We start from the raw sequence: 113291 nt of genomic DNA on the forward strand, positions 1-113291 counted from the left end.
GGCGACACTCAAGCAGCTTGGCCGCGAACATGCCGATCGCCGCATCGCCGTCCTTGGCGGCATGCGCGAACTGGGCGATCGCAGCGCCGAACTCCATTCGGAGCTAGCCGATCCGATGATGGCGGGGCAGGTCGATTTCGCCATTCTCGTCGGCGCGGAAATGGCGCCGCTGGCAGACGCGCTGGATGGCGCGATCCCCTACGCCCATGTCCCCGACACGGCGACGGCCATCCCCCTCATCCAAACCGAAATGCGTGCGGGCGACGCGATCCTGGTCAAGGGCTCGAACGGCGTCGGACTGTCGCGCCTTGTCGCTGCCCTGGCCGAGGCCGCCCGCGACGGAGACAAGAACTAATGTTGTACTGGCTGGCCGAAACCCTGGATTTCGCAGGTGTCTTCAACCTCATCCGCTACCTGTCCTTCCGCGCGGGTGCGGCGATCGCCACCGCGCTGATCATCGGCCTGGTCATCGGCCCGAAATTCATCGGCTGGCTGCGCATTCGTCAGGGCAAGGGGCAGCCGATCCGCACCGACGGCCCGCAAAGCCATCTGGCCAAGCGCGGCACGCCGACTATGGGCGGCCTGATGATCCTGACCTCTATGGTCATTTCGGTGCTGCTGTGGATGGACCTCAGCTCCATCTATGTCTGGGCTTGCCTGTTCGTGACGCTGGGCTTCGGCGCGATCGGCTTCCTGGACGATTATGACAAGGTGACGAAGGCCAGCCACAAGGGGCTGTCGGCCAAGATGCGTCTCGCTTTCGAATTTCTGATCGCGGGCGTCGCGGCATGGATGATCGTCCATCAGCATGGCAATACCGCGCTCTACGTCCCCTTCTACAATGGCCCGGCGATCGAGCTTGGCCCTTTCTATTTCCTTTTCGCTGCCTTCGTCATCGTCGCGTTCGGCAATGCGGTGAACCTCACCGATGGCCTCGACGGCCTCGCCACCATGCCGGTGATCATCGCGTGCATGGCCTTCATGGCGATCGTCTATCTCGTCGGCCGCGCCGACTTCGCCCAATATCTGGGCATCCCCCATGTGCCGGGTGCAGGCAACCTCACGATATTGTGCGGCGCGATCATCGGTGCGGGACTTGCCTTCCTGTGGTTCAACGCGCCGCCTGCCGCTGTCTTCATGGGCGACACCGGGTCGCTGGCGCTGGGCGGCACGATCGGCGTCATAGCCGTCACCGCGCATCACGAAATCGTGCTGGGGATCATCGGCGGCCTCTTCGTCGTGGAAGCGATGAGCGTCATCATCCAGGTCTTCTTCTACAAGCGGACCGGCAAGCGCGTGTTCAAGATGGCCCCGATCCACCATCATTTCGAGCAACTGGGCTGGGCCGAGCCGACCGTGGTGATCCGTTTCTGGATCATCGCCTTCGTACTGGCGCTCGCCGGCCTCGCCACCCTGAAGCTGAGGTAAGCGGATGATCGTTTCGGATGCTTTCAAGGGGAAGACCTACGCGGTCCTCGGGCTGGCGCGATCCGGCCTCGCCACGGTCGACACGCTGGTGACGAGTGGCGCCCGAGTCGTCGCGTGGGACAGCCGGGAAGAAGCGCGCGCCCTGGTCGAGGGCAAGGCGGAAATTGGCGACCCGATGGAAATCGACCTTACCGGCTTCGACGGCATCGTCGTGTCGCCGGGCGTGCCGCTCAACAAGCATCCGATCGCGATGCGCGCGAAGCTGGCCGGCGTGCCGATCATCGGCGACATCGAACTGTTCGCGCTCGCCCGCCCAACGCTGCCGCCGCACAAGGTGGTCGGCATCACCGGTACCAACGGCAAGTCGACGACCACGGCGCTGATCCACCACATCATCGAGCAGGCGGGCTATCCCACGGTCATGGGCGGCAATATCGGCCTCCCGATCCTCAGCCAGCCCCCGCTGGAGCCGAACCTGCACGGCGTGGGCGTCTATGTGCTGGAACTGTCCAGCTATCAGATCGACCTGACCCACAGCCTCGATTGCGATGTCGCCGTGCTGCTCAACATCACGCCGGACCATCTTGACCGCTATAACGGCTTCGAAGGCTATATCGCGTCCAAGGCGCGGTTGTTTGCGATGCAGTCGCCCGATCATGTCGCCGTGATCACTACCGAGGATGAGCCGAGCCGGGGCGTCGCTGCCTCTATCGCCGGAGCGCTGGAGGAAGTGAAGGCGGCGGATATCAATTCGGTCGAACAACTGACCTGGCCCTCGCTGCAAGGCCCGCACAACGCGCAGAATGCCGCCGTCGCCATTGCCGTTGCCAAGGCGCTGGAGATTGAAGAAACGACCATCGTCAACGCTCTCGCCAGCTACGCCTCGTTACCCCACCGTATGCAGCGCGTGCGCGAACATAATGGCGTTCTCTACGTCAACGACAGCAAGGCGACCAACGCCGCCTCGACCGCACCTGCGATCGCGGCATGGCCCGCCATCGACGGCAAGCCCCGCATCCACTGGATTTTGGGCGGCGTCGCCAAGTCCGACAATCTGGACGAGTGCGTGCCTCATTATGGCAATATCGCGCACGCCTACACCATCGGCGAAGCGGGCCATATGTTCGCCGACCTGCTGCGCCCGCATATGGCGGTGGATGACAGCGAAATGCTATCGGCGGCGGTCAGGCGCGCGGCGCGCATCGCCCAGCCCGGCGATATCGTGCTGCTGTCGCCGGCCTGCGCCAGTTTCGACCAGTTCCGCGATTTCGAGGCGCGCGGCGATGCCTTCGCCGCGGCCGTGAACGCGCTGGAATAGGGAAGGTATTGGGGCGGCGATGAGCAAGAAGGGGTCAGGTATGTCGAGGGCCGGCGAACTGGTGAAGGGTTTTCGCACCCGCACCGTTCCGCGTGAGCGGACGGCGCTCGCCATCTGGTTCTGGGAAATCGATCGCGTCCTGCTGTCGCTGATCGTGGCGCTGATGGCGATCGGGCTGGTCGCCGTCGCGGCCGCCTCGCCCGTCGCCGCGATTGATCGATCGACCGCGCAGGTGGCGGTCAACCCGCTCATCTACTTCTATCGCCAGCTGATGTGGGTCTTCATCGGCCTGCCGATCATGCTCGTCATCTCCATGCTGCCCCGGCCGCAGGCGCGGCGGCTGGCGATCTTCATGTGCGCCTTCTTCTTCCTGATGCTGCTGTTCGTGCCATTGCTCGGGTCGACCGTGAACGGGGCCAAGCGCTGGATCGACCTGCCGGGCTTCCGTTTCCAGCCGTCGGAGTTCCTGAAACCCGCCTATGTGGTGACGCTGGCCTGGCTGCTGTCGCTGCGCACCAAGGACCAGAATCTGCCCGTGATGCAGCTGACCGGGGCAATGACGCTGCTGATCGCGGCGATCCTGATGCGCCAGCCGGACTTTGGCCAGACGGTGATCTTCCTTGCCTGCTGGGGCTGCCTGTTGCTGCTGTCGGGTCTGGAAATGCGCTGGATCGCGATGCTGGGGGGCCTTGGCCTCGCGGGGCTGGTCGGCGTGTACATGTTCTACGAAAATGGTCGCCAGCGCATCAACGACTTCCTCGGCATCGGCGTACAGATGGACACCGGGCCGGACCAGACCGACCTCGCCTTCCGCACCATCACCCATGGCGGCTTTACCGGCGTCGGGCCGGGCGGGGGGCAGAACAAGTTCCGCCTGCCCGAAGCGCATACCGACTATATCTTCTCCGTCATCGGGGAGGAGTTCGGTCTGCTCGCCTGCATCGCCATCGCCTGCGTCTATCTCGCCATCGTGGTGCGCGTGTTGCTGCGCCTGCTGGATGAGGAGGATAATTTCACCATCCTCGCCGCCGCCGGCCTCACGACCCAGTTCGGCTTGCAGGCGATCATCAACATGGGCGTGAATGCGCAGATATTTCCGTCGAAGGGCATGACGCTGCCCTTTATCAGCTACGGTGGCTCCTCTATGCTGGCGCTTTGTATCGGCGTCGGCCTGCTGCTCGCATTCACGCGGCGCAACCCCTTCATGGGTCGGCACACGGTCGTCAAATGGAGTGGTCGATGAGCATTTCCCGTCACTTCGTCCTCGCCGCCGGCGGGACGGGGGGTCATATGATTCCAGCCCATGCCGTGGCCGAGGAGCTGATGGCGCGCGGCCATCATGTCGCGCTCGTCACCGATGAGCGCGGCGCGAAGATCCCCGGCATCTTCGACAAGGCGCCAGAAAATCGAGCACAGGTCCATGTCATGCCCGCTGGCCGCATGACCAAGAATCCGGCAAGCTGGCCGGGGGCTGCGAAGGCGATCCTCGCCGGCCGCGCCATGGCTCGCCGCCTCAATGATACGTTCCGCCCGACCGCCGTGGTCGGCTTTGGTGGCTATCCCGCCATGCCCGCGCTGCTGGGGGCGCTGGCGGATGGCATCCCGACCGCGATCCACGAGCAGAATGCCGTACTGGGCCGGGTAAACCGTCTGCTCAGCGGCCGCGTCGATGCGATTGCCACCGCCTATCCCGACGTCCAGCGGCTCAAGAGCGCCTATGCGTCGAAGGTCCACCTGATCGGCAATCCGGTGCGAGAGGAGGTGAAGCAGTTGCGCGAGGAAGAATTCCCCGCGCTGACCGACGAAAGCGTCTTCCGCGTGCTGGTGATCGGCGGCAGCCAGGGCGCAACGGTGCTGTCCAGCGTCGTCCCCGAAGGCCTTTCCATGCTTCCGATTGCGCTGCGCCGTCGCCTCCAGGTGACGCAGCAATGCCGCGCCGAGGATATCGAGCGTGTGCGCAAAACCTATGCGGAGATGGAAATCCCCGCCGACCTCGCCACCTATTTCAACGATGTGCCCGAAAAGCTGGGCTGGTCGCATCTGGTGATCGCGCGTGCGGGTGCCTCGACGCTGGCGGAACTCACCTGCGCGGGCCGCCCGGCGATCCTGATCCCGCTGCCCAGCGCCATGGACGACCACCAGACCGCCAACGCAAAGGAAATGACCGAGGCGGGCGGCGCGCGCACCATTCCGCAGACGCGCTTCACTGCGGTCGAACTGGCCAAGCAGATGCAGAAGATGGCGCTTGAACCCGGCGCGCTCCAGAATGCCGCCAAGCGCGCGCGCAACTGCGGCCGCCCCGACGCCGCACGCGACATGGCCGACCTGCTCGAAAGCATCGGCAAGGCGCCGATCATGAATGATCCCGTAAAGGTCGGCCCGACGCCGACCAGCCTCAATCTCCAGGGAGTTCCCGCATGAAGGGTGTCGGCACCGACATCGGCACGATCCATTTCATCGGCATCGGCGGCATCGGCATGTCCGGTATCGCCGAAGTGATGCATAATCTGGGTTACAGCGTGCAAGGGTCCGACGTGGCCGAAGGCTATGTCGTCGAAGGGCTGCGCAAGAAGGGCATCAAGGTGATGATCGGTCACAAGGCCGAAAATCTGGGCGACGCCGCCGTGGTCGTCACTTCCACCGCGATCAAGCGGAGCAATCCGGAAGTCGAACTGGCGCTGGAAAACCGCGTGCCCGTCATCCGCCGCGCCGAAATGCTGGCCGAACTGATGCGCCTCAAATCGACCGTCGCGGTCGCTGGCACCCATGGCAAGACCACGACCACCTCGATGGTCGCGGCGCTGCTGGACGCGGGCGGGGTCGACCCGACCGTCATCAACGGCGGCATCATCAACAGCTATGGCTCGAACGCGCGCCTCGGCAACAGCGACTGGATGGTCGTGGAAGCCGATGAGAGTGATGGCAGCTTCCTGCGCCTCGACGGCACGATCGCGGTCGTGACCAATATCGATCCTGAGCATCTGGATCATTATGGCAGCTTCGACCGGGTGAAGGACGCCTTTGTCGAGTTCGTCGGCAATGTACCCTTTTACGGCGCGGCGATGCTGTGCCTCGATCACCCGGAAGTGCAGGCGATCCTGCCGCGCGTGCAGGACCGCCGTATCGTCACCTATGGTTTCTCGGCGCAGGCCGATATTCGCGGCGAGAATGTCCAGCCTATTTCGGGCGGCAACCGTTTCGACGTGCAGATCCGCGAACGCGACGGATCGATTCGCCGCATCGAGGGGATCGAAATGCCGATGCCCGGTCGCCACAATGTGCTGAACGCCATGGCGGCGATCGGCGTGGCGCTCCAGATGGGTATCGAGGACGCGACCATTCAGACCGGCTTTTCCAAGTTCGGCGGAGTAAAGCGCCGCTTCACCAAGGTCGGCGAAATCGCGGTCGCGGGTGGTACCGCCACCGTCATCGACGATTATGGCCACCATCCGGTCGAAATCCGCGCCGTGCTTGCTGCCGCGCGCGAAGGCGCGAAAGGCCGCGTCATCGCCGTGGTCCAGCCGCACCGCTTTACTCGTCTGCACGACCTGATGGACGAATTCCAGCAGGCGTTCAACGACGCCGACATCGTCTATGCCGCCCCGGTCTACACCGCCGGCGAGCAGCCGATCGAGGGCGCCGATAGCGCGGCACTGGTCGCCGGTCTCAAGCGGCGCGGGCATCGCCACGCCTCGACCGTTGCCGACGCAGCCGACCTCGCCGCTCATGTCGTTGCCGATATCCAGCCCGACGACATGGTCATCTGCCTGGGCGCGGGCGACATCACCAAATGGGCGGCGGGCCTTGCCGCTGCCGTCACCGACAAGGTGAAGGAAACCGCCTGATGTTTGAGCTGTTCACCGTCAGCCTGGAAATGCAGAAGCGCGTGATCGATGCCCAGATGCAGGGCGTGGAGGTCGCGCGCGACATGGTGGAAGCGGCGCAGCGTCAGGTTGAAACCGGCCTTGCCGCCACGCAGGCCAATGAAGCGGGCATGAAGGCGATGAAGCGCTGGATGAACCTCTGGGGCATCCGCGCTTGACGGCGAGCATCGCTCTTCCGGCCGTTCGCGGCACGCTCAAGGCCGACGCCTCGCTGGCCCCGCTCGTCTGGTTCAAGGCGGGCGGCGCGGCGCAATGGCTGTTCGAGCCGAAGGATCCCGACGACCTGTCCGATTTCCTCCGGAATCTCGATCCGTCGGTGCCGCTCATGGCATTGGGCCTCGGCTCCAACCTCATTGTCCGCGATGGCGGTGTACCGGGTGTAGTCGTACGCCTCGGCAAGCCCTTCGCAACGGTCGAGCGCCTCGACGCCACCACGCTCGTTTGCGGCGGCGGTGCGTCGGGTATCCTAGTTTCCTCGACCGCGCGCGATGCGAGCATATCGGGCCTCGAATTTCTCCGCTCCATTCCCGGCACTGTCGGCGGTTTCGTGCGCATGAACGGCGGCGCCTATGGTCGCGAGACCTGCGATATCCTGATCGAATGTGATGTCGTGCTGCGATCCGGTGAGCGGGTGACGCTGTCCAACGCTGATCTCGGTTATACCTATCGCCATTCGACCCTGCCCGAAGGCGCGGTCGTGGTGTCGGCGACGTTCCGTGGTCATCCCGGCGAACCCGCCGCCATTCAGGCCGAAATGGACCGCATCGCTGCCGCGCGCGAGGAAAGCCAGCCGCTGCGCAGCAAGACCGGCGGCTCCACCTTCAAGAACCCGGACGGCCACAAAGCCTGGGCGCTGGTGGATGAAGCGGGCTGTCGCGGCTTGCAACTGGGCGGCGCGCAGGTGAGTGAGAAGCACACCAATTTTCTGCTGAACACCGGCGACGCGACCAGCGCCGACATCGAGGCGCTGGGCGAAGAAGTCCGCCGCCGCGTGAAGGCAAAGAGCGGCGTCGAGCTGGAATGGGAAATCCAGCGGGTTGGGGTGGCGAAATGAGCGATCGCTCTCTGACCGATTACGAAATGCGTATCATCGCAAACATTGGCAATCACGGATGCCATGTCGTGTCAGTTTTTGATCCTCAGGACGATGCACAATCCTTTGCCTATTCTGTTGGTTTTTGGGAAAGTGTCGGTCAACCGGAAGTAATCATTCTCGGTTTGCCTTCACAAATGGGCGCATTTGCGATCAATGAGGCTTATCGGCAGTGCGAAGCGGGGTTGCAACTCGTTGATGGACTGCGCATTGAGAGTTTGTTCGAGGGCTATGCCGTTACCTGCATGGCGCGTGCGGTCGATAGTCAATATATTATACCAGACTATCTGAACTCAGCTCTTTGGTATCACAATCTTCGTACCGGAAAGTCGCTCGACGTAGCCTATCAATTGGTTTGGACCTATGAAGGGCTATGGCCTTGGGATGAGGGGGCGCCTGTCGAACTTCTTGAAGATCAGCCTTTACTCTATTCGGGGATACTACATTGACCCTTAAACCGCTTCATGTTGCTGTCCTGATGGGCGGCTGGTCGGCGGAGCGGCCGGTGTCGCTGTCGAGCGGGGAGGGCGTCGCCAAGGCGCTGGAATCGCGCGGGCATCGGGTCACGCGGATTGACATGGATCGCAATGTCGCCGCGCGCCTTGCCGAAACGAAGGCGGACGTGATCTTCAACGCATTGCACGGCGTCCCCGGCGAAGACGGAACGGTGCAGGGCATGATGGACCTGATGGGCCTCACCTACACTCATAGCGGTCTCGCCACCTCGGTCATCGCGATCGACAAGCAGCTGACCAAGCAAGCGCTGGTGCCGCACGGTATCCTCATGCCCGGCGGCCATATCGTGGAGAGCGAAAGCCTCTTTATCGCCGACCCGTTGCCGCGCCCCTATGTGCTGAAACCCGTGAATGAGGGCAGTTCTGTAGGTGTCGCCATCGTCACGGCTGAGGGCAATTATGGCAATCCCATTGCCCGCGACAGCGTCGGCCCGTGGACGGATTTCCCTGAACTGCTTGCCGAGCCCTATATTCGCGGCCGCGAACTCACCACCGCCGTGCTGGGCGATGAGGCTTTGCTCGTCACCGAACTCCGTCCGAAGAGCGGTTTCTACGATTTCGACGCGAAATATACCGACGGCATGACCGAACATGTCTGCCCGGCTGACATCCCGGCCGAAATCAGCGAAGCGTGCAAGGCGATCGCCCTACGCGCCCACCAGCTGCTCGGTTGCAAAGGCGCATCGCGCGCCGACTTCCGCTGGGACGATGAACAGGGCGTCGAAGGCCTCTATCTGCTGGAGGTCAACACCCAGCCGGGCATGACCCCCTTGAGCCTCGTCCCCGAACAGGCGGCGAAACTGGGCATTGACTATGCGACGCTGGTTGAGACTATTGTCGAGGAGGCGCTGAACCGCGCCGGGGGTGATGGACATGGCTGAAGCACGGATCAGGCGCGGCGGCACCGCGCGGCTCAGCAGCGCCAGGGGGAGGGCGACGAAAGGCGGCCGTGGTCGCTCGCTCAAGCGCCGCAGCTGGGTCGATCAGGTCATCGAATATCTCCCCGTCAGCGAAGCGACGCTCCAGCGAATGGCCAGCTGGGTCATCGTCGCCATTGTCGGCGGCCTTGTGATCGCCATCGCCATCTTCATGGGCCTTCCCGGCATGGCGCGTCAGCAGGCGGCGGATCTTGCCGCGCGCGCGGGCTTCGAAGTCGAGAAGGTCGAGGTGCGCGGTGTCGAGCGGATGGACGAACTGCCCGTCTACAATATCGCGCTGGGTCAGGTGGATCGCTCCATGCTCTCTCTCGACCTGCCCAGGGTGCGCGAGGAAATGCTCAAGCTCGGCTGGGTCAAGGATGCGCGCGTTTCCCGCCGTCTGCCCGACACGCTTGTCGTCGATATCGTCGAGCGCGACCCGGTGGCGGTGTGGCAGCATGAAGGGCAGTTGCACCTGATCGACGTGCAGGGCGTCGTGCTCCAGTCGGTGTCGGCAGGGGCGATGCCCGACCTGCCGCTGGTCGTCGGTCCCAACGCCAATCTCCAGACCGCCGGCCTCAACAAGTTGATGGAAAACGCCCCCGCGCTCAAGCCCATGCTGGCCGGCGCGACATGGGTCGGGAACCGTCGCTGGGACTTGCGCTTTCAATCGGGCGAGACGCTCTCCCTGCCGGAGGGTGACAAGGATTCGGCCTCTGCGTTGGTGAATTTCGCGCGGATGGACGGGGTCAACCGGCTCCTGGGCCGGGGCATCGTCAAGTTCGACATGCGCGATCCCGATCGCTTCGTTCTGCGCCTGCCGCAGGGCCGGGTCGAGGAAAGGTCCGCTGGTGGCGCGGCGGAAACCGCCAAGGCGCCGGCTGCCAATCTGCCGGCCGAAGGCGAGGAAGGCTAAAGCCCATGGCACAGCCCAAGGTCGAAAAGCTCATCACCGCGATCGACATTGGCTCCTGGAAAGTGTCGGCGCTGATCGCAGGTCGTACCGACACCGGCGAACTCGCGATCCTGGGGACGGGCCAGCGCGAAAGCCGTGGCGTGCGCCGCGGCTTCATCGCTGACATGGAGCGGACCGAACTTGCCGTACGGGAGACGGTAGAGCAGGCCGAGCGCGTCGCGGGCACCAATATCGAGGATGTGTGGGTCAGTTTCTCGGGCGGCAGCCTGGTGAGCGACGTCGTCACGGTCGAGCGCGACATGGGCGGTTATCGCGTCGAGCAGCCCGATATCGACGACCTCCTGACCACTGGCCAGCAGGGCATCGACCCGGATGGCCGCATCGTTCTCCATGCGCAGCCGACCTGCTTCACCATCAATGGCAAGGTGCCGGTGAAGAAGCCGCTGGGCATGCACGCCGACCTGCTCGGCGTCGACATCCATGTCGTGCTGGCGGATGGCGCGCCGCTCGCCAATCTCGACCTGTGCGTGCGCGGCGCCTATCTCAACGTCAATTCGATCGTCGCCTCGCCGATTGCCACGGGCCTTGCCTGCCTGTCGGAGGAAGAGCGCGACCTTGGCGTTGCGCTCGTGGAAATGGGCGCGGGAGTCACCAATGTCTCGCTCTATGCCGGGGGGATGCTGGTCGGTCTCCATTCCATACCCATTGGCGCATCGGACATCACCGACGACATTGCCTCGTCCTTCGGCATCCGCCGGAGTCAGGCGGAACGGATCAAGTGCTTCTATGGCTCGGCGATGCAGAATCCCCGCGATTTCCGAGAGATGATCGAAATCGCGCCGCCCCATGGCGAAGTCGCGGTGCCAGGTCAGGCCGCCGGTCCCAATGCGGAAGGGGGCAAGATCACCCGCGCAGCGCTGGTCGGCGTCATCTGTGAACGGCTGAACCAGATCATGACGGAGGTTAATGCGGCGCTGGCCGGCATGGGCTTCAACAGCACGGGTCGCCAGGTCGTACTGACCGGCGGCGGTGCGGAAATGAAGGGCATTGCCGACTATGCGCAGGGCGCATTGGGGCGGGCCGTGCGGATCGGGCGACCAAGGGGCTTGTCCGCCATGCCCGAAGCGCATAGTGGGCCGGCTTTCGCGACATTGGCGGGACTCGCGCTTTACGGCGCTTCCAACCCGGTTGATCTCCGCACGATGGCGCCTGCTCCGCAGACCGTGCATCGTCTGAGCGCGCCCCAATGGTGGCAGCGCATGATGCGCGCCATGCGGACCAACTATTGAGATGAATTACAGCGAAGACGAAAATAGCTGGTGAAATCCCCTATTTTCTGGTGTTAACAAATGATGACGGTGTCGCTTCCTGACGAGGAAGCTGAGGGAGCAGTAATTATGAGCATTGAAATCAGCCCGCCTCATGTGGACGAACTGAAGCCGCGCATTGCGGTAATCGGCGTCGGCGGCGCGGGCGGCAATGCCATCGCGAACATGATCGCCGCCTCGGTCGAGGGCGTGGACTTCATCGTGGCCAATACGGATGCGCAGGCGCTGAACAGCTCGCCGGCCGAACGTCGTATCCAGCTCGGCCCGCAGATCACCGAGGGCCTCGGCGCCGGATCGCGTCCCGAAATCGGCAAGGCGGCCGCTGAGGAAACCATCGCTTCGGTCGAAGAGGCGCTGAACGGCGCACATATGTGCTTCATCACCGCCGGCATGGGCGGCGGCACCGGCACCGGCGCGGCGCCCGTCATCGCCAAGGCCGCGCGCGATCGTGGCATCCTGACTGTCGGCGTCGTGACCAAGCCCTTCACCTTCGAGGGCAATCGCCGCATGAAGTCGGCGGAAAGCGGGATCGAGGAGCTTCAGAAGCATGTCGATACGCTGATCGTCATCCCGAACCAGAATCTGTTCCTGATCGCCAACCCGAACACGACTTTCAAGGAAGCGTTCCAGATGGCGGACGAGGTGTTGCAGCAGGGCGTGCGGTCGATCACCGACCTCATGATCATGCCGGGCCTCATCAACCTCGACTTTGCCGACGTCCGGTCGGTGATGGGCGAAATGGGCAAGGCGATGATGGGCACAGGCGAAGCCGAAGGCGACGGCCGTGCGCTCCAGGCCGCTGAAAAGGCGATCGCCAATCCGCTGCTCGACGGCGTGTCGATGCGCGGCGCGAAGGGTGTCATCGTTTCCATCGTCGGCGGCGACGACATGCGCCTCATGGAAGTCGACGAAGCCGCCAACCATATCCGCGAACTGGTCGATCCGGACGCGAACATCATCTGGGGTTCGGCCTTCAACGACGGCCTCAACGGCAAGATCCGCGTGTCGGTGGTCGCCACCGGCATCGACAGCGAAATCGGCAATCATGCCGCGCCGCTGACCCAGCCGTTCAGCTTCGCCAGCCGCCCGGCCGTCGCCGTGCCGCAGACCCCCGTCACGCCGCGCTCGGTCGCCGCCGCGCCGCAGCCTGCGCCTCAGCCCGCTGCGGCTCCCGCGCCGGCTCCGGCCGCCGCGCCTGAACCGGAAACGCTGGAACTGGACGTGCCGGCCGCACCGGCTCCCGCGCCGGTCGAGAAGTCTGCGCCTGCCACCTTCGCCCCGTCGAAGCCGGCCGCCGTCTTCTCGGACGAAGGTCCGGATCAGGACGAACTGGTGCTGGGCGCCGACAGCGCCGAAGCGCCGGCTCCCGCGCCCGCCGCACCGGCCCAGCCCGCACCGCGCGTCGCCACCGGCGGCACGCTGTTCGAACGGATGGCCGGCCTGACCCGCGGTAGCGAGAAGGCACAGGCCTCTGACGAGGGTACGCCGGGCGTCGATATCCCGCGCTTCCTCAACCGCCAGAGCAACCAGTAAGCGACGGTCGCGCGGTTCACCGCGCGCCGCTTCATGAAAGCGCGCCATCGACCGCCCGGAGCGGTCCGGCGCGCTTTTTTGTTGCGTCAATTTGCCATTCACGCCGGATCGGTTAAGGCAATCATGTGATAAAATCTCTTTCCTGGATTCTCGCCTCCACCGTTTCTGTGGGAGGTCTTCTTTTCGCCGGTCCTGCCCAAGCCCAGATCGATCAGGCCCAGATGACCCGTCCGCCGGGTGCCGCCGATCTCAACGGCCACCTCTCCCGGCTCGCGGCCAATCCGAAGGATGTCGCCGCGCTGATCGGGGCAGGGGAGGCCGCGCTGGAACTGGACGATCCCCATGGCGCTGCCGGCTTCTTCGCGCGCGCCGATGCGATCGAAAGCGGTAACGGCCGGATCAAGGCGGGCCTGGCGCGGGTCATGCTGAAATTGCAGAACCCCGTCGAGGCGGTCCGCCTGTTCGACCAGGCTTCTCGCCTTGGCTTTCCTGACGCGACGATCCTTGCCGACCGGGGCTTGGCGCGCGATATGACCGGCGACCAGGCTGGGGCGCAGCGCGATTATCATGCTGCGCTTGTCCGGACGCCCGAAGACGCCGAACTGATCCGCCGCTATGCCGCATCGCTCGGCATATCCGGACAGGTGCAGGCGGCCGACAAGGTTTTGGAACCGCTGCTTTACAAGAGCGACCGCGCCGCATGGCGCTATCGCGCCTTCATCTATGCGATGAACAACCGGCAGGCCGATGCGAAGAAGGTCGCAGAGCAGACCATGCCGGTGCAACTCGCCGCCGCGATCACGCCTTATATGCAGAAAATGCCTTATCTGACCGCGCCGCAGAAAGCGGCGGCGGTGCATTTCGGGCAGTTCCCGCAGACGACCGGCACGACCATCGCCGCGATCACGCCGACACCCCCCGCGCCGGGTATCGCGGTCGCGCCCAAGGCGCCCACGGTGGTCGCCACTGCGCCCACCACCCCGCCGGTCCAGACCAAGCCGCTCAGTCGCGCCGAACAGCGCCGGCAGCAGCGCGATGCCGCGCGCATGGCGCGTGCCGAAGGGCGGTCGGCATCGCGCGCGGCGCCCACCGCGCAGCGTCCGCCGGTGCCCACGACCCGCTCGCCGCAGGTCGCGCAGGCCCAGACGGCTCAGCCGACGCCGCGTCCGGTGCAGCAGGCACCGGCACCTTCGCCTTTGTCGGCCACGCAGCCGCAGCAGACGACCGCCGCACCGCCCCCGCGCCAGCCGGCTGCGCCTGCCCCATCCGCGGCGTCTACATCCGTGCAGGGGCCGCCTGCGCCTGGTTTCGAATCGATCGATAGCGCGCCGCGCAGCGCCGCGCCTCCTGCCAGCACCGGATCGCAACTCAATGCGATCGCTTTGGCCCAGGCTGGAACGCCGCCGCAGGCTCCGGCGATGCCCCCCCAGCAGCCGACCCCGCAGCAGCCTGCCGCGGAACCTGAGCCGCAGCTCGTTCAGCCCATCGAACCGGTCCCGCCATCGCCCAATGCGGAGGCCACCCGCACGCTGGCCGACATCATTCGTGCGATCGATGTGCCGGATAGCGAGCGCCAGGCGACCGTTGCCGCCGTCGACCTGAACGAAGTCGCAGCGCTCCAGGCCCAGCGCCGTGCCGAACGGCAGGCTGCGGCCAAGGCGGCTGCCGACAAGGCGAAAAAGGAAGCCACTGCCAAGGCCAAGGCGGAAGCCGATGCGAAGGCGAAGGCCGAAGCGGAGGAAAAGAAACGCCTCGCCGCCAATCCGTCGCGCAACTGGCTTCAGGTCGGTGTTGGCCAGAGCAAGGGGGCGCTCGGCTTCACCATGAAGGGGCTGCGAAAGAAATATGCGCTCCTGTCCCATCAGGACGGCTGGAGCGCCAGTTGGGGTCGAACCAATCGCCTGCTCGTCGGTCCCTTCGCCAGCTTTACCCGTGCCAAGCAGCTGGAAACCGACCTGAAGAAGGACGGTGCTGACGTATTCGCCTGGAAAAGCGACGCGGGCGAAGAAGTGGAGAAATTGCCCGGCGAATGATCGATCGGCCGATCGTCTCCAATCCCAAGCGATCGGGGGGAGACGATCAAGCCGACCGATATTTGAGCGCCAGCGTACTCAGTCCTTTTTCAGGATATCCAGCGCCAGAACGGTCATCGCTTCGCTGGCGGTCGAAATGACCTTGTCGGCTTGCGGCGCCCAGAAGGGGCTGTGCAGCGAGGGAAGGCTGGTCTGGCCTGCCTGTGCCGCCGCCAGCTTTTCCGCAGGTACGCCGCCGACCCAGAAGATGAAGCTGTGGATGCTCTTGTCGGCGCGATAGAAGCGGCCGAAATCCTCGCCGCCCATCACCGCCGAAGTCTTGACAACACGACCCTCGGGGAAATGGGTCTTGAGGATGCCCGCCATCTGCTCGGCAAATTCGGGCGGATTATAGGTCGAGGGGGTGAACTCATCCTTCACCGTCACTACCGGCATCCTGTCCTCCGGCACGCCCGCCGCGATCGCCTCGCCACGGGAGATCCGCTTGATCCCCTCGATCAGCTTGGCGCGCGTCTCGTCCGAATAGCTTCGGATGGTGAGCAGCAGCTTGGCCTCGTCGGGAATGATATTATGCTTGGCGCCGCCCTGGAAGCTGCCGACGGTGACGACGGCCGGATCCTGCGGATCCTGCTCACGGCTTACCAGCGTTTGGAGCGAGGTCACGATCCGCGCACCCAGCACGATCGGGTCGCGGGTCGTCTGCGGATAGGCGCCATGGCCGCCCAGCCCCTTCACAAGGATATCGACGCTGTCGACATTGGCGAGCGCATAGCCTGGCGTATAGCCGACCACGCCCGCTTCCAGATTGGCGGCGTCATGGAAGGCGATGGCGTGGGTCGGGCGGGGGAAGCGGGTATAGAGGCCGTCCTCCAGCATGTCGCGGGCCCCCTTGCCCACTTCCTCTGCGGGCTGGAGGATCATGACGAGCGTGCCCTTCCACTGATCCTTGCGGGCCGCGAGCAGCTTCGCCGTCTCGACGAAGGCGGTCATATGCGTGTCATGGCCACAGGCGTGCATCACGCCTGTCTCGACCCCTTCGGGCGTCTTGGTGCGCACCTTGGACGCGAACTCCAGCCCGGTCTGCTCGACTACCGGCAGCCCGTCCATATCGGCACGGATCAGCAGCACCGGGCCGGCGCCATTCTTCATCACGGCGACCACGCCGGTACCGCCGACCTTCTCGGTCACGTCGAACTTCAGCGCCTTCAGCCGCTTGGCGAGCTTGGCGGCGGTGTTGACCTCCTGAAGCGACAATTCGGGATTGGCGTGCAGGTCGCGGTAGAGCGTCATCAGTCCGTCCATATCCTTGGCGACCGCTGCGCCGATCTCGCTCTGCGCCGGCGGGGCGGGCGGTGCCTCGGTCGGGGGTGTCGCGGTCGGGGGTGTTTCGGTCGGGGTCTGGGCGGCGGCGATGGACGTGAAACTGACGGCGGCCAACATGGCCGTGAGCGCGTGGCGCATAATGGTGTCTCCCTTGTTGCGGGCGAGCATAAGGCGATTTGACGGGCGTAAAAGGGGGATTGTCATGCGGACGGCTTGCCCCCCCCCAACCAGGCAAGCCATACATCACTTTCAGCGCGCCGAAATGAACGCCCTGATGTCCATGCTCAGCTTGCGCAGATCGTCGGGGCGGACATACATCATGTGGCCCGCATCATAATAATGATATTGGATGCGCGAGGCGTCGAAGCCCGTCCGGCTCATAGCATATTCCGCACCGAAGAAGGGGGTCGCGAAATCATACCAGCCCTGGCCGACGAACACCTTGAGTCCGCTATTCTCGCGCAGCGCCTTGCCCAGATAAGGGGCGACGCTGCCGTAGACATCGCTCGCGCGGCCGCTCTTGCCGTCCAGCTTCCAGTCCCATCCGCTGACCCCGCCGATCGTCACATAGGAGCGATCGGTCTTGTAGCCGAGATCGTCGCGCGCATAGCTATTCATCGCGGCGGTATAGGCGCCGTCGATCGCATAGAAGCTGGGATCATTGTCCGGCTCCTCGCCGGCCGCGTCATAATCCTTTCCGGTATAGCGGGTGTCGAGGCGGCCGATGCTCACCCCGCGGTCGCGGAGCAATTCCTTGTAGAAACGGCCCGGCGTGATGCGGAGGTCGGCGCGGTCCACGAACGCTTCCGACAGGCCGGTCAGCCGTGCCAATTCCGCGCGCACGCTGGCGCGTTCATCGGCGGGCAATTGGTTGCCCTTGAGTAGCGCGGCGGCATAGGGGCCGATGGCGAACGCGCGAGCCTGCTGCGCCGCTTCGGCCACGGTTGCAGGGGGCGTGCCCATTTTCTTGTGATACCAGGCGGTCGTCGCCATCGACGGCAGATTGATGATGTAAGGCATTTCATTGCCCTGCACCTCGGCGGTCGCGCCGAAGTCGAGAATGGTCGAGATCAGGATGATGCCGTTCACCGCGACGTCGTTATAGCTGCCTTCCAGTTCGTTGATCAGCGCCACCGAACGGGTCGTGCCATAGCTTTCGCCGCCGATATATTTGGGCGAGGACCAGCGGCCATTCTCGTTCAACCACAGGCGGATATATTCGGCGATCGACTTGGCGTCGGCCGACACCCCCCAATAATCCTTGGGGTCTTTCTTGCCGATGGCATGGGAAAAGCCCGTGCCGACCGGATCGATGAAGACGAGGTCGGTGACGTCGAGCAGTGATTCCGGATTGTCCACGACCGGATAGGGCGGCGCGCCGTCATCCTGCGCATCGGGCAGTACCACGCGCTTGGGACCGAAGGCGCCCATATGTAGCCAGAGCGACCCCGAGCCGGGGCCGCCATTGTAAAGGAAAGTAATCGGCCGCTTCTTGTCGCCGCCATCCTTGACATAGGAAGTGGCGTAGATCGCCGCGAGCGGCTTGCCGTCCTTGTCCTTGAGATAGGTTTCGCCGGTGGTGGCGGTGTAGCTGATCGCCTTGCCGCCGAAGACGCCCGTGTGCTTCGTCACCGAGATGTTGGGGGCGGGAACGGGACTTTCGCCAACCTCTTCCTTTCGGCTCTCGTCCTTCTTCCTACCCTCATCCTGGGCATGGACTGTGGTTGCCGCCAAAGTCAGCGCCATCGCGGCCAGCGAACTCGTCAAACGCATTAGGATGCTCCCCTTTTTTGTGGCGCTCTGGCTAGCGGAGAGGCGGCGGATCGGAAAGGGGGATTGGTGCGGGGCGGACGCGACAGCGACGCTGCACCACCGAAGTTCACGATGTCGTCGATGCTTTTTTGCCCGATTGCGCTGCGATTGCGCCAGGAACGCGACAGGAAGTCGACATGGGTGCGACATCATGGTCACACGGATGCGCCATCGATGCGGCGGTTGCACGGCAGCCATGCGCCAGCCGAGCGTCTGGAACGAGACAGTTGCACCGCCGAATATGGTAAAATGCAAGAGGCGCGGCGCGATTGTCATCCCGAAGAATAAATCAGGCCGAAGAATAAATCAGGAAAAATCCTGTATTGGAAGATGTTGGCGGGATAGTTCAGGGAGGGATTCCTGCATCAGCACCGCCCTCCCGATGACCGCTTTCGAACCGTCCGGATTACCCGCCCCCCGGCGAATTATGCCCGCCGGCCGGGACTGGCCCGCCGCTGGGGGCATGGCCATGGTCGGGATTGCTGTCCCAGTCGATATGATAGAGGTCGAAGCGCCGGTCGCGCAGGTTGCGCACCGTGCCTTCGGCGCGCGCCCAACTGAGGTCGGCCAGGTTAACGTCCGCCATGGTGAGCGTCTCGACATTCTCGGTGGATTCCGCCGCGATGCCGTCGCGCGCGAAGGGCAGGTCGCAGGGCGTCAGGATCGCGCTCTGGGCATATTGGATATCCATATTGTCGACATTCGGCAGATTGCCGACATTGCCCGACATGACGACATAGCATTGATTTTCGATCGCGCGGGCCTGCGCGCAGTAGCGCACGCGCATGTAACCGAGGCGGGAATCGGTGCAGAAGGGTACGAAGATGATGCGCGCGCCCTGATCCACCAGCCGCCGCGCCAGTTCGGGAAATTCGCTGTCATAACAGATGAGGACGCCGATTGGGCCGCAGTCGGTCTGGATCACGTCGAGCGCGTCGCCGCCCTTGATGTTCCACCAGAAGGCCTCATTGGGGGTGGGGTGGATCTTTTCCTGCGTATGGACCGAGCCGTCGCGCAAGGCGACATAGGCGATGTTCTGGATGTCGCCATCCTCGGCGCGGGTCGGGTGCGAGCCGCCGATGATGTTGATATTATATTCCAGCGCCATCCGCGTCAGTTCCTTGGTCAGGCGCGGTGTGTAGCCGGTCAGCCGGTCGATCGCCTCGATCGGCGTCAGCTTCTTCGTCTCGAAGGAGAGGAGGGGGAGGGTGAAAAGTTCGGGAAAGACGATGAAGTCGGATCGATAGTCGGCCGCGACGTCGACAAAATATTCGATGTTGCGGACGAACTCGTCGAAATCCTTCACCGCGCGCGCCTGAAGCTGGCAAGTGGCGAGGCGAACGCTTTCCACGCCGCGCGGCACGCGCATTTCGGGCGCTTCATCGGGGTCGACATAGGGATTGCGCCAAACGAGGTGTGCGGCGTGGCCGTCCGACTGCTTGTCTTCCGGCAGGTAATTTTCCAGCACGCCCAGCGGTTCGAACTGGTTCTTGAGCTGGAAGCTGATCACCTGGTCGCGCAGCTTGCCCTGGATCACCTTTTCCAGATAGTCGGCCGGGCTGCCGGCGCGACGCTTCGCGCGGGCATAGCCGGGCATGCGGCCGGCGATGACGATGCCGTGCAGATCCAGTTCCTCGGCCAGTTCCTTGCGCTCGTCATAGAGGCGCTGGCCGATGCGCAGGCCGCGCAGCTTGGGATCGACCGCCATTTCATAGCCATAGAGCCATTCGCCCGCCGCGCTGTGGCGCGTGCCGAAGCCGTTGGCGGTGATCTCCTCCCAGTCATGATAGGAGAAAGCCATGCTCTTGCTGACGCGCATGGTGGCGCAATAGCCCACGACCTTGCTGTCATAGAGGGCGACGAAGCAGCCATTGGGGAAATTGTTGATCTGGCCGCGGATGGTCGCCAGCGAATAGTTGGGCATGCCGGGATAGGCACGGGCGATCAGCCGCTGGATGCCGCGCACGTCGGACGGGACCGCGGCGCGGACCTCCAGGCGTTTCTTGGCGGTGGTGGTCAAACTCAGTCTCCCGGTCATTGCTGCCAAAGAAAAAGGCGGCGCCGGGATGCGGCGCCGCCTCGTTCCGTTACCGTACTGAAACCGCAAATGCGGTCATCAGTTCCAGACCTTTAGGCCCACTTGCCCATTTCGGTTTCCAGGTTGACGCGGATCGCCTCGAAGAACTGTTCCGTGGTCATCCATGCCTGGTCCGGGCCGATCAGCAGGGCCAGATCCTTGGTCATCGCGCCGCTTTCGACGGTCTGGATGCAGACCTTTTCCAGCGTTTCGGCGAACTTTACGACGTCGGGCGTCTCGTCGAACTTGCCGCGGAACTTGAGGCCGCCGGTCCAGGCGAAGATCGAGGCGATCGGGTTGGTCGAGGTCGCCTTGCCCTGCTGGTGCTGGCGATAGTGGCGGGTGACGGTGCCATGCGCAGCTTCGGCTTCCACCGTCTTGCCGTCGGGCGAGAGCAGGACAGAGGTCATCAGGCCGAGCGAACCGAAGCCCTGCGCCACCTGGTCCGACTGGACGTCGCCGTCATAATTCTTGCAGGCCCAGACGAATTCCCCGCTCCACTTCAGCGCCGAGGCGACCATGTCGTCGATCAGGCGGTGTTCGTAGACGATGCCGGTGTCCTTGAACTTCTGCGCGAAGCCTTCGGTTTCGAACACTTCCTGGAACAGATCCTTGAAGCGGCCGTCATAGGCCTTGAGGATGGTGTTCTTGGTCGACAGATACACCGGCCACTTGAGGTTGAGGCCATAGTTGAATGAAGCGCGGGCGAAATCGCGGATCGAATCGTCCAGGTTGTACATCGCCATGGCGACGCCCGAGCCGGGGAAGTTGAATACTTCGCGGTCGATCACTTCGCCATCTTCGCCTTCGAACACGAGGCGTAGCTTGCCGGCGCTAGGTACCTTGAAATCGGTGGCGCGATACTGGTCGCCGAAGGCGTGGCGGCCGACGACGATCGGCTTGGTCCAGCCGGGGATCAGGCGCGGCACGTTCGAGATGACGATCGGTTCGCGGAAGACGACGCCGCCCAGGATGTTGCGGATCGTGCCGTTGGGCGACTTCCACATCGACTTGAGGTTGAATTCCTCGACGCGCGCTTCGTCGGGGGTGATCGTGGCGCACTTCACGCCGACGCCATATTCCTTGATCGCGTTGGCAGAGTCGATCGTGATCTGGTCGTTGGTCTCGTCGCGCTTTTCGACGGAGAGATCGTAATATTTCAGATCGATGTCGAGATAGGGGAGAATGAGGCGCTCACGGATCCATTCCCAGATGATCCGGGTCATTTCGTCGCCGTCGATCTCCACGACGGGGTTTTTCACCTTGATCTTCGCCATAGCGCCTATTCGCCTTCTTTCTCTTGGGTGGAATTATGGGCACGCACTAGGGAAAGCGGCGGCAATGTTCAACCATGGAAGGGCAGGAATCTGCCGCGTGCGGAGCCATGCGCCGGATCGGTCGTTGTCAGGGCAACAGTCTCTCCCTAAAGACGGTGCCCATGGAGAATGACGAGATCACGATTGCCGCTGGCGGCAATGTCAAATGGCGCTTCCCTTCGGTCCATCCGGAGGGGATGAAGTTCGGCCTGATCGCTGCCGCGATCACTGGCGTCCTGTTCCTCGTGGGATGGGAGATATTGGGCTGGCTGATGGTCATGGTGACGATCTGGGTCTTCGCCTTCTTCCGCGATCCGGTGCGTGCCGTGCCGCAGGATGAAGGCGCGATCATCGCGCCGGCCGATGGTCTTGTGACGCTGATCCAGCGCGTGCCGCCGCCGCGCGAGATGGCTGGCGAGAATGGTCTGGGCGACCAGCCGCTGATCCGCGTGTCCATCTTCATGAGCGTGTTCGACGTGCATATCAACCGCACGCCGATCGGCGGTACGGTCAAGTCCGTGGTCTATATTTCGGGCAAGTTCCTCAATGCCGACCTGGACAAGGCAAGCGAGGATAATGAGCGCCAGCATATCCTGGTCGAGCGCCATGACGGGCTGCGCGTGGGCTTTACGCAGATTGCGGGTCTGGTGGCGCGGCGCATCGTGCCGTTCGTCAAGCCCGGCGACATGGTCGCGGCAGGGCAGCGCATCGGCCTGATCCGCTTTGGCAGCCGCGTGGACGTCTATCTGCCAGCCGGCACCGCGCCGCGCGTGATCCTGGGTCAGCGCACCATCGCGGGGGAGACGATCCTGGGCCAGATCGGCGACCGCCGCGTGGTGGCGGGCATCCAGCAGTGAGGCGGCTTATCTCCTCGCAGGTGGGGCGGTCGGCTTGAGCCGGCAGCGACGCACGGTGCCGCGCGGGCTGCGGCGGGGGATCACGCTGCGGATGCTGGCGCCCAACGCGGTAACGGCGATGGCGCTGTGCTTCGGCCTCACCGGCGTGCGCTATGGCATATCTGGCGATTGGGAGCGGGCCGTGCTTTCCATCCTGTTTGCGGGCGTACTCGATGGACTGGATGGCCGGATCGCGCGCATGCTGCGCGGGGAAAGCCGGTTCGGTGCGGAACTGGACTCGCTGTCGGATTCGATCGCGTTTGGCGTCGCACCGGCGCTGATCCTCTATCTCTGGTCACTGCACGCCATGCCGAAATTCGGTTGGATCTTCGCGCTGGCCCATGCGCTGTCCTGCGCGCTGCGTCTGGCCCGCTTCAATGCGAACATCGACGCCGATGAGCAGCCGCACAAATCGGCGGGCTTCCTGACCGGCGTTCCTGCGCCGGCCGGGGCGGGGCTGGCGTTCGTGCCGCTCTACCTCTGGCTGGTGACGGGTGAGGAATTGTTTCGCGCCTGGTATGTGGTGGCGCCCTGGACGGCCTTCACCGCTTTCCTGATGATCTCCAGCATCGCGACCTATAGCTGGTCGGCGCTGCGCCTGCGCAAGCGTATCCGGCTGGAAGCGATTGCGGTGGCGGGGCTGCTGGCGGCTCTGCTGGTCACGGACCCATGGCTGACGCTGCTGATCCTGTGCGCCGGCTATATCGTGCTCATCCCGTTCGGCGTTATTTCCTATGCTAAGGTCAAGCGTTCGCGTGAGGCTGCGGTTCAGGGCTGACCTTCTTCGGGAGGGGCTTTGTCCCTCCTGAAATCATATCAGGCTGCGACAGCGCCAGTGGGCTGGGGACGATTAGCCTTGCGCAGGCCGTGCGTCACGCGGGGGCGGCTGACACGGATGTGATAGACCTGCGGCGTTTGCGGGATCGGCTGGAACAGCAGGGCGGCGACCATCTTGTCATGATAGGCCGCGAACATCCACGCGATGGTGCCGATCGCCGACAGGAAGGCGGCGGAAAAGAGAGTCGCTGCAACAAGAGTGAACATGTCGACCACTTTCTATCTTGCCATATGAACGCTATGGCTCATTATGACGATGGGAACGGATTTAAGCCGTCTTTGTTCCGTCTGTTCCCTTTATGTTCTCATCTGGGAACGATGTCAACCCTTGCATTTGGTTTTTTTCGCGTCTAAAGGCGCGCCCATTCCACATGGGAATCGACATATCCGGTGCTTTGCCCGGCCTTTCAGGTCGCGGACAAGTTCCTGATTCCCAGAGGTAGCAACCGGAAGGAGAAAGACTATGGCGGCACCTGTCGTCACCATGCACCAATTGATCGAGGCTGGCGCCCATTTCGGCCACCAGACCCACCGCTGGAACCCGCGCATGAAGCCGTACATCTTCGGCGAGCGCAACGGCATCCACATCCTTGACCTGTCGCAGACCGTGCCGCTGTTCGGCCGCGCGCTGGACTTCGTGTCGGCGACCGTCGCCGCCGGTGGCAAGGTGCTGTTCGTCGGCACCAAGCGCCAGGCGCAGGATCCGATCGCCGAAGCCGCCCGCAAGTCGGGCCAGCATTTCGTCAACCACCGCTGGCTGGGCGGCATGCTCACCAACTGGAAGACCATTTCGGGTTCGATCAAGCGCCTGAAGACCCTCGAAGAGAAGCTGTCGGGCGATACCCACGGCTTCACCAAGAAGGAAGTCCTCCAGATGACCCGCGAGCGCGAGAAGCTGGAACTGTCGCTGGGCGGCATCCGCGACATGAACGGCATCCCCGATGTCATGTTCGTGATCGACGCCAACAAGGAAGAGCTGGCGATCAAGGAAGCCAACACGCTGGGTATCCCGGTCGTCGCGATCCTCGACTCGAACGTCTCGCCCGACGGCATCGCGTTCCCGGTTCCGGCGAACGATGACGCCAGCCGCGCCATCCGCCTCTACTGCGACGCGATCGCCGCCGCCGCCACCAAGGGCAACCGTGGTGCGCAGCAGGCTTCGGGCGTCGACCTGGGCGCGCTGGCCGAGCCGGAAGCCGAAGAGGTCGCCGTTCAGGCCTGATCGCGGTCTTCGAACTGCAATTATGACAGGCTAGGGCGCGCTCCACAGGAACGCGCCCTGCCTCATGTTTAAACCCCCTCAAATTTAGGAGCCGAAACATGGCCGAGATTACCGCTGCTGCCGTCAAGGAACTGCGCGACCGTTCGGGCGCGGGCATGATGGACTGCAAGAAGGCGCTCACCGAAGCCAATGGCGACATCGAAGCGGCGACCGACTGGCTGCGCGCCAAGGGTCTGGCCGCGGCCCAGAAGAAGTCGAGCCGCACCGCCGCTGAAGGCCTGGTCGGCGTCGCCGTCGCCGGCACCAAGGGTGTCGCCGTCGAGGTGAACAGCGAAACCGACTTCGTCGCCAAGAACGACCAGTTCCAGGACTTCGTCCGCACCGCATCGGCCGTTGCGCTCGAAACCGGCGCTACCGACGCTGAAGCCCTGACCGCGCAGGCGCACCCGACCGGCGGCACCATTGCCGAGAAGCTGGTGTCGAACGTCGCCACCATCGGCGAGAACCAGACTGTCCGTCGCGTCGCCCATGTCGAAGTGACCGAAGGCGTCGTTGTTCCCTACGTCCACAACGCCGCTGCGCCGGGCCTGGGCAAGATCGGCGTGCTGGTCGCGCTGGAAGGCAATGCGCCTGCCGAGGTTCTGGAGCCGCTCGGCAAGCAGCTGGCCATGCACATCGCCGCCGCTTTCCCGCTGGCGCTGTCGGCTGCCGATATCGATCCGGCGCTGCTGGAGCGTGAACGCGCCATCGCCGCTGAAAAGGCTGCCGAATCGGGTAAGCCCGCCGAGATCGTCGCCAAGATGGTCGACGGTGCGGTGGCCAAGTTCGCCAAGGAGCAGGCCCTGCTGTCGCAGCTGTTCGTGATGGACAACAAGACCCCGGTCGCCGACGTCGTCGCCAAGGCCGCCAAGGATGCCGGCGCGTCGATCACGCTGAAGAGCTATGTCCGCTTCCAGCTGGGCGAAGGCATCGAGAAGGAAGTCAGCGACTTCGCGGCGGAAGTCGCGGCTGCCGCCGGCGTCTGATCGCCAGCGCAAGCGATTTGAAAAGGGAAGGGGCGTCCTGCGGGGCGCCCTTTTTCGTTTCGCTTGCGGGCGGATGGGCGGTCGTTATCGTGTCGCGCCATGGGATCGAAGCAACGCACGACATCGCTGCCGCCGCCATATCTGAAGCGTGTCTGGCTGCGGGATGACGATTCCGATCGGGCGCCCGACTGGGGCCATTATCCCTTCAATCTTCCGCTGATCCGCAACGGCGGCCTGGACTTCCATTTCTCCAGCCCGGTGACGATCCTTGTCGGGGAGAATGGGACGGGTAAGTCCACCTTGTTGGAGGCCATAGCGCAATTGGCTGGGTTCAGCGATTCCGGCGGCGCGCCAGGAATGCGGGCGGTGGAGGATGCGCCGGCATCGGCCGGCGATGCTGGTTCGCTGGCGGGGCATCTGCGCGGCGCATGGCTGCCACAGGTCAAGCAAGGCTGGTTCTTCCGCGCGGAGACTTTCTTCTCGGTCGCGCGCTATCTGGATCAAGCGGCATTCGAGGTGGGGGCTGTCGGCCCCCAATATCTGCGCGCGTCTCATGGTGAGGGATTTTTCGATTTCTTTGGCGAGCGTATGGAGCGGCAGGGACTCTATATATTGGACGAGCCGGAATCCGCCCTGTCGCCCCAGCGGCAGTTCGAATTTCTGAAACTGCTGCGCCGTATACAGCGCGCCGAGAATGCGCAGGTCATCATGGCGACCCATTCGCCGATCCTGATGGCCTTGCCCGATGCGGACCTGTGGCAGATCGACAGTTACAGCGTCAGGCCCGTCGCGCTGGAGGACGTGCCGCACTTTCGGCTCTATCGCGAATTCATGCTTTACCCTCGGGAAACGGTTGAAGCGATGATCGAGTGAGGTTCATCGGTTCAACATCGCATAAACGCCCCTTGGCATCCCGGTTTCGCCCCTCTAATGTCCGCGCCGCTTCCCCTGCCAACCATAAGGATTCTTGCCCCGCATGACCCGGCCCGCCTACAAGCGCATCCTGTTGAAATTGTCCGGCGAAGTGCTGATGGGACAAGGGCAGTTCGGCATCGAGCCGGAAACCGTGGCCCGTGTCGCAGGCGAGATCGCGGCGGCGAAGGATGCCGGGTTTGAACTCTGCGTCGTCGTGGGTGGCGGCAACATCTTCCGTGGTCTGGCCGGTGCGGCCAAGGGTTTCGACCGGGCGAGCGCCGACTATATGGGCATGCTCGCCACCGTCATGAACGCGCTGGCGGTGCAGAATGCGCTCGAAAAGCTGGGCTACGACACCCGCGTCCAGTCGGCGATCCCGATGGCGTCGGTGTGCGAGCCCTATATTCGCCGCAAGGCCGAACGCCATATGGAGAAGGGCCGGATCGTGATCTTCGCGGCCGGCACCGGCAGCCCCTTCTTCACCACCGATACGACCGCAGCGTTGCGCGCGGCCGAAATGAATTGCGATGCACTGTTCAAGGGCACCAGCGTCGACGGCATCTACAATGCCGACCCCAAGAAGGTGAGCGACGCCGTCCGTTACGAAGAGATCAGCTTCGACCAGGTGCTGAACGACAATCTGAAGGTGATGGACGCCAGCGCCATTGCGCTGTGCCGCGAAAACAATATTCCCATCGTCGTCTTCAACATCCGGGAGACGGGCAACCTGGCCAAGGTGCTCGCCGGGGATGGCGTGGCGACGATCGTGCAAAATCAGGAGCGCTGAAATACCATGCCGCAATATAACAAGGCAGATCTGGAACGCCGCATGGCTGGCGCGATCGAGGCGCTCAAGGGCGACCTCACCGGTTTGCGTACCGGGCGCGCCAATATCCAGTTGCTCGATCCTGTGATGGTCACTGTCTATGGCGCGAACATGCCGCTCAATCAGGTCGCGACCGTGTCGGCGCCCGAGCCGCGGATGCTGTCTGTCCAGGTTTGGGACAAGAGCAATGTCGGTCCCTGCGACAAGGCGATCCGTTCGGCTGGTCTCGGCCTCAACCCGATCGTCGATGGCCAGACGCTGCGCCTGCCGATCCCGGACCTGACCGAGGAGCGTCGCAAGGAACTGGCCAAGCTCGCCAGCAAATATGCCGAAGGCGCGCGCGTGGCCGTGCGCAACGTGCGTCGCGACGGCATGGACAGCCTGAAGACCGACGAGAAGAAGGGCGAGATCAGCGAGGATGAGCGCAAGCGGCTGGAAACCGAAGTCCAGAAGCTGACCGATTCCACCATCGCGGATATCGATGCCGCTGCGACCGCGAAGGAAAAGGAAATCCTCGGCCAGTAAGCCGGGGCTTTCCTTTCGCGGCCAAAGCACGCATTCCTATCTGATGGCCACACAAGCCAAGCCCGATCTCACCCGCGCCGCGCCAGCCCATGGCGCGCGTCATGTCGCCATCATCATGGACGGCAATGGCCGCTGGGCGAAGAAGCGGCTGCTGCCTCGCATCGCCGGCCATCGCGCCGGGGTGGAGGCGGTGCGCCGGGTCGCGCGCGCGGCTCAGGATATGGGGCTGGAGTGCCTGACGCTCTACGCCTTCTCCTCGGAGAACTGGAAGCGGCCGGCGACCGAGGTGTCCGACCTGATGGGCCTGCTGCGCCATTTCATCCAGTCGGACATCGACGAGTTTCACGCCAATGGCGTGCGGCTGCGGATCATCGGCAATTATCGCGCGCTCGACGCGTCGCTGGTCGAACTGATCGAAGATGCCATGGCGCGCACGGCGGCCAATACGGGGCCGGTGATCGCCATCGCGCTCAACTATGGCGCGCAGGACGAGATGGTGCGCGCCGCGCAGCGTCTGGCCGAGCGGGTCGCCAAGGGCGAGCTGGATACGCAGGATATCGGCATCGCCGCGATCGATGCGGAGCTGGATACGGCCGACCTGCCGCCGCTCGACCTGCTGGTGCGCACCTCGGGCGAGCAGCGGCTCAGCAATTTCATGCTGTGGCAGGCGGCCTATGCCGAACTCTATTTCACGGACATGTTGTGGCCCGATTTCGACGGTCGCGCATTGGCGCAGGCGCTGGACGCCTTCCGCCTGAGGGACCGCCGGTTCGGCGGATTGTGATCCTATGACAAGCGAATTGCGCACCCGCACCATCGTCGGCGTCGCGCTGATCGCGGTGGCGCTCGGCGCCCTGCTGGCGGGCGGACTGCTGTTCTGGCTGCTGCTGGTGGTCGCGGGCGTGCTGATGCAGGGCGAATGGGGCGACCTGACCGGCGCCAATCCCGAACAGCGCAAGGCGGCGATGTTCGCCGTGTCGATCCCGCTGGCGCTGCTGTGCCCGCTGGCCGCCGGCATCGACTGGCCGGTGCTGATGGCGGGGGCGGCGGCCTTCTTCTTCGTCGCCTTCACCAGCCGCAACATGAAGCTGGCGCTGGGTATTCCCTATATCTGCGTGCCGATCACCGCGCTTCAGCTCCTGCGCGCGGAGCAGCCCTATGCCTACGGCCTGTTGCTTGCCTTCTGGGCGCTGTCGCTGGTGTGGGCGACCGACATCGGCGCCTATTTCGCCGGGCGTTCGATCGGCGGGCCGAAGCTGGCGCCGCGCATCAGCCCTTCCAAGACCTGGTCGGGGCTGGCCGGCGGCGTGCTGGCGGCGCTGGTGCTGGGCTTCCTGTTACATCGTTTCGCCGGATTGCCGATCCAGATGGCGGCGGCGAGCGGCCTGCTTGCCGTAGCGGCGCAGCTGGGTGATCTGCTGGAAAGTCATATGAAGCGCCGGGCAGGGGTCAAGGATAGCGGAACGCTGCTGCCGGGTCATGGCGGGGTGATGGATCGGCTGGACGGGGTGGTGTCCACCGCTCCGCTCGCGGCCTTGCTCTATCTGATTTTGGTGCAGGGCGGATGAAGACGGTTTCCATATTCGGCGCGACCGGGTCGGTCGGCCTGTCGACGCTGGACCTGGTCCGGCGCGATCCCGACACCTATCGCGTCGTCGCGCTCACCGCCAACAGCGATGTCGACAATCTCGCGACGCAGGCGCGCACGACCGGGGCGCAGGTCGCGGTCATCGGGCAGGAGCAACTCTACGGCGCGCTGAAGGACGCGCTGTCCGGTTCGGGCATCGAGGCGGCGGCGGGCGAGGATGCGCTGGTCGAGGCGGCAGCGCTGGGCGCGGACTGGACTATGGCGTCGATCGTCGGCTGCGCGGGTTTGAAGCCCACCATGGCGGCGCTGAAGGCGGGCGGCACGGTTGCGCTGGCGAACAAGGAATCGCTGGTGTCGGCGGGCGGGCTGATGATGGAGGCGGCGCAGGCGGCGGGCGCGACGCTGCTGCCGGTCGACAGCGAACATAATGCGATCTTCCAATGCCTGGCCGGCAGCGGCCTGGAGAGCGTCTCCAGAATCATTCTGACCGCCAGCGGGGGTCCGTTCCGCACGCGCAGCCGGGCAGAGATGGCGGACATCACGCCGGCGCAGGCGGTGGCACATCCCAACTGGTCGATGGGTGCGAAGATCAGCGTCGACAGCGCGACGATGATGAACAAGGGGCTGGAACTGATCGAGGCGGCCTATCTCTTCCCGGTCGGACTGGACCGGATCGAGATATTGGTCCATCCGCAGTCGGTGATCCATTCGATGGTCGAGTATCGCGACTGTTCGACGCTGGCACAGCTCGGTTCGCCCGATATGCGCATTCCCATCGCTCACGCGCTCGCCTGGCCCGACCGGATCGCTACGCCGTGCCAGCCGCTGGATCTGGCACGGATCGGCAGGCTCGACTTCGAAGCGCCTGATCCTGAACGCTTTCCTGCGCTTCGCCTGACCCGCGCGGCCGCGGCCGAGGGCGGGGCGACGCCCGCCATCCTGAATGCCGCCAACGAGGTCGCGGTCGCCGCTTTCCTCGCGGGTCGCATCGGCTTCCTTGATATTGCCATGATTGTGGAGGATGTGTTGGAGCGGTATAGCGCTCCAAGGCCCGACACGATCGACGACGTGCTGGCGGCGGATGCGCAGGCGCGCCGGCAGGCGGGCCAAGTGATGGAAAGATTGACGGCTTGATCCAGAATCCCGGTTTCCTGTTGACCGTGCTTGCCTTTGTGGCGGTCATCGGACCGCTCGTCTTCGTGCATGAGCTGGGCCATTATCTGGTCGGCCGCTGGTGCGGGGTGAAGGCGGAAGCCTTTTCGATCGGCTTCGGTCCGGAGCTGTTCGCCTGGGTCGATCGGCGCGGGACTCGCTGGCGCGTCGCGGCGCTGCCGTTGGGCGGCTATGTCCGCTTCAAAGGCGACATGAACGCGGCGAGCATGACCGATCCCGCCTGGCTGGAAATGCCGGCCAAGGATCGGGCGGAAAGCTTCCCCGGCAAGCCGCTGTGGCAGCGCGCGGCGATCGTAGCGGCCGGGCCGGCGATCAATTTCCTCTTCGCCATCCTGATCCTGGCGACTTTCGCCTTCGTCCATGGCGAAAGCCGGACCCCGGCCGTTGCCGGGCAGGTGCAGGCCGGCAGTGCGGCGGCAGCGGCGGGCATCAGGGCGGGCGACCGCATCCTGTCGCTGGGCGGTCGCGAGATGGCGACCTTCGACGATATCCGCCTCTATGCCCAGATCCGTCCCGGCGAGCCGGTGGAGATTGTGATCGACCGTGCCGGACAGCGCATCATCCAGCAAGGCAGGATCGGCAGCGTCAGCGAGGATGACGGCTTCGGCAACAAGTTCAATGTCGGTCGCCTTGGCCTGGCGCCGGGCAATCCGGTGATCGTGCCGGTCAGCCTGGTGCGCGCGCCGGTGGTGGCGATCGAGCGGACCGGGCAGATCGTGCGCACCATGGTGGAAACGCTGGGGCAGATCGTCGGCGGCGGCCGGTCGGTCAAGGAACTGGGCGGGCCGTTGAAGATCGCGCAGGTGTCGGGGCAAGCGGCGACGCTGGGGCTGGAGAGCTTCATCTTCTTTGCCGCGCTCATCTCGATTAACTTGGGGTTCATCAACCTCTTGCCAATTCCCATGCTGGATGGTGGCCATCTGCTGTTCTACGGGATCGAGGCGGTGCAGCGGCGGCCGGTCAGCCCGCAGGCGCAGGAATGGGCCTACAGGTCGGGTCTGGCACTGCTGATGGCGATGATGCTGCTGGTAACTTTCAACGATTTATCGTCTTTCGGCCTGTGGAAGAGTCTCTCCGGCTTGATCGGCTGACGCGCTTCGGGCAGGGATGCGCCATTTGGCGGCGTCTGTTGCAGCAGACACATGTTTTTTCGAGTTTTTGAGGTGGTGCGGGTGACAGCGAACAAGAGCAGCATGAGGCAGCGCCCGGTGGTGGCCGTCCTGTTGGCGACGACCATGATCGCGGGCCTGCCGGCGGTTCCCGCCATGGCGCAGACCGCGCCGGCGCCTGCTTCTACGGCGCCGGTCGCCGCGCCTGTGGCACAGGGCACGATCAGCGCCGTCACCGTGACCGGCACGCAGCGCCTGGAGCCGGACACGGTGCTGTCCTACACCAAGCTGCGTGTCGGCCAGCCCTACAGCCAGGAGAGCCTGGACCAGGCGCTGCGCGACCTGTACGAAACCGAACTGTTCGCCGACGTTCAGATCCGCAACGACAATGGCGCGTTGACGGTGGAGGTGAAGGAAAACCCCGTCATCAACCGTATCGTCCTTGAAGGTAATAAGCGCCTCAAGGAAGACAAGATTCGTCCTGAAATAAAACTGGCTCCGCGCCAAATCTACACCCGGTCCAAGGTCCGCGCCGATGTCGCCCGCATCGTCGAGCTGTATCGCCGCCAGGGCCGCTTCGCCGCGACCATCGAACCGAAGATGGTCCAGCTGGACCAGAACCGCGTCGACATCGTGTTCGAAATCTCGGAAGGGCCCAAGTCCAAGGTTCGCCAGATCAACATCATCGGCAACGAGAAGTTCAAGGACGGCGAGCTGCGCAGCCAGATGGTGACGAAGCAGTCGCGTTGGTTCCGCATCTTCTCGTCCGGCACCAGCTACGATCCCGATCGTCTGGCCTATGACCAGCAGAAGCTGCGCCAGTTCTACCTGACCGAAGGCTATGCCGACTTCCGCGTCATTTCGGCGGTAGCGGAACTGACGCCCGACAAGCAGGACTTCATCATCACCTATGTCGTCGAGGAAGGCGACCGCTACAAGTTCGGCGACGTGAAGGTCGAATCCGACATTCGCGACCTGTCGGGCGACAGCCTGACCCGCCGCCTGCCGATGAAGAAGGGCGACTGGTACAACGCCAAGCAGGTCGAGGATACGGTCGACACGCTGAGCGAGACGGCGGGCCTGTTCGGCTATGCCTTTGCCGACGTGTCGCCGGACTTCAACCGGTCCAAGGAAGACCTGACGATGGGGATCAACTTCCGCATCGCCAACGCGCCGCGCGTCTATGTCGAGCGGGTCGACATCAACGGCAACACGCTGACGCAGGACAAGGTCGTCCGCCGTGAATTCCGTCTGGCCGAAGGCGACGCCTTCAACAGCTTCCTCGTCAAGCGCTCGAAGGACCGCATTAACTCGCTCGGCTTCTTCCAGGAGAAGCTGGACGTCGAGCAGAAGCCGGGTTCCGCGCCCGACCGCATCGTGCTGGAAACCAACGTTCAGGAAAAGTCGACCGGCGAACTGTCGCTGTCGGCCGGTTTCTCGTCGCTGGAACGTTTCATCGTCGCGGCCTCGATCACGCAGCGCAACTTCCGCGGCAAGGGCCAGGAGCTGCGCACCTCGGTCAATTATTCGGCTTATTCGAAGTCGGTGGAAGTGGGCTTCACCGAGCCTTATTTCATGGACAAGAATATCGCGCTGGGCGGCGACATCTATCGCCGCGATCTCAACAGCTTCCGCTACCTGACCAGCAACACCCGCGACACGACCTATGAAAATACGTCGACCGGCTTCCAGCTGCGCGCGGGCGTGCCGATCACCGAATATATGTCTCTGGCGCTGCGCTATCAGCTGAACTTCGACGATACGACGCTGGACAAGAGCACCTATTATACCAACGGCGTCTGCGACCCGCTGCTGGCCGGCCGCTATCTCTGCGACGCGATCGGCAAGCGCACCACTTCGTCGGTGGGCTACTCGCTGATCTACGATACCCGCGATAACCGCATCCGCGCGACCCGCGGCAACAGCATCACGCTGAGCCAGGATTTCGCGGGCCTGGGCGGCAGCGTCAAATATGTGAAGACGCGTCTGGCCGCGTCCAAATATGTGCCGCTGGGTGGCGGCTTCATCTTCTCGCTGTCGGGCGAGGGCGGCTATATCCACAGCCTGGAAGGCGAACGTCGCGACGCCACCGGCGAGCTGGTTGAGAAAGTCCGCCTGGTTGATCGTTTCTTCCTGGGCGAACCGCAGTTCCGCGGCTTCGACATTCGCGGCGTCGGCCCGCGCGTAAAGCGCTATTATCTGGTCGATGACGGCGACGGCAATTATGTCCGCCAGAACAACAACAACAATGTTTCGGACGACGCGCTGGGCGGCAAGATCTACTATCTGGCGCGTGCCGAAGTGGAAATCCCGTTGGGTTCGGGCGCACGCGAAATGGGTCTGCGCCCGTCGATCTTCATGGATGCCGGCGCGGTTGCCGGTCTGAAGAATCCGGGCACGATCAATTTCGCCGGCTATTGCACCGTCACTACGGGAACGACGTCCACGAGCGTTCGGGCGCCGTCGGTCGGCAATTGCGACACGCCCGCAGTCGGTTCGACCGCCACCTATGCCGGCGGCGCGTTCGAAGAAGAATATCTCGGCGACACGCTCAAGCCGCGTCTGTCGGTGGGCTTTGGCGTCAACTGGAACTCGCCTTTCGGCCCGTTCCGGATCGACATCGCCAAGGCCCTGCTCAAGGAACCAGGGGACGACAACAAGCTCATCACCTTCAATGTGGGGACTCAGTTCTAATGAAGACCATTGTTAAAGCAGCAGCGCTCATCCTGGCGCCCGTGACCACCCTGGCTCTGACCGCCGTTCCGGCCTCTGCCCAGTCGAAGACCGGCATCGCCGTCGCCGACTTGCAGGGCGCCGTCGGCACCAGCGCCGCCTACACCACGGCGCGCACGCAGATGCAGACCACCTACAAGCCGCAGATCGACGCATTCAACGCGCGCAAGACGGCGATCGATACCGACCTCAAGACCAAGGGCGACGCGCTCCAGGCTGCCCTGAAGGCTGCCGGCGGCAAGCCGACCCCGGCGATCGAGACACAGTATCAGCAGTTCCAGCAGTCGCAGCAGGCCGCCCAGGCCGAATTGCAGAAGCTGGGCCAGCCGATCGCGCTCGCCAACGCCTATGTCGAGGAGCAGATCACCGCGAAGCTCTCCGACGCGCTCAAGGCCGCGATGACCAAGGCGAAGGTCGACCTGGTCCTGAACCCCGAGGCCACCGTCTCCTACCAGCCCACCGTCGACATCACCGCGTCGGTCGTGACCGAACTCAACGCGCTGGTGCCGAGCGTCGGCATCACCCCGCCGGCCGGCTGGCAGCCGGGCCGTCAGGGCCAGGCCGGTGCAGCCGCTGCTCCGGCGACCCCGGCGCAGGCGCCCAAGTCGCGCTGATCTGAATGACGGCCGACGTTGAAACGAACGCCCTTGGCCCGATGGATGTCCGTCGGGTCATGGCCGCGCTGCCGCACCGTTACCCGATGCTGCTGATCGACCGCGTGGTTTCGCTGGTGCCCAACCAGTCGATCCACGCGATCAAGGCGGTGTCGGTGAACGAACCTTTCTTCCAGGGGCATTTCCCCACCCGGCCGATCATGCCCGGCGTGCTGATCGTCGAGGCGATGGCACAGGCGGCGGGCGTGCTGGCGGTGGAATCGATGAACCTCGCCGATAGCGGCAAGCTCGTCTATTTCATGAGCATCGACGGCGCGAAGTTCCGTTCGCCGGTGGAGCCGGGCTGCCTGCTCGACCTTCATGTCGAAGTGACTCAGAATCGCGGTGCGATCTGCAAGTTCAGCGGCAAGGCGATGATCGACGGCAAGCTGGCATCGGAAGCCAATTTCGTCGCCATGATCACCGATCCGCCGAAGGATTGATATCGTCCGCCGCGTTGCCGATCGTGGCGCGGCGGCTTATCCTTGCAAAATTCTTGCAAAGGCGCGCCGAAACCGCTAACGGCGCGCCTTCGCATTTTACCGCATCCGGCCGGTCGGAAACCGGCCATCAAAGGAGCATATCGCCATGAAGGCCAATACCCACCCCGCCTACCACATGATCACCGTTCAGATGACCGACGGCACCACCTTCCAGACCCGCTCGACCTGGGGCAAGGAAGGCGACACGCTGGCGCTCGACATCGACCCCAAGTCGCACCCGGCCTGGACGGGCGGCAACCGCCAGCTGGACACCGGCGGCCAGGTGGCGCGCTTCAACAAGCGTTTCGGCGGCCTGACGCTGAAGAAGTAATCGGCCTTTCAAGGTACGAACGGAAAGGGCGCCCGAGGGCGCCCTTTTTGTTGGCCGGTATCGGCGAGGAGCGGCCATGAATTAAATCCACGCCAATCCGTCCTCCAGCTTATCCGCCTGCCTGATTCCTCGACTTGGCGGCGTGCGCTGCAAACGGGTCTTTCCCCCGCGGCTGCTCCCCGCTACAGCCTCGCCATGATCGGCCGCCTGACCCTGAGCGATTTCCGCAACCATGCGGATGCGCTGATCCTGCCCGATCACGCCTTCATCCTGCTGACCGGCGACAACGGCGCGGGCAAGACCAATATACTGGAAGCTGTGTCGATGCTGGCGCCGGGGCGTGGCCTGCGCGGCGTCCCGCTGAGCGCCATGGCGCGGCAGGATGGTGGTGGCGGTTTCGGCATCGCGGCGGAGGTGGACGGGGTGGTGCTGGGCACCGGCGTCGCGCCCGCCAGTCCCGACCGTCGGCAGGTGCGGGTCGGTGGCGTCGCCTCTTCGGCGAACGCGCTGGCCGAGCATCTCTCGATCGTCTGGCTGACCCCGGCGATGGACCGGCTGTTCCTCGACAGTCCGGGTGGGAGGCGTCGCTTCCTCGATCGGCTGACGCTGGCGCTGCATCCGGGCCATGCCGCGCACAGCGCGCGCTATGACGCGGCGATGCGCGCGCGCAACCGGCTGCTGGCCGACCTGCGTCGCGCCGATCCGGTCTGGCTGACCGCGCTGGAGGCGCAAATGGACGAGCATGGCGCAGCGCTGGCCGACGCGCGGACCGATCTGGTCGCGCGGCTCAACCATGTGTTGGCCGATCAGCCCGACGAGCCGTTCGCCCGGCCGCTGATCGCGATCGAGGGGGAGGAGGGGGGCGACGAGCCGCTCGCTCCACGACTGGCGCGCGGGCGGCGGCGCGATGCGGCGGCGGGACGGACCCTGTCGGGACCGCATTGCCACGACCTGGCCGTCACCCATGTCGCCAAGGGGCAGGCCGCTGCCCTCTGTTCGACCGGAGAGCAGAAGGCGCTGCTGCTGTCGATCCTGCTCGCCCATGCCGCGCTGGTCGCTGCCGATCGGGGCCAGCCGCCGGTCCTGCTGCTCGACGAAGTGGCGGCGCATCTCGACCCGTCGCGACGAGCCGCGCTGTTCGATCGTTTGGCCGCAACCGGCGGGCAGGTGTGGATGACGGGAACTGAATCCAGCCTTTTCAGTGACTTGTCGTCAGCAACCCGGCTGACAGTAACAGCCGGCCACGTTTTTCGTTCCGCAGTATAACGCATCGATCAAACGACTCGTCGCCCCGCACTTGTCGGTTCGTCCAGCGTCTGCCCTAAGAGCCTCAACGGGGTTAAGTTCTTAAAAAGTCGGGGTCGCAATCGGATGTTCGTCAAGTTTCGCGCGGTTTTCGCGGCATCTGTTCTTGCGCTTTCGACCCTGATCGCTCTTCCCGCCACGGCCGCCGTGTTGCAGTGCGCGCCCTTCGCCCGTCAGGTTTCCGGTATCGACATCCATGGCAATGCGAACACCTGGTGGGGCCAGGCCGAAGGTCGTTATGACCGTGGCCATGAACCGCGGGTCGGCGCCGTCCTGTCCTTCTCGTCCAGCCGTTCCATGCCCGTCGGTCATGTCGCCATGGTGAGCAAGGTCGTCAACGACCGCGAAGTGTTGCTGACCCACGCCAACTGGTCCTACCGCGGCGGTGTGGAGCGTGACGTCCGCGCCGTCGACGTGTCGGCGAACAATGACTGGACCGACGTCCGCGTATGGTACGGCCCGATCGGCGGCCTGGGGCTGCGTTCGAACCCGGCCAACGGCTTCATCTATGCCGATGCGCCCAAGACCCTGGATCAGCCGGTCCGCATCGCTTCGGCCGACAATGCCGGGGGCGCTGGCCTCCGCGCTGCTTTCTGAGCCGTTAACCTTTTCCCAATCATCCCGGCTCTAGGGTCGCTCCCGGTGGGGCGATTCTTGACATTTCGGGATCGCAGATGATTCGAAAGACGAGCTGGGCAGTGGCGCTACTGCTGTCCGGGCTGATGACTGCGCCTGCCTTCGGCGCGGCGATGCTGCAATGCGTACCCTATGCCCGCACCGTGTCGGGCGTGGCGATACGCGGCGATGCGCTGACCTGGTGGGACCAGGCCGAGGGGCAGTATAAGCGCGGACACACGCCCAAAAAGGGCGCGGTGCTGGCGTTCCGACCCTATGGGCCGATGACACTGGGCCATGTCGCGGTGGTCAGCCGGATATTGGACGACCGGCGCGTGCTGATTCGTCATGCCAACTGGTCGGTGCCCGGCGCGATCGAGGAAGATGTGCTGGCGATCGACGTATCCGACGATGGCGACTGGAGCGAGGTTCGCGTCTGGCACAGTCCGACCGGCCAGATGGGCGCGCGGATCAACCCGACCTTTGGCTTCATATATCCCGCCAAGGCGAAGTTGCACGACTTTACCCCCGATCCGTCGCTGGGTGCGAGCGTGCGCTTCGCCAGGGCGGATATGGAGGACGTGGACGAAAAGCCGGCGGTACGTCGCGCAGCGCTCTACATGCGCGAGCCGGCGGCAGAACGCGCTATGCCGGTAAAGGTCGCGCGCAAGGCGGCGCCGCGTCTGGAAACCGACATGAACGTAATCGAATTTGCCGACAGCGCGCCGGCGGACCGGACGCTGAGTGCGATCATCGCCGACGTGAAGCGCGAGACGATGCTGAACTGAAAGAGGAGAGGTCTGAACGCTTCACGACTTCGCTCGAAGCGAACGGGTCAATTTCAAGCCATTCGAAAAAAAAGGGCGCCCCAGTCGGCGCCCTTCCAATATCGCTCATTCGGCGTCAGCGGCCTTTTCGCCTTCGCCCTCGGCCGGGTTCTCGAACCAGGCTTCGACTTCACCGCTCAGCTTGATCGTCAGCGGATTGCCGTTGCGGTCGCGGGTCTTGCCGGCGGCGACGCGGATCCAGCCTTCGGAAATATTATATTCCTCGACATCCTTGCGCTCGCGCCCCTTGAAACGGATGCCGATGCCGCGCTGAAGCACATCCATGTCGAAATGGGGGCTTTTCGGGTTGGTGGACAGATGGTTGGGAGGCGTGTCGCTCATGATCAGGATCCTTGGAAATTTGGGCTGCGCCTAGCGCCTCCACGCCCATTCCGTCAACCGCCACGCCGTTCGTCGACATCGCAGAAAATCCGGCGGATGACGCCCTGATCCAGCCAGGCGGCGAAGCGATTCTCCGCATCTGCCAGGCTGACGAAGGGATAGGCGACGGGGTGATCGTCCACGGCGCCGCTGGCGACGGTGAGGCGGGCGACGGCGTCGGGTGCCGTGGTGAGGATACGACCGCGCCGATCGGTCGATGCGCTGTTGACGCCGACGACATGGCCGTCCTCCGCAAAGATCGGGCCACCGCTGATGCCCGACAGCGTGCCGTCGCCTTCGGGAATGCGGCTCTTTTCCGCCCAGGCGAGCACAGGCTGGGTGAGATCGCTGCGGCCTCGGCGTGCGCTGGCCGCCCCGATCAATTCGGACACGACCAGGGTTGGCTGACCGGCGGGGAAGCCCATATGATAGCCCGGCGTACCCGGTTGCGGCGCGCGTCTGGAGAGGGGCAGGGCATCGGGGCTGGGCAGGCCGTCGCGGACCAGTGCGGCGTCCGCCTCCCGGCTTTCCACCACCCGCGACACCGGGCGGGCGAAGCGGCCCTCCTCCAGACCCACGCGGGTGCAGCCATGGGTGACATGTTCGGCGGTCAGCCATGCACCGTCCCGATCGACGGCGAAGGCGGTGCCCATGGAATCGGCGGGGCCGCCGGGCCGGTCCTCGATCACGAACTGCTCGTCGCCCCCTTGGGGCAGCGGACGGCGGGGCGAGCGCGGGTCATATTGTTCGATCTCCAGCGGCGGCGCGATATCCTGCCCCAGCCAGGCGACCAGCAGGAGGCCGGCCAGCGCGAAGGGCAGGCAGCCGCATCCTCCCTTGCGCGTGCCGGGACGAGCCATCGGTTCAGCCCGCCACCGCGGCCGCGGTGAGGCAGGCGATCGCCGCTTTCATCATGGCGAGGAAGATGGCAGCCGACCGCTCGTTCGCCTCGATCCGAGCGGACAAGGTGCCAAGCAGGAAATCGACGAGGCGGAAGGCAATGAGTTGCAGGACCAGCGTGACACTGCCCCAGATGACGATGTCCCAGACATTGACCGACCCGGCTAGGCAGAAGCCCAAAGGCACGGCAAGGCCGATCGCCGCCCCGCCCAGAGAGATGGCGGCGGCCTCATTTCCCGCTCGGATCAGCGCGAACTCGTCATGCGGGGTTATCCACAGATAGAGGGCCAGCGCCACCAGCCAGACCAGGGTGGCGCTGCCAAGATGGAGCAGGAATATCGGGAGGCCCGACAGGAGGCTCTGAATCACGGGCATGGGGTCAGTCATGCGGGTGAAAATGCCGGAAGCGGCCAGTCGGTTCAATGATCCGTCGATCTTCCGTATCGAGCGAAGCCGAGTCAGGCCATGGCCGGCCTTTCGGCTGCGCTCGATACGAAGGCCATGGGCGCGTCAGCGGCAGATGCGCACCCGCACGCGACGGTCGCGATAATGGTCGTAGCGCCATTCGTTCCAGCAACGCTGGCGATAGCCATAGCGCCGGTCGTAGCCGCGATGGCCCCTCCAGTCGCGCCGGTCGCCGCGCCAGTGGCGGCGATCGTCCCAGCGCCTGTCTCTACGGCCATCCCATCGACCGTCGCGATCGCCGCGCCAGCCATGGCGGTTGTCCAGTGCCTGGGCAGGCACCGTCGCCGCGCCGAGTCCGGCAACGGCAAGGGTCAGCGCGGCTACGCTTTTCCATAAAAATTTCATGTCGTTTCTCCTCCTTAACCCCTTGGGGGGGTGTGAGGAGGAGAATGCGCGCGGCTGACTGAACCGGTCGGGAACGTGGCTGTCAGCGACGGTTAATGCGTTTCAACGCCCTCGCAGTGCGGCTTCCGCTTCCTGTATATAGTCGCGGGTGATGGGCAGAGCGCGGCGGTCGCGTACATATTGGACCTGATAATTCACCATGCCGCCATGTTCGAACACGGTCGCCGCGCCGGCGAGATAGAAGGTCCAGAGGCGGAAGAAGCGTTCGTCATACAGGGCAACGATATCCGCCTTGTGCGCCATGGTGCGCTTATACCATTCGCGGATGGTGAGGCCGTAATGGATGCGCAGCACCTCCACGTCCGTCACCATCAGGCGGGTGCCCTCGCTGCCCTGGATCATCTCCGACAGGGCGGGGATATAGCCGCCGGGGAAGATATATTTCTGGGTGAAGGCGTCGGTGATGCCCGGCCCGTCGATGCGGCCGATCGTGTGGATCAGCATCACGCCGTCAGGCGCCAGCAGGTCGCGGCACTTGTTGTAGAAGGTGCGGAAATGGGCGGTGCCGACATGTTCGAACATGCCGACCGACACGATCCGGTCGAACGGCCCCTGCATGTCGCGATAGTCGATCAATTCGAACCGGACATGGTCGGCGACGCCGGCCTCTTCGGCGCGCTGGCGCGCGACTTTCAGCTGCTCTTCCGACAGGGTGATGCCGGTCACGTCCACGCCGCAGGTGCGGTGCAGATAAAGCGCCATGCCGCCCCAGCCGCAACCGATGTCCAGCACCTTCATGCCGGGCTTCAGATGCAGCTTGGCGGCGATATGCGCCTTCTTGTCCTCCTGCGACTGTTCCAGGCTGATGCCAGCCTCATTTGCCGCGTCGGGGAAATAGGCGCAGCTATATTGGCGGTCGCGGTCGAGGAAGAGGGCGTAGAGTGCGCCCGACAGATCATAATGATGGGCGACGTTCGCCTTGGAACGGCTCTTGTGATTGAGGCGCCAGAATTTCTGGCGGGCGGACTTGAAGCTGCGGCTGACGAAGGATTTGGCATCGATGGAGCGGCCCTGTTCCCAGGGATTGTTGGCGCGGATCATGGACACGAATTCCATGATGCCGCCGCCTTCGATGGCGACGCGGCCGTCGATCCAGGCTTCGGCCATGCCAAGGCGCGGATCCTTGATGATGTCGAGCGGAACGCGCCCGTCCTTGAAGCGAAGCGCAAGATTGGGGAAGGCCGGATCGGGCTGCCCGACGGTGAAGCTGCCTCCGTTATGATAATGGACGGTGAGTTGGCCGCGCGAGACCAACCGCTTGAGAACACGTTCAAACAGTTTCATGCCGCTACCCTGTCATGTCGTTTCGCAGGCGTCAAATGCCCGCATACCAATCATAGCCGGCATGGTCTTCCCAATAGCCGCCCTTGCCCCTGCCGACGCTCGAAAGGCTCTCCACCGCCTCGATCCGCATCAGATATTTGGCCTGCTTGTAGCCCAGTTGCCGCTCGACCCGCAGCCTGAGCGGCGCACCGTTGGCGACCGACAGCGGCCGGTCGTTGAGCGCGAAGGCGAGGATGGTCTGGGGGTGGAAGGCGTCGGTGAGGTCGATGCTCTCATAATAGGGCTGGCCGCTGCCCATCGTGTCGGCACAGTGGAAGACGAGATAGCGCGCCCGGTCGCGCAGGCCCGCGCCGTCGAGAATGGTCTTCAACGGCACGCCGCGCCATTTGCCGATCGCGCTCCAGCCTTCGACGCAGTCATGGCGGGTGATCTGTTCGCGATGGGGCAGGCCGCGCAACTGCGACAGCGAAAGCGACAATCTCCGCGCCACCAGGCCATCGACGCGCAGCCGCCAGTCGGTAAAGCCGCTGCGCCAGATCGCCTTATATTCGGGCGTGTTGGGGTTCGCGGTGCCGTTGGCGCGGAAAAAGGGGGAAATCTGGTCGGGCCTGAATTCCTGCGCCAGCGCATCGCGGGCCATCAGGCTGCGTTGCGCCCACTTGTGGAAATTTTCGGCGGAAAAGAGCGCCTCTCGGAAATTCGCGTTGCGGGCGAGCCGGTCGCAACCTGAAAGCGAGGCGGTCGCGCCGAGGAGGAGGGTGCGGCGGGTGAGGATCATCGGGTCACCCCGGACTTGGCCTTGGGCAGGCGATAACGGCCTGTGATCATCGACCGCAACTCGTTCACCGGCCCGGCGAGCAGCACCATCAGGATATGGAGGAGGAAGAAGGCGACCAGCGCGAAGGCGGTGAGGAAATGGATCGATCGCGCCGACTGCCGCCCGCCGAACAGTTCGACCAGCCAGGGCCAGGCCGCGTTCATGCCCGGCGACATGGTGAGGCCGGTCAGGATGACAAGCGGCAACGCGACAAAGATCACGCCGATATAGCTGGCCTTCTGAAGGATATTGTAGCGCAGCGCATCCTTGCCGGTGGGGAAGCGCAGCCGTGCATGATTCCTGATATCCTGCCAGACATGGCGCGGCGCCAGATCGCCGCGGCGGAACGCAAGGTCGCGGGCAATATGCCGGTTGGCGAGGCTCCAGAGCATGTAGAGGAGCAGGGCGAAGGCGAAGATCGGCGCGGCAGCCAAATGCCAGTGGCGCGACAAGGCCAGGCTATAGTGACCGGGCAGGGTGATCCAGCCGGGAAAGCGGTCCAGCTCCAGCCAGGCATGGTCGAAATTGGCGCCATATTGCCCCCAATAGAGGCGCGGATGGGCGTTGAAGATGCCGAGGCCGCTGCTGAACAATATGTAGAGCAGCAGCGCGTTCAGCCAGTGCCATAGACGGGTGGACAGGCGGTGACGCCTGACGATCGCATTGATGCTGTCGATCGGGCTGTCCATGGTGTGATCCTATCCGATTTTCGACGCGGGTCCAGAGTCGCCTTTGTCAAGGGCATGTAAAGTGGGCTGTAACCGTTTTGCAACACAAGGGGCGAAATTGATTGAAATAAAGGCCTAACCCCTTTGCAACTCAATCGGGCGATCCTAGATGGCCCTTGCACGATCAAGATGCAGATCGCGCTCTTCTCTCTCTGATAATAGAGAGAAAAGAAGCAGGAGGAATCGTGAGAATAAGTTCATGATTGCTTTGCATCGAACCTGAACGCCGGATGAATACCTAAGTCACGGCGACAAGAATAATATCGAGGACTTTATGAAGACTGTGATTTTCGCAGCGATTGCTGCTGCCGCTGCTTTCTCCGCTCCTGCTTTCGCTCAGGACGCTGCGCCCTTCACCGGGCCGCGCGCGGGCGTGACGCTGGGCTACGACAAGTTCGACGGCCGTGACGGTTTCACCTACGGCGTGACCGCCGGCTATGACCTCGCCGTCACCAACGGCGTGACCTTCGGTCCCGAAGTGTCGTTCAGCGACAGCACCACCAGCGCTGGCGCCGGTGCGGAAGTCAGCCGTGACCTGGCCGCTTCGGTCCGCCTCGGCTACACCCTGACGCCGCAGGTTCTGGCGTTCGGCAAGGTCGGCTATGCCAACACCCGCATCGACGTCAGCGGCGCCGGCGCGTCGTTCGAAGGCGTCCGCTACGGCGGTGGTCTGGAATATGCCGTGACCCCGAACACCTACATCTCGGCTGAATATCAGCGCAGCGAATATGAAGCCAACATCGGCGGCCGTGACGCCGGCCTGGTTGGCGTCGGTTTCCGCTTCTGATCCCTCTCGGAAGATCAAAGCAGGAGAAGGGCGGTCCTCACGGGCCGCCCTTTTTCTATGTGGATAACTATGCGGGCAGCGGCTGCACATCCGGCGCTACCCAGTCGCGCCGCGCTTCCACCGACATCAGCCGTTCGCGCGACCAATAGGTGAAGGGCCAGTCCTTGTTGCCCAGCGGCGAAGCCATCAGCGCGGTAAGGGCGGCCGCGGGTGTCACGCCATCGGGGAGCCCAGCGATCAGGCGGCGCGCCATATGGAGCGAGGCCTGGGTGATCGTCTCATGATAGCCGCTGGTGTCGCTGTTCACGCCACCGACGCTTTCATTGTAGCGGCGGATCATGTCCGGCATGTCGCGCTCCGGCCGAATGTCGGGGCGTTTCAGGATGAGCGAGAGTGCGGTCGCGAAATGCGCCTCATGCGTCCAGCGTTCCTTGGGCAGAGCGCAGGCCAGAAAGTCCTCGGCCAGCATGTCGATGTCGTCGTCGGTCATCATCTTCCCCCAAAAAAGAAAACCCCGCCGTTTCGGGCGGGGTTTCGTGTCGCGCCCATGGGCGCAGCCTGTCAGCCCCGGATCATCCGAGCGCGGCTTGCTTTTCTTCGGCCAGGCGCTTGAGTTCAGCCTTGCTCTTCTTCTCGCTCGCGGACTTGAGCTGGCCGCACGCCGCCATGATGTCGCGGCCGCGCGGGGTGCGCACCGGCGCGCTGATGCCGCCTTCGAACACGATGTCGGAAAAGCGCCTGATCCGCTCCGGCGTCGAACATTCATAGTCGGTACCAGGCCAAGGATTGAACGGTATCAGGTTGACCTTGGCCGGCAGCTTGTAATGGCGCAGCAGGCGGACCAGCTCGCGCGCATCCTCGTCGCTGTCATTCTTGTCCCTGATCATGACATATTCGAAGGTGATGCGTCGGGCGTTGTTGGCGCTGGGATAGTCGGCACAGGCCTGAAGCAGTTCCTCGATGCCATATTTCTTGTTGATCGGTACCAGTTCGTCGCGCACATCCTTGGTCACGGCATGGAGCGAGACGGCGAGATTGACGCCGATTTCCTCGCCCGCGCGCGCCATCATCGGAATGACGCCGCTGGTCGACAGGGTAATGCGGCGCTTGGACAGGGCTAGGCCGTCGCCGTCCATCACCACCTTCAGCGCGTCGCGCACATGATCGAAATTATAGAGCGGCTCGCCCATGCCCATCATCACGATGTTGGTCAGCATCCGGCCGTCCGACGTATATTGCGACGTCTCGTCCGTCTCATCGTCATTGGCCGACGCCATGCTGCCTTTGGGCCATTCGCCCAGCGCGTCACGCGCCAGCATGACCTGCCCCACGATCTCGCCCGGCGTCAGGTTGCGCACCAGCCGCATGGTGCCGGTATGGCAGAAGCTGCAATTGAGCGTGCAGCCGACCTGACTGGACACGCACAGCGTGCCGCGGTCCGCATCGGGGATGAAGACCATTTCATAATCCTGCCCGTCGTCCGAGCGGAGCAGCCATTTGCGGGTGCCGTCGGACGACACCTGCGCCTCCACCACCTGCGGGCGACCGACGACGAAGCGTTCGGCCATCCAGCCGCGCATCGGCTTGGCAAGATCGGTCATCGCCTCGAAATCGGTGACGCCGCGATGATAGAGCCAATGGAACAGCTGTTTGGAGCGCAGCTTGGCGGCCTTCACGTCCAGCCCCGCTTCCTCCAGCACGCCCTTGATCTGCGGGCGCGACAGGCCCATCAGGTCGACGCGCCCGTCCTCACGGGGTGTCACCGCACGAGGCACGGGCACAGGATCGATATGGCCGGGAATCGGCATGAGGGGGCTGGCGGCTGTCTGCATGGCCGCGCACATAGTCGATTTTACCGGAATTTTAAAGGGCCGTTACATCAGCGCAGGCGGGCGCATCCCAGCGCCGCCGCGTCGATCGCCGTTGCCGCCCCGCGAAGCGCGTAGCTATCGGCAAAGGCGCGTCCGTCCGCGCCGACCGTCTGCACGCTCATGCTGCTGGCGGAACGCATCGCCGCGATGATCTGTGCGTCGTTGCGGGCGTCTGGTGCCCAGGCGTCGACCTGTCCCGCGACCAGGGTGAAGCGGCGCTCGCCGACGCTCAATGTCACCGGCGCCTGTGTTGAGCGGGTGCGGCTGAGGCGGATATGGAGTTGCCCGCGCACCCGCTGGCGCGGCCAGTTGCCGACCGAGGCGAAGCCCTTGCGCGCCTGCCCACGCCGCGCCACCGGCTCGGCAATGGCGAAGCAGCGTGGCGCACCGGGATCGCGAAAGGCGCCCCAATTCTCGAAAATGCCGAGCGAATCGCGCGCACCGGCGGGCGTCGCCATGAGCAGCGTCAGGGTCGATAGAGCAAGGGCGCAGCGCATTCCCCCGGCAAAGCCCAAGCGGTTCGCTTTTGCAAGCATGCTGATACGAAAGCGTGAAGGCGACGCTTGCCCAAGTCGCAACAGTGGTTATGAAGAAGCATCCATCATTGTCGCCGGGATTCGACCGAATCCCTGGCTAAAGGCTTAAAAGAACGGACAGAACAGGGACATGAAGGCCACCATCGAACGCGCAACGCTCCTCAAGAGCCTGAGCCACGTCCAGTCGGTGGTCGAGCGGCGCAATACGATTCCAATCCTGTCCAACGTGCTGATCGAAGCATCGGCCGATGGCGCGATCAAGCTGATGGCGACCGACCTCGACCTGCAAGTGGTGGAAAGTGTGTCGGCGCAGGTGGAACAGGCCGGGTCTACCACCATTTCCGCCCACACCCTGTTCGACATCGCCCGCAAGCTGCCCGAAGGCAGCCAGGTGTCGCTGCATGCGGCCGATGGCAAAATGCTGATCCAGGCCGGCCGCGCCCGCTTCAACTTGTCGACCCTGCCGCGCGACGACTTCCCGGTCATTGCCGAGGGCGACCTGCCGACCAGTTTCGAACTGCCGGCCGAAACGCTCAAGCAGATCATCGACAAGACGCGCTTCGCCATCTCGACCGAAGAGACGCGCTATTATCTGAACGGCATCTATTTCCACGTCTCCGACGAGGGACAGCCGGTGTTGAAGGCTGCGGCGACCGATGGCCACCGTCTCGCCCGCGTCACCGTGCCGCGTCCCGATGGCGCCGATGGGATGCCGGGCATCATCATACCCCGCAAATGCATTGGCGAACTGCGCAAGCTGCTTGACGAGGTCGAGGGGTCGGTCGCGATTTCGCTGTCGGCCAGCAAGATCCGCTTCGGCCTGGGTAGTGCGATCCTGACCAGCAAGCTGATCGACGGTACCTTCCCCGATTACAGCCGCGTCATTCCGACTGCGAACGACAAGCTGCTCAAGATCGATCCGCGCAGCTTCGAGGAAGGCGTGGACCGCGTCGCGACCATTGCCACCGAAAAGACCCGCGCGGTCAAGATGAGCCTCGACAAGGACAAGATCACGCTGTCCGTCACCAGCCCGGAAAACGGCACGGCGGCGGAGGAAGTACCCGGCGCGTTCCAGGGCGAGGGTTTCGATATCGGCTTCAACGCCCGCTATCTGCTGGATATCCTTGGCCAGATCGACGCCGACCTGGTCGAGCTGCATCTGGCCGATGCGGCTGCGCCGACCCTGATCCGCGAAAGCGACGCGAGCCCGGCGCTCTATGTATTGATGCCGATGCGGGTCTAGAACCCGCTGGACAGATGAAGCTTCGCCGCCGCCAATATTGACGGCGGCGAAGTAATTCTCTGTCAACGACTGCCTGCTAGTAACATGGGCATGTCTTCTACGCGTGCTTCCTCCTCCGACGGTCCTGCCAGTCCCATCACCCTGATGGTGGCGCTGGGTCTGGCGCGGAGCGGTACGGAGGTCGCGGCCTCCTGGATTTCCGGCGCGTTCGTCCATATCGCACGTCTCTGGCCGCTTATTCTGCTGGCCAAGGTCTGCGTCGTCGCCTTGCTCAATTTGCCCTTCTACCATTTCAGCGAATTGGCGCAGGCGGCTGTGCTGGCCGCGATGCTGCTGGTGGATTCGGTACTGATGCTGCTGCCGCGCCAGCAACGCTTCCGGCAACTCATGCCGCATGTTCAGAATTGGGTGATGTTGCCGTTGGTGTTCCTTTCGGGGCTTACCTACAGCCTGTGGCTGAATGGCGAACCGAAGGCGGCGTCGGACGCGATTTTCCTGGCGGCGGTGCCGGAACTGGCGGTGGCGTTGCTCGCGGTCTGCATCTTCGGCGATCGCCGGTTGCTTGGGATCAGCTATTTTCTGGGTGCCCTGCTGGTATCGGTGGTGGAGAAGGCAGGCATGACGCAGGTCGGCCTGATGGCGAGCTGCGTATTCGTGATGACGATCGCGACGATCCGGCAGGGGACGGCTGATCGCGAGCGGGCGATCGAGCGACACCGGCAGGATTTGCGCGCGCAGCGATCCGACCGCCTGTTGCAGGAACATGAGCGCACAGGGCGTGGCTGGTTCTGGGAAACCGACCGACAGGGATGCCTGACCTATATTTCGGACACGCTGGCGCAGACGCTGGACATGCCGAAGGGCGGCCTGATCGGTCAGCCGGTCACAGATATCATCCGCCAGGGGGACAAGCAGCAGGGCGATGGCGAGCGGACGCTGGGCTTCCACCTGTCCGCACGCACCGGCTTTTCCGATATCGCGGTCTGCGCAGCCATGTCGAAAGAGGAGCGCTGGTGGTCGATTTCCGGCCAGCCGGTGTTCAACGAATATGGCCAGTTCCATGGCTTCCGTGGATCGGGTACCGACCTCACCGAAATGCGCCGCAGCCAGGCGGAGGTGAATCGGCTGGCCCAGTTCGATTCGCTGACGGGCCTCGCCAATCGCATCCAGATGCTTCGATCGCTGGAGCAGGCCGTGGCCGAGCGGCAGGGGCGACGGGGCGAATGCACGCTGATGATGCTTGACCTCGACCGGTTCAAGACCGTCAACGACACGCTGGGCCATCCGGCCGGCGATGCATTGTTGCGTCAGGTCAGCCAGCGCTTGCAGCGCGTGGTGGGTGACAAGGGGCTTGTCGGTCGTCAGGGGGGCGATGAGTTCAAGATATTGCTGCCCGGCCATCAGGAGCAGGGGCAACTGGCTCTGCTGGCGCAACTCATCATCACCAGCATCTCGCAACCCTATTCGATCGAGGGCACGGCCGTGGTTATCGGCGTGTCGATCGGCATCTCCTCCTGCCCGCAGGATGGCGTCACCGCCGACGCGCTGATCCGCAATGCGGACCTTGCCCTTTATGCGGCCAAGGGCAATGGCCGGGGGGTGCATCGTTTCTATTCGTCGGACATGCATGCCGATGCGGAAGACCGGCGCAAGCTGGAAGAAGATCTGCGTCATGCGCTTGCCGCCGATGGGCTTCATCTGGTTTATCAGCCGGTGGTATCTTCCAAGACCGAGCAGATTACCGGCTATGAGGCGCTGCTGCGCTGGAACCACCCGACGCGGGGGGCGATTTCTCCGGCGATGTTCATCCCCATCGCAGAAGATACGGGCCTGATCGCGCCGATCGGCGAATGGGTGCTCCGCACTGCCTGTCGCGATGCGTTGCAATGGCCCGACGGCATTCGGGTCGCCGTCAACGTATCGCCGACCCAGTTCGCCAATCCGGGTTTCCCCTCTACGGTCATGAACGCCCTTGCCGGAGCGCAACTGGCGCCCGAGCGGCTGGAGCTGGAAATTACCGAAAGCGTCTTCCTGAATGACAATGACGGCACTGATTCGATGTTTGCGCGGCTGAAGGCGCTGGGCGTCCGGCTGGCGCTCGACGATTTCGGCACTGGCTATTCGTCGCTCGGCTATCTGAAGAAGGCGCCGTTCGACAAGATCAAGATCGACCAGAGCTTCGTGCGCGGCGCCGCGATCAAGGGCAATCGCAATAGCGCGATCATCAAGGCGATCGTCAGCCTGGCCGAGGCGCTGGGCATGGATACGACCGCAGAAGGTGCGGAGACGCAGGACGAGCTGGAACTGATCCGTCAGCTTGGATGCAGCCATATCCAGGGCTATATCTACGGCAAGCCGATGTTGGCCGACGCCGTGCTCGTCACCCATCGCGGCGGCAGCACGGCGGCCGCGCCCAACGGTTTTCAATCGAGCCGGCCCGAGCGCAAGACCATGTTGCGCACCGTCGCGATCCATCATGACGGTCATGTCTATACGGGGCGCGTGCGCAATATTTCCGCCACCGGTGCCCTGGTAGAGGGATTGTGGAACGTGCCGGCAGGCACCGTCTTCGCGATCGAACTGACCGAGCATATCCGGGTGAAGGCAACGGCGCGCTGGTCGAAGGACGACCGCATGGGCGTGGAATTCTCCGGCCCCATCGACCTGGCCGACCTGCGCCAGCCGCAACCGCAGCCGCGCTCGCTCGCGTCCTGACGGCGGCTGGCCGCAGTCGCTCTGTTGGAGTATAGACCGGACTTAGCCACGGGCTTTCAGGGAGAATGCCCATGTCCGTTTCACGGCTGCCGCAACTGGATCGCCCCTTCCTGACCGATGCCGGGCTTGAAACCGACATGCTCTTCAACCGGGGGCTGGACCTGCCCTGTTTCGCGTCGATCACCCTGCTTCAGAGCGAGGAGGGGCGGCAGGCGCTGGACGAGTATTTTCGCGGCTTCCTCGATCTCGCGAAGCGGTTGGGGACGGGGATCATCCTGGAAAGTGCGACATGGCGCGCGAGTCCCGATTGGGCCGAGCCGCTGGAGATGGATGATGAGGAACTGGCGCGGCTGAATGATCATGCCGTGTCGATGCTGGTGCGGTTGCGAGAGGATTATCGGGCGCACATCGCCGACATCATCGTCAGTGGCTGCATCGGGCCGCGGGGTGACGGCTATCAGGCGGGACGGATCATGTTGGCGGATGAGGCGCGCGCCTATCATCTTTGTCAGGCGCGGCAACTGCACGATGCGGGCGCCGACATGTTGAGCGCCATCACCATGACCAATATCCCCGAAGCCATCGGGCTGACGCGTGCGGCGCAGCAACTGGGCGCGAATATCGTCATCAGCTTCACTGTGGAAACCGATGGGCGCCTGCCAACGGGAGATAGCCTGTCAGGGGCCATCGATGCGGTCGATGCCGCGACTTGCGCCTATCCGGCCTATTATATGCTGAATTGCGCTCATCCGACCCATTTCGCGCCGGTGCTGGACGGGCAGGCCGAATGGACCGGGCGCATCCGGGGTGTGCGCGCGAATGCGTCGAAATGCAGCCATGCCGAACTGGATGCCATGACGCAGCTGGACAAGGGCGACGTTGCCGAGTTTGCCGCCCTGCACCGCGATCTGCGCACCCGCTTTCCGCACCTGACCATCTGGGGAGGCTGCTGCGGCACCGATCTCAGCCATGTCACCGCCCTCGCCGAGGCCTGTCTGTCGGAGAGTTAGGCCGCGATCGGCATAGGTTCCTCGACCACGGCCAAACCGCGCCCGACGGTGCGGATCAGGGTCAGGAAATGCTTCGCCTCGCGCACGATCATCGCCTTGTTGAAGCAGGCGGCTGCACCCCGGTCCATCGCTTCGGCGACGATCGGTGCGCCCTCGCGCATCAGGCTGGACAGCATTATGACGGGGCAGGGGTCCATGTCCATGATCTCGTCCAGCACCGCCAAGCCGTCCCTTCCGGGCATGGCGATGTCGAGCGTCACGACGTCGGGCTTTTCCAGCCGGACCATCTCGATCGCTTCTTCTCCATTGCTGGCGATGCCGACCACCTCGACGCGGCGGTCCTTCTCCAGCAGCGTCTCGATCATCGCGCGGATGGTCAGCGAATCGTCGACGACCACAAGCCTCACGGGTTTCATCCCCAATCTCCCCAACTCGTTACATGCGATCATAACGGCCGGGGAATGATGGGCTTTAGGCGTAGCTAACGATCATTTAACCACGCGGCCGGTTTCCGGCGCCGAAATTGGGGAAGAAGAGCTTGCGGAAGCTGATCGATATGGTCCTGCCCAGCGGGTCGAGATAATCCTGCTGATAGCGCAGCGGCGTCGCGCCGGTCGCGTCGCGTACTTCGCGCCGCTGATTGAAGATATTGTCGATGCCGATCGACACACGCGCGCCGCGCAGGAAGGGGGCGTTCTTCGTCAGTTGCGGCATCTGCCCCAGATTGGCGAAGATGCGCAGGTTCGCGGTCGCGAGGCTGCCGAAGTCGAGCCGCGAACTGCCACCGAGCGCGCCATCGACATGGGTGCCGCTTTCCCAGTCGACGCCCAGCCGTGCGCCAAGGCCGTTGTTGGAATAGCCGATCCGCGCCTTGATCTCGTGCCGGGGCTGGCCGCCCGACGATCCGGTGGCATCGCCGTTCAGCAGGTCGAGTTCCGGCACGCCCGGCGCGATCAGGATGCTCTCCTCCAGATGCCAGGTGTGGTAGAGGCTGAAGCTCAGACGTCCGCCGCCACCGCCGCCCGGACCGCGCCCGCCGCCAAATCCACCGCCCGGTCCGCGGGGGCCACGGGGGCCATCGCCGCCTGCGCGCGCGCCGTCTTCGCCACGGGGACGATCGCCGCTGCCGTCGCCCGGCGGCGGGCCGCCTTCCTGGCCGCCCTGATTGCGGGGGCGCTGATTGCCCATCAGCGCCTTCAATTCGGCCGGACGATCCTCGGGCCGGCCGCCCGATGCGCGCCACGCCTCCATCAGTTTCTGGATATGCGACTTGAGCGAGATGGACAGGTCGAAGCCCCAGCGCAGTTGCTCGCTCTGCGATCGGAGGAAATTGATCGGTCGGGCGTCGACCTGCAACAGATTGCCGTCGGCATCGCGCAGGAAGCGTTGCGGGAAGGCAGCCTCGATCGCGGGCGTCGGCGTCGGGAAGGCGGCGATCGGGTTGCTGGTGCGGCTGTTGAGATAGGTCGCCGTCAGCGTCAGGTTCGGCTTCTCGAACGGCTTCACCGTCGCGCTGAGGCGGAACTGGTCGCGCACGCTCTCACGAAGGGATGCGTTACCGCCCGACAACTGGGTCACGAACACGCTCTGCCCGGTCGCATAGTCGAAGACGGAAACGTTGGGCGTGGAAATCAGCGGATCGGTGATCTGCGATCCTGTCGGCGCGGCGCGATCCTGATTGGCCGACGCCAGTATCTGTACCGCCTTCACCGGTTGCCAGCGCAGGCCATAGCCCAGCGTCGACAGCGTGCCGAAGTCCGACAATTGCTGCGCCGCGACGTTCAGATTGACGCCGATATCGCCGACGCCACCCAGCACGCCCTTCGACCGGCTGGTGAGCGGCACGTCGATGCTGACCTGCCCGCTGCCGATTTCCCGGCTGTAGTCGGTGGTGCGGTCGATGCCTGAGCGGGTCGACCGGCTTTCGAAGCCGTTGGCGGAAGCGCCGACCCGGATGGAGGTCATGACATCGCCCGCCGGCATGCGGAACAGCGCGCCGCTGACCAGCAGGTCGGCGGTCACCGCCTGACTCTTGGCGCGAGCGGTGTCGGTCATGCGGGTGGCGAGCAGGCCCGGCGCGAAGTCGCCATAGGGATTGACCGCCGGGTCGCCCGCGTCGAGCGCCGCCTGGATCGCATCGGTCGACGCGCCACGGTCGGTGCGGGTGCGGGTGATCGACAGGTCGCCATTGCCGGTGAAGGACCATTGCCATTTGCGGCCGATCTGGCCGTTCAGCGTCAGGCCGAGATGGCCGGTGGTGCCGCGTATCTGCTGCCCCAGCGCGCCGGCCTGCGCCAGATAGCGATAGAGGGTGACGTCCTGGCCGAAGGGCGAGAAGGGGCTGCCCGCGTCGAGGCCGAGCGCGGCTGTGGATAAGCCTTGCAGCGAGTCGTTTTCCGACAGTTCGAGCCGGCCGTTGAGTGTCGCGGAAACGCCGCCGAGCGCGCGGGCCAGAGTCGCGTTGGCAGAGAAATTTTCCGTTGCTGGGCTGAGCGTGCGATAGCGGGTGATGTCGCTGACGTCGGTCATATTGGCGCCCGCCACGAAATCGCCGAGCGCGGGCGCGTCATTGGCAGCGCTGTCGGGTACAGTCGCGATCGTCACGCTCTGGCCGGCGAGAGCCGACAGCGCCGGGTCGATCTCCGCTCCCTGCGTCGCGGACGTGATATTGCCGACCAGCGAATAAGGGCGGTTGGAAGGGGTGGTGATGATGTCGCGCTGGCTTTCCAGCAGGCGGGCGGCGCGGCTATATTCCAGGTTCAGCGTGAAGCGGTTGTCGCCGCGGATGCGCAATATGCCCGTTTCCGCCTCGCCGCTCTCGCGCCCTCCTTCGGTGGTGGTGCCGAGCTTGAACTCGCCCGTTTCGGCGCGGAAGCGCTGGCGCAGGACGATGTTCACGACCTTCTGCGTCGGCGCATAGCCATAGCTGAGCGCCACCTGCTCCGGCAGAATGTCGACCCGCTGCACCGCCTCTGATGGCAGGTCGCGGATTTCGGCGAAGCTGGAAATACGCTTGCCGTTCAGCAGGATGATCGGGGTGCCGTTGGTCTGGGGCGACAATTCGGTGATGAGTTCGCTGATCGACGTGACGCCCAGTGCGCGCACGTCGGCGGGCGACAATTGCTGCTCCGGCTCGATCTCGCCGATCACCGCGCCGCGCTGCGGCTGGCCGGTGACGATGATCTCCTCGCCCTCGTCCATCTGCGCGGCGGCGGCCCCTTTGGGCTGATCCTCCTGCGCCATCAGCGCGCCGGGCGCGACGCCCAGCAGGAAAGGCAACAGAAAAACGGATGCGGATCGACGCACGAAACCCCCCAAGACAGACCTGAACCCCTATTCGTCTAGCTGCCACATGTCGCAAGATTCTGGCATTTGCCGGACAAATTTGTCGCAAATTGTAATGGGATGCCTGAACGGGTGCTGGCTGGTGCTCGAAAATGTGCATTGGCACATTCTGCGGTGCGGCCTCAAAAAAATGTGTTCAGGCGGCGTCGTGGAAGATGATCCCCAGCGTGTAGCGCGTGCCGGACAAAAGGCGGCTGACGCCATGGCGCATCTGCACGCGTTGGATGCCGCGCGTACCGATGACCGGTCGGTCGCGCACCGGAAAGATGACCGCGTCGCCCTGGACAAGCGGCACGACTTCTGGGCGGGACTGTATGCGCGGGCGCTGTTCGGTCAGGACGAAGCCGCCGCCGCTGAAATCCCGATCCGGTTGCGACAGCAGGATCGCCGCCTGCAACGGAAAGATATGCGGCCCATAGACGTCCTGATGCAGCGCATTCCAGTCGCCTTTCTCATAGCGCAACAGCAGCGGCGTCGCCTTGTCCTGCCCGCCAAGGGCGCAGCGGGCGAGGAAATCGGCGTGGCGCGCGGGATAGATGTCGCCTGTCTCCAGTATCTCGGCCCAGCGATTGGCTTGCATGGCCAGTGCCGGCCAGAGTGCTTCGCGCAGCGCGGCCACCGGCTGCGGCAAAGGATATGTGAAATAGCGATAACGCCCGCTGCCATAGCCATGCCGCGCCATCACCACTTCCTTGCGGAAAGCGGCGGGATCGTCCCACAGCGATATGATCGCGGCGCACTGGTCGGGGGAGAGCAGGGCAGGCAGGCGCGCCGCACCATGGCGGTCGAGGTCGTCGAGGTTCATGGGCGTAGGATGGCAGCGGCACTGGGCTGCGTCATCCTGCGCCTTGCGGTCAAATTGCCAGACGTTACCGTGATGGATTTGTGGAACATAACCCATCGCTGCCAGGGGCGACTACTCTGCGGCGTCAGGGGCGTTTTCTGCGGGCGGTTGCTGTTCGCTGGCTTCGTTTTTCTTCTTCTTCCCTTGATCGTAATGCCACTTGATAGCGAAGAACATGCATGTTCCGAACACGAGGAGCTTGAACGTAACGAAGACTACCGGAACCCAATCCATCGCTATTACCTGACATGATTTATCGTAAGGCACACCGCCTCAAAATGCTGCTTCAGGTTGAAACCGGCAAGACGCTGGACATCAACCCCAATGCCTATCGCTTAGATGTCCTTATCAGGATCATAACCCGCGAAGACACTGATCCGATCGACGATCCGCTGCCATATAGTTGTGGCGATGCGCCGCGCAAGCTTCGTTCGAATCAGGTTGCGGCATGAAGCGGTCGGGCCATTCAGCCCTTGGGCTTCCGGAACCGGAACAGGAAACGATCGGTCTTGCCGCGCACGGCCGGATCGAAGACCAGCTTGCCATGATCGTCCGCCGGATTGGCGAGCAGCGGGCTTTCCGCCTCCAGCACAAAGCCGGCGGCGGCAAAATCCCCCTTCACGACAGCCGGGTCGATCCGGTGCAACTTGTCCACGACTTCGCGCGTGTCGCCTGGCGTGCCGACATGATCGACGATGCCGACGATCCCGCCCGCCTTGGTCGCGGCGTAGAGCATCTTTACGAAGGCCGCCGGATCGGTGCGCGGAATGCCATATTTGTCCGACTGCCAGTAGAGATCATGATAGCTCATGTTGATGATGGTAAAGTCGAAACTGTTCGCGGGGGCGCTGAACGCCTCGAATGGATAGCGGACCCATTGCACTTCGGGCCGGCGGGCGACCAGCGCCTGCCATTTCTTCTGCTCTTCGGGCTGGGTGTAGAACTGGTTAGGCTCGAACGCCGTCACCTTGCCCTTCGGCCCGACCGCATCGGCCATGATCTCCGCCCAATAGCCCGTTCCGGTCATGATATCGGCTACCTTCATGCCGGGCGTCAGACCTAGAAAGGCGAGCGTCTCGGCAGGCTTGCGGCTGGCGTCCATCTCCTTGGCGCCCGCCGGGCGCTTGGGATCGGCTAGCGCGGCGGCATAATCGGGCGATGTGGCGGCGAGCGTCGGGGCCGCGATCCCCAGCGTGGCGGCAAGGCAGAGCATGGAAAATGCGCGCATGATGGTCCCTCCTGAAGGCGCGGATGATGAGCCGGACGGGCGTGCCACTCAATGCCGGTGGTCGATGCTTCAAGTCGCTGGTCGAAACCGCCCGGACTGCTACAAGAGCGGTCATGCGCACGCTCTATCCCCCGATCATCCCCCATGCTTCCGGCCATCTTGATGTCGGCGATGGCCATCATGTCTATTGGGAGCGGGCCGGCACGCCGGGGGCCAAGCCCGCGGTCTTCCTGCATGGCGGGCCGGGCGGGGGCATTTCGCCCGACCATCGGCGGCTGTTCGATCCTGCACGCTACGACGTGCTGCTGTTCGACCAGCGCGGCTGCGGCCGGTCGACTCCGCATGCCGATCTCGACGCCAACACGACCTGGCACCTCGTCGCGGACATAGAGCGGCTGCGCGAAATGATGGGCGTGGACCAATGGCTCGTGTTCGGCGGCAGCTGGGGATCGACGCTTGCGCTTGCTTATGCGCAAACCCATGTGGAACGTGTGACCGAACTGGTGTTGCGCGGCATCTTCACCATCCAGCAGAGCGAGATTGACTGGTATTATCAGCAGGGAGCCAGTCGCATCTATCCCGACAAGTGGGCACGGTTCGTTGCGCCGATTCCGGAAGCCGAACGCGGCAATATGGTCGCCGCCTATCGTGCGCTATTGACCGGCGAGGACCGCGCCGCCCGCATCGCCGCCGCCCGCGCCTGGAGCGTGTGGGAGGGCGAGACGATCCGCCTGCTGCCCGATCCCGCCCTGTCCGCGACCCATGACGAGGATGATTTCGCGCTCGCCTTCGCGCGGATCGAAAATCACTATTTCGTCCATGGCGGCTGGCTGGAGGACGGACAATTGATCCGCGACGCGGGCCGGCTGAAGGACATCCCCGGCGTTATCGTGCAGGGCCGCTACGACATGGCCTGCCCGGCCGAAACCGCGTGGGCGCTCCACCGCGCCTGGCCGCAGGCGCGGTTCGAGATGATCGAGGGCGCGGGCCATGCCTATAATGAGCCGGGGATATTGGACGCGCTGATCCGCGCGACTGACGGGTTTGCCGAGTAAGTTTGGCTACCCTTGGGGCACGATCAGATATTTTTCGCCTGTCCGCCGCGCATTATAGGCCAGCACCGCGTCGCGTGTCAGCGCATCCTGTAGCGAGATACGCGCCTTATAAGGGCTGACGAAGGTGGTGGTGAGGCTATCGCGCACGCGCTGGCGCATCCGCTCCACCGTCTCGGCCCCGGCGCGCTGGAGGAAGGGGAAGAGCAGCCAGCCACCCACATTCCAGCTGAAGCCGAAACTGCGCGTGATGACCGTAGGCGTCATATCGAGCGCGCCATAGATATAGGCCTGCTTCAGGACATCAGAGCCATAGCGGCTGTAGGACGCCCCCCGGTTCGCGGCCTGCTCCATGACATGCAATATCTGCCCCACCAATGTCCCGCCGCCGATCGCGTCGAAGGCGATGGTGGCGCCTGTCGCCTCGATCGCGGCCTGAAGCTGCGCGCGGAAATCCTCGCTGGAGCTATCCAGCACATGTTCCGCGCCCAGCGCCTTGAGCACGTCCACCTGCATCTGGTTGCGGACGATGTTAACCAGCGGGACATTGTCTTCCTGACAGATGCGCACCAGCATCTGGCCGAGATTGGAGGCGGCGGCGGTGTGGACGATCGCCTTGTGCCCATCGCGGCGCATCGTTTCGACGAAACCCAGCGCGGTCATCGGATTGACGAAGGCGGACGCACCCTGTTCGGCGGTCGCACCGTCGGGCAGCGCCATCACGGAACGGGCATCGACCAGCCGATATTGAGCGAACATGCCGCCTGGCACGCAGGTGACGAGCTTTCCCAGCAGCGCCTGCGCTTCCGGTGCTTCGCCCGCTGCGATCACCGTACCGGCGCCTTCATTGCCGACCGCCATCGCATCACCGACGCGAGATGCCATGGCCCGACGAGCGGGATCGGGCATTTGCGCGACGATACGGCCATCACCATAGTCGGCATTCTCGACATCGGCCGGGCCGAACAACAGGCCAAGGTCGGACGGATTGATCGGCGCGGCTTCGACCCGGACCAGTATCTCATGCCCTTTGGGTGGTGGCAGGCTTTCCTCGGCCAGTTCGACGGTCAGCCGGCCATCCTCGGCCAGGGTGGACAGGATCTTGAGGCCGCGCGTATCGCCCATGGGGATGCTCCTTCTATCTGGGATCAGCAAGTAGGTCGCCGGGCGCGGATGACAAGCTGGCGAAAGTATCGGTCGGATCAGGCCGACGGCTTTTCCCGGTAGAACGTCGGGAACATCGCCTTGAGCGCGGCGATCTTGGGCTTGTCCCAGCGGAGAATATAGGGATGCAGCGGATTTTTGCGCGCAAAGTCCTGATGATCGGGCGCCGCATTCTGGAAACCGGTAAACGGCTCCACCCGCGTCACGATCGGATCGCGCCACAGGCCCGCCTTGTCCAACTGGACCAGATAGGCGCGGGCCGCCTTGTCCTGCTCGGCGTTAAGCGGAAAGAGTGCGCTGCGATATTGGGTGCCGCTGTCGGGGCGCTGATAGTTGAGCGTGGTCGGATCGGCGACAACCGAGAAGAAGATGCGCATCAGCGTGCCGTAGCTGACTTGCGTCGGGTCATAGGTGACGCGAACCGACTCGGCAAAGCCGGTGTTACCGCCGCTCACCGTTTCATAATCGACGCGGCGTCCTTTCGGGCCGCCGGCAAAGCCGGAGACGGCGAGATGGACGCCCTTCACATGGGAAAAGACGCCCTCCACGCCCCAATAACAGCCGCCCGCGAAGATCGCGGTTTCCAGCTTGCGGGTCGGGGCGGCGTCTATCGTCGGAACCGGCGCCTGGACGGCGCGTTCGGCATGCAGCGGGGTAGCGGCAAACAGCGCCGCAACCAGAAGCGGGATCAGGGCTTTAGAGCGCCGTTCCATTGGTCGTCGTCGCCGCAATGGCGGTCGTGCTCAGCATCGGCGGTTCCGACGGCTGCAACAGGAACATGCCGACGGCGCCGATCGCGAACCCGCCCAGAAAGCGCAGGAACAGGTCGGATTTCAAAAATGCCATCATGGCAGTACCTTTCTTACAGTCCTTTTCGGCCAACTCGGCCGGCAGCTACGCTCCGGCGCCTTGCCCTTGGCTGAACCGGTCGCGTCGCGGGAGCGACTTTCGACCAATGTGGGTCAGGGAGCGACGAAGGAGCTTAACCCAAATTCGGTTTCTTTCCGCAACGGGCATATAAACCCTGCGGCGTCAATCGCAAGACGCCGCAGTGCGAAAAAGACCGTTTCCGTTTTTTGACAGAAACGAAAAACCGGCGCTTTCACGCCGGTTTCCCTTCGCGCCTATGCGGCGGCGCGGCGGCTTATTTCAGGGCAGCACAGGCTTCCTGAATCCGGGTGCAGGCCTTTTTCAGCACATCGTCCGAGGTCGCGTAGCTGATACGGAACGCCGGCGACAGGCCGAAAGCAGCGCCATGGACGGCCGCAACCTTGGCTTCATCGAGAAAATAGCCGATGAGCGCCTCGTCGCTGCTGATGACTTCGCCCTTGGGCGTGGTCTTGCCGATCAGGCCGCTGGCATCGGGGTAGACGTAGAAGGCGCCTTCGGGCGTCGGGCAGTCGAGGCCCGGCGCGTCGTTCAGCATGGCGACGACCATGTCGCGACGCTTCTTGAACACGGCGTTGCGTTCTTCCAGGAAATCCTGCGGGCCGGTCAGCGCAGCGACGGCCGCCGCCTGGCTGATCGAGCAGGGATTGCTGGTCGATTGCGACTGAAGCTTGCCCATCGCCTTGATGATCCATTCGGGACCACCGGCAAAGCCGATCCTCCAGCCGGTCATGGAAAAGGCCTTGGAGCAACCGTTCACCGTCAGCGTGCGGTCGTACAGTTCCGGGCAGACCTGCGCGATCGTGGCAAACGGCGTCGGCGCGTACCAGACATGCTCATACATGTCGTCGGTCATCACCAGCACATGGGGATGACGCAGCAGCACGTCGGCCAGCGCCTTCAGTTCGTCGGCCGAATAGGCGGCGCCCGACGGGTTGGACGGCGAGTTCAGCATGACCCACTTGGTGCGCGGGGTGATCGCGGCGTCCAGCTGGGCAGGCGTGATCTTGTAGCCCTGGCTCGCCGGGCCTTCGATGAAGACAGGGGTGCCGCCCGCGAAGTTTACGATATCGGGGTAGCTGACCCAGTAGGGCGCCGGGATGATGACTTCATCGCCCACATCGACGGTCGCGATCAGCGCGTTGAACAGCGTGTGCTTGCCGCCCGAATTCACGCTGATCTGGCTGCGCTTGTAGATCAGGCCATTGTCGCGCTTGAACTTGAAGGCGACGGCTTCCTTGACGTCGGCGGTGCCGTCGACATCGGTATAGCGGGTCAGATTTTTCCGAATGGCCTCTATACCCGCCTCTTTGACGAAATCGGGCGTGTCGAAATCCGGTTCCCCGGCCGAAAGACCAATGACGTCCACGCCTTCGGCTTTAAGGGCATTCACGCGCGCGCTCATCGCCAGGGTGGCGGAGGGCTGGATGCGACCGAGGGCAGCGGAAGTCTGGCTCATGGTAATAATCTTTCTCCACAGCGATTTCGAAGTGGGCGAAACAGCCCCCTGATTCGGAAATCGCGAACCAAAATAATGAATCCCCAAGGTCCGCGATAAAAGCGGACGCCGCGTCCCTTAGTGCGCAACGGACGAAGGGGCAACCGGCCAGATGGGCGTTAATGGCTTTACGGCAGGATAGCGCTGCTATCCTGCGCAAATCAGCGCGCCAGTGTTGCCGCCACCATGCCGCGGGCGGCGTTGCCGATGAAGAAGCCGCGCTCCAGATCGTGGATGCGCAGGTCGCCTTCCACCGCCTCACCCATGTCGATCAGGCTCTGCCGCAATATGCCAGGCAGCAACCCGCGAGACAGCGGCGGCGTCACCAGCTTGTCGCCGCGCTCGACGAACAGGGTGGAGAAGCTGCCCTCGGTCAGATAGCCGGCCGCGTCGGTCAACAGCACCTCATAGGTGCCGCCCCGCTTCAGCGCTTCGCGATAGAGCGACCGATCGGTGGTCTTGTGACTAAGGCGCAGATCGTCGGCAGGCGCGTCGCGCGGCACCACGGCGACCGGCACGATCGCCTGCGGCCAGCTGCGATGATCGCGTACCTCGATGGCCAGCGCACCGCCGCGCGATACCAGCAGCCGTACCCGGCTCGCCTCGCGCAGGCGGAAGGTCGCGGCCTGAAGCTCGTTGCGCACGGCATGGCGATCGAAGGTGAAGCCCATCGCGTCGGAGCTGGTCTTCAACCGCGCCAGATGCAGTTCAAGCAGCCTGATCCCCTCGTGCGGATCGAAAGCCATGGTTTCGAGCAGGTCGAACCGTCCGTCAGCCAAAGACATTGCGATTGTTTCTAGCCCCTGCACATCATGCCGTCACGCCGGCGAAAGAAAGCGCCCCTTGGCCAGGCATTCCGCCCATTCGGACCCTGCTTCCGAATCCGCGACAATGCCCGAGCCGAGGCCCAACCGACCGACTCCACTACCTTCTTCGACGCATAACGTACGAATGGCAACATTGAAGGCGGCGTCGCCCTCCGGATCGATCCAGCCCATCGCACCGGTATAGACGCCGCGCGGGTGCGGCTCGACCGCGTCGATGATCTCCATCGCCCGCACCTTGGGTGCACCGGTGATCGATCCGCAGGGAAACAGGATGCGCAGCACATCGACCGGCGACAGGCCCGGCAGCACCCGCGCGCGTACAGTCGACACCAGTTGATGCACGGTCGGATAGGTTTCGACCTTGAACAGGTCGGGTACGGTGACGCTGCCAGCCTGCGACACGCGCGACAGGTCGTTGCGCAACAGGTCGACGATCATCAGGTTTTCCGCACGCTGCTTGGCATCCGACTCCAGCCAGCGGGCGTTGGCGGTATCCGTCTGCGCGTCGGATGCACGCACGGCGGTACCCTTCATCGGCCGTGCCGTCAGCTGGCCGCGCACTTGGGTGAAGAAAAGTTCGGGCGAGAATGACAATATGGTCTGGCCGCCGTCGCGGATCACGCCGCCATAACCCGCCGCCGCGCGCGGCCGGACCGCGGCATACAGCGCCATCGGGTCGCCATCGACCGCGACCTCGCAGGGGAATGTGAGATTGACCTGATAGATGTCACCGGCGCGGATATAGTCCTGCACCTGCGTGAAGGCGGCACGGTAGCCCGCCTCATCCACCAGAGGCCGAAGCGGCCCGACGGTCGCCGCAGCAGGATCGGGCAACAGGGCCGGCAATGCACCGGGCGCGATCAGGCGGACGCCCTCGAACAGGCCGAACCAGAGCAGAGGCGCGCGCGCATGGTCCCGCCGCCGGGCGATCGGCGCGAGCCGCCCTTCGAGCGCCAGCCCGGCTTCGTAGCTGATATAGCCCGCAACATGCACGCCGGCTTCGCGCGCTTCGGCGACGCGATCGAGCGCTGGCTGCACCTCTGCCATGCTGTGCGCTGCGATGATGCCCACCGGATCGCGATAGAACCGTGCCGGCGCCGCGCCGTGCAGGCGCGCATCGTCGAACAGGGAGAAAGGCTCGTCGGGACCGGGGAGGCGCATGGCGCTTCTTAACAGGCTTTGCGGGCAGTGAAAGGGCGCAAGCCGGTGATGTTCTGTTGCATGGACTGGTCACAGCCCCTAGCCCTGACCGCATGACCGATCCTGCCCCGGAGACCCGACCCGACCGCCCGATCGGCCCGGCGATCGGGCATGGTCTGCGCGGGCGATGCCCAGCCTGCAGCGAGGGCCGGCTGTTCGCCCGCTTCCTCAAGGCCGCACCGACCTGCGCGCAATGCGGACTTCGTCTCGACGCCCATCAGGCGGATGACTTTCCCGCCTATATCGTCATCCTGCTGCTGGGGCATATTTTGGTGCCCTTGATGATCGAGGTGAATGCCGCCTTCGCCATTCCGCTCGGCTGGCAGGCGATGATCTGGCCAGGCCTGGCGATCCTGCTGGCAGTGGCGATGATCCAGCCGGTCAAGGGTGGCGTCATCGCCTTTCAGTGGAGCCGACGGATGGCGGGGTTCAGATAGGCCCGCTCATTCCGGCTAGAGCATGATCCGATCATGCTGAATCCGATCATGCTCCAAATTTCTTTTGTTTTCCGCATTTTCCGAGCCAGCAGATGTTACCATCTGCTTCGAAAATGCTCTAGTTTATTTTCGGCCACCTCACTCAGGCTTGCGCAGGAAATTCATTTCCATCGCTTCGCGCAGCGTATCGTCGATCAGGCGGCGCCCCTCCGCGCCATGGGTCACGACCGTGGTGTCGCAGGTCGCGACGCACACGCCCTTCTGGAAACCGGCCGAGCTGATCGTCCAGCTGGTGCGACCGATATGACCAATCGCGCAATGCACTTCGAACGGATAGGGGAAGTGCGATTCCTCAATGAAGTTGAGGTTCACATTGGCCACCAGCCAGCGCACGCCCTGTTCCTGTGGATGGCGACCCATGTGATGGTGGAAGCGGATGCGTGCTGTTTCGAAAATGCCAGAAATGGCCACGTTGTTGATGTGGCCCATCGTATCCAGATCCTGGAAGCGCGTGTCGATGCTGGTGACGAAGCGATAGGCTTCGGGGCTGAACCGCCAGGATTCGGGTTTGGCCATGTTCTGCTTTCCTGTGGAATTTTTCTGTCACATTTCCATAGCCGCCCGCATGAACGATGCAATCGCGCCGGTTAAAATGGCTGGACTGCGACCTTTTTGACACAATGGGAAAGCGGACGGTTCAGAACGGCTGATTGGCGTTTAATCATAACGTTAGTGTCACAAGACCGTCGTCATTCCGTCAAGATGTTCACATTGCGGTGCAACATCGCGCGCCTAAACGCCCCCGTCAGAACCAGACTTTCGAAAACCGGGTTCCAAGGGGGATTTCATCATGCGTCCGATCAACGCCTTATTGCTCGCATCCACCATTCTTGCCGCCACGCCGGCCTTCGCACAGGAGGCCGCGCCGGCGGCCGACGCCGCCGATGGCGCGGAAATCATCGTCTTCGGCCGTGGTGAAACCCGACAGGTGCAGGAAATCGCGGCCAAGGACATCGTCACCCTGACGCCCGGCACCAATGCGCTCAAGGCCATCGAGAAACTGCCCAGCGTCAACTTCCAGTCGTCCGATCCGTTCGGCAACTATGAATGGTCGCAGCGCGTCACCATCCGCAGTTTCAACCAGAATCAGCTCGGCTTCACCTTCGACGGCATTCCGCTGGGCGACATGAGCTATGGCAACCATAACGGCCTGCACATCACCCGCGCCGTCAGCAGCGAGAATATCGGTAGCGTGCGTGTGTCGCAGGGCGCCGGTTCGCTCGGCACGCAGGCGACCGGCAATCTGGGCGGCACGGTCGAAACCTTCTCCGCCGACCCGGCCGATTATCTGAGCGGCGGCTCGCTCGGCGCGCAGGGCAACCTGACCTATGGCAGCGACGAAACCTGGCGCGCCTTCGGCCGCGCGGCGCTCGGCACGCGCGATGGCATCCGCGGTTATGTCTCCTATGGCTATGGCTCGACCGACAAGTGGAAGGGCCAGGGCGTGCAGGACCAGCATATGGCGAACGCCAAGGTCGTGATCCCTGTGGGCGAAGCGACGCTCGACGGCTGGCTCAGCTATTCGGACCGTCGCGAGCAGGACTATCAGGACATGTCGAAGAGCATGATCGAGCGTCTGGGCTGGAACTGGGACAATAGTTATCCCGACTATGCCCGCGCGATCGACTATGCCAGCCGCCTGAACGACGTCGACCTGATCAGCAACAGTGGCGGCTCGCCCTTCCCCGATGGCCTTTACGACTATAGCGGTGCATCGGTCGCCACCGGCCAGACCTATCCCGGCAATGTCACCAGCGCCGACGACGCCTATTATGACGCGGCGGGCCTGCGCAAGGATTGGCTGGGCGCGATCGGCCTGACCACGCCGATCGGCGAGCAGGCGACCTTGAAGATCAAGGGATATTACCACAATAACAGCGGCATGGGCCTATGGGCCACGCCCTATACCCCCAGTCCGAACGGCGTGCCCATGTCGGTGCGCACCACCGAATATGACATGGATCGCATCGGCGTGTTCGGTAGCGTCGACTATACGCTCGGCATCCAGAACCTCAGTGTCGGCGCGTGGTACGAGAATAACAAATTCCATCAGGCTCGCCGCTTCTACGCCTTCGCCAGCCGCACCGATCCGGGCCTGAGCTTCCGCGACTATCCCAAGAACCCCTTCTTCACCCAGTGGGAGTTCGACTTCACCACCGACACGTTCCAGTATCACGTCCAGGACAAGATCGACCTGGGCATGGTGACGGTCAACCTGGGGTGGAAGGGCTTCAAGGTCACGAACAAGGCGGAAGCCATCGTCCAGTCGACCTTCCCCGAAGGCAAGGTCAAGGTCGAGGACTGGTTCCAGCCGCATGCCGGCTTTGCGGTCGAACTCAGCCCCGAGGCGGAAGTGTTCGGTGGCTTCACCCAGGTGACGCGGGCTTTCGCGTCCGCCACCACAACCGGCCCCTTCTCGACCAACCAGGCCGGTTTCGACGCGATCAGGGATGATCTGAAGCCCGAAACGTCCGACACGTTCGAACTGGGCCTGCGCTATCATAATCCGATCTTCAACGGCGTGCTTGGCGCCTATCTGGTCAACTTCAAGAACCGCCTCGACGCCGTGTCGATCGGTTCGGCGATCCAGGGCAATCCGTCGGCGCTCCAGAATGTCGGCAGCGTCCGCTCGATCGGCTTCGAGGCGGCCGGCGACCTGAAGCTCGGCCATGGCTTCGGCGTCTATGCCAGCTACAGCTACACCGACGCCACCTACCGCGACGATGTCGTCGACGGCGACGGCAATCTGATCGCCGCACTCGACGGCAAGACGGTGGTCGACAGCCCCAAACATATGGTGCGCGGCGAGCTGAACTATGATCAGGGGCCGGTCTTCGCCCGCATCGGCGCGAATTATATGTCGAAGCGCTATTATAATTACACCAACGACCAGTCGGTCGACGGCCGTGTGATCGTGGACGCTACGATCGGCTATCGCTTCACCGACAGGATCGAGATCCAGCTGAACGCGAGCAACCTGTTCGACAAGAAATATATCAGCACGATCGGTTCGGGCGGTTTCGCGAACAGCGGCGACCGCCAGACGCTGCTGATCGGCGCGCCGCAGCAGTTCTTCTTGACGCTGAAGGCCGGCTTCTGATTTCGACGACGGAGTAGAAAAACATGAAGACAGTCGCGCTTGCTGTTTCGATGCTCGCCATGGCCCTCCCGGTCATGGCCAGGGCCGAACCCGTCCTCCTCATCTCGGTCGACGGGCTGCGTCCCGGCGACGTGCTGGAGGCGGACAAGCGCGGCCTGTCCATTCCCAATCTGCGCCGCTTCCTGAAGCAGGGCGCCCATGCGACCGGCGTCACCGGCGTGCTGCCGACGCTCACCTATCCCAGCCATACGACGCTGATGACCGGTGCCGCGCCTGCCCGGCACGGCATCGTCGCAAATAACAGTTTCGATCCCATGGGCATCAACCAGAGCGGCTGGTACTGGTATGCGCAGGACGTCAAGGTGCCCATGCTGTGGGAGGCCGCGAGCAAGGCAGGACTGTCCACCGGCAATATCCACTGGCCGGTCAGCGTCGCGGCTAAGGGCGTGACCTGGAACCTGCCGCAAATCTGGCGCACCGGCCATGCCGACGATGCGAAGCTGCTCGATGCGCTGGCGACGCCCGGTCTCAAGGCGCAGCTGGAGGCGAAGGTCGGCCAGCCCTATGCCATGGGGATCGACGAGAGCCTGCCCGGCGACCAGTTGCGCGGCCGCTTCGCCACCGCGCTCATCGCCGCGCACAAGCCCGATTTCCTGACCGTCTACCTGACCGCGCTCGACCATGAGCAGCATGAGAAGGGACCGGACACGCCCGAGGCGAAGGCGGTGTTGGAGAAGATCGATGCCATCGTCGGCGATATCGTCGCTGCCGAGACGAAGGCGCATCCCGACGCAATGATCGCGCTGGTCAGCGACCATGGGTTCGAAGCGACGCACACGGCGCTGAACCTCTATCGCCCGTTCATCGACGCAGGGCTCATCACGCTGGGTCAGGACGGCAAGGTCGCTTCCTGGCTCGCCATGCCGTGGATCGCAGGCGGATCGGCCGCGATCATGCTGGCCCGCCCTGACGATCAGGCGCTTGCTGCGCGAGTGAGAAAGCTGCTCGACCAACTCGCCGCCAACCCGGCGAACGGCATCGACAGGGTTGCGGACAAGGCGGAACTCGCGGCCTTGGGTGGCAACCCGCAGGCGGCCTTTGCGGTCAATCTCAAGCCCGGTTTTGTCACCGATATCTATCGCGGTCCGACCGCTCCGATCGTCGTGCACAGTCCGGTCAAGGGCATGCACGGCTATTTTCCCGGCCCGACCAACCTCCAGTCTACACTGTTGCTGATGGGCAAGGGCGTGACGCCAGGCAAGGATCTGGGTCAGGTCGACATGCGCGCGATCGCGCCCACGCTCGCCAGGGTCATGGGCGCGTCATTGCCCGACGCGGAAAAGGCGGCGCTCGATCTCGGGCGCTGAGTTGGGCGGGTAAGTCCCGCTTTGATGGCCGCTTTTGGCCGTTCCCGGCCCAGCCTCCCCGCTTAAACGGGCCTATTGCGCCGTCCAACCGCCGTCGATCGACAGGTTCGCGCCCGTCACCTGCGCGGCGGCGTCGCTGCACAGATAGAGGGCGGTCGCGGCGACCTGTTCGGCGGTGACGAACTGCTTGGTCGGCTGACCGGCCAGCAGCACGTCGTTCATCACCTGCTCGCGGGTCATGTTGCGCGCCTTCATCGTGTCGGGGATCTGGTTTTCGACCAGTGGGGTCCAGACATAGCCGGGCGAGATGCAGTTGGCGGTGATGCCGAAGGTCGCGACCTCCAGCGCCACTGTCTTGGTAAAGCCGGCCAGGCCATGCTTGGCCGTCACATACGCGCTCTTATAGGGGGAGGCGACCAGCGAATGGGCCGATGCGGTCTGGATGATCCGGCCCCATTTCTTTTCCTTCATGTGGGGCAGGGCCAGCCGGGTCGTGTGGAAGGCGCTGTTGAGGTTGAGCGCGATGATGAGATCCCATTTGTCGAGCGGAAATTCCTCCACCGGCGCGACATGCTGCATCCCGGCATTATTGATTAGGATATCGACGCCGCCAAATGTGTCGGCCGCTTCCTTCATCATCGCCTCGATCTGGTCGACCTTGGTCAGGTCGTGGCCCGAATAGAGCGCCTTGGCACCGGACAATTCTTCCAGTCCCTTGCGTTCCTTTTCGATCGCGTCCGCATCGCCGAAGCCGTTGATGACGATGTTCGCGCCTTCGCCGGCCAGCGCCTTGGCATAGGCAAGCCCGATGCCGGAGGTGGAGCCTGTGATGAGAGCGGTCTTGCCGTTCAGCGACTTGCTCATGCCTTTTTCTCCTTGAGATGATCGGGTTCGTCGAGATCGAAGGTGGAACTCTTGCCGTCGAGGATGTTGCGGGCGATCAGGTCGCCCTTGTGCATCACTTCCTCCACCGCGTCGCGGCCCTGACTCCAGTGATCGAGCATGGTCGAGCGGGAAAATTCGAAGTCCTTGGCGCCGCTTTCCCAGTTGCGCGACCGGTAGATTAGGTGGACGATGTTGACCGACCCCTGGTCCAGGCACTGGCGCAGCGCCTGCGCTTCCGTGCTGTCGTGCAGTTCGGGCGGCAGCTTGTCGAGCAGCGCCTTGATCGCGCCATGCTCGCGGCGCAGGCGCAGATACTGGTCCGTCACCTGACGGGTGCGGCTGCTGTACTGAATGTCCTTCATCCGCGAATAGACGTCGGTCATCTGGCGCGGCATCGGCCCTTCGGCGGGGAAAAGATCGACCTGGAAGACCAGCATGTCCTCGGTCTGGTGGTTGAGCACATGGGAAAGAGGCGTGTTGGACACGATGCCGCCGTCCCAATACCAGCGCCCGTCAATCTCGATCGGAGGCAGGCCTGGCGGCAGCGCGCCCGACGCCATGATGTGGCGCGCGTCGATCCGCGTGTTGCCGCCGGGGCCGCGCGTGTCCCAATAGGAGAAGTTGCCGGTTTCCACATCCACCGCGCCCACAGACAGGCGGACCGGACCGTCGTTCAGCAGATCCCAGTCGACGCAGGCGTCGAGCATGTCCTTGAGCGGTCCGCTGTCATAGAAGCTGATCGCGCCGGGCGTCCCCTCCGGCATCAGAGTCGCTGGCCAGAGGCGCGGGCGGAACATGCCCGGTACGCCGAAGGTCGCGACCACGCCCGCAGCGCCCAGATGCGCGGCTTCGCGGATATGGTCGATTTCGGGCAGGATGACATTGGGCATGCCGCCCGACACGGTGTACCAGAATTTCTTGAGCCGGCTGATCCGGCGGTGGGGCGGATTGCCCGCGATGATCGCGGCGTTGACCGCGCCGATCGAGATGCCGGCGACCCAGGTGACGTCCACGCCCAACTCGTCGAGTCGTTCATAGACCCCCGGCTGGAAGGAGCCGAGCGCACCGCCGCCTTGCAGCAGAAGGGCGATTTCGCGGGGGAGGGAGAGCGGCGTCCTTGCGCGGCGCAGGGGCTTCGCTTCGTGATGCTGGGGTTCAATGTCAGCCATGTCGCAGTGCAATATAGGCTTTGCCGTCGCCATTCCAACTTAATGTCTCGTAACAATTCACGCCCCGTCGCAACCCTGGCTTGCGCGGATGGTTTCCCGCTCGTTCTGAATCGCGTAGGCAAGGTTCAAAAGGAAAGGGAGGGCGCGATGCGGCTCGACGACGAACAGGAAAGCAGCCATTACGAGGTGCAGGACGGACGCGGCGGCGGTTTCGGCGGCGGCGGGCTGGGCGGTGGCCTTGGCATGTTGCTGCCGCTTATCGGCAGCCGCTTCGGTTGCGGCGGTATCGTCGTCGTGCTGATCATCATGATGGTGCTGGGGATGAACCCTCTCAGTCTGGTCGGCGGCGGTGGGCAGCAGCAGGCGCCGGTGCAAAGCGAGCGACCCTCTACCAATGAACTGACGGACGTGCAGCGCGTGTCGCTCAAGGTGCTGGGATCGACCGAGCGCCGCTGGGCCGACATCTTCAAGGCCGAAGGACAGCAATATCCGCCGCCGACCTTGGTCTTCTACAGCCAGAACGGACAGTCGGGCTGCGGCGCGGCGCAATCGGCGATGGGGCCCTTTTATTGCCCGGCCGACCAGCGCATCTATCTCGACACCGATTTCTTCCGCGAAATGGAAACCCGCTTCGACGCGCCGGGCGATTTCCCGATCGGTTACATCATAGCGCATGAGGTCGGCCATCATATCCAGACCATCACCGGGGAGGCGGACCGTATCCGCAAGGCGCAGCGAAGCGCGTCGGAAGCTGACGGCAATGCACTTCAGGTGAAGATGGAATTGCAGGCGGACTGCTATGCCGGCGTCTGGGCGGCGCGCGATACCAATCTGATGGAGCCGGGCGATCTGGAAGAAGGGATGCGCGCGGCAGAGGCGATCGGCGACGATACGCTCCAGAAGGCGGCCGGTCGCCGGCCGGTGCCGGAAAGCTTTACCCATGGTACCAGCGCCGAGCGGATGACCTGGCTGCGCAAGGGGCTGGCCACCGGCGATCCGGCCCAGTGCGACACCTTCAAGGGCGCAATCTGATCGCGCCTGTCGTCATTCCGGAATGGCATCGACCACTGGAACCAGGAAAGCATCGGGTACCCTGGTCCCGGCATGGCCCGTCGGGCCAGTGGCGGGGCTGGCGTCGTTGAAACCGACGGCGCCTGACACGGATGGCACGGGTGAATAATTGGGAGTGACAACCGAACGCGGTTCGGAGGTTTCGACCAGGGTTGCCGTAGGCGTTTTCTCTGTCGCGCGGGGCGCCGGCTGGAACGACGAAATGGCCATTACGACGAGGGGCGCCCCGATCAGCGTGGCTATGGCAAAATTGCGGTATAGCACTACACGGTCCGTTTTTTGCGACACATTACCGGATGTCTCGCAGAAATCGGTAAACAAAGCCTTCCTGCCCTATCGGCGATCCAGCCTCGATAGCAGCGCCATCATGTCATCGGGGACCGATTCACGAGGCGGCTTGTAGGCAGAACGCAGCGCATTGCCGACGCCTTCATAGGGCGCTGGCAAGCCGACGGTGACGATGCGGGCACGATCGCCCTCCCGTCCCATTGCCGATCGGCGAAATGATTTAGACTGCATTTCCATATATTGCCAAACGACCATGTGGCTCAAAAGTTTCTGGCATTCGTCGCATCCCGGCGCGATAGGCCGCAGGACAAGGAGAGGCGATGGTGACGGACTGGCAGGCAACCGAGGCGCGCATCAGGGGGCATTCGCCCTTTCTGGCGCGGGCGCTGGATCGTTTCTCGACCGTGACTGATCGGCTGGCGGCCGGCGATTTCGATGGCGCATTGGCGGCGGCGCAGGCGGCCGGTGCGCCCGAAGATGGCGTTGCCAGATCGCTGCGGCGGCGGCGCGGGGCGATCGCGCTGGCGGTGGCGGCGGCCGACCTGTCGGGGGTATGGGACATGGACCGCGTCACCCGTACCCTGTCCGACTTCGCCGATCGGGCGCTGGAGGAAGCGCTCGCCGCCGCCATGCAGGAACGCTATCCCGGTGCCGAACATAAGGGCTTCGTCGTGCTGGCGCTGGGCAAGCATGGCAGTCGCGAGCTGAACTATTCGTCGGACATCGACCCGATCCTGCTCTATGATCCCCGGACCCTGCCGCATGGCGAGCGGGAGGATGTCGCCGACGCCGCCGTGCGCATCGGCCGCCGGGTCAGCGAATTGCTCACCGCCCGCGACGGCGACGGCTATGTCTTCCGCGTCGACCTGCGCCTGCGCCCCTCGCCGGAGGCCACGCCCATCGCCCTGCCGGTGGAGGCGGCGATCGGCTATTATGAATCGACCGCGCTCGGCTGGGAGCAGGCCGCCTTTATCCGCGCGCGCCCGGCGGCGGGGGACAAGGAACTGGGCGACTATTTCATGCGCCAGATCCGTCCCTTCGTCTGGCGCCGCAGCCTCGATTTCGGTGCGATCGACGCGATCGTCGACATATCGCGCCGCATCCGCGACCATTATGCGCAGGGGCAGGCATTCGGGCCAGGCTATGACCTGAAGCGCGGTCGCGGCGGCATCCGCGAGGTTGAGTTCTTCGCGCAGGTCCACCAGCTGATCCATGGCGGTCGCGATCCCTCGCTGCGGTCGGGCAATACGCGGGAGGCGCTGCGTGCGCTCGCCGCCGCCAATGTGATCGAGCCGGACGTCGCCGTCCGGTTGGACGAGGCCTATATCCTCTTCCGCACCATCGAACATCGGCTCCAGATGGTGGAGGACCGCCAGACCCACGAACTGCCCGCGTCGCCGGCCAGCCTCGACAATGTCGCGCGGCTCCATGGCCTGCCCGATGGCGCGGCGCTGCTCGACCTGCTGCGCCCCCATGTCGAATGGGTCGGTCGCAACTATGACAAGCTCAGTCCGGAGAAGGAGGATGCCTCCCTCTCGCACGACGAGGATCGGCTGAAGACGCAACTGATCGAGCTGGGCTTTGCCGATCCAGACACGCCGCTCGCCCGCATCACCCGCTGGCGCGGCGGCACGATCCGCGCGCTGCGCAGCGCGCCATCGCGCGAGGCGCTGGAGGAACTGCTGCCCGGCCTGATGCGCACGCTGGCGAAGGCGCCAGATCCCAGCCGCGCGCTCAACCGGCTCGACGACATGATCGCGCGCCTGCCGAGCGCGATCAACTTCTTCAAGCTGCTCGCCGCACGCCCCGCGCTGGTCGAACTGCTGGCGGAGATATTGAGCCATGCGCCCACGCTGGCGGATGCGCTCGGCCGCCGGGCGGAACTGCTCGACGGCCTGATCGACGCCTCCGTGTTCGACTCCCCGCCGCCGGTCGCGCAACTCGCGAACCAGCTTGGCGCCCTCGAACCGGGCGAGGATTATCAGGCGTTGCTCGATCGGGTGCGGCAGCGCGTGGGCGATCGCCGCTTTGCGCTGGGCGCGCAGATCATTCGCGGCGGCGATCCGCTGGAGGCGGGCAGGGGCTATGGCCGCGTCGCCGAAGCCGCGATCGAGGCGCTGGCCAGCGCCACCGTCGCCGAATTCGAAACCGCTCATGGCAAGGTGCCGGGGGGCGAGCTGCTGATCCTGGCGCTGGGCCGCATGGGCGGCGGCGTGCTGACCCATGCCTCCGACCTTGACCTCGTCTATCTTTTCACCGGCGATTTCGCGACCGAATCCGATGGTGCCAAACCGCTGGGCGCGACCCAATATTTCAACCGCCTTGCCCAACGCATCACCAATGCGCTGTCGGTTCACACCGCTTCCGGCCCGCTTTACGAGGTTGACACGCGGCTGCGTCCGTCCGGCGCGCAGGGGCTGCTCGCGGTCAGTCTCGACAGCTTCGCGCGCTATCAGCGCGAGGAGGCCTGGACCTGGGAGCATCTGGCGCTGACGCGCGCCCGTCCTGTCTTTGGTTCGGCGCAGGCGCGTGGCGCGATCGATGCCGTCCTTGCCGAAACGCTTCAGCGGCCGCGCGACTTCGACGAACTGGCGCGGCAGGCGGTGAAAATGCGCGGCGACATCGCCAGACATAAACCGCCGGCCAGCGATCTTGACGTCAAGCTGATCTCCGGCGGCCTCGTCGATCTGGAATTTCTGATCCACATCACCCAGTTCCGCCATGGCATGGCGTTCGATCCCGATCTGGGCAAGGCGCTGACCGAACTTGTCGCGGCCGGCCATCTGCCCGCAGACCTGATCGCGGCGCATGATCTCATCACCCGTTATCTGGTCGTCTCGCGCCTGGTCTCACCCAAATCGACCGAGCCGCCCGAAGCGACCCGCGGCCTCGTCGCACGCGCCTGCGGAGCGGCGGACTGGGACGGGCTGCTTGCAAGCTACGCCAAGGCGCGGCAATGCGTCAGTGACGCGTGGGCCGCGCTCGCCGCGCCCTATCAGGAGAATGAAGATGCTGGATCAGGGTGACACCATTCCCGCCGTGGCGCTCAAGGATGCCGACGGCACGGATTTCACGCTGGAAGCCTATCGGGGCAAGCCGCTGGTCGTCTATTTCTATCCCAAGGCGGACACGCCCGGCTGTACTAACGAGGCGAAGGATTTCACCGCGCTGGCCGACGAATATGCTGCCGCCGGCGTGCCGGTGGTCGGCATTTCCAAGGACAAGCCGGCCAAGCTGAAGAAGTTTGCCGAGAAATATGGCCTGACCGTCATCCTGGCATCCGACGAGCCGGGCGCGGCTTGCGAGGCGTTCGGCACCTGGGTCGAAAAGTCGCTTTATGGCCGCAAATATATGGGCATCGAGCGGGCGACCTTCCTGGTCGGCGCAGACGGCAAGATTCTGCGCGTTTGGCCCAAGGTCAAGGTGAAGGGCCATGCCGCCGAAGTGCTGGAGGCGGCGCAAGCGCTTTGACCCTGCCGGTTTCGATCACGACGGTGGGTGCGGCCTGTGCTCATGTTCTGCTGACGCCCGATCCTCATGACAAGCTGATGGCGGCCCGCGCGGTGGCGCGCGGCTGGCGCCTTGGACGGCTGGCGCATCGGTTCGACGTGGCGATGCCGGACCGGCCGTCGCGCCCGGCCGCGCCCGAACTGCTGCCGCCGAACAGGATGCCCAGGCGCGGCAAGATCGGGTCGGAACGCTCGCGTGTCGCGATGCTCCATGCGCTCGCCCATATCGAATTCGTCGCGATCGACCTGGCCTTCGACCTGATCGGTCGCTTTGGCGGCGAATTTCCGACCGCTTTCACCGATCAGTGGATGCAGGTCGGCGCGGAGGAGGCGATGCACTTTGCGCTGCTCGACCGGCGATTGCGTCAGGTCGGCAGCCATTATGGCGCGCTGCCTGCCCATGACGGCCTATGGCAGGCGGCGGAGGAGACGGCGGGCGATGCGCTGGCGCGGCTCGCTATCGTGCCAATGGTGTTGGAGGCGCGGGCGCTCGACATAACGCCGGCCACGGTCGAGCGGTTTGAGGGAGCAGGCGACATGGTGTCAGGACGGATGCTCAGGCGCATCATGGCGGACGAGATTCGCCATGTTTCTGCGGGGACAAAATGGTTCGCCTGGGCGACGAATGGACAGGGGCTGGACGCCCCAAATCATTACCAACTGCTTGTGAAACGGCATTTTCGTGGCATCGTTAAGCCGCCGTTCAACGACTCGGCGCGTCGGCAGGCCGGTTTGACGGAAGATTTTTACACGCCGCTTGCAACCTGATCCGGGATCGGCACTGTGCATCAACAGCGGGGGCGATTTAGGTCGCCAAACATAAAACACGGGAAGCACCGCAAGGCATAGGCCTCCGGTGGTCAAGTCGGGGTTAGCATGTCGGTTCTTCATACGGTCAATGCGCGTGGATCGCTTAAGTTCCAGTCCGCGTCAAAATTCCTGAAAATTTTTGGAGCCATCGGCATTGCGGGCGCCCTGTGCGCCGCAGCCCCGGCCCAGGCGTCGACCGACGATGACGATCCTTATGGCGACGTACCCGCTGCCGCTTCGCAGACCGGTAAGACCGACCTCGCTTTCTCCGACCTGTTCGCCAGCCTCCAGCGCCTCGACGGCCAGCCCAAGGCGTCAGCCTATATTCCGTCGGGCCGTCCCGTGGCCAAGCTGTCGCTGACTTCGAACTTCGGTGTCCGCTCCGATCCGTTCAACGGCGGCGCGCGGATGCACAAGGGCATCGACATCCCCGGCCCGATGGGCACCCCGATCTACGCGACGGCCGATGGCGTCGTCAGCCGCGCCGGTTGGGCCAGCGGCTATGGCAATCTCGTCCAGATCACCCATGGCAGCGGCATGGAAACGCGCTACGGCCACATGTCGAAGCTGCTGGTCGCTGCAAACTCCTATGTGAAGCGCGGCCAGCTCATCGGCCTGATGGGCTCGACCGGCCGCTCCACCGGCAGCCACCTCCATTATGAAGTTCGCGTAGACGGCGCGGCGATCAACCCCATCCCCTTCGTCGCCGGTCCCGACTATCTGGTCGCGATGAACACCAAGCCCCCGGTGGCCATGGGCGGCCCGACCAAGGCGCAGGAAAAAGCTGCCGACTGATCCGGCATTTTCCGAAATTCGCAAAAGGCCCGGCGCCCCATGGGTTGCCGGGCCTTTTGCATGATCCTATCTAGGGCGCATCATGGCCGACATCGATCTCACCCCATCCGCAGCCGCCCGCGTCGCAGCGATCGCCGCCAAGCAGGGCAAGCCCGCCATCCTCCGCCTGTCGGTCGAAGGCGGAGGCTGTTCCGGTTTCCAATATCGCTTCGGTCTGGCCGAGGGGATCGAGGCTGCGGACCTGTCGGTCGAGCGCGACGGCGTGACCCTGGTGGTGGACGATGTCAGCATCGACTTGGTGCGCGGCTCGGCCGTGGACTTCGTGTCGGACCTTGGCGGTCAGGCGTTCAAGGTGACGAACCCGAACGCCACTGCTGGCTGCGGCTGCGGAACCAGCTTCTCAGTCTGATTGACTTACCTGCTCTGTTCGTGTCGAGCATAGTCGAGACACGGTTGCACGGCCTTTGTGGCTGTCGGAAAACGGAGACGTCATGCGCATCGCCACCTTCAACATCAACGGCATCAAGGCGCGTCTGCCGCGTCTGCTGGAATGGCTGGACGAAACGCGCCCCGACATTGCCTGTCTTCAGGAAATCAAGACCAGCGACGAGACTTTCCCGGTCAAGGATATCGAGGCCGCCGGCTATGGCGTGATCTGGCACGGGCAAAAGGGTTTCAACGGCGTTGCCATCCTCGCGCGCGGCGAAAGTCCGGTAGAGGTGCGTCGCGGACTGGAGGGTGAGCCGGAGGACGAGCATAGCCGTTATCTCGAAGCCGATGTGAAGGGTGTGCGCGTCGCCAGCATCTACCTGCCCAACGGTAATCCGCAGCCCGGCCCCAAATTCGATTACAAGCTGCGCTGGATGAAGCGGCTGCGGGACCGCGCTGCCGAAATCTGGGCGGAAGAAGTACCCGCCATTCTCGCCGGGGACTATAATGTCATTCCGCGCGACGTGGACACCTTCTCGGTCAAGGCGATGCAGGACGATGCGCTGATGCAGCCTGAAAGCCGCGCCGCCTATCGGCGACTGCTGGGTGACGGCTGGACCGACGCGATCCTCAGCCGCCATCCGGCCGGGGGCGTGTGGACCTTCTGGGACTATCAGGCGAACAGCTGGCCGCGCGATGCCGGTTTCCGCATCGATCATCTTCTCCTCAGCCCCACCGCCGCCGATCGCCTGATCGACGCGCAGGTCGACAAGGCATTTCGCGGTCGGGAAAAGGCCAGCGACCATGCGCCGACCTGGGTCGAACTGCGACCGGCCTGATTATTATCCGGGTAATATTGACTCAATAAAATCCGGGTAATAATAGCGATGCCGAAGGAGATTCGGCATGGAACGGACTTTTACGGCGTTTGCAGGCGATCTTTGGATCGCCACGGGTGACGAGGATGAAATGCGGGAGGCCCTGCGCGCTGTCGGCGATGACGCGCAGAATATCCTCCTGTTCGAAGACGGTACGGGGCGACAGGTCGACATCGACCTGCGTGGTCCATCGGGGGAGGCTCCCCGGGGCAGGGGGCGACCGAAGCTGGGCGTGCAGCCGCGCGAGGTGACGCTGCTGCCGCGCCACTGGGACTGGCTGGCGGTGCAACCGGGTGGTGCGTCGGCGACGCTGCGACGACTGGTGGAAGAAGCCCGGAAAGCGAGCGCCAATACGCCCAGCCCGCGCGCGGCGATGGACGCAGCCTATCATTTCGTCACCGCCATGGCTGGCGACCGTCCCGGCTACGAAGCCGCGATCCGGGCGCTCTATGCCAGGGATGTGCAGTTGTATATTTCGCTGTCCGAAGACTGGCCCTCCGGCATCCGCGACCACGCTCGCGCCTTGGCAGCGCCGGCCTTTTCGGGTTGAGCGGGGATGGAGAGAGGTAGTGGTTAGAAGCCGCCATTAATTCGGCGTCATCCTGGGCTTGAGTAATGTTCGCTTCCCACCCCAATCGGCCGGTACGCCGATTGGGAGAGCCAACCCTGCCCCTTAAGCCGCCAGCCGAAGGAAGGGCACCGGCTCGGTCGAACGCAGCACGATCGGCCTGCCTTCCGAAGCCTCGAACAGCTCGCCGTCCAGGATCACGCTGCTATGGTCGCCCTCGATGCGGATGATGTCGCCCTGTTCCAGGTGGATGCCCTGCATCTTGTGCTTGCCGACACGCTTGAAGATGCTGCCCCAGAGGAGCCGCAACAGCGCGGGCAGGCTCTGTTCCACCGCCATCAGCTTCATGTTGCCGCGTCGGCTGTCGCCCGGCTGTACGCCCAGCAGCAGCCGTTCCAGCGTGGTGACGATCAGCACCGAGAAGCGCCCCGCCAGCTGGCCTTCGCGGATCAGCGAGATGCTGACCGGCTTGCTCGACGGCGGCAGGAAGCGGGCGCGGATGCCGAACAATAGCGACACGATCACGGCCAGCGCGGTGATGACATGGCTCAGGCCATTGGACAGGCCCAGCGGATAGATCTGGTTACGGCAATAAAGCATGTAGTCGGCCAGTCCCGCTCCCCCTAAGAACATGCCCAGCACCGGTCGCGTTTCGGCCTGGCCGTCGGACAAGGCGATCAGTTCGCGCGCCACGACATGGTCGTCGACGCCCGACTTGGCGATCTGGACGATGCGCTCCAGCGCCTTGATCGGATCGCCATGGATGCCGAGGTCGAGCGCGATCAGGTTGGTCTTGCCATTGGGCAGCACCGCGATCGGCGGCACCCGGCCCTTGAAATGTTCGCCCTGATACAGTTCGGTCAGCGACGCCTGCACCGTACCGTCGCCGCCATTGATGACGATGACGGTCGGATCGACGCGGGCGATGGTCTGGAACGCCCGGCCGATCTGGTCGACATGCTCCACCTCATAATGGAAGATGTCCGGGTTGCTGGCGCAATAGCTGCGCACGCGCGGAAGGGTCTGCCGGTTGCCTGTGGACTTGGGATTGGACAGGAGCGCGACGCAGACCATGGTTTTGGATCACATATATTTGAGGTTGATCGTGATTTTCGTCACGCCGGGGCCGGCATAGAAGGCGGCCTTGTCCACACCCGGCTTGCCCAGGTTGAAGATGCTGATCGACGGATTGTTGGAAAATCCGCCACCATCACGGGAAATATCCGTCTTGCCATTGCCATCACGGTCGTGGCGCACGGCGATGCCATATTTGCCCGGCTGGGGTACCGGCACGCAGAAGCGCATCGCGCCGTTGCTCGCCTTCACCGGAACGTCGATTCGATTGAGCCATTCGCCCTTCGTCAGCCAGGCATCCTTGGTGCCCGGATAGGACTGGACGCGGACCTTGCCGGTGGCGGCGGCGAAGCCGCGCACGTCGACCAGCACCGCCGGACCCTTGGCCCCGGCGCCGCAACGCTCCATTTCATTGGCGATTTCCTGCCCATGGGCCAGCGCCGGGACGCCCGCGACCAGCGCGGCTACCGACATCAGACCCAGTGCAACTTTCAACATGACCATCAGACTCCTGGAAGCTATAGCCATCCGGATGGACCGGACGGCGAGCCCCTGTTCGCCCCGCAAAACTACCTGACTCGCATATGAGATGGGTTTGCGGCCAAAACATGGTGATGGGACGACGACTTAGAGAATGCTGACCGCCACCGACCGTTATCTCGCCCGCCTGATCGCCGTGCCGATGCTCGGAACGCTCGTGATCGCCGCGATGCTGCTTGTACTCGACAAGATGCTCAGCCTGTTCGACTTCGTCGCGGCGGAGGGCGGACCGGTCAGCGTCGTGTGGCGGATGCTCGCCAACATGCTGCCCGAATATCTCTCGCTCGGCATTCCGATCGGGCTGATGCTCGGTATTCTTCTTGCCTTCCGCAAGCTGGCGACATCGTCCGAGCTGGACGTGATGCGCGCCGTCGGCCTGTCCTATGGCCGGCTGCTGCGCGTGCCCTATATGTATGCGATCGCGTTGGCGCTGATCAATTTCGGCATTGTCGGCTTCGTCCAGCCGCTTTCGCGCCACGCCTATGAGGCGCTTCGCTTCGAACTGCGCTCCGGCGCGCTCGGCGCGTCGATCAAGGTCGGCGAGTTCACCAATCTGGGCAAGCGGATGACGCTGCGGATCGAACGCAGCATGGACGAAGGCCGCAATCTTCAGGGCATCTTCGTGCGCGCGGTCAGCCGCGATGGCCAGTCGGTTGCGGTGACGGCGGCCCAAGGCCGGTTCCTCGCGACCGACGATCCCGACACGATCATCTTCCGCCTGCGCGACGGCGTGCTGGTGAATGATGCGCCCAAATATAAGACGCCGCGTATCCTGTCCTTTTCCAGCCATGACCTGCCGATCGACCTGCCGCAGATCGAGGCGTTTCGCGGGCGCGACGTCGATCGGGAGAAGACGATTCCCGAACTGGTGGTGATCGGCAAGAACCAGGCGACCCCCGACAAGCTGCGCAACGAGGTGCGCGCCAATTTCCATTTCCGCATGGTCGAAGTGGTGTTCATGCTGCTGTTGCCGCTGGCGGCGCTGGCCTTCGCCATCCCGCCCAAGCGATCGACGTCGGCACTGGGCGTGTTCCTGTCGATCGTCTTCATCGTCACCTATCACAAGATCAACCAATATGGCGAAAGCGTGGGGGCGCTGGGCAAGATCGACCCGATCATTGCGCTGTGGGTGCCATTCCTGCTCGCGTCCGGCCTGGTCCTGTGGATGTATCATGTGATCGCGCACCGCCCCGGCGGTCAGCCGATTGCCGCGCTCGAATATGCCTTCTCCAAGCTTGGCAAGCAGGTTGCGCGCCTGCTGCGCTTCGGGCGGCGACGCGCCCCGGCGGAAGCGGAAGGAGCCGCCTGATCCCATGAATCTCGATTTCTTCCCCTCGCGCCAGATCAGCCTCTACATGATCCGGCTGTTCCTGACCCGGACCTTCGCGGTGCTGATGCTGCTGGTCGTGGTGCTCCAGACGCTCGACCTGCTGGGCAATTCGGGCGACATCCTGGCCTATCCGGGCAATGGCGACGCGCAATTATGGCACTATGTCGGTCTTCGCGTGCCGCAGATCGTCGCGCGGTTCCTGCCTTTCTCCGTGCTGCTCGGCACGCTGGTGATGCTGGCGACGCTCAACCAGAATAGCGAGATCATCTCGATGAAGGCGGCTGGCCTGTCGGCGCACCAGATATTGGCGCCGCTGGTCGTGGCGGCGCTGGGCGTGTCGGCGATCAGCTTCGTCTTCAACGAGCGAATCGTCGCGCGCTCGACCGCGGCGCTCAGCGCCTGGGAAGCAGTGGATTACGGGCCGATCCCGCCCGACAGCGGGGTGAAGAGCAATCCCTGGGTGCGCGACGGCAATAATCTGGTCAATGCCGCGATCGTCGCCGGACGCGGCACCGCGGTGCAGTTGCGCAAGGTGCAAATCTACAACCGCGTCAACAACAGTCTGACGACCATCGTCCAGGCGCCCAAGGGCCATTATGACGCGGCTTCGAAAAGCTGGGTGCTGGAAGGCGCGCGGCAGTTCGACGTGGCGCGCGGCACGGTGCGCGATGTCGGCACGGTCCGCTTTGGCCGCGATATCCGCCCCGACCAGTTCACGCTGGCCAAGGTCGATCCCGACGGGCTGACCTTCAGCGAACTGGAAGCCGCCATTTCCGACCTGCATGATGCTGGCCGCCCGACTGCGGAACTGGAGGGCAGCCTGTGGCACAAGCTGTCGGGGCCGCTGTCCGCGCTGCTGATGCCGATCCTGGGGTCGGTTGCCGCCTTCGGCCTTGCACGATCGGGCCAGCTGTTCCTGCGCGCGGTCATGGGCATGGCGCTGGGCTTCGCCTATTTCGTCGCCGACAATTTCTCGCTGGCCATGGGCAATCTGGGTGCCTACCCGCCGATCCTGGCCGCCTGGGCACCCTTCTTCCTGTTCCTGCTGGTCGGAGAGACGGTGCTGTTCCGAACGGAAGAGTAAACGTCAAAGAAAAACGCCCCGGCGACCAAGGGACGTCGCCAGGGCGTTCATAGGGGGCGTTCCGATCCTCAGAGGGGGAGGGAAAGTGACCGGAACAATCCCGATATGGGTGCGCCTTTTCCCGTTTCAAGCTGCAACTGAAAAATAATCGAGCGGTCCATGACGACCGCCTGATCCTTATTGCATCAGCGGGCCGTCATGGTGCTGCGGGCGATCTTTCCCACCAGCGGCATCATCCCCCTGTAATTGCCCTTGCGATAGGGCGATTCCGTACCCAGCGTTTCCATCAGCCGTGCATGGGCCTTGCCCAGCGCATGATAGGGGACGCTCGGCAGCAGGTGGTGCAGGGCATGGTAACGCAGACCCACCGGCGCCCAGAGGGCGGGCAGGGTGCCGGGCGGCGGCACATTGACCGAATCCAGATATTGCGCGGTCACGGTCATCGCCTCACCCTCATTTTCCCAGAGATGCGCGACCAGGGTGCGCAACTGGTTGATGACGGTCATCGCCGAATGGACGGCCATATAGACCAGCAGCGGTTTCCAGCCGAAGGCGAAGACGCTGCCGACCAGCGCCAGCGCGAACAGGCTGGCGCCTGCTTCCTGCCACGCCCATTGGCGGGCGAACTCGCCTTCGGGCGCGCGGCGGCGATAGGCGGGGTTGATCGACAGGGCCGAAAATTCCGCCACCACCTTACGCCGCAGCGCCGGGATCATCAGCGACAGCGGCGTCAGCAGGCCGAAGCGCAGGATAAGGCCGATCGGCGCCAGCGACGCGACGAGGATGAACAGCGGCAGCGACCAGGGCTTCATCAGTGCCAGCGGCAGATATTCGGGATCTTCCGCCGTGCCGTAGCGGGTGCGGGCATGATGCTGGGTATGGACGCCCTCATACATGAAGGACGGGATCATCAGCGGCACGCCGACGATCAGGTTCCAGCCCAGGCGGAAGCCGGGAAGCGCGCCCTTGCGGATATGGGTCAGCTCATGAATGAAGCTCGCCGCGCGATAAAGCGCCAGCATGGCGACGATGCCGCAGGCGAACGCGATCGCCATAGTGTCGATCAGGATGGCGCCGGCCAGCGCACCCCAGCCGATGAAGGCGGAAGCCAGCAGGTCGGGCCAGTAGATGCGCGGATTGGCCACCGCATAGTCACGCGACATTTCGGCCGCTGCACGCAGCATGGCGGTATCGTCGGGAATAGCCGCGCGCGCCCGCTGCGCGGCGGCAAGAATGGGATCATGCACTGTCATGCGGGCGGTCCTAGCCTCCAAATGCGCTGATATCATGGCAGCACCATGACATATTCACCATGTTCGGCCCGTGCCTTGCGCGCGTGATTGACATTCCGCAAACAAGCGCCGAACTGCACCGCACTCCATTTTTCCTTCGAAGGCGGCACCCGTGGCGCAAAACGATCTGGTCATTACACCCGTTTCCGGCAAGTCCGACCTCAAGGCTTTCATCGATCTGCCCTGGCGGCTCTATGCCAATGATCCCAACTGGGTGCCGCCGCTGAAGGGCGAAGTGAAGGAATTGCTGACGCCGGCGAAGAACCCCTTTTTCGGCCATGCCGAGGCGCAATATTTCCTCGCTCGCCGGGGCGGCAAGGTGGTCGGCCGCATTTCCGCCCATATTGACCGTCTCGCGCTCCAGCAGCCTGTCGAGCAGGGCATGGGGCCGGGGACGGGCAATTTCGGCCTGTTCGAGGCGGAGGATGCGGAAACCGGCAAGGCGCTGATCGCGACCGCCGAGCAATGGCTGCGCGGCAAGGGCATGACCCGCGTGCTGGGGCCGATTTCGCTGTCCATCTGGGAAGAGCCGGGCCTGCTGATCGCCGGGCATGACCATCCGCCGACGGTGATGATGGGCCATAACAGCCCGGCCTATCAGGCGATGATCGAAGGCGCGGGCTATGCGCCGGTCAAGCAGCTCAAGACCTATGAGCTGGACATCACCAGGAATTTCCCGCCGCTGATCGAGCGGATCGTCCAGTCGGGCGAGAAGAATGGCCGCATTCGCATTCGCAAGGTCGACAAGTCGAAGTTCGACCAGGAAGCCGCGATCATCCTGTCGATCCTGAACGACGCCTGGGGCAATAACTGGGGCTTCGTACCGATTACCGACGAGGAGGTCGCGCATACCGGCAAGAAGCTGAAGCCGATCGTGTTCGAGGATCTGATCATGATCGCCGAACTGGATGGTGAGCCGGTCGCGTTCATGATGACGCTGCCCGACCTCAATGAAGCGGTGAAGCCGCTCAACGGATCGTTGCTGCCGTTCGGCTGGATCAAGCTGCTGAAATGGCTGAAGAAGCCCGATTGCCGGACGATGCGGGTGCCGTTGATGGGCGTGGTGCAGCGGCTGCAAAGTTCGCGCATGGCGAGCCAGCTGGCTTTCATGATGATCGAATATATCCGCCGTAGCGCGATCGCCCGCTATGGATCGACCCGCGGCGAGATCGGCTGGGTGCTGGACGACAATCAGGGCATGAACGCCATCGCCGACGCAATCGACAGCAAGGTGAACAAGATCTACCAGATTTACGAGAAGGGGCTGTAGGGGCTGACTCCTATTCCCGTGGATTGATGGAGGGCAGGTGTCAGCCCTCCTCCGGCACCGCCACCTCGACGGCGCCGGCCGCGATCTTCACCATCACCGGCGTCTTCGCCAGCACTTCGCCGTCGATCGAGATGCGCTGGCGCGGATGGCAGTCGATCCTGAAGGATTTGCCATGGAACTCCTCGGTATGGGCGTTCCGGTCGCGCAGCTTGACGAATTTGGCGTACCAGTCCCAGGCAAGGCGCGGCTTGCTGCGCCCGACCACGGCCTGGACCACGATCTCGCCAGTGTCGACATCGGCATGGTCTGACAGTTCTACGCCGCCATGATAGGGGCCGTTCAGGATGCGCACCTCGGTCGACCACATGCGCCGTTCGCTGACCCCATCGTCGATCGTCAGGCGGAAGGCGCGAAAGCCGACCGAGCATTTCATCGCCCATAGCAGATAGCCGATCCGGCCCAGATAGCGCTTCAGCTTGTGCGGCACCGTCTGCCCGATCATGGGAGACAGGCCGAGTGACGCGGCATTCACGAAATAGTCGTGATCGATCATGCCCAGATCGACGCGTCGCCGCTTGCCAGTCGCGATCGCCTGTATCGCGCCGTCAAGGTCCAGCGGCAGGCCGAGCGTCCGGGCGAAGCTGTTCGCGGTGCCGAGCGGCAGCACGCCGAATACGCAATCCTTGCCCACGAACTCGTCCACCGTACCCGACATGGAACCGTCGCCGCCGCCCACGATCACCATCGGCGCGCCGCTCTCCACCGCATCGCGCACGGTCGCGGCCATCTGTTCGGGGTCTTCCACGGCATGGGCGGCGATCAGGCGGATGCCGGCCGCCTCCAGCTTCTCCCTGGCCTGTGCGAAATTGTCCTGCCCGCGCCGGCTGTGAGCGTTGACGACCAGGATGGCGTCCTTGGGGAGGGGGTTTGTTTCCATGCCGCAATAACTCCGCGAAAGGGATTCGGGTCCGTCGGGAAACCCTGTGGCCGGCAATCGTTACTGTGCCATGGCTCGCATCGCCCATCTGTCCGATATCCATTTCGGCGCGCATGATCAGAAGATCGTCGACGCCGCCACCGCCTGGCTGGAAGAGCGCCGCCCGGACCTGGTCGTCATCAGCGGCGATTTCACCCAGCGGGCGCGGGTCGACCAGTTCCGGCAGGCGGCGGTCTGGCTTGGCCGGCTGCAAGGGGCGGGGCTCAAGACCCTCGTCATTCCGGGCAATCATGACGTGCCGCTCTATGACGTCGTGCGCCGCTTCACCCGGCCGCTGGCGCGCTACAAACGCTATATCAGCCATGACCTCTGCCCCTTCTATGAGGATGAGGCGGTCGCGATCCTGGGCCTCAACACCGCCCGGTCGCTGACGATCAAGGACGGGCGGATCAATCATGATCAGATGGACATGCTTCGGAGCCGGTTCGCGCGGGTGCCGCCGGCCAAGACCCGTATCCTCGTCACCCATCACCCGCTTTTCGCCATGCCGATCGGCAAGGGTGGCGAACTGAGCGAGGCGGTCGGCCGGCATGACGACGCGGTGAAGGCCGCGTGCGAGGCGGGTGTGCATCTGGCGCTCGCCGGCCATTTCCACCGCACCTACGCGCAGGCCGCGCAGAAGATGGTGGCGCATAGCGGCGGCGCGCTGGTGATACAGGCCGGCACCGCGACATCGACCCGCCTGCGCAACGCCGAGCCGCAAAGCTTCAACTGGCTGCATGTCCGCCGCAACAACGAGATGGAGTTGCAGGTGATCGTGTGGGACGGCGCGGCGTTCCGCCGGGCAAGCCATGTGGAATATGCCCATAATGGCAAGGAATGGGCTTCGCGCGAGCTGAGCGACCCACCGACGGTGGGGGAGGTGGCGCGGGGCCGAATGTAGGAAATGCGCCGCTTAACTTCGCACATTTCCGGCATATTTTGATATATTGTAAGCGAAATTGGAAATTTTGTTACGCAATAGGGCGGTTGGGCGGCTGAGCGTGAGAAAGAGCGGTCGGCGATTTTATCATGGGTTGCGGCGATAGGACAGACGTAGGGTGATGTGGCTGATTGCTGACTGTCAGGTTCAGGGCGACGGTTACGGGATAGCTGCCTTTACAAAATGGCACCAACGCCAGCATACTGCCCCAAGAAATCGGCGTATGGATGATCGCGTTCGATCAAGATGCCGTCAAATATATCCCGCTGCAAACATCTTGCGGTAGCAAGCTCCAAGTCTCGGATCGGGTCGCAGCGGTAATCGGTATAATATTTGTGATAGATGGAGGCTTCATAGATATTTGGAGCGCCGCCGTGGATCACACCAGCACGCAATTTCGCCAGTTTTCTAGCGCGTGCCTCGCCAAACTCGGGACCGAGTTGCATCCCGACAGCATCTACCATCGCCTGCGTTGCCGCTTCTTTGTCTCCAAATAACGCATCTAACGCTCCGCAAAGAGGAGCAACGCGAGCAGCAGGATCTTTAACCCAAGCTCGGTAGAAATATTGTAGGGCCAAGTCCGATTTGCGATCGCGCTCGCTGTCTGAGGTGAGCTTTTCCGCCAGTGCCGAGAGCCACGAATGATCAACTGTGGCAATTTCGAGATGCTCGCTCAAAGCGGGCGTGCTGGCGTCGCCGCTGTGAAATGTAGCCCGGCTTTTGAAGCTCATATACCCTTTGGGCATAGTAGCTATCGAAAAGCAGTACCGCTGGAGTGGGTGAGGGAGCAGTGCACACGCGCCGAGAATCGCATTCCGATTACGTAAAGCAACTTCCGCCAACGGCGCCCTTACTCCTAGCCAACAAGATATATCTGCGGAGGGCATGCCCGCGCCCATAGGCGTCGGTGGATGGCAGCTCGGCCTTATCTCATCGGGATCATACCATTGAATTAATTCTTCAGGCAACTCTTCAGGCGGCAGTAAGAAGAACGATTGGCTACGGAAAGACGCTTTTACCTTCGCGATTTTAATCGGGTAGAGAAACAGATCGGTTGCGGTTACGAAAATTGGCGACAGTTTCATCGCCTCAGCCAATTGAATCTTCTCGCTCACATTTATGTGATCTGCAAAGGAAGCATTATCAGGCAATCCCCACCAATTAAAGTGGAGGGGATCAATCTCTTCACGCATGAAATCGACTAACATCCGCTGCAAGTCTTGAACGGACAGCGATCGCAAATGAGGGGAAGCTTCTCGGCGAATAAATAGTGCGGCCTCTAAAAGTGCGCCCGCCTCAAAGTAGATTTCTGTTCCGATGTGCGGCTTCGAAACTTGGTAGCCGCCATCTGCCGATCCAACTGGTTTTGAGCGAAACATCGACCTCAATAACAGTTCAATCGCTTGTAAAACGGGATTGTTGGATTCTTGCATTACCGTACGATGCAGGGTTGAATGGGACGCCGCAACTAAAAGAATAAAGCAAACGGCGGCAAGCTGAACCTAATGGTGGAACCGAGCGAGAACGACCGCTTTCAGGATCGCAATCGTACCGCGCAAACGACTAAAAGTGGCGCATTTCAGTCAGCAACGCCACGAACCCCACTCACTCCTTCCCCTTCAACGCCGCCGCCAGCGATACCGTCGCGCTGCCGCGTCGGGCGGGGGCGGCCTGGCTGGGATCGGGTTTCCAGCCGGACAGGTAGATGAGCGCCATCTGCTCGGCGGTGCGGCCGTCCGGGTCGGCGGCGTCGGCGAAATGTCCGGCGGCGCGCATCAGCACGTCGCGGGTCAGCGCCGGCGACCGGGTCGCCAGCGCATTGCCCGCGCCCATGCCGCGCAGATCGTGCATCAGGCGCACGATATCGCCGTAGCGGATATTCAGAACCTCCCCGTCTGCGACCGGCATGGCGAAGCCGGCGCGACTCAGCAAGTCGCCGGCGGAGCGGACATCGACCTGCGGATGGACATGCTGGCCCGGCCGGTCGCCCTCGGCGGCGAGCAAAGCCGCCTTGAGGCGCGGCAGGCTGCCCGCGCCGGCGAAGGCCGCCAGCATCAGGCCGTCGGGACGCAGCACGCGGCGCATCAGGATCAGCGCGCCGGGCAGATCGTTGACGCTGTCGAGCGTGCCGCAGGCGATGATGAGGTCGAAACTGTCGTCGGCAAAGGGCAGGGCGTCCTCGTCCGCCTGCACGCCGGCGCCCCCGCTGTCCCTGGCCGCCTTTGCCGCGAGGAAGCCGGGATCGGCGCAGGCGACGCGCTTGCCCATGGCTTCCAGCGCCGCCCTGGCGCTGCCGTCCGGACAGCCGATCAGCAGCACTTCGGGCAGGTCGCGCTGCACATCGGCCAGCCGGTCGAGCAGTTCGTCCAGCATCGCGCGGTGAAGGAAGTCATGATCGGCGAAACCGGCGATCATGCGGTCGCGATAGCGGGCGCGGCGGGCGCGGTCGAAAATGTCGGGGCGGGGTTCCATGGCGGGCCTTGTGCAACGGGCGCGAAGTGCGGACAAGGCAGATGATGTCGTTCCTCCCGCTTCTCAAGACCGCGCTGCGCCCGGCGGTCGATTATGCGCTGCCGCCGCGCTGCCCTGGTTGCGGCGCGATCGTCGGGGAGGATTTCGCCTTCTGCCTGCCTTGCTGGAGCGGGATGGAATTTCTGGGCGAACCCTGCTGCGCCCGGTGCGGCGTGCCCTTCCCGCATGATCTGGGGGCAGGGGCGGAGTGCGGCGCCTGCCTTGCCGAGCCGCCGCCCTGGGACAGCGCGCGGGCGGTGCTGGCCTATGGCGACGTTGCGCGGACGGTCGCGCTGCGCCTGAAATATGGGCGGCGCATCGGCCTCGCCCGGCTGATCGCGCGCCAGATGGTGCGGCATGTGGGGAGCGAGGAGGCGCTGATCGTGCCGGTGCCGCTGCATCGCTGGCGGCTGTGGAATCGCGGCTTCAACCAGTCGGGGCTGATCGCCGATCATCTGGGGCGGCTCACCGGATGGCCGGTCGAGAAGCGGGACTTGCAGCGCGTGCGACGCACGGTGCCGCTGCGCGGCATGAACCCGGCGGCGCGGGCGAAGGCGGTGCGCGGCGCCTTCGCATTGAGGCCGGGACATGGCTTTACGGGACGGCGGGTGCTGCTGATCGACGATGTCCATACCAGCGGGGCGACGGCGGCGGCATGCGCGAAGATGCTCAAGCGCGGCGGGGCGGGGGAGGTGCGGCTGCTCTGCTGGGCGCGTGTCCTGCCCGATGCCGTGGATTGACAAAGCAGGGCTTTGCCCCAATTTCCGGGGAAAGGAGTTTGATTGCAAAATGGCGAAGGTCGAAATCTATACCAAGGACTGGTGCGGCTATTGCGCGCGGGCCAAGTCGCTGCTGACCGACAAGGGCGTGGCGTTCGAGGAATATGACATCAGCCTCGGCGGGCCGAAGCGCGCGGAAATGCTGGAGCGCGCGCCGGGCAGCAGCACCGTGCCGCAGATCTTCATCGACGGGCAGCATATCGGCGGCAGCGACGACCTGTCCGCGCTGAATCGCGAGGGCAGGCTGGACGCGCTGCTGGGGCTGTGACGATGATGCGCGCCGCCCTGTTCCAGATGACCAGCGGGGTCGATCCCGCCGCCAACGCCGCCGCCATCGTGGAGATGGTAAAGCGCGCCAAGGGCGAGGGCGCGGACATGCTGTTCACGCCCGAAATGGCGGGATGCCTGGACCGCGACCGGGCGCGGGCGGCGGACACGCTGCGGAACGAGGCGGAGGATATAGTGCTCGCCGCCGTGCGGGATGCAGCGGCGCGCGAGGGGCTGTGGGTGCATATCGGGTCGCTGCCGCTGAAGGGCGAGCGGGCCGACGGGCGCTGGGCCAATCGCAGTTTCCTGATCGACGATAGCGGCGACATCCGGGCGCGATACGACAAGATTCATCTGTTCGACGTCGACCTCGCCACCGGGGAGAGCTGGCGCGAATCATCGGTCTATGGGCCGGGCGAACAGGTGGTGGCGGCCGACACGCCATGGGGGCGGATGGGCTTTTCCATCTGCTACGACATGCGCTTTCCCGATCTCTACCGGGCGCTGACCAATGCGGGGGCGACGATCCTGCTCGCGCCGGCCGCCTTCACCGTGCCGACGGGGCAGGCGCACTGGCATGTGTTGCTGCGCGCGCGGGCGATCGAGGCGGGATGCTATGTCATCGCGACGGCGCAGACGGGGCACCATGAGGATGGCCGCGTCACCTACGGCCATAGCGTGGTGATCGATCCGTGGGGCGACATGCTGCTCGACATGGGGGAGAGCGCGGGGCTGGGGCTTGCGGAACTCGACCTGTCGCGCATAGGGGATGTGCGCGGGCGCGTGCCGGCGCTCGCCAATCGCCGTATGATACCGAAGGACGTGACAATTTCGTGATCGTGTTCGACCTGAAATGCGAGAGCCATGGCCATGTGTTCGAGGCATGGTTCGGATCCAGCGCGGATTATGAGGATCAGAAGGCGCGGGGACTGCTCGCCTGCCCGATGTGCGGCGATGGCGATGTGACCAAGGCGGTGATGGCCCCGGCCGTGGGCGCGAAGGGCAACAGCCGCCGCGATCCCGTGCCTGCCGCTCCCGCCCGCGATGAACCGACCGCGCCGGTCATGAATGTCGCCGATCAGGCGAAGATGCAGGCGCTGGTCGAGGCGCTGGGGCAGGCGCAGGCCAAGGCGCTGGAAGGCTCCACCTGGGTCGGGCGCGGCTTTGCCGAGCAGGCCCGCGCCATGCATTATGGCGAACAGGATCGCACCAGCATCCATGGCGAGGTCGCCCCGGCCGAGGCCAAGGCGCTGATCGACGAGGGCGTGGAGGTGGCGCCGCTGCCTTTTCCTGTCGTTCCGCCGCACGCGAAGAATTGACCGCAGCCGCGACGCGCAATAGAGCCGTCGCCGGGCACCCATAGCTCAGCAGGATAGAGCACCAGATTCCTAATCTGGGGGCCACTGGTTCGAATCCAGTTGGGTGCACCATATTCCCTCCCGCCGGATAAAATTCCGCCAAGCCCTGGCGCGCGATCCTTGCAGGTCATCGCGACCGGACGGCAGCAGCAACCCATCGGTTCAGGAACGGCTCGACATCATGCTCGACCCTGGCCCGCACTGGCCGGATTGGGCACCTTATGACCTGGCAATCACGAGCGCCGGAAACTCTCCGCCGCGGCGCAGGCCAGTTGGTCGGCGCGTTCGTTTTCCGGGTGGCCGGCATGGCCCTTCACCCATTGCCATGTCACCTGATGGCGCGTGGCGGCCTTGAGCAATTCCTGCCAGATCTCGACATTCTTGACCGGCTTGTTGTCGGCGGTCCTCCAGCCCTTCTTCTGCCAGCCGAAGACCCATTTGGTGATGCCGTCCATCACATATTTGCTGTCGGTGTAGAGCGTCACGCGGCAGGGCTTCTTGAGCGTGTTGAGCGCCTCGACCGCGGCCATCATTTCCATGCGGTTGTTGGTGGTCTGCGGCTCGCCGCCGGAGATTTCCTTTTCCGTGCTCCCAAAGCGCAGCACGGCGCCCCAGCCGCCGGGGCCGGGATTGCCCTTGCACGCGCCGTCGGTGAAGATGTCCACTTGGGGAAGGTCGGTCATAATATCGTGTCTCAGGCGCCCAGCAGTTCCGCCGGGTCGGCCTTGGCGTAGAAGTCCAGCCGGCGCAGATAGGCGAGCGGGTCTTTCCGCGTCACCAGCGCGTCGGCGGGCGTGTTGATCCAGTCATAGGCGCGCGTCAGCAGGAAGCGCAGGGCGGCGCCCCGGCACAGGATCGGGAAGGCTGCGCGCTCGGCATCGGTCAGGCCATGAGCCTTTGCATAGCCTTCGCCCATCGCGGCCGCACGGTCGCCGAACCAGGTCGCGCCGTCATTGCTGAAGCACCAGGCGCTGTGGGTGACGGCGAGGTCATAGGCGCGGACGTCGGTGCAGCTGAAATAGAAGTCGATCAGGCCCGTGACCTCATCGCCCAGCATCAGCACATTGTCGGGGAAGAGGTCGGCATGGATCACCGATCGCGGCAGGTCGGCGGGCCAGTGGGCGTCGAGAAACGCCAGTTCCTCGGTGACGCGCGCGGCAAGCCCCGGCTGAATCTGGTCGAAATCATCGCCGCACTTGGCCGCCAGCGTGTGCCAGCCAGCCTTGTCCAGCGCGTTGCGGCGTTCGCCGTCGAAGCCCTGCGCGGCCTTGTGCAGTTCGCCCAGCGCCACGCCGGCGGCGCGCGCCTGCCCCGGCGTTGGCTCGGTGACGCTGATGCCGGTCAGGAACTCGATCAAACAGGCCGGGCGGCCCGACAACTGCTGGAGACGCTTGCCCTCGCGATCGGCGATGAAGCGCGGGACGAGGCAGCCACGCGCGCCCAGATGATCGAGCAGGTCCATGAAGAAGGGCAGGTCCGCCTCATCCACGCGCTTTTCATAGAGCGTCAGGATGTACCGATGACCCCCCGAATCCTTGCGCCCGTCATGTCCTGTTGTTTCGAGCAGATAATTGCTGTTCTCCACGCCTTCGGCAATGCCCTTGGCCGACACGAGGCGGCCGGCGTCATAGCGGGTGAGGAAGGCGTCGATCTCTTCGGCGGGAACGTGGGTGTAGACGGCCATGGCTCAGGCGGTCTCCAGTCCGCGGGGCAGCTTGAAGGCGATATTCTCCTGCGCGGTTTCGACCTGCTGTTCGGAGAGGGCGAAGCGCTCGCCGATACGGTCGACAACCTCGCGCACCAGTATTTCAGGGGCGGAGGCTCCGGCGGTCAGGCCGAGCGTCTTCACATCCTTGAGCCAGTCGAAATCGATGTCGGCGGCGCGCTGGATCAGGCGCGCGGGAGTGCCTTCGCGCTCCGCGACCTCGACCAGCCGCAGCGAATTGGAGCTGTTGGGCGCGCCGATCACATAGACGGCGTCGCACTTGCCCGCGATCGCCTTGACCGCCGTCTGGCGGTTGGAGGTGGCGTAGCAGATATCCTCGCCCTTGGGCGCGTGGATCGCGGGGAAGCGGCGCAGCAAGGTCGCGACGATCGCGGCGGTGTCGTCCACCGACAGGGTCGTCTGGGTGAGGAAGGAGAGGTTGGTGGGATCCGCGGGCGCGAACGCTTCGGCATCCTCGACCGTCTCGATCAGGGTCATGGTATTGGCGGGCACCTGGCCGAAGGTGCCGATCACCTCCGGATGTCCCTTGTGCCCGATGAAGAGGATATGGCGGCCGGCCTCCACCTGGCGTTCGGCCTGGCGATGGACCTTGCTGACCAGCGGGCAGGTGGCGTCGAGATAGTCGAGGCCGCGCTCCTCCGCCTTGGCCGGCACCGCCTTGGGCACGCCATGGGCGGAAAAGACCACGGGCACGCCATCGGGCACCTGGTCCAGTTCCTCGACGAAGATCGCGCCCTTCGCCTTCAGGCTGTCGACCACATATTTGTTGTGGACGATTTCGTGGCGGACATAGACCGGCGCGCCATATTTCTCGATCGCCTTCTCGACGATGACGATCGCGCGGTCGACGCCGGCGCAGAAGCCGCGCGGCGCGGCGATCAGCAGGGTCATGGGCGGCATGGCAGCGGGCGCATCGGTCATGCCTGCCGCTTAGGCGAATGTTGCAAAGGAAGAAAGAGCCAAGAGGAAAGCCGCTTCCTTGGCGGTTGGAGGGGATGGGCGGTTGCGTGGCGGACGGGGGATGGATAAGGAAGCGCAAAGCTTCTGGCCCATTAGGCCGCGTGAAGGAATATCTGCCTGTGAAATTGTCTCATATCGCCCTGACTGGAATGATGGCCCTGGCTCTGGCGGGCTGTTCGCGCCGGGGTGAGATCGACGCGACCGGCGGCATCGTCGCGGTGCGTTCGGCCTGCCCGGTGGCGGCGATTCCGGCGCAGACCGGCGATATCACGCTGTTCAATCCGGCCAGCAGCACCGACGCGGCGGCGATCGACGTGGTGGCGAACATCACCGACCTGCGTTCGACCTGTGCGGACGGCGCGCAATTCTATACCGAGGCGACCTTCACCGTGAACGCCCGCCGCAGCGACGCCAGCGCGGCGCGCCAGGTGGTGCTGCCCTATTTCTCGGCAGTGGTGCGCGGCGGCAACGCCGTGATCGCCAAGCGGGTCGGGCAGGTGACGCTGAACTTCGCGGCGGGCGAATATCGCGCCAGCGCGCAGGCCAAGGCCGGTTCCTATGTGGACAAGGCCGCCGCCACGCTGCCTGCCGACATCCAGCAGAAGATCACGCAGAAGCGCAAGGCGGGCGACGCCGATGCCGCGATCGATCCCTTCGCCCAGCCCGACGTCAAGGCGGCGTTGCAGCGAACCAGTTTCGAGCTGCTCGTGGGTTTCAACCTGACCCAGGATCAGCTCCGATATAACGCTACGCGCTAAGAGCGAACTCAATACCGTTCGCCCTGAGCTTGTCGAAGGGCTGTTCTTCTTTTTAAGAAAGTGCAGGGCTTCGACAGGCTCAGCCCGAACGGGTCTATAGCTTTCTGAGGAACTGCCCCGTGTCCCTTTACACCCGTTTCACCGCCCATCTCGATGCCGTGCTTGACGCGCTGGAGGCCGAAGGCGTTCTGCCCGCCGGCCTCAACCGCAAGCCGGTGACGGTCGAGCCGCCGCGCGATGCGTCGCATGGCGACCTGGCCACCAACGCCGCCATGGTTCTGGCCAAGCCCGCCGGCACCAATCCGCGCGCGCTGGCCGAGGCGATCGTGACCAAGTTGCAGGCGCTGGACGAGGTCGAAGGCGCCTCCATCGCTGGTCCCGGCTTCATCAACCTGACGCTGACCGATCCGACATGGCGCGCCGAACTGGCGGCGATCCACGCCGACGCTGCCGATTATGGCCGGTCCGACGTGGGGCAGGGCGTGACCGTCAATGTCGAATATGTCTCGGCCAACCCGACCGGCCCCATGCATATGGGCCATTGCCGGGGTGCGGTAGTGGGCGACGCGCTCGCCACGCTGCTGGAATATGCCGGACACAAGGTGATCCGCGAATATTATATCAACGACGCGGGCGGTCAGGTCGACGTGCTCGCTCGCTCGGCGCATGTCCGGTATCGCGAGGCGCTGGGCGAAGATGTCGGCGCGATCCCCGAAGGCCTTTATCCGGGCGACTATCTGGTGCCGGCCGGGCAGGCGCTGGCCGCAGACCATGGCGACAGGTTCGTCGGTGCGCCCGAAGCGGACTGGCTGGTGACGTTCCGCACCTTTGCGGTCGCAAAGATGATGGACATGATCCGCAGCGACCTCGCGCTGCTGGGCATCCATCACGACATCTTCTCGTCCGAGGCGGAGTTGCAGGCGGCGGGCAAGCCGGAGCAGGCCGAAGCCTGGCTGCGCGCGCACGACCTGGTCTATGACGGCGTGCTGGAAGCCCCCAAGGGCGAGCTGCCCGACGATTGGGAGCCGGTGGAACTGCCGCTGTTCCGCTCGACGAAGTTCGGCGACGATCAGGATCGGCCGATCAAGAAGTCGAACGGCAGCTGGACCTATTTCGGCGCCGACATGGCCTATCACTACCAGAAGGCACAGAGCGCCGACCAGCTGATCGACATCTGGGGCGCGGACCATGCCGGCACGGTGAAGCGCATCCAGGCCGCCGTTGCCGCGCTGACCGAGGGCAAGGCGCGGTTCGACGTCAAGCTCATACAGATGGTCCGCCTGCTGCGCGACGGCGAGCCGGTGAAGATGTCCAAGCGCGCGGGCAATTTCGTGACTTTGGCTGATGTGGTGAAGGAAGTGGGCAAGGATGTCGTCCGCTTCACCATGCTGACGCGCAAGGCCGACGCCCAGATGGACTTCGATTTTGCGAAGGTGGTGGAGGCGTCGAAGGACAATCCGGTCTTCTACGTCCAATATGCCCATGCGCGGATTTCCTCGCTCGGCCGCCGCGCGCAGGAAGCGGGGATCGACCTGCCCGCGCCCGATCTGTCCCTTCTTGGGACGGCGGAACTGGCCATGGTCAAGCTGGCCGCGCAATTCCCGCGTGTCGTAGAGGGATCGGCGCAGGCGCGGGAACCGCACCGGATCGCCTTCTATCTCAACGACTTGGCCTCGGCGTTCCATGGCTGGTGGAATATGGGCAATGACGATCCGCGCGCGCGCGTCATTCTGGCGGATGATCCGGCGATTACGGCTACGCGCCTTTTCCTCGCGCAGGGAATCGGGCAGATTATCCGCAACGGCCTGGCCCTGATGGGTGTCGCGGCCCTGACGGAAATGCAGTGAGGCGCTGAAAAACATGGGCGATTATGCGCGCGGACGACTCGATCTGGACGATGAGGATCGGCTGCCCTGGCTGGAGCCGGCGATCGACGAGGAAGAGGAACGGCTGTCTCCGCTGCGCCTGCTGGGGCTGATCCTGGTCGGGCTGGCGCTGATCGGTCTAGTCGTGGCCGGTGTCTGGTGGGTGCAGAACCGCAATGGCGGCGGGGCCGGCGAGGGCCGGCTGATCGCGGCGCCGACGGGCGACTACAAGATCCCGGCGCATGAGGCCGACGCCAAGAAGTTCGACGGTGAGGGCGATGCCAGCTATGCCGCGAGCGAGGGTGTGGCGCGCGACGGCCGGATCGATCCGAGCCGCGTGCCCGAAGCCCCCATCACCGGCACCGCGCCGGCGCCCGGCAATGCCAAGCCGTCCGTCGCGCCCCGCGCCGCGCAGAGCGTGTCGGCGCGCGTGGCCGATGAAACGGCGGCCAAGCCTGCCGCCGCGCCCAAGGCCGCGGCCGCGAGCGGCACGATCCAGCTGGGTGCCTATGGCAGCGCGGCGGTGGCCAAGGATGGCTGGAGCCGCCTGTCCAAGCGCTTCCCCTATCTCGCCCCGCTCGCCACGACGATCGAAGAGGCGCAGGTCGGCGGCGGCACCGTCTATCGCCTGCGCGCGAGCGCGGGCGGGCAGGCGAGCACCATCTGCGGCAAGCTCAAGGTCGCCGGCGAAAGCTGCATGGTCGTCAACTGATCGGGTGAACAAAAAAGGGGTGGCGCCTACCGCCGGTTATGGCCGCCCCGCCATTTGCGCTTCGACAGGGTGTGCAGGCGGCGCTAGGATCGCCGCCATGAAGCCTGTCATCTTCGGCCTTGCCGGCAAAACCTTGAGCCCCGACGAACGCGCCTTCTTTGCTGAGGCCGAGCCTGCGGGCTATATCCTGTTCAAGCGCAACATCGCCGACCGGGCGCAACTGCGCGCGCTGACTGACGATCTGCGGTCCATCCACGGACGCGACGACCTGCTGATCATGATCGATCAGGAAGGGGGACGCGTGACCCGGATGCAAAGCCCGGTCTGGCCGAGCTTTCCCCCCGGTGCGATCTTCGACCGGCTCTATGATGTCGCGCCGTCGAGCGCGATCGCGGCGGCGCGCGCCAATGCGCGGGCGATCGCACTGACGCTGGCGGAAGTCGGCATCACCGTCGACGCGCTGCCGCTGCTCGATGTGCGGCAGGAGGGGGCGAGTAACATCATGGGCGACCGGACGCTGGGCGCAGAACCGATGCGCGTCGCGGCGCTGGGCCGCGCGGTGCTGGAGGGGCTGGCCGAAGGCGGCGTGGTCGGCATCGTCAAGCATATCCCAGGCCATGGCCGCGCGCTGGTCGACAGCCATCAGGAACTGCCGGTGGTCGACGCGAACCTCAATGCGCTGGAGACGGACATCGCGCCCTTCCGCACGTTGCGCGACGCGCCGATCGGGATGACGGCGCATGTCGTCTATACCGAATGGGACGCCGAGCGCCCGGCCACCCTGTCGCCCACCGTGATCGGCGAGATCATTCGCGATCGCATCGGTTTCAACGGACTGCTGATGTCGGACGACCTCGACATGAAGGCGCTGAAGGGCAGCATCCCGGACCTGGCCGCCGGCGTGGTCGCGGCCGGGTGCGACCTGGCGCTCAACTGCTTCGGCAAGATGGACGACATGGTCGGTATCGCGGAGAAGCTGCCGGAGATCGGCGACCTGTCCAAGGCGCGGCTGGATCGGGCCATGGCGAGCGTGACGCGCGGCGGCGACCAGCCGGCGCTGGAGGCATTGCTCGCCACGCGGGACCGGTTGCTGGAGCCGGTGGCGGCCTGATTGCCTACCGTTCAGGCAGCAGCAGGCTGGAATCACCGTAGGAATAGAAACGATAGCCGGTCGCGATTGCGTGGGCGTAGGCCGCCTGCATCCGGTCGCGGCCCATTAGCGCGCTAACCAGCATGAACAGGGTCGATTTGGGCAGGTGGAAATTGGTCATCAGCCCGTCGACCACCCTGAAGCGATAGCCCGGCGTGATGAAGATGCGCGTCTCGTCCGCGAAGGGGCGGAGCAGGCCGTCCTCGCCCGCCGCGCTTTCCAGCAGGCGCAATGACGTCGTACCGACCGCGATCAGCCGGCCGCCCGCCGCCCGTGCGGCATTGAGGCGATCGGCGGTCGCGGCTTCGATCCGGCCCCATTCGGCGTGCATCCGATGGTCGTCCGTGTCGTCCGCCTTGACGGGCAGGAAGGTGCCGGCGCCGACATGCAGGGTCAGCGTCTCGGTCATCACGCCCGCCTCGGCGATGGCCGCCATCAGCTCCGGTGTGAAATGCAGCGCGGCGGTCGGTGCGGCAACGGCGCCATCCTCGCGCGCGAACATGGTCTGATAGTCGCTGCGGTCGCGCTCGTCGGTCGCGCGCTTGCTGGCGATATAGGGGGGGAGGGGCATCCGCCCGGCTCGCTCCAGCAGCAGTTCCACCGGCTCGTCGCCTTCGAAGTCCAGCGTCACGCCGCCATCCTCGTCGCGGCCGCTGGCGATCGCGGTGACGCCCGCGCCGAAGTCGATCCGGTCGCCCGCGCGCACCCGCTTGGCATTGCGCAGGAAGGCCTGCCATTGGCGAAGCCCCTGCCGCTTGTGCAGGGTCGCGCCGATCCGGGCCTCGCCCCGCATCCCTTCCAACTGGGCGGGGATGACCTTCGTATCGTTGAAGACAAGCACGTCGCCGGCGCGCAGCAGGGAAGGCAGGTCGCGCACGATGCGGTCCTGCATCGCGTCTTCGCCCGGCACCAGCAGCAGGCGCGCGCTGTCGCGCGGGGAGGCGGGGCGGAGCGCGATATTCTCCGGCGGCAGGTCGAAATCGAACAGGTCAACGCGCATGGCGAGATCATGCCTTGGTCAAGCAGCCGGTCGTGTCGGGCGAAGCGAGGCGCGGATACAACCAGCTTCTCGACTTCGCCCGAAGCGAACGGAAAAGGAGAGCGCCGAAAATGTCGCGCGCTCGAACCGGGCGCGCCGGCTTATTTCTTCTTCGGCGCGGCCTTGGCGGTCGCCTTCTTCGGCGTGGCCGGCGTGTCGATGATCGAGAGCGGCGGCGCGGGCGGCGGCGGGGGAGCGGCCGTCACCGGCGGCTTGCCGTCGCTTTCGATCGACGCCTGAAGGATCACGGTCGGGTCGGCCGGCGGCTCGCCCTCATGAATCGCATCGACATATTGCATGCCCTCGATCACGCGGCCGAGCACGGTATATTTCTTGTCGAGCTGCATGCGCGGCAGAAGGACGATGAAGAACTGGCTGTTGGCGCTGTCCTCGCTCTGGGCGCGGGCCATCGACAGCGTGCCGCGCAGGTGCGGCATCGGGTTGAACTCGGCCTTGAGGTCGGGAAGCTGCGAACCGCCGGTGCCGTCGCCCTTGGGATCGCCGCCCTGCGCCATGAAGCCGGGGATGACGCGGTGGAACTTCAGACCGTTGTAGAAGCCCTGGCGCGTCAGTTCCTTGATCCGCTCGACATGGTTCGGCGCGATATCGGGGCGCAGCTGGATGCGCACGCGACCGCCGCTCGACAGGTCCAGATCCCAGATATTCTGTGGATCGGCCGGCACGGTCGCGGGCGGCAGCTTCAGCGTCGGGTCGGTACCGAGCGACTTGGCATTTTCCTGCGCACGCACGGCGGCTTCCGCCTTCTTCATCTCCTCGGCATTGCCGCCGCCACCGCCGCCCTGGGCGAAGGCCACGCCGGACGCGGTGAGGGCGAGGCCGATCGCCACGGTCTTTAGCGCGCTAGTGAAACGCATGAATGAGGCTTTCCTTAAACAAACTGGCCCGATTGGTCGCATGGCCCTGATAACGCGCTGATCGCGATTGGCAACTGAACGCAGGCTGAAATGGAAGGGGCTTCTTTGCAAAATGCGCGGAAGAACGAATTTTGGAGCGGCACCGGCCCGCACCCCCACCCGGCCACCCACGGCAGTATCCTGTTGGGCGGACGGGTGGGGGTGCGGGCCGGTGCGGTTCTCCAACAAAGAATCAGTTTCCTTTGCGCCCCAACTCATCGACCCGCGCAACCACTTCGTCACGCACTGTGGGGCTGACGAACTTGTGGATCGGCCCGCCATAGAGCGCGATTTCCTTGACCAGTCGCGACGCGATCGGCTGGAGCGAGACGTCCGCCATCAGGAAGACGGTTTCGACCCGGCCGTTGATCTGCTGGTTCATGCCCGCCATCTGATATTCATATTCGAAGTCGGCGACGGCGCGCAGGCCGCGGATTATCACGCTGGCGCCCTGCGATTCGGCAAAGTCCATCAGCAGCGAATTGAAGCCGGTGACGACGATTTCCGTGTCGATCCCCGCACATTCGCGGCGTACCATCTCCAGCCGCTCCTCATCGGAGAACATGGGCGACTTGGCGATGTTTGTAGTGACGCCGATCACCAGCTTGTCGACCAGCTTCGCGCCGCGCCGGATGATGTCCATATGCCCCAGGGTGATGGGGTCGAAGGTGCCGGGATAGACGCCGATGCGCTGCTTCGTCATGATCCTAGCGGTCCCTTTCCACGATATAATCGGCAATGGCGCGCAGCAGGTCCGCTTCCGCGCCATGGTTGTGAAGATGCGCCTTGGCCTGGGCCACCAGCATATGCGCCCGTTCGCGCGCCGGTTCGACACCCAGCAGCGAGACGAAGGTTTCCTTGCCCGCCGCCGCATCCTTGCCCAGTGCCTTGCCGGCGAGGTTCGCGTCTCCCTCCACGTCGAGGAGGTCGTCGGCGATCTGGAAGGCGAGGCCGATGTCGCGGGCGTAGCCGTGCAGCCGGTTGCGCGCTTCATGCGGCAGGCGCGCCATGATCGCGGCGGCCTCCACGCAGAAGGCGATCAAGGCGCCGGTCTTGAGATTTTGGAGCCGCGTCACGGTGGCGAGGTCGAAGCGCGCCTTTTCCGCCTCCAGATCCATCATCTGCCCACCCGCCATGCCGGCGGGGCCGCTGGCGAGCGCCAGCGCCTTCACCAGTTCGATACGCGCGAAGGGGTCGGGATGGGTTTCCTCGTCCGCCAGCAGCTCGAACGCCAGGTCGTGCAGACAGTCGCCCGCCAGGATCGCCGTCGCCTCGTCAAATGCCTTGTGTACCGTCGGCTTGCCGCGGCGCATGTCGTCATCGTCCATCGCCGGCAGGTCGTCATGGATCAGCGAATAAACGTGGATGCATTCGATCGCGAGGCCGACGCGCAGCGCCGAATCGCGGGAGATGTTGAACAGGTCGCTCGCCGCCTGCACCAACAGGGGGCGCAGCCGCTTGCCGCCGCCGATCGCGGCATGGCGCATCGCTTCATAGAGGCGGTGGCGCGGATCGTCGGGCACCGCCAGCAGCCGGTCGAAGGCGGCGTCGATTTCAGCCGCGACGCTGGCCGCGCGCAGTTTCACCAGGGCGGTTGCGGAGGTGTTTCCTCCCCCGGTCACAGCGGTCAATCCGCGCCGAAAGACTGGGCGCCGGTCACTGCGCCATTGGCGTCGACCGTCAGCTTCGCGATCCGCGCTTCGGCGGCCTGGAGCCGGTCGGCGCAGCGTTTGCGCAGTTCCTCGCCCTGGGCATAGAGCGAAATCGATTCGTCGAGCGGCACGTCGCCGCTTTCCAGGCGACGCACAATCTGTTCGAGCGCGCGCAGCGCATCTTCGAACGAAAGGGTCGAAAGATCGGGGGTGGGGGTATCCTCAGCCATGTTCCTGCATTGGCCGTGCCTAAGCGTCGGGTCAAGCCCGCAGCGCTTTTGGCGGGTCTTTGGGATAGGCTCCACAGGCGCAATAGGCCATTTGCCCGGCCGCCTGTCATGAAAGCGTCATGACGTCATATCAGGGGGCATGGCGGGAAAGCCGTCATTTTGCGTTGACGCACCATGTCGCACATGCACATACAAGGATCGCTATGAAACTTTATCTCCCCCTTATCGCCGTCGCCAGCGTCGCGCTGCTGTCGGCTTGCAACAAGAGTGACGAACCCGAAGTCGTGGGCGGCCCTGCCGACCCGATGGCGGCTCAGCTTGCCAACGCCGCGCCGGTCGAACTGCCGCCGTCGGTCAAGGCCAACAAGCAGTATCGCTGCAAGGACAACAGCCTGCTGTTCGTCGACTTCATGAGCGACGACAAGACGGCGTTGCTGCGCACCGAAAAGAACGGCACCGCGACGTCGCTGAAGGCGGCCGAGGCCGGCCAGCCCTTCACCGCCGAGGGCGGCTATGAAGTCAAGGGTTCGGGCGACGACGTGACCATCACCGTGCCCGGCAAGGGCGCGCAGGCCTGCCACGTCTGATCTGACCTTTTCCTCTGGTTCAAACGGGGCCGGACCTTCCCTAGGGTCCGGCCCTTTTTCTTGTCTGGCTGGACGGGATTTCCGTTTGCGGCGGGAAGGGGAGAGTGGATCATCCCTGACGTCGTCAGCCCGGCGGATACCGGGGTCCGGAGTGGCCACAGGTAACCGTGGATGCTGACTTTCGTCAGCATGACGGAATGGGTGGATTTCAGTCAGTCAGCTTTTGGGGGAGATAGCCGCGACAACGGACGATGCGCGGAAAAGTCGTTCGGCAATAATCGCCCCGTAGCGGACATGCTCCGCTGTCCGCTAGGAATGGCCATTGTCAGCGCGTTCATGCTTAGCCTGAAGCGGCAGGTTGCTTGGAAAGGATACGACATGGTTCGGGATGTCGACTATGCTGCTGTCGGGCGGTTCATAACTACGATCGCGTCGGCGGAGAGCGTCACTGCAAAGTTATGGTGGCACCAATCGTTTTTGGCTGGAGTCATGGTAACCTCGGAGAAGGTCCAACGCACGCCGATGGCCGAGAAGCTCTCGAAGGTAAGAGATTTAGTTGAGCGTGATGGTTCCCGTTTAGATCAACAATTGATCGGTCTTGAGAGTGGCTTCTCCCGCGTCTGTGAGGCACGGCACACTCTTGTTCACGGCTTTATAAGGGAGGCCGGATTGCATCCATCGGCGATCAATCTACGGAACGACCACCAAGTCTGGATGAGAGACCTGTCGCAACTCCTGCCATGGGCAGACTATCTCTGTAAGCTTGCCATCCAAGCCTACACCGATGCGACGCGCGGTATCTACGTACCTGAGCAAGATATGCCGCCGCTTGGGCCAGTTATCGCTAGCCCTGAGAGTGGCAGCTAACCACCAGACTTCGTCATTCAGCCTTTTACGTGCCTCTTGAATAAATGGCCGGTTTCAAGGATCAGGATTATCTGACGGAATGACCAAAACTGGTCGTTCCAGACCTATACCTCTGTTCGCCCTGTCTGAACGAGGCGCTTGCCTCGTTCAGACAGGGCGAACGGATTGGGGGACGGCTGCAATTGGCGGCCCGCTGCCTGCCAGCTTGTCCAGCGCGAAGAATGGCTTAGAGAGGGAAACGCCGTTTTTGCTGTCCGGCCTGTCGCTGGAGGAGGTCGCCATGTCTATCCGTAATCGCGCATCGCATGAGGCGATCCCGTCCTCGCCAATCAGAGGCTGGCTGGCCACGCTGCTGGCAATGGCCGGTGTGATAAGCGCGCCGACCCTGTCTCTGGCCGCTGCCCCTCCGGTCGAGGGCAGCATTTCGGTCGAGGCGAGGGTCGCCGATGGCGGGCAGGATGCCGCTTCCGACATTTTCCGCGACGCCGCAGCCGGCGCTCTGTCGTCCAGGGGCTTCACGCTATTGGATGGGGCCGGTCACGCTGCCTACCGGATGGAATTGATCATTCGCGTGTCCGAGGTCGGGACCGGCAGCGCGCGGGTGGCGCCGACCAGTCCCGACGTCATGACCGGCGGCGTTGCCGGTGCTGTCGGATCGGTGCTCAAAGTTCCTGTTCCTTCGCGCAAGTCCCGTCTCGTTGCGCTCGAACGAACGCAACTCGACATGATATTGCGCAAGCGCGGCGAGGAAGAGGTGGTCTGGCGCGGCACGGCCGTAACGGTCCGCCCCGCCGAAACGCAGGCGAAGGTCGCGTCGGACCTGTGCAACGCGTTGCTGCGTGCCTATCCATCCCAGTCGGACGAGACGATCGGCGTGCCCTGACGCCCACATGTGCGGTGGGGACGTTGGCATTTGGCGGGCCTTAAACGGCCCCAGGTCGCAACCCATCGTTTCCGCGGCGGGCGATGGACTTGGATTGCCATGCGACATAATTTCGCGGCCAATCAATCAGGGTCTTTTTTCGGGGTAATCCATGCCGCAGCGCTACAGCCTGATCGCCATCATCCTGCACTGGGCGATCGCCGCCCTGCTCGCCTTCCAGATTGCCGTCGGCTGGGCGCTGGAGGATCTGGGTGCGCGTGGTTTCTCGCTCTACCAGTTGCACAAGTCGGTCGGGATGACGATCCTCGCGCTGACGCTCGTCCGCATCGCGGTCCGCTATTGGAAGCCGCGTCCGGCCAAGCTGGAAGGCGGATGGCAGGGGGCGCTCGCGTCGGGCGTGCATGTCGGCCTCTACGCCTTCATGCTCGGCGCGCCGCTGACCGGCTGGGCGCTGGTGTCGACGGCAAAGGTCAAGGTGCCGACCCTGCTCTTCGGCATCCTGCCGCTGCCGCATCTGCCCCTGCCGGCCGCGAGCCACGCCCTTGCCGAGAATGGCCATGGCCTGCTGGCATGGATCGGCATCGCGCTCTTCCTGCTTCATGTCGCAGGCGCGCTGCGCCATCATTTCCTGATGGGCGACGGCCTCATCTGGCGCATGGTGCCGGGTCGATCGGCTGTGCTGCTGGTGGCGCTGCCGGCGCTGATCCTGGGCGGTTTCGTTGCCGGCCGCGCGATCCTGCCGGCTCCGCAAGCCAAGCCCGCGCCTGCTCCGATGGTGCAGGAGGCCGACAACGAAGTCGAGGCGGCCAATGTCGCGCAAGCAGAAGCCGTCAACGCTGCCGCGCCTGCCGAAAATGCCGCCGCCAACATTATGCAGGCCGCCACCGAGCAACCGGTCGGGCCGCCGCCCGCCTGGACGGTGCAGCCTGGCGGCCATATCGGCTTTTCGGTCGGCAATGACGGCGAGGCGATCAAGGGCAGCTTCGCCAAATGGACCGCCGCCATCGTCATGGACCCCGACCATCCCGACAGCGCGGACATCAGGGTAACGATCGACATGGCCTCGGCCAGCGTGGGCGACGCCTATAAGGACGGGATGCTGCCGGGTGACGAATTTTTCGGCGTGGCGGCGCACCCCACCGCAACCTTCGTCGCCAAGGGCGCGGAGGCGACCGGGCCCAACCGCTACCGCGCCAGCGGCACGTTGACGCTCAAGGGCGTGTCGAAGCCGCAGGCCATCCGTTTCACGCTTTCGGGCAAGAATGGGACCGCCAAGGACGCCACCCGCAAGGTGTCGGGCAGCGCCACCATCGCCCGCCAGAGTTTCGGCGTCGGCAATGGCGACAGCAGCACCGGCCTGACGCCGCAGGTGGCCCTGACCTTCGACTTCACCGCCAAACGGAAGGAGTAATCCCGCCGCGCACTGGCCGCGCGGGGAAGGGGAAGCTATGGCATCGAAACGGACAGGTGATATTCAGCATCGCCTTGTTACGGGCGGGCAACAACATCAGCATCAGGATGATCATGATACGCGCGCTTCCGATCGCGATGGCGGCAGCCAGCCTCGCCGCCTCGCCCTCTCTTGCGGCTCCGGCGACCCCGCCTGCCGGAACGGGCGCGTTCATGTTCGAATCGGGTACCAGCCTGCTCGCCAAATGCCGCAACAAGGCGCCCGAATATCGCCTGGCCTGCACCGCTTATATCGTCGGCGTGATCGACGGCATCCGCAAGGACGCCTTTATCGGCCGCGGTCGCCCGGTCTGCTGGCCGGACCTCATGAGCGCGGACGAGGCGCGTAAAATCGTCGTCGCCTATCTCGAACGCTGGCCCGACCAGCGCAAGGCGCCGGCGTCCGTCCTCGTCAGCGTGGCGCTCAACGACCGCCATCCCTGCCAGAAATAGAATGAGCCGATCAGGCTGATCGGGACAAATCATTGCGCAGGGCGGTGGTGAAACCGCTATAAACTTGCCTTGCCGCCCTTGGCAGCGTAGGTGCGGCGCCTATTTTATCTTGAGTGAAGGAGACTCGACGTGGCGGCGAAGTGGACGCCGGAAAGCTGGCGGGAGCATAAGGGCATTCAGATGCCCTTTTATCGGGACCAGGAGGCGCTTGCCTCGGTAGAGGCCCAGCTTGGCCAGTTTCCGCCGCTCGTCTTTGCGGGCGAGGCACGGAACCTGAAGGCAGACCTGGCGAAGGTCGTGACCGGCGACGCCTTTCTCTTGCAGGGCGGCGACTGCGCCGAGAGCTTCGCGGAATTCCATCCGAACAATATCCGCGACACGTTCCGCGTGCTGCTCCAGATGGCGGTGGTTCTCACCTTCGCGTCGAAACTGCCGGTGGTGAAGGTCGGCCGCATGGCAGGCCAGTTCGCCAAGCCCCGTTCGGCCGATACCGAGACGATCGGCGGCGTGGAACTGCCGAGCTATCGCGGCGACAATGTGAACGACATCGCCTTCACGCCGGAAGCGCGCGAGCCGGATCCGGAGCGGATGGTGCGCGCCTATAACCAGTCGGCGGCGACGCTCAATCTGGTGCGCGCCTTCTCGACCGGCGGCTATGCCAGCCTGGAGCGGGTGCATGGCTGGATGCTCGATTTCATGGGCCGCAGCCCCTGGGCCGCTAAGTTCGAGGCGATGGCCGACCAGATCGGCCAGGCGCTCGACTTCATGCGCGCCTGCGGTCTGGACGCGGAAACCGTGCCGCAACTGGGTGGGACGAGCTTCTACACCAGCCATGAAGCGCTGCTGCTGCCGTTCGAACAGGCGCTGACGCGTCAGGATTCGCTGACCGGCGACTGGTATGACACGTCGGCGCACATGCTGTGGATCGGCGACCGCACCCGTTTCGAGGGGTCGGCCCATGTCGAATATCTGCGCGGCATCGGCAATCCGATCGGCCTGAAATGCGGGCCGTCGCTGGAGCCGGACGCGCTGCTGCGCCTGCTCGACACGCTGAACCCGAAGCGGGAAGCCGGACGCATCACGCTCATCACCCGTTACGGTCACGACAAGATCGAGGCCGGCCTGCCCAAGCTGGTGCGTGCGGTGATGCGCGAAGGCCATCCGGTCATCTGGTCCTGCGACCCGATGCACGGCAATGTCATCAAGGCGGCCAACGGCTACAAGACCCGCCCCTTCGACCGCATCCTGGCCGAAGTGCGCGGCTTCTTCGCCGTCCATCGCGCCGAAGGCAGCTTCGGCGGCGGCATCCATGCCGAAATGACCGGACAGAACGTCACGGAATGCACCGGCGGCGCCATCGCCATCACTGACGAAGGCCTGGCCGATCGCTACCACACCCATTGCGACCCGCGTCTGAACGCGGCGCAGAGCCTGGAGCTGGCTTTCCTGTTGGCCGAAATGCTCAACGAGGAGCTGAAGGAACGCCGCGCCGCGGCCTGACCTTGGTGACGACAGGGGCGCCTGTTGCAAGGCGCCCCTGATCCCATTCAGCGCTTTACCGTCTGCACGTCGGTTCGCGCATCGCCGCGATCAGGGGGCGAAGATGGGGGAAAGCTTCAGAAGCCGTCCGCTCGGCTGGTCTTCCAATACCCAAAGGGCGCCGTCCGGCCCTTGCGCGACCGCGCGGATACGGGCGGCCATGTCGATCCGCTGCATTTCCGTCGCGCTGGCGCCATTGGTCCGCATCCGGACCAGCCCCTTGGACTGGAGGCCGGTAACGATTGCGTCACCGCGCCAATCCTCGAACAAGGTGCCGCTGTAGAAGATCATGTCGGACGGCGCGATGACCGGTGTCCACTGGAAGACCGACGCGGCATAGCCGTCTCCTGCGGCGGGGCGGGTGATGGGCGATCCGTCATAATTGTCGCCATAGGAAACGGCGGGCCAGCCATAGTTGCTGCCGGCATCGATGCGGTTGAATTCGTCGCCGCCCTTCGGCCCCATTTCATTTTCCCACAGCACGCCCTTGCTGTCGAAGGCAAGGCCGTAGGGATTGCGATGGCCGATCGACCAGATTTCGGGGAGCGCGTCAGCCTGGGCGCGATAGGGGTTGTCGGACGGGACGGCGCCATCGGGATAGATGCGGATGATCTTGCCCAACGTGTTGTCGAGCGCGAACAGCAACGTCTTGTCGAGTTCCTGCCGATCGCCGGCGGCCAGGAACAGATAGCGGCCGTCGGGGGAAAAGGCGATCCGCCCGCCCGGTTCGCCCGAGCCGATATTCGCGACGATCTTGGGCGCCTGACGCCAGATCACGCTGGCATTGTCGAGATGCGCGCCGCTGCCGGTAAAGCGCAGCGTGCCGCGCACCAGCGCCAGCCCGGCCGGGTCGACTCCCGCTTCGCCGGCGTTGCGGCCGACGCGAGGCGCATCGGGATCGCGCTCCATGACACTGATATAGACAAGATTGTTGCTGGCGTAGGCCGGGTCGAGTTTGACGTCGAGCAGGCCGATATTGGCCGGTATGCCCTCGATCGGATTGGACACGACACCGGCCGCGCTGACCAGGCGCAGGCTGCCTGTTTCGGTCGGGTTGGCGACCTTCCCGGCGGATGCCGGGCGTTCGGTAACCAGCATCCGGCCATCGGGCAGGAAGGTCAACGACCAGGGCGCGGCGAAAGTCGCGACCGGAGTGGAGGTGACGCCGGTGATGGCCCGCGGGGTCGAAGGCGGCGTGGGCGTTGGCGTGGGAGTCGGTGTCGGCGTGGTGGTCGTGCCGCCACCCGATCCGCCGCCGCATCCAGCGAGCGAAAGGCAGGCCGCGCCCAGCAGCAAGGTGACAGGTGTCGATAATTTCATGATTTTTCCCCCACAAATGCTCGCTAGGGGAGGCACCGGGGGCAAGGCAAGCAGAATGTCGCCTGCGGCGTCGGGCGGCGTGGAGGGCTATCGCTTGCGCGTCAGTTCGCGCATTGCCGCGTCTATTCCCTCGATCGTCAGCGGGTACATGCGGTCGTTCATCAACTCGCGGATGATGCGGGTCGACTGGCTATAGCCCCAATGGGCCTCCGTCGCGGGGTTGAGCCAGACGGCGGCGGGGTAGGTGTGGGTGACGCGCTGAAGCCAGGCCGCGCCGGCTTCCTCGTTCATATGTTCGACCGATCCGCCCGGATGGCTGATCTCATAAGGGCTCATCGCCGCGTCGCCGACGAAGATCACCTTATAGTCATGGCCATATTTGTGAAGGATGTCCCAGGTCGGAGTGCGCTCCGAAAACCGGCGGCGATTGTCCTTCCATACGCCTTCGTAAAGGCAGTTATGGAAGTAGAAGAATTCCATATTCTTGAATTCGCTCGTCGCGGCGGAGAAGAGTTCCTCGCAGAGCGTGATGAACGGGTCCATCGATCCGCCCACGTCGAGGAACAGCAGCAGCTTGACCGCATTGTGCCGTTCGGGGCGCATGCGGATGTCGAGCCAGCCCTGCCGTGCGGTGCCGCGGATGGTTTCGTCGAGGTCCAGCTCGTCGGCCGCGCCTTCCCGTGCGAAGCGGCGCAGGCGGCGCAGCGCGACCTTGATGTTGCGGGTGCCGAGTTGCTTCGCATTGTCGAGATTGGCGAATTCGCGCTTTTCCCACACCTTGATCGCGCGCTTGTGGCGGCTTGTCCCACCGATCCGCACGCCTTCCGGATTATAGCCGCCATGGCCGAAGGGGGAGGTGCCGCCGGTGCCGATCCACTTGCTGCCGCCCTGATGCCGCTCCTTCTGCTCCTCCAGCCGCTTCTTCAGCGTCTCCATGATTTCGTCCCAGTCACCTAGCGACTTGATCTTCTCCATATCCTCCGGGCTGAGATATTTTTCGGCGACGAGGCGCAACCATTCTTCGGGTATCTCGGCCTCGACCCCGTCCTGGCCCAGCACGCCCTTGAAGACCCTGGCGAAGACCTGATCGAAACGGTCGAGCAGCCCTTCATCCTTCACATAAGTCGCGCGGGCCAGATAATAGAAATCCTCCGGCCGCCGGGCGATCACGTCGCGGTCGAGTGCTTCCAGGAGCAGCAGATGCTCCTTGATGCTGGCGTTGATGCCGGCGGCGCGAAGCGCGTCGAGGAAGTTGAGCAGCATGGCATTCCTTGTCGGGCAGGCGAGAGCGGGATGCAAGCGGCAGGATGTGGGCGTCGGCGCGGACGGGGATTGTCCGAATATTAAGTGTTGCGCCGCATGGTTAATCCGTCATCATCCTGAAACAAATAGAGCGACGGGGCGCACTTGGAAAACAGGGACTTGTTGGCCGACCTGGGGGAAAGGTCGGGCGACATCGCATTGCAGTGCAGCGAAACGGCTGGATTTCTGGGCGAGGTCAATCGCCGCATCCAGGGCGATGCCGTGCGCCTGGCCGACTTGCAGGCGAATATGGGCAGGCTGGGGGAGAGCCAAAGCGAGAGTGTCGCTGCGGCACGCGAATTGAGCCTGACCGCGCGCCGCGCCGGGCAGATCGTCGCCGACGGGCATGAAGTGATCGGCCTGTCGCTGGGGGAGGTGGCGGGGCTGGTCGAGCATGTCACGGGGCTGGAAGGGCATCTGCGCCAGTTTCTGTCGGTGATCGAGGCGGTCGGTTCCATTTCCGAGGATCTGGGCGCGATTGCGCGGCAGACGCGGCTTTTGGGCATCAATGCCGCGATCGAGGCGACGCGCGGCGGGGAGCGGGCGCAGGGCTTTGCCGTGGTGGCGGAGGAAATCCGGCGGCTGGCGGGGCAGGCGGGGGAATCCGCCGCGACGGTCGGCGACAAGCTGGGCCAGCTGGACCGCGACGCGCGGCGGCTGATCGGCGGGGTGGAGGCCAATATCGTCCGTGGGCGCGAGGCCGGCATCCATATCGACCAGCTGCGCATGAGCATGGCGGAGATCGCGTCGCTGGTGACGCAGTTCGGCGAGCGATCGGAAACGATCGTCGCCTGCACTGACGCCGCCGACCATGACGTGGCGGCGCTGCGCCATGGGCTGAGTGATTTCAGCCGCTCGTCGGGTGAGAGCGCGGCACGGGTCGATGTCGCGCGCCAGCAGCTGGACGGGCTGGAAGGGATGGCGAACGCCATGCTCAACACCACGGCGCACGGACCGCAGACGACGCGCAACAGTCGCTATATCGCGCTGGCCGAAGAGGGGGCTGAGGAGGTGCGCGCGCTGATCGAGGGGGCGTTGCGGAGCGGGCAACTGAACGTCGAAACCTTGTTCGACGCGGATTACCGGCGGATCGACGGGTCGGAGCCGGCGCAATATTGGAATGGCTTCACAGCCTTCGCCGACAGGGTGCTGCGGCCCGCGCTCGACCGGCATACGGCGCAGGACAAGGCGGTGATCGGCTGCTGCCTGATCGACATGAACGGCTATCTTCCCACCCATATCAGCGCGCGCAGCCAGCCACAGCGGTCGGATGCGCGGGACTGGAATATGGAACATGCGCGCAACCGGCAGATATTCATGGACAGCCAGACCCGCCGGGCGCTGGACGGCGC

Annotated in this window: 113 protein-coding genes and 1 tRNA gene (1 of these 114 running past the window's edge); 70 read left to right on the plus strand and 44 right to left on the minus strand. The window is 64.2% G+C overall.

Annotated features, from left to right (window positions below):
* From VMR39_RS19225 to VMR39_RS19290, 14 genes are all read left to right on the plus strand, one after another.
* A partial coding sequence (locus VMR39_RS19225) for a glutamate ligase domain-containing protein (RefSeq protein WP_414712554.1) occupies positions 1–355 on the plus strand: 355 nt, incomplete at its 5' end.
* Positions 355–1428, plus strand: a complete 1074-nt coding sequence (mraY, locus tag VMR39_RS19230) for a phospho-N-acetylmuramoyl-pentapeptide-transferase (RefSeq protein ID WP_325418059.1) — start codon at positions 355–357, stop codon at positions 1426–1428. The genes VMR39_RS19225 and mraY, both read left to right, overlap by 1 nt.
* 4 nt (positions 1429–1432) lie before the next feature.
* Positions 1433–2746 (plus strand): UDP-N-acetylmuramoyl-L-alanine--D-glutamate ligase, encoded by a 1314-nt coding sequence (murD, locus tag VMR39_RS19235; RefSeq protein WP_325418061.1) that lies wholly within the window; start codon positions 1433–1435, stop codon positions 2744–2746.
* Between the two features lie 40 nt (positions 2747–2786).
* Complete coding sequence (locus VMR39_RS19240; RefSeq protein ID WP_325418062.1) at positions 2787–3989, plus strand: putative peptidoglycan glycosyltransferase FtsW; 1203 nt, start codon at positions 2787–2789, stop codon at positions 3987–3989.
* Positions 3986–5167, plus strand: a complete 1182-nt coding sequence (gene murG, locus VMR39_RS19245; RefSeq protein ID WP_325418064.1) for an undecaprenyldiphospho-muramoylpentapeptide beta-N-acetylglucosaminyltransferase — start codon at positions 3986–3988, stop codon at positions 5165–5167. Before VMR39_RS19240 ends, murG begins: the two co-directional genes overlap by 4 nt.
* On the plus strand, positions 5164–6591 hold the full coding sequence (gene murC / locus VMR39_RS19250) for a UDP-N-acetylmuramate--L-alanine ligase (RefSeq protein ID WP_325418066.1): 1428 nt from the start codon (positions 5164–5166) through the stop codon (positions 6589–6591). Before murG ends, murC begins: the two co-directional genes overlap by 4 nt.
* A complete protein-coding gene (locus VMR39_RS19255) occupies positions 6591–6788 on the plus strand; it encodes a hypothetical protein (RefSeq protein WP_325418068.1) in 198 nt (65 codons plus the stop codon). The genes murC and VMR39_RS19255 overlap by 1 nt, the downstream gene beginning before the upstream one ends.
* The gene (gene murB / locus VMR39_RS19260) at positions 6770–7684 is read left to right on the plus strand and encodes a UDP-N-acetylmuramate dehydrogenase (protein ID WP_414712557.1); all 915 of its coding nucleotides are present in this window, start codon (positions 6770–6772) and stop codon (positions 7682–7684) included. Before VMR39_RS19255 ends, murB begins: the two co-directional genes overlap by 19 nt.
* The gene (locus tag VMR39_RS19265; protein ID WP_325418072.1) at positions 7681–8172 is read left to right on the plus strand and encodes a DUF4262 domain-containing protein; all 492 of its coding nucleotides are present in this window, start codon (positions 7681–7683) and stop codon (positions 8170–8172) included. The genes murB and VMR39_RS19265 overlap by 4 nt, the downstream gene beginning before the upstream one ends.
* On the plus strand, positions 8169–9119 hold the full coding sequence (locus tag VMR39_RS19270) for a D-alanine--D-alanine ligase (protein ID WP_325418074.1): 951 nt from the start codon (positions 8169–8171) through the stop codon (positions 9117–9119). The genes VMR39_RS19265 and VMR39_RS19270 overlap by 4 nt, the downstream gene beginning before the upstream one ends.
* Positions 9112–10071, plus strand: a complete 960-nt coding sequence (locus tag VMR39_RS19275; RefSeq protein ID WP_325418075.1) for a cell division protein FtsQ/DivIB — start codon at positions 9112–9114, stop codon at positions 10069–10071. The genes VMR39_RS19270 and VMR39_RS19275 overlap by 8 nt, the downstream gene beginning before the upstream one ends.
* Before the next feature lie 5 nt (positions 10072–10076).
* A complete protein-coding gene (ftsA, locus tag VMR39_RS19280; protein ID WP_325418077.1) occupies positions 10077–11360 on the plus strand; it encodes a cell division protein FtsA in 1284 nt (427 codons plus the stop codon).
* 108 nt (positions 11361–11468) lie between these two features.
* The gene (ftsZ, locus tag VMR39_RS19285; RefSeq protein ID WP_325418078.1) at positions 11469–12932 is read left to right on the plus strand and encodes a cell division protein FtsZ; all 1464 of its coding nucleotides are present in this window, start codon (positions 11469–11471) and stop codon (positions 12930–12932) included.
* A 221-nt stretch (positions 12933–13153) separates the two neighbouring features.
* Complete coding sequence (locus VMR39_RS19290) at positions 13154–14965, plus strand: tetratricopeptide repeat protein (protein ID WP_325418079.1); 1812 nt, start codon at positions 13154–13156, stop codon at positions 14963–14965.
* A gap of 78 nt (positions 14966–15043) precedes the next feature.
* Here the strand turns inward: VMR39_RS19290 and VMR39_RS19295 are convergent, their stop codons facing one another.
* The 4 genes from VMR39_RS19295 to VMR39_RS19310 form a co-directional block, all read right to left on the minus strand.
* The gene (locus tag VMR39_RS19295; protein WP_325418081.1) at positions 15044–16426 is read right to left on the minus strand and encodes an amidohydrolase; all 1383 of its coding nucleotides are present in this window, start codon (positions 16424–16426) and stop codon (positions 15044–15046) included.
* Between the two features lie 111 nt (positions 16427–16537).
* Complete coding sequence (locus VMR39_RS19300) at positions 16538–18061, minus strand: S10 family peptidase (RefSeq protein ID WP_325418083.1); 1524 nt, start codon at positions 18059–18061, stop codon at positions 16538–16540.
* Between the two features lie 445 nt (positions 18062–18506).
* Entirely contained in the window at positions 18507–20120 is a 1614-nt protein-coding gene (locus VMR39_RS19305; RefSeq protein ID WP_325418085.1) for a carbon-nitrogen hydrolase family protein, read from the minus strand.
* 110 nt (positions 20121–20230) lie between these two features.
* On the minus strand, positions 20231–21454 hold the full coding sequence (locus VMR39_RS19310; RefSeq protein WP_325418087.1) for an NADP-dependent isocitrate dehydrogenase: 1224 nt from the start codon (positions 21452–21454) through the stop codon (positions 20231–20233).
* A 161-nt stretch (positions 21455–21615) separates the two neighbouring features.
* Here VMR39_RS19310 and VMR39_RS19315 point away from each other — a divergent pair, with 161 nt between their 5' ends.
* Positions 21616–22350 (plus strand): phosphatidylserine decarboxylase, encoded by a 735-nt coding sequence (locus VMR39_RS19315; protein ID WP_325418089.1) that lies wholly within the window; start codon positions 21616–21618, stop codon positions 22348–22350.
* 91 nt (positions 22351–22441) lie between these two features.
* A complete protein-coding gene (locus VMR39_RS19320; protein ID WP_325418308.1) occupies positions 22442–23167 on the plus strand; it encodes a phosphatidylcholine/phosphatidylserine synthase in 726 nt (241 codons plus the stop codon).
* A 38-nt stretch (positions 23168–23205) separates the two neighbouring features.
* On the opposite strand, the gene VMR39_RS19325 is transcribed toward VMR39_RS19320, so the two are convergent.
* Positions 23206–23433: a hypothetical protein gene (locus tag VMR39_RS19325; protein ID WP_325418091.1), complete on the minus strand. Its 228-nt coding sequence runs from the start codon at positions 23431–23433 to the stop codon at positions 23206–23208.
* Positions 23434–23689: 256 nt separating this feature from the next.
* On the opposite strand from VMR39_RS19325, the gene rpsB reads away from it, so the two are divergent.
* The 16 genes from rpsB to VMR39_RS19405 all read left to right on the plus strand — a co-directional run bounded on the left by rpsB (position 23690) and on the right by VMR39_RS19405 (position 38516).
* Positions 23690–24448, plus strand: a complete 759-nt coding sequence (gene rpsB, locus VMR39_RS19330) for a 30S ribosomal protein S2 (RefSeq protein ID WP_325418093.1) — start codon at positions 23690–23692, stop codon at positions 24446–24448.
* A 98-nt stretch (positions 24449–24546) separates the two neighbouring features.
* Positions 24547–25473, plus strand: a complete 927-nt coding sequence (tsf, locus tag VMR39_RS19335; RefSeq protein WP_325418095.1) for a translation elongation factor Ts — start codon at positions 24547–24549, stop codon at positions 25471–25473.
* Positions 25474–25572: 99 nt separating this feature from the next.
* Positions 25573–26346, plus strand: a complete 774-nt coding sequence (locus tag VMR39_RS19340) for an AAA family ATPase (protein WP_325418097.1) — start codon at positions 25573–25575, stop codon at positions 26344–26346.
* A 103-nt stretch (positions 26347–26449) separates the two neighbouring features.
* Entirely contained in the window at positions 26450–27175 is a 726-nt protein-coding gene (gene pyrH, locus VMR39_RS19345) for a UMP kinase (protein ID WP_325418099.1), read from the plus strand.
* 6 nt (positions 27176–27181) lie between these two features.
* Entirely contained in the window at positions 27182–27739 is a 558-nt protein-coding gene (gene frr / locus VMR39_RS19350) for a ribosome recycling factor (RefSeq protein WP_325418101.1), read from the plus strand.
* 43 nt (positions 27740–27782) lie between these two features.
* A complete protein-coding gene (locus VMR39_RS19355; RefSeq protein ID WP_325418102.1) occupies positions 27783–28523 on the plus strand; it encodes an isoprenyl transferase in 741 nt (246 codons plus the stop codon).
* 4 nt (positions 28524–28527) lie between these two features.
* Entirely contained in the window at positions 28528–29307 is a 780-nt protein-coding gene (locus VMR39_RS19360) for a phosphatidate cytidylyltransferase (protein WP_325418104.1), read from the plus strand.
* Positions 29304–30461 (plus strand): 1-deoxy-D-xylulose-5-phosphate reductoisomerase, encoded by a 1158-nt coding sequence (locus tag VMR39_RS19365; protein WP_325418106.1) that lies wholly within the window; start codon positions 29304–29306, stop codon positions 30459–30461. Before VMR39_RS19360 ends, VMR39_RS19365 begins: the two co-directional genes overlap by 4 nt.
* Entirely contained in the window at positions 30458–31591 is a 1134-nt protein-coding gene (gene rseP, locus VMR39_RS19370) for an RIP metalloprotease RseP (RefSeq protein ID WP_325418108.1), read from the plus strand. The genes VMR39_RS19365 and rseP overlap by 4 nt, the downstream gene beginning before the upstream one ends.
* Before the next feature lie 102 nt (positions 31592–31693).
* A complete protein-coding gene (gene bamA, locus VMR39_RS19375) occupies positions 31694–34303 on the plus strand; it encodes an outer membrane protein assembly factor BamA (protein WP_325418110.1) in 2610 nt (869 codons plus the stop codon).
* Positions 34303–34956, plus strand: coding sequence for an OmpH family outer membrane protein (locus VMR39_RS19380; RefSeq protein ID WP_325418112.1), 654 nt, complete (start codon positions 34303–34305; stop codon positions 34954–34956). Before bamA ends, VMR39_RS19380 begins: the two co-directional genes overlap by 1 nt.
* Positions 34957–34997: 41 nt before the next feature.
* Positions 34998–35438, plus strand: a complete 441-nt coding sequence (gene fabZ, locus VMR39_RS19385; protein WP_414712558.1) for a 3-hydroxyacyl-ACP dehydratase FabZ — start codon at positions 34998–35000, stop codon at positions 35436–35438.
* Positions 35439–35583: 145 nt separating this feature from the next.
* Positions 35584–35808, plus strand: a complete 225-nt coding sequence (gene rpmE / locus VMR39_RS19390) for a 50S ribosomal protein L31 (RefSeq protein ID WP_325418116.1) — start codon at positions 35584–35586, stop codon at positions 35806–35808.
* 195 nt (positions 35809–36003) lie between these two features.
* Entirely contained in the window at positions 36004–37074 is a 1071-nt protein-coding gene (recF, locus tag VMR39_RS19395; RefSeq protein ID WP_325418118.1) for a DNA replication/repair protein RecF, read from the plus strand.
* A gap of 105 nt (positions 37075–37179) precedes the next feature.
* Positions 37180–37710, plus strand: coding sequence for a CHAP domain-containing protein (locus VMR39_RS19400; RefSeq protein ID WP_325418120.1), 531 nt, complete (start codon positions 37180–37182; stop codon positions 37708–37710).
* Positions 37711–37787: 77 nt separating this feature from the next.
* Entirely contained in the window at positions 37788–38516 is a 729-nt protein-coding gene (locus tag VMR39_RS19405) for a CHAP domain-containing protein (RefSeq protein WP_325418122.1), read from the plus strand.
* 105 nt (positions 38517–38621) lie between these two features.
* Here VMR39_RS19405 and VMR39_RS19410 read toward each other — a convergent pair whose 3' ends face one another.
* The 7 genes from VMR39_RS19410 to VMR39_RS19440 all read right to left on the minus strand — a co-directional run bounded on the left by VMR39_RS19410 (position 38622) and on the right by VMR39_RS19440 (position 43496).
* Entirely contained in the window at positions 38622–38897 is a 276-nt protein-coding gene (locus VMR39_RS19410; RefSeq protein ID WP_325418124.1) for a DUF3297 family protein, read from the minus strand.
* Between the two features lie 53 nt (positions 38898–38950).
* Entirely contained in the window at positions 38951–39796 is an 846-nt protein-coding gene (locus VMR39_RS19415) for a S1 family peptidase (protein ID WP_325418126.1), read from the minus strand.
* Positions 39797–39800: 4 nt separating this feature from the next.
* Positions 39801–40223, minus strand: a complete 423-nt coding sequence (locus VMR39_RS19420) for a DUF350 domain-containing protein (RefSeq protein ID WP_325418129.1) — start codon at positions 40221–40223, stop codon at positions 39801–39803.
* Positions 40224–40346: 123 nt separating this feature from the next.
* Positions 40347–40646 carry a hypothetical protein gene (locus VMR39_RS19425; RefSeq protein ID WP_325418131.1) on the minus strand — a complete coding sequence of 100 codons (300 nt, stop codon included), beginning with the start codon at positions 40644–40646 and terminating at the stop codon, positions 40347–40349.
* 102 nt (positions 40647–40748) lie between these two features.
* Entirely contained in the window at positions 40749–41990 is a 1242-nt protein-coding gene (locus VMR39_RS19430) for a cyclopropane-fatty-acyl-phospholipid synthase family protein (protein ID WP_325418133.1), read from the minus strand.
* Positions 41991–42021: 31 nt separating this feature from the next.
* Complete coding sequence (locus VMR39_RS19435; RefSeq protein ID WP_325418135.1) at positions 42022–42768, minus strand: molybdopterin-binding protein; 747 nt, start codon at positions 42766–42768, stop codon at positions 42022–42024.
* Positions 42765–43496 (minus strand): cytochrome b/b6 domain-containing protein, encoded by a 732-nt coding sequence (locus VMR39_RS19440; RefSeq protein ID WP_325418137.1) that lies wholly within the window; start codon positions 43494–43496, stop codon positions 42765–42767. Before VMR39_RS19440 ends, VMR39_RS19435 begins: the two co-directional genes overlap by 4 nt.
* A gap of 313 nt (positions 43497–43809) precedes the next feature.
* Between VMR39_RS19440 and VMR39_RS19445 the strand changes: the two genes are divergently transcribed.
* Positions 43810–44322 carry a porin family protein gene (locus VMR39_RS19445; RefSeq protein WP_325418139.1) on the plus strand — a complete coding sequence of 171 codons (513 nt, stop codon included), beginning with the start codon at positions 43810–43812 and terminating at the stop codon, positions 44320–44322.
* A gap of 67 nt (positions 44323–44389) precedes the next feature.
* Here the strand turns inward: VMR39_RS19445 and VMR39_RS19450 are convergent, their stop codons facing one another.
* The 3 genes from VMR39_RS19450 to VMR39_RS19460 all read right to left on the minus strand — a co-directional run bounded on the left by VMR39_RS19450 (position 44390) and on the right by VMR39_RS19460 (position 46690).
* The gene (locus tag VMR39_RS19450; protein ID WP_325418141.1) at positions 44390–44812 is read right to left on the minus strand and encodes a hypothetical protein; all 423 of its coding nucleotides are present in this window, start codon (positions 44810–44812) and stop codon (positions 44390–44392) included.
* Positions 44813–44894: 82 nt separating this feature from the next.
* Positions 44895–46154 (minus strand): 23S rRNA (adenine(2503)-C(2))-methyltransferase RlmN, encoded by a 1260-nt coding sequence (rlmN, locus tag VMR39_RS19455; protein ID WP_325418143.1) that lies wholly within the window; start codon positions 46152–46154, stop codon positions 44895–44897.
* 47 nt (positions 46155–46201) lie between these two features.
* Positions 46202–46690, minus strand: a complete 489-nt coding sequence (locus tag VMR39_RS19460; protein ID WP_325418309.1) for an invasion associated locus B family protein — start codon at positions 46688–46690, stop codon at positions 46202–46204.
* Positions 46691–46859: 169 nt separating this feature from the next.
* On the opposite strand from VMR39_RS19460, the gene dnaN reads away from it, so the two are divergent.
* The 3 genes from dnaN to VMR39_RS19475 all read left to right on the plus strand — a co-directional run bounded on the left by dnaN (position 46860) and on the right by VMR39_RS19475 (position 51697).
* Positions 46860–47972 (plus strand): DNA polymerase III subunit beta, encoded by a 1113-nt coding sequence (gene dnaN / locus VMR39_RS19465; RefSeq protein WP_325418145.1) that lies wholly within the window; start codon positions 46860–46862, stop codon positions 47970–47972.
* 90 nt (positions 47973–48062) lie between these two features.
* Positions 48063–50687 (plus strand): EAL domain-containing protein, encoded by a 2625-nt coding sequence (locus VMR39_RS19470; protein ID WP_325418311.1) that lies wholly within the window; start codon positions 48063–48065, stop codon positions 50685–50687.
* A gap of 71 nt (positions 50688–50758) precedes the next feature.
* Positions 50759–51697, plus strand: coding sequence for a homocysteine S-methyltransferase family protein (locus tag VMR39_RS19475; protein WP_325418147.1), 939 nt, complete (start codon positions 50759–50761; stop codon positions 51695–51697).
* On the opposite strand, the gene VMR39_RS19480 is transcribed toward VMR39_RS19475, so the two are convergent.
* The 3 genes from VMR39_RS19480 to VMR39_RS19490 form a co-directional block, all read right to left on the minus strand.
* Positions 51694–52113, minus strand: a complete 420-nt coding sequence (locus VMR39_RS19480) for a response regulator (protein WP_325418149.1) — start codon at positions 52111–52113, stop codon at positions 51694–51696. The two genes, VMR39_RS19475 and VMR39_RS19480, sit on opposite strands and share 4 nt — an antisense overlap.
* A gap of 76 nt (positions 52114–52189) precedes the next feature.
* Positions 52190–54940, minus strand: a complete 2751-nt coding sequence (locus tag VMR39_RS19485; protein WP_414712559.1) for a TonB-dependent receptor — start codon at positions 54938–54940, stop codon at positions 52190–52192.
* Between the two features lie 238 nt (positions 54941–55178).
* On the minus strand, positions 55179–55847 hold the full coding sequence (locus VMR39_RS19490) for a 2OG-Fe(II) oxygenase (RefSeq protein ID WP_325418153.1): 669 nt from the start codon (positions 55845–55847) through the stop codon (positions 55179–55181).
* Positions 55848–55856: 9 nt separating this feature from the next.
* Here VMR39_RS19490 and VMR39_RS19495 point away from each other — a divergent pair, with 9 nt between their 5' ends.
* Both VMR39_RS19495 and VMR39_RS19500 read left to right on the plus strand, forming a co-directional pair.
* Positions 55857–56138, plus strand: a complete 282-nt coding sequence (locus VMR39_RS19495) for a hypothetical protein (protein ID WP_325418155.1) — start codon at positions 55857–55859, stop codon at positions 56136–56138.
* Positions 56139–56164: 26 nt separating this feature from the next.
* Positions 56165–56338 carry a hypothetical protein gene (locus tag VMR39_RS19500; protein ID WP_325418157.1) on the plus strand — a complete coding sequence of 58 codons (174 nt, stop codon included), beginning with the start codon at positions 56165–56167 and terminating at the stop codon, positions 56336–56338.
* A gap of 14 nt (positions 56339–56352) precedes the next feature.
* On the opposite strand, the gene VMR39_RS19505 is transcribed toward VMR39_RS19500, so the two are convergent.
* Positions 56353–57114 carry a methyltransferase gene (locus VMR39_RS19505; RefSeq protein ID WP_325418159.1) on the minus strand — a complete coding sequence of 254 codons (762 nt, stop codon included), beginning with the start codon at positions 57112–57114 and terminating at the stop codon, positions 56353–56355.
* 113 nt (positions 57115–57227) lie between these two features.
* Between VMR39_RS19505 and pip the strand changes: the two genes are divergently transcribed.
* Positions 57228–58169, plus strand: a complete 942-nt coding sequence (gene pip, locus VMR39_RS19510; protein ID WP_325418313.1) for a prolyl aminopeptidase — start codon at positions 57228–57230, stop codon at positions 58167–58169.
* 6 nt (positions 58170–58175) lie between these two features.
* On the opposite strand, the gene VMR39_RS19515 is transcribed toward pip, so the two are convergent.
* The 6 genes from VMR39_RS19515 to pabB form a co-directional block, all read right to left on the minus strand.
* Positions 58176–59291: a zinc-binding dehydrogenase gene (locus VMR39_RS19515; RefSeq protein WP_325418161.1), complete on the minus strand. Its 1116-nt coding sequence runs from the start codon at positions 59289–59291 to the stop codon at positions 58176–58178.
* 77 nt (positions 59292–59368) lie between these two features.
* Entirely contained in the window at positions 59369–60043 is a 675-nt protein-coding gene (gene msrA, locus VMR39_RS19520; RefSeq protein WP_325418163.1) for a peptide-methionine (S)-S-oxide reductase MsrA, read from the minus strand.
* Positions 60027–60179, minus strand: a complete 153-nt coding sequence (locus tag VMR39_RS19525) for a hypothetical protein (protein ID WP_325418165.1) — start codon at positions 60177–60179, stop codon at positions 60027–60029. The genes msrA and VMR39_RS19525 overlap by 17 nt, the downstream gene beginning before the upstream one ends.
* A gap of 295 nt (positions 60180–60474) precedes the next feature.
* The gene (locus tag VMR39_RS19530) at positions 60475–61677 is read right to left on the minus strand and encodes a pyridoxal phosphate-dependent aminotransferase (protein ID WP_325418167.1); all 1203 of its coding nucleotides are present in this window, start codon (positions 61675–61677) and stop codon (positions 60475–60477) included.
* Positions 61678–61877: 200 nt separating this feature from the next.
* The gene (locus VMR39_RS19535; protein ID WP_325418169.1) at positions 61878–62501 is read right to left on the minus strand and encodes an aminotransferase class IV; all 624 of its coding nucleotides are present in this window, start codon (positions 62499–62501) and stop codon (positions 61878–61880) included.
* Positions 62502–62534: 33 nt separating this feature from the next.
* On the minus strand, positions 62535–63704 hold the full coding sequence (gene pabB / locus VMR39_RS19540) for an aminodeoxychorismate synthase component I (protein WP_325418171.1): 1170 nt from the start codon (positions 63702–63704) through the stop codon (positions 62535–62537).
* 92 nt (positions 63705–63796) lie between these two features.
* Between pabB and VMR39_RS19545 the strand changes: the two genes are divergently transcribed.
* Entirely contained in the window at positions 63797–64180 is a 384-nt protein-coding gene (locus tag VMR39_RS19545) for a DUF983 domain-containing protein (protein WP_325418173.1), read from the plus strand.
* Positions 64181–64318: 138 nt separating this feature from the next.
* On the opposite strand, the gene VMR39_RS19550 is transcribed toward VMR39_RS19545, so the two are convergent.
* On the minus strand, positions 64319–64756 hold the full coding sequence (locus VMR39_RS19550; RefSeq protein WP_325418175.1) for an acyl-CoA thioesterase: 438 nt from the start codon (positions 64754–64756) through the stop codon (positions 64319–64321).
* A 274-nt stretch (positions 64757–65030) separates the two neighbouring features.
* Here VMR39_RS19550 and VMR39_RS19555 point away from each other — a divergent pair, with 274 nt between their 5' ends.
* Complete coding sequence (locus tag VMR39_RS19555; RefSeq protein WP_325418177.1) at positions 65031–67340, plus strand: TonB-dependent receptor; 2310 nt, start codon at positions 65031–65033, stop codon at positions 67338–67340.
* Between the two features lie 23 nt (positions 67341–67363).
* Positions 67364–68707 carry an ectonucleotide pyrophosphatase/phosphodiesterase gene (locus VMR39_RS19560; protein ID WP_325418179.1) on the plus strand — a complete coding sequence of 448 codons (1344 nt, stop codon included), beginning with the start codon at positions 67364–67366 and terminating at the stop codon, positions 68705–68707.
* Between the two features lie 72 nt (positions 68708–68779).
* Here VMR39_RS19560 and VMR39_RS19565 read toward each other — a convergent pair whose 3' ends face one another.
* Positions 68780–69571: a 3-hydroxybutyrate dehydrogenase gene (locus VMR39_RS19565; protein ID WP_325418181.1), complete on the minus strand. Its 792-nt coding sequence runs from the start codon at positions 69569–69571 to the stop codon at positions 68780–68782.
* Entirely contained in the window at positions 69568–70761 is a 1194-nt protein-coding gene (locus tag VMR39_RS19570; RefSeq protein ID WP_325418184.1) for a DUF3734 domain-containing protein, read from the minus strand. Before VMR39_RS19570 ends, VMR39_RS19565 begins: the two co-directional genes overlap by 4 nt.
* A 147-nt stretch (positions 70762–70908) precedes the next feature.
* Here VMR39_RS19570 and ypfJ point away from each other — a divergent pair, with 147 nt between their 5' ends.
* From ypfJ to VMR39_RS19610, 8 genes are all read left to right on the plus strand, one after another.
* Complete coding sequence (ypfJ, locus tag VMR39_RS19575) at positions 70909–71793, plus strand: KPN_02809 family neutral zinc metallopeptidase (RefSeq protein ID WP_325418186.1); 885 nt, start codon at positions 70909–70911, stop codon at positions 71791–71793.
* Positions 71794–72440: 647 nt separating this feature from the next.
* A complete protein-coding gene (locus tag VMR39_RS19580) occupies positions 72441–75146 on the plus strand; it encodes a bifunctional [glutamine synthetase] adenylyltransferase/[glutamine synthetase]-adenylyl-L-tyrosine phosphorylase (protein WP_325418188.1) in 2706 nt (901 codons plus the stop codon).
* On the plus strand, positions 75130–75591 hold the full coding sequence (bcp, locus tag VMR39_RS19585) for a thioredoxin-dependent thiol peroxidase (protein ID WP_325418190.1): 462 nt from the start codon (positions 75130–75132) through the stop codon (positions 75589–75591). The genes VMR39_RS19580 and bcp overlap by 17 nt, the downstream gene beginning before the upstream one ends.
* Complete coding sequence (locus VMR39_RS19590) at positions 75588–76397, plus strand: ferritin-like domain-containing protein (protein WP_325418192.1); 810 nt, start codon at positions 75588–75590, stop codon at positions 76395–76397. Before bcp ends, VMR39_RS19590 begins: the two co-directional genes overlap by 4 nt.
* 108 nt (positions 76398–76505) lie before the next feature.
* Positions 76506–77234: a M23 family metallopeptidase gene (locus VMR39_RS19595; protein ID WP_325418194.1), complete on the plus strand. Its 729-nt coding sequence runs from the start codon at positions 76506–76508 to the stop codon at positions 77232–77234.
* An 82-nt stretch (positions 77235–77316) separates the two neighbouring features.
* Positions 77317–77643 (plus strand): HesB/IscA family protein, encoded by a 327-nt coding sequence (locus tag VMR39_RS19600; RefSeq protein WP_179041908.1) that lies wholly within the window; start codon positions 77317–77319, stop codon positions 77641–77643.
* A gap of 82 nt (positions 77644–77725) precedes the next feature.
* Positions 77726–78502, plus strand: a complete 777-nt coding sequence (gene xth / locus VMR39_RS19605; RefSeq protein WP_325418197.1) for an exodeoxyribonuclease III — start codon at positions 77726–77728, stop codon at positions 78500–78502.
* 67 nt (positions 78503–78569) lie between these two features.
* Positions 78570–79091 (plus strand): DUF2239 family protein, encoded by a 522-nt coding sequence (locus tag VMR39_RS19610; RefSeq protein WP_325418199.1) that lies wholly within the window; start codon positions 78570–78572, stop codon positions 79089–79091.
* Between the two features lie 123 nt (positions 79092–79214).
* Here VMR39_RS19610 and VMR39_RS19615 read toward each other — a convergent pair whose 3' ends face one another.
* The gene (locus tag VMR39_RS19615) at positions 79215–80183 is read right to left on the minus strand and encodes a diacylglycerol/lipid kinase family protein (protein WP_325418201.1); all 969 of its coding nucleotides are present in this window, start codon (positions 80181–80183) and stop codon (positions 79215–79217) included.
* A 9-nt stretch (positions 80184–80192) separates the two neighbouring features.
* The gene (locus VMR39_RS19620) at positions 80193–80687 is read right to left on the minus strand and encodes a DUF2141 domain-containing protein (protein WP_325418203.1); all 495 of its coding nucleotides are present in this window, start codon (positions 80685–80687) and stop codon (positions 80193–80195) included.
* Between the two features lie 130 nt (positions 80688–80817).
* Here VMR39_RS19620 and lptF point away from each other — a divergent pair, with 130 nt between their 5' ends.
* Together lptF and lptG are read left to right on the plus strand one after the other, a co-directional pair.
* Positions 80818–82032, plus strand: a complete 1215-nt coding sequence (gene lptF / locus VMR39_RS19625; RefSeq protein ID WP_325418205.1) for an LPS export ABC transporter permease LptF — start codon at positions 80818–80820, stop codon at positions 82030–82032.
* A gap of 4 nt (positions 82033–82036) precedes the next feature.
* Positions 82037–83137 carry an LPS export ABC transporter permease LptG gene (gene lptG / locus VMR39_RS19630; protein WP_325418207.1) on the plus strand — a complete coding sequence of 367 codons (1101 nt, stop codon included), beginning with the start codon at positions 82037–82039 and terminating at the stop codon, positions 83135–83137.
* Between the two features lie 185 nt (positions 83138–83322).
* On the opposite strand, the gene VMR39_RS19635 is transcribed toward lptG, so the two are convergent.
* Positions 83323–84390 (minus strand): fatty acid desaturase, encoded by a 1068-nt coding sequence (locus tag VMR39_RS19635; protein WP_325418209.1) that lies wholly within the window; start codon positions 84388–84390, stop codon positions 83323–83325.
* A 151-nt stretch (positions 84391–84541) separates the two neighbouring features.
* Here VMR39_RS19635 and VMR39_RS19640 point away from each other — a divergent pair, with 151 nt between their 5' ends.
* Positions 84542–85699 (plus strand): N-acetyltransferase, encoded by a 1158-nt coding sequence (locus VMR39_RS19640; protein WP_325418211.1) that lies wholly within the window; start codon positions 84542–84544, stop codon positions 85697–85699.
* 40 nt (positions 85700–85739) lie between these two features.
* Here the strand turns inward: VMR39_RS19640 and VMR39_RS19645 are convergent, their stop codons facing one another.
* Entirely contained in the window at positions 85740–86636 is an 897-nt protein-coding gene (locus VMR39_RS19645) for a diacylglycerol/lipid kinase family protein (protein WP_325418213.1), read from the minus strand.
* Positions 86637–86706: 70 nt separating this feature from the next.
* On the opposite strand from VMR39_RS19645, the gene VMR39_RS19650 reads away from it, so the two are divergent.
* Positions 86707–87579: a metallophosphoesterase gene (locus tag VMR39_RS19650; protein WP_325418315.1), complete on the plus strand. Its 873-nt coding sequence runs from the start codon at positions 86707–86709 to the stop codon at positions 87577–87579.
* Positions 87580–87794: 215 nt separating this feature from the next.
* Here VMR39_RS19650 and VMR39_RS19655 read toward each other — a convergent pair whose 3' ends face one another.
* Positions 87795–89051 carry a hypothetical protein gene (locus VMR39_RS19655; RefSeq protein ID WP_325418215.1) on the minus strand — a complete coding sequence of 419 codons (1257 nt, stop codon included), beginning with the start codon at positions 89049–89051 and terminating at the stop codon, positions 87795–87797.
* Positions 89052–89223: 172 nt separating this feature from the next.
* A complete protein-coding gene (locus VMR39_RS19660; protein WP_325418217.1) occupies positions 89224–90090 on the minus strand; it encodes a class I SAM-dependent methyltransferase in 867 nt (288 codons plus the stop codon).
* Between the two features lie 41 nt (positions 90091–90131).
* On the opposite strand from VMR39_RS19660, the gene VMR39_RS19665 reads away from it, so the two are divergent.
* From VMR39_RS19665 to VMR39_RS19685, 5 genes are all read left to right on the plus strand, one after another.
* Complete coding sequence (locus tag VMR39_RS19665) at positions 90132–90869, plus strand: ComF family protein (RefSeq protein WP_325418219.1); 738 nt, start codon at positions 90132–90134, stop codon at positions 90867–90869.
* Between the two features lie 49 nt (positions 90870–90918).
* The gene (grxC, locus tag VMR39_RS19670) at positions 90919–91176 is read left to right on the plus strand and encodes a glutaredoxin 3 (protein WP_325418221.1); all 258 of its coding nucleotides are present in this window, start codon (positions 90919–90921) and stop codon (positions 91174–91176) included.
* A 5-nt stretch (positions 91177–91181) separates the two neighbouring features.
* Positions 91182–92012: a carbon-nitrogen hydrolase family protein gene (locus tag VMR39_RS19675; protein WP_325418316.1), complete on the plus strand. Its 831-nt coding sequence runs from the start codon at positions 91182–91184 to the stop codon at positions 92010–92012.
* Complete coding sequence (locus tag VMR39_RS19680; RefSeq protein WP_325418223.1) at positions 92009–92494, plus strand: DUF1178 family protein; 486 nt, start codon at positions 92009–92011, stop codon at positions 92492–92494. The genes VMR39_RS19675 and VMR39_RS19680 overlap by 4 nt, the downstream gene beginning before the upstream one ends.
* 34 nt (positions 92495–92528) lie before the next feature.
* Positions 92529–92605 (plus strand) — tRNA-Arg (locus tag VMR39_RS19685).
* 161 nt (positions 92606–92766) lie between these two features.
* Here the strand turns inward: VMR39_RS19685 and rnhA are convergent.
* The 3 genes from rnhA to ispH are packed head-to-tail and all read right to left on the minus strand — an operon-like array spanning position 92767 to position 95180.
* Positions 92767–93216 carry a ribonuclease HI gene (gene rnhA, locus VMR39_RS19690; protein WP_325418225.1) on the minus strand — a complete coding sequence of 150 codons (450 nt, stop codon included), beginning with the start codon at positions 93214–93216 and terminating at the stop codon, positions 92767–92769.
* A gap of 11 nt (positions 93217–93227) precedes the next feature.
* Complete coding sequence (thrB, locus tag VMR39_RS19695; RefSeq protein ID WP_325418227.1) at positions 93228–94217, minus strand: homoserine kinase; 990 nt, start codon at positions 94215–94217, stop codon at positions 93228–93230.
* A gap of 3 nt (positions 94218–94220) precedes the next feature.
* Positions 94221–95180, minus strand: a complete 960-nt coding sequence (gene ispH / locus VMR39_RS19700; protein ID WP_325418229.1) for a 4-hydroxy-3-methylbut-2-enyl diphosphate reductase — start codon at positions 95178–95180, stop codon at positions 94221–94223.
* Between the two features lie 188 nt (positions 95181–95368).
* Between ispH and VMR39_RS19705 the strand changes: the two genes are divergently transcribed.
* The 4 genes from VMR39_RS19705 to nagZ all read left to right on the plus strand — a co-directional run bounded on the left by VMR39_RS19705 (position 95369) and on the right by nagZ (position 99665).
* The gene (locus VMR39_RS19705; RefSeq protein ID WP_325418319.1) at positions 95369–95977 is read left to right on the plus strand and encodes a hypothetical protein; all 609 of its coding nucleotides are present in this window, start codon (positions 95369–95371) and stop codon (positions 95975–95977) included.
* A gap of 119 nt (positions 95978–96096) precedes the next feature.
* Positions 96097–97824 (plus strand): arginine--tRNA ligase, encoded by a 1728-nt coding sequence (gene argS / locus VMR39_RS19710; protein ID WP_325418231.1) that lies wholly within the window; start codon positions 96097–96099, stop codon positions 97822–97824.
* 13 nt (positions 97825–97837) lie between these two features.
* Entirely contained in the window at positions 97838–98554 is a 717-nt protein-coding gene (locus tag VMR39_RS19715) for an SPOR domain-containing protein (RefSeq protein WP_325418233.1), read from the plus strand.
* Between the two features lie 97 nt (positions 98555–98651).
* Entirely contained in the window at positions 98652–99665 is a 1014-nt protein-coding gene (gene nagZ / locus VMR39_RS19720) for a beta-N-acetylhexosaminidase (protein ID WP_325418235.1), read from the plus strand.
* 4 nt (positions 99666–99669) lie between these two features.
* On the opposite strand, the gene queA is transcribed toward nagZ, so the two are convergent.
* The 5 genes from queA to VMR39_RS19745 all read right to left on the minus strand — a co-directional run bounded on the left by queA (position 99670) and on the right by VMR39_RS19745 (position 103539).
* Positions 99670–100704, minus strand: a complete 1035-nt coding sequence (gene queA, locus VMR39_RS19725; RefSeq protein ID WP_325418237.1) for a tRNA preQ1(34) S-adenosylmethionine ribosyltransferase-isomerase QueA — start codon at positions 100702–100704, stop codon at positions 99670–99672.
* 140 nt (positions 100705–100844) lie between these two features.
* On the minus strand, positions 100845–101618 hold the full coding sequence (locus VMR39_RS19730) for a peptidylprolyl isomerase (RefSeq protein ID WP_325418239.1): 774 nt from the start codon (positions 101616–101618) through the stop codon (positions 100845–100847).
* A 232-nt stretch (positions 101619–101850) separates the two neighbouring features.
* Positions 101851–102360: a pantetheine-phosphate adenylyltransferase gene (gene coaD, locus VMR39_RS19735; protein ID WP_325418241.1), complete on the minus strand. Its 510-nt coding sequence runs from the start codon at positions 102358–102360 to the stop codon at positions 101851–101853.
* A 4-nt stretch (positions 102361–102364) separates the two neighbouring features.
* The gene (locus VMR39_RS19740; RefSeq protein WP_414712555.1) at positions 102365–103279 is read right to left on the minus strand and encodes a polyprenyl synthetase family protein; all 915 of its coding nucleotides are present in this window, start codon (positions 103277–103279) and stop codon (positions 102365–102367) included.
* A 5-nt stretch (positions 103280–103284) separates the two neighbouring features.
* Entirely contained in the window at positions 103285–103539 is a 255-nt protein-coding gene (locus VMR39_RS19745; RefSeq protein ID WP_325418245.1) for an exodeoxyribonuclease VII small subunit, read from the minus strand.
* Between the two features lie 203 nt (positions 103540–103742).
* On the opposite strand from VMR39_RS19745, the gene VMR39_RS19750 reads away from it, so the two are divergent.
* The 6 genes from VMR39_RS19750 to VMR39_RS19775 all read left to right on the plus strand — a co-directional run bounded on the left by VMR39_RS19750 (position 103743) and on the right by VMR39_RS19775 (position 109278).
* Positions 103743–104126, plus strand: a complete 384-nt coding sequence (locus VMR39_RS19750; RefSeq protein ID WP_325418247.1) for a hypothetical protein — start codon at positions 103743–103745, stop codon at positions 104124–104126.
* Between the two features lie 171 nt (positions 104127–104297).
* A complete protein-coding gene (locus VMR39_RS19755) occupies positions 104298–104993 on the plus strand; it encodes a hypothetical protein (protein ID WP_325418249.1) in 696 nt (231 codons plus the stop codon).
* Between the two features lie 280 nt (positions 104994–105273).
* Positions 105274–105876, plus strand: coding sequence for a hypothetical protein (locus VMR39_RS19760; RefSeq protein ID WP_325418251.1), 603 nt, complete (start codon positions 105274–105276; stop codon positions 105874–105876).
* Positions 105877–106027: 151 nt separating this feature from the next.
* Positions 106028–107287 (plus strand): YceI family protein, encoded by a 1260-nt coding sequence (locus tag VMR39_RS19765; RefSeq protein ID WP_325418252.1) that lies wholly within the window; start codon positions 106028–106030, stop codon positions 107285–107287.
* Positions 107288–107400: 113 nt separating this feature from the next.
* Positions 107401–107778 (plus strand): Rap1a/Tai family immunity protein, encoded by a 378-nt coding sequence (locus tag VMR39_RS19770; protein WP_414712556.1) that lies wholly within the window; start codon positions 107401–107403, stop codon positions 107776–107778.
* Positions 107779–107907: 129 nt separating this feature from the next.
* Positions 107908–109278, plus strand: coding sequence for a class II 3-deoxy-7-phosphoheptulonate synthase (locus tag VMR39_RS19775; RefSeq protein WP_325418254.1), 1371 nt, complete (start codon positions 107908–107910; stop codon positions 109276–109278).
* A gap of 90 nt (positions 109279–109368) precedes the next feature.
* On the opposite strand, the gene VMR39_RS19780 is transcribed toward VMR39_RS19775, so the two are convergent.
* A complete protein-coding gene (locus VMR39_RS19780; RefSeq protein ID WP_325418256.1) occupies positions 109369–110637 on the minus strand; it encodes a PQQ-dependent sugar dehydrogenase in 1269 nt (422 codons plus the stop codon).
* Positions 110638–110724: 87 nt separating this feature from the next.
* Positions 110725–111900, minus strand: a complete 1176-nt coding sequence (locus VMR39_RS19785; protein WP_325418258.1) for a vWA domain-containing protein — start codon at positions 111898–111900, stop codon at positions 110725–110727.
* A gap of 159 nt (positions 111901–112059) precedes the next feature.
* Between VMR39_RS19785 and VMR39_RS19790 the strand changes: the two genes are divergently transcribed.
* Positions 112060–113291: the 5' portion of a methyl-accepting chemotaxis protein gene (locus VMR39_RS19790; RefSeq protein WP_325418260.1), read on the plus strand. It continues 133 nt past the right edge of the window; the window shows 1232 of its 1365 coding nt (coding positions 1–1232); its start codon is at positions 112060–112062; the stop codon falls past the right edge of the window.

This window comes from Sphingobium sp. (assembly GCF_035511395.1).
GTDB lineage: Bacteria > Pseudomonadota > Alphaproteobacteria > Sphingomonadales > Sphingomonadaceae > Sphingobium.

Coding starts and splice junctions, on each gene's coding strand:
- VMR39_RS19240 (WP_325418062.1), top strand. CDS start 2,787: ATGTCGAGGGCCGGCGAACTGGTGAAGGGTTTTCGCACCCGCACCGTT.
- coaD (WP_325418241.1), bottom strand. CDS start 102,360: ATGACGAAGCAGCGCATCGGCGTCTATCCCGGCACCTTCGACCCCATC.
- VMR39_RS19505 (WP_325418159.1), bottom strand. CDS start 57,114: ATGCGCGCATTTTCCATGCTCTGCCTTGCCGCCACGCTGGGGATCGCG.
- VMR39_RS19565 (WP_325418181.1), bottom strand. CDS start 69,571: ATGAGCAAGTCGCTGAACGGCAAGACCGCTCTCATCACAGGCTCCACC.
- bcp (WP_325418190.1), top strand. CDS start 75,130: ATGCTGGATCAGGGTGACACCATTCCCGCCGTGGCGCTCAAGGATGCC.
- VMR39_RS19480 (WP_325418149.1), bottom strand. CDS start 52,113: ATGAAACCCGTGAGGCTTGTGGTCGTCGACGATTCGCTGACCATCCGC.
- bamA (WP_325418110.1), top strand. CDS start 31,694: ATGAGGCAGCGCCCGGTGGTGGCCGTCCTGTTGGCGACGACCATGATC.
- VMR39_RS19675 (WP_325418316.1), top strand. CDS start 91,182: ATGCGCGCCGCCCTGTTCCAGATGACCAGCGGGGTCGATCCCGCCGCC.
- VMR39_RS19665 (WP_325418219.1), top strand. CDS start 90,132: ATGATGTCGTTCCTCCCGCTTCTCAAGACCGCGCTGCGCCCGGCGGTC.
- VMR39_RS19295 (WP_325418081.1), bottom strand. CDS start 16,426: ATGCGCCACGCGCTCACGGCCATGTTGGCCGCCGTCAGTTTCACGTCC.
- VMR39_RS19525 (WP_325418165.1), bottom strand. CDS start 60,179: ATGATGGCATTTTTGAAATCCGACCTGTTCCTGCGCTTTCTGGGCGGG.
- VMR39_RS19460 (WP_325418309.1), bottom strand. CDS start 46,690: ATGCGCTGCGCCCTTGCTCTATCGACCCTGACGCTGCTCATGGCGACG.
- VMR39_RS19255 (WP_325418068.1), top strand. CDS start 6,591: ATGTTTGAGCTGTTCACCGTCAGCCTGGAAATGCAGAAGCGCGTGATC.
- VMR39_RS19290 (WP_325418079.1), top strand. CDS start 13,154: ATGACCCGTCCGCCGGGTGCCGCCGATCTCAACGGCCACCTCTCCCGG.
- VMR39_RS19715 (WP_325418233.1), top strand. CDS start 97,838: ATGGGCGATTATGCGCGCGGACGACTCGATCTGGACGATGAGGATCGG.
- VMR39_RS19635 (WP_325418209.1), bottom strand. CDS start 84,390: ATGACAGTGCATGATCCCATTCTTGCCGCCGCGCAGCGGGCGCGCGCG.
- pabB (WP_325418171.1), bottom strand. CDS start 63,704: ATGCGCCTCCCCGGTCCCGACGAGCCTTTCTCCCTGTTCGACGATGCG.
- nagZ (WP_325418235.1), top strand. CDS start 98,652: ATGAAGCCTGTCATCTTCGGCCTTGCCGGCAAAACCTTGAGCCCCGAC.
- VMR39_RS19610 (WP_325418199.1), top strand. CDS start 78,570: ATGGAACGGACTTTTACGGCGTTTGCAGGCGATCTTTGGATCGCCACG.
- VMR39_RS19745 (WP_325418245.1), bottom strand. CDS start 103,539: ATGGCTGAGGATACCCCCACCCCCGATCTTTCGACCCTTTCGTTCGAA.
- VMR39_RS19405 (WP_325418122.1), top strand. CDS start 37,788: ATGATTCGAAAGACGAGCTGGGCAGTGGCGCTACTGCTGTCCGGGCTG.
- VMR39_RS19560 (WP_325418179.1), top strand. CDS start 67,364: ATGAAGACAGTCGCGCTTGCTGTTTCGATGCTCGCCATGGCCCTCCCG.
- VMR39_RS19760 (WP_325418251.1), top strand. CDS start 105,274: ATGTCTATCCGTAATCGCGCATCGCATGAGGCGATCCCGTCCTCGCCA.
- pip (WP_325418313.1), top strand. CDS start 57,228: ATGCGCACGCTCTATCCCCCGATCATCCCCCATGCTTCCGGCCATCTT.
- ispH (WP_325418229.1), bottom strand. CDS start 95,180: ATGACCGATGCGCCCGCTGCCATGCCGCCCATGACCCTGCTGATCGCC.
- VMR39_RS19265 (WP_325418072.1), top strand. CDS start 7,681: ATGAGCGATCGCTCTCTGACCGATTACGAAATGCGTATCATCGCAAAC.
- queA (WP_325418237.1), bottom strand. CDS start 100,704: ATGCGCGTTGACCTGTTCGATTTCGACCTGCCGCCGGAGAATATCGCG.
- tsf (WP_325418095.1), top strand. CDS start 24,547: ATGGCCGAGATTACCGCTGCTGCCGTCAAGGAACTGCGCGACCGTTCG.
- ypfJ (WP_325418186.1), top strand. CDS start 70,909: ATGCGGCTCGACGACGAACAGGAAAGCAGCCATTACGAGGTGCAGGAC.
- VMR39_RS19615 (WP_325418201.1), bottom strand. CDS start 80,183: ATGGTCTGCGTCGCGCTCCTGTCCAATCCCAAGTCCACAGGCAACCGG.
- xth (WP_325418197.1), top strand. CDS start 77,726: ATGCGCATCGCCACCTTCAACATCAACGGCATCAAGGCGCGTCTGCCG.
- dnaN (WP_325418145.1), top strand. CDS start 46,860: ATGAAGGCCACCATCGAACGCGCAACGCTCCTCAAGAGCCTGAGCCAC.
- VMR39_RS19705 (WP_325418319.1), top strand. CDS start 95,369: ATGATGGCCCTGGCTCTGGCGGGCTGTTCGCGCCGGGGTGAGATCGAC.
- VMR39_RS19475 (WP_325418147.1), top strand. CDS start 50,759: ATGTCCGTTTCACGGCTGCCGCAACTGGATCGCCCCTTCCTGACCGAT.
- VMR39_RS19765 (WP_325418252.1), top strand. CDS start 106,028: ATGCCGCAGCGCTACAGCCTGATCGCCATCATCCTGCACTGGGCGATC.
- VMR39_RS19360 (WP_325418104.1), top strand. CDS start 28,528: ATGACAAGCGAATTGCGCACCCGCACCATCGTCGGCGTCGCGCTGATC.
- lptG (WP_325418207.1), top strand. CDS start 82,037: ATGAATCTCGATTTCTTCCCCTCGCGCCAGATCAGCCTCTACATGATC.
- VMR39_RS19320 (WP_325418308.1), top strand. CDS start 22,442: ATGCTGGCGCCCAACGCGGTAACGGCGATGGCGCTGTGCTTCGGCCTC.
- VMR39_RS19410 (WP_325418124.1), bottom strand. CDS start 38,897: ATGAGCGACACGCCTCCCAACCATCTGTCCACCAACCCGAAAAGCCCC.
- VMR39_RS19650 (WP_325418315.1), top strand. CDS start 86,707: ATGGCTCGCATCGCCCATCTGTCCGATATCCATTTCGGCGCGCATGAT.
- VMR39_RS19325 (WP_325418091.1), bottom strand. CDS start 23,433: ATGTTCACTCTTGTTGCAGCGACTCTCTTTTCCGCCGCCTTCCTGTCG.
- VMR39_RS19755 (WP_325418249.1), top strand. CDS start 104,298: ATGCTGACTTTCGTCAGCATGACGGAATGGGTGGATTTCAGTCAGTCA.
- pyrH (WP_325418099.1), top strand. CDS start 26,450: ATGACCCGGCCCGCCTACAAGCGCATCCTGTTGAAATTGTCCGGCGAA.
- VMR39_RS19785 (WP_325418258.1), bottom strand. CDS start 111,900: ATGCTGCTCAACTTCCTCGACGCGCTTCGCGCCGCCGGCATCAACGCC.
- VMR39_RS19300 (WP_325418083.1), bottom strand. CDS start 18,061: ATGCGTTTGACGAGTTCGCTGGCCGCGATGGCGCTGACTTTGGCGGCA.
- murG (WP_325418064.1), top strand. CDS start 3,986: ATGAGCATTTCCCGTCACTTCGTCCTCGCCGCCGGCGGGACGGGGGGT.
- ftsZ (WP_325418078.1), top strand. CDS start 11,469: ATGAGCATTGAAATCAGCCCGCCTCATGTGGACGAACTGAAGCCGCGC.
- VMR39_RS19655 (WP_325418215.1), bottom strand. CDS start 89,051: ATGCAAGAATCCAACAATCCCGTTTTACAAGCGATTGAACTGTTATTG.
- VMR39_RS19500 (WP_325418157.1), top strand. CDS start 56,165: ATGCTGCTTCAGGTTGAAACCGGCAAGACGCTGGACATCAACCCCAAT.
- VMR39_RS19535 (WP_325418169.1), bottom strand. CDS start 62,501: ATGTCTTTGGCTGACGGACGGTTCGACCTGCTCGAAACCATGGCTTTC.
- lptF (WP_325418205.1), top strand. CDS start 80,818: ATGCTGACCGCCACCGACCGTTATCTCGCCCGCCTGATCGCCGTGCCG.
- VMR39_RS19600 (WP_179041908.1), top strand. CDS start 77,317: ATGGCCGACATCGATCTCACCCCATCCGCAGCCGCCCGCGTCGCAGCG.
- VMR39_RS19400 (WP_325418120.1), top strand. CDS start 37,180: ATGTTCGTCAAGTTTCGCGCGGTTTTCGCGGCATCTGTTCTTGCGCTT.
- mraY (WP_325418059.1), top strand. CDS start 355: ATGTTGTACTGGCTGGCCGAAACCCTGGATTTCGCAGGTGTCTTCAAC.
- VMR39_RS19555 (WP_325418177.1), top strand. CDS start 65,031: ATGCGTCCGATCAACGCCTTATTGCTCGCATCCACCATTCTTGCCGCC.
- rnhA (WP_325418225.1), bottom strand. CDS start 93,216: ATGACCGACCTTCCCCAAGTGGACATCTTCACCGACGGCGCGTGCAAG.
- murD (WP_325418061.1), top strand. CDS start 1,433: ATGATCGTTTCGGATGCTTTCAAGGGGAAGACCTACGCGGTCCTCGGG.
- VMR39_RS19310 (WP_325418087.1), bottom strand. CDS start 21,454: ATGGCGAAGATCAAGGTGAAAAACCCCGTCGTGGAGATCGACGGCGAC.
- VMR39_RS19415 (WP_325418126.1), bottom strand. CDS start 39,796: ATGGCTCGTCCCGGCACGCGCAAGGGAGGATGCGGCTGCCTGCCCTTC.
- VMR39_RS19450 (WP_325418141.1), bottom strand. CDS start 44,812: ATGACCGACGACGACATCGACATGCTGGCCGAGGACTTTCTGGCCTGC.
- VMR39_RS19315 (WP_325418089.1), top strand. CDS start 21,616: ATGGAGAATGACGAGATCACGATTGCCGCTGGCGGCAATGTCAAATGG.
- rlmN (WP_325418143.1), bottom strand. CDS start 46,154: ATGCAGACAGCCGCCAGCCCCCTCATGCCGATTCCCGGCCATATCGAT.
- VMR39_RS19645 (WP_325418213.1), bottom strand. CDS start 86,636: ATGGAAACAAACCCCCTCCCCAAGGACGCCATCCTGGTCGTCAACGCT.
- fabZ (WP_414712558.1), top strand. CDS start 34,998: ATGGATGTCCGTCGGGTCATGGCCGCGCTGCCGCACCGTTACCCGATG.
- VMR39_RS19355 (WP_325418102.1), top strand. CDS start 27,783: ATGGCCACACAAGCCAAGCCCGATCTCACCCGCGCCGCGCCAGCCCAT.
- VMR39_RS19365 (WP_325418106.1), top strand. CDS start 29,304: ATGAAGACGGTTTCCATATTCGGCGCGACCGGGTCGGTCGGCCTGTCG.
- VMR39_RS19485 (WP_414712559.1), bottom strand. CDS start 54,940: ATGGCGCAGGAGGATCAGCCCAAAGGGGCCGCCGCCGCGCAGATGGAC.
- VMR39_RS19490 (WP_325418153.1), bottom strand. CDS start 55,847: ATGAACCTCGACGACCTCGACCGCCATGGTGCGGCGCGCCTGCCTGCC.
- msrA (WP_325418163.1), bottom strand. CDS start 60,043: ATGGAACGGCGCTCTAAAGCCCTGATCCCGCTTCTGGTTGCGGCGCTG.
- recF (WP_325418118.1), top strand. CDS start 36,004: ATGATCGGCCGCCTGACCCTGAGCGATTTCCGCAACCATGCGGATGCG.
- VMR39_RS19380 (WP_325418112.1), top strand. CDS start 34,303: ATGAAGACCATTGTTAAAGCAGCAGCGCTCATCCTGGCGCCCGTGACC.
- VMR39_RS19445 (WP_325418139.1), top strand. CDS start 43,810: ATGAAGACTGTGATTTTCGCAGCGATTGCTGCTGCCGCTGCTTTCTCC.
- VMR39_RS19430 (WP_325418133.1), bottom strand. CDS start 41,990: ATGAAACTGTTTGAACGTGTTCTCAAGCGGTTGGTCTCGCGCGGCCAA.
- VMR39_RS19780 (WP_325418256.1), bottom strand. CDS start 110,637: ATGAAATTATCGACACCTGTCACCTTGCTGCTGGGCGCGGCCTGCCTT.
- ftsA (WP_325418077.1), top strand. CDS start 10,077: ATGGCACAGCCCAAGGTCGAAAAGCTCATCACCGCGATCGACATTGGC.
- VMR39_RS19660 (WP_325418217.1), bottom strand. CDS start 90,090: ATGGAACCCCGCCCCGACATTTTCGACCGCGCCCGCCGCGCCCGCTAT.
- thrB (WP_325418227.1), bottom strand. CDS start 94,217: ATGGCCGTCTACACCCACGTTCCCGCCGAAGAGATCGACGCCTTCCTC.
- VMR39_RS19580 (WP_325418188.1), top strand. CDS start 72,441: ATGGTGACGGACTGGCAGGCAACCGAGGCGCGCATCAGGGGGCATTCG.
- VMR39_RS19550 (WP_325418175.1), bottom strand. CDS start 64,756: ATGGCCAAACCCGAATCCTGGCGGTTCAGCCCCGAAGCCTATCGCTTC.
- VMR39_RS19275 (WP_325418075.1), top strand. CDS start 9,112: ATGGCTGAAGCACGGATCAGGCGCGGCGGCACCGCGCGGCTCAGCAGC.
- VMR39_RS19495 (WP_325418155.1), top strand. CDS start 55,857: ATGGCAGCGGCACTGGGCTGCGTCATCCTGCGCCTTGCGGTCAAATTG.
- frr (WP_325418101.1), top strand. CDS start 27,182: ATGCCGCAATATAACAAGGCAGATCTGGAACGCCGCATGGCTGGCGCG.
- murC (WP_325418066.1), top strand. CDS start 5,164: ATGAAGGGTGTCGGCACCGACATCGGCACGATCCATTTCATCGGCATC.
- VMR39_RS19620 (WP_325418203.1), bottom strand. CDS start 80,687: ATGGTCATGTTGAAAGTTGCACTGGGTCTGATGTCGGTAGCCGCGCTG.
- VMR39_RS19770 (WP_414712556.1), top strand. CDS start 107,401: ATGATACGCGCGCTTCCGATCGCGATGGCGGCAGCCAGCCTCGCCGCC.
- VMR39_RS19570 (WP_325418184.1), bottom strand. CDS start 70,761: ATGGCTGACATTGAACCCCAGCATCACGAAGCGAAGCCCCTGCGCCGC.
- rpmE (WP_325418116.1), top strand. CDS start 35,584: ATGAAGGCCAATACCCACCCCGCCTACCACATGATCACCGTTCAGATG.
- VMR39_RS19470 (WP_325418311.1), top strand. CDS start 48,063: ATGTCTTCTACGCGTGCTTCCTCCTCCGACGGTCCTGCCAGTCCCATC.
- VMR39_RS19515 (WP_325418161.1), bottom strand. CDS start 59,291: ATGGGCGATACGCGCGGCCTCAAGATCCTGTCCACCCTGGCCGAGGAT.
- rpsB (WP_325418093.1), top strand. CDS start 23,690: ATGGCGGCACCTGTCGTCACCATGCACCAATTGATCGAGGCTGGCGCC.
- VMR39_RS19750 (WP_325418247.1), top strand. CDS start 103,743: ATGAAACTTTATCTCCCCCTTATCGCCGTCGCCAGCGTCGCGCTGCTG.
- VMR39_RS19530 (WP_325418167.1), bottom strand. CDS start 61,677: ATGAGCCAGACTTCCGCTGCCCTCGGTCGCATCCAGCCCTCCGCCACC.
- VMR39_RS19440 (WP_325418137.1), bottom strand. CDS start 43,496: ATGGACAGCCCGATCGACAGCATCAATGCGATCGTCAGGCGTCACCGC.
- VMR39_RS19435 (WP_325418135.1), bottom strand. CDS start 42,768: ATGATCCTCACCCGCCGCACCCTCCTCCTCGGCGCGACCGCCTCGCTT.
- VMR39_RS19420 (WP_325418129.1), bottom strand. CDS start 40,223: ATGACTGACCCCATGCCCGTGATTCAGAGCCTCCTGTCGGGCCTCCCG.
- VMR39_RS19545 (WP_325418173.1), top strand. CDS start 63,797: ATGACCGATCCTGCCCCGGAGACCCGACCCGACCGCCCGATCGGCCCG.
- VMR39_RS19425 (WP_325418131.1), bottom strand. CDS start 40,646: ATGAAATTTTTATGGAAAAGCGTAGCCGCGCTGACCCTTGCCGTTGCC.
- VMR39_RS19730 (WP_325418239.1), bottom strand. CDS start 101,618: ATGCGTTTCACTAGCGCGCTAAAGACCGTGGCGATCGGCCTCGCCCTC.
- VMR39_RS19340 (WP_325418097.1), top strand. CDS start 25,573: ATGGGATCGAAGCAACGCACGACATCGCTGCCGCCGCCATATCTGAAG.
- grxC (WP_325418221.1), top strand. CDS start 90,919: ATGGCGAAGGTCGAAATCTATACCAAGGACTGGTGCGGCTATTGCGCG.
- VMR39_RS19595 (WP_325418194.1), top strand. CDS start 76,506: ATGTCGGTTCTTCATACGGTCAATGCGCGTGGATCGCTTAAGTTCCAG.